This is a genomic window from Rhodoferax ferrireducens (assembly GCF_031458075.1).
GTDB classification, from domain to species: Bacteria; Pseudomonadota; Gammaproteobacteria; order Burkholderiales; family Burkholderiaceae_C; genus Rhodoferax_B; species Rhodoferax_B ferrireducens_A.
The window spans coordinates 1482444-1596458 of sequence record NZ_JAVDXT010000001.1 but is presented as its reverse complement, the minus strand read 5'-3'; the positions used below and the strand labels follow the sequence as shown (position 1 = coordinate 1596458).

Genomic DNA, 114015 nt, shown 5'->3' with positions numbered 1-114015 from the left:
GGGCACACGGGTAGCCACCAGGTGCATCGCACCCGCAGCGAGCTTGCGGCGCACCAGCACTACCGCGCACAAGGCCACGGCCATGCCCAGCCAGACGCCGACCGAGGCCTTGCCCAAGGCGCGCCCCAGCTCGCCCAGCAGCCCGCCCAGGCGACCGGCATCGGCGGCGACGTTGTCGCGCAACTCTGACCAGAACGGCGGCGCCAGGATCGATGCAGTGCGCGCGCCCAGCTCGGCCTGGAACTGCGAGCGCCGCAGGGTGGATATCTGCGCCGCCACCTGTTCACCCTCTACCGCCAGCAGGCGCGCCAGCTTGACCTGGGCGTCCAGTGCGTTGCGGCTCTTGTCCAGCTGGGTGCGCAGGCTGGCGATGTCCGGGGCTTCCTTTTTGTCCGTGGGCGGTGTGCCCAGTTCGGCCAGCCGGGCCTGCACGCTGTCGAGCTGCGGCGCCAGCTGGTCGGCCACTTCCTGGGCCTGGATCTGGGCAGCCAGCGCGGTGCCGCGCCAGGCCAGCAGGTCCAGACCGGGCGTGGGATTGGCCAGGCCCTTCTGCAGGGTCTCGATCTGCTGGCGCAGCTGGTCGAGCGTGTCGTCGGGATTCGGGGTTTGGGCCTGCGCCGGCAGCCAGCCCACGGCCAGGCACAGCAGCAGCCCGGCCAGAATTCGAGCCCACAAGCCTCTGGTGCTGATGCGTAAACCGTGTGTAGCTATCAATTGCATAGTATGTGTACCTGCGAACGCCCATGAAAAAAGCCGCCAAGAGCGAACTCTTGGCGGCTTTAACTTCATTTAATGGTCGGGGCGAAAGGATTCGAACCTTCGACCCTCTGGTCCCAAACCAGATGCGCTACCAGGCTGCGCTACGCCCCGACAAGCCTCAGATTCTACAACGACTTTTGGCGTTATTCGCCCGCACCTGAATTTAATTCGCCCCGGGCCTCAATTAACATGGTGGCTTCCTGCCGCTGCCACCTGTTTGAAAGCTCCCCTGCATGACCTTCATGACCTTGTCCACCTATCTGCTCTACCTGGCCGCCGTGTCCGTACTGGTGCTGTCGCCCGGCCCCACCATGCTGATGTGCATCACCCGCGCGCTGCAGCACGGCTGGGCGCGTGGCGTGGTGTCGGGTGCCGGCAGCATCACCGCAGCGCTGGGCATCATGCTGCTGTCGGCCCTCGGCCTGGGCGCGGTGCTGGCCGCATCGGAAACCGCGTTCACCGTGCTCAAGGTCTGTGGCGCCGCCTATCTGATCTACCTGGGCATCAAGACCTGGCGCAGCCCGGCCGTGGCCTTCACACCCGGCAGCGTTGCCGCCAGCACGTTGCCCAGCCTGCGCGCCTGCTATGCACAAGGCCTGATGGTCGGGGCCAGCAATCCCAAGGCGCTGCTGTTCTTTGCGGCGTTCTTCCCGCAGTTCCTGGACCCGGCCGCGGCCTGGGGCCCGCAAATGGGCGTGCTGGCCGCCACCTTCATGGCGATGGAAATGTCGGTGCTGGCGCTGTGCTCGGTAGGTACCGCGCGGATTGCACCGTTCCTGGCGTCCAGCGCCCATGTGCGCTGGATCAACCGCATCTGCGGCGGCCTGTTTGCCGCCATGGGCGGCATCTTGTTGACGGTGCGTCGGCACGCCTGATTGCTACATATTCAATAGCTGGCAGCGCAATCAATACCTGCGCTACAGCCCTTAAATCTTTAAATTCCCGCGGGCTTTTGCATGGTGTTCATGCGGTCCACCGGCTTGAGCACAATGGTCTTCAGGTCGGCGCCCTGCAGCACGGTCAGCGAAACATCGGCATCGGGCTGGGCCCGGTCCCAGAGCTTTTTGTAGAAGCCCTCCAGCGTGCTGACCTTGGCGCCGTCCACCGCCAGCACCACGTCGCCAGGCTGCAGGCCCGCCTGCTCGGCCGGGCTCTCCTTGCTGACGCGCACGATCTGCACCCGGCCCGCCTGGTCGCTGGAGGTCAGCCCGACCCAGGGCCGGTGGCTTTGCTGGCTGCTGCCGGTCTTCTGCATCTCGGCCAGTATCGGCTTGAGCAGATCTACCGGCACGAACATATTGCCGGGCAGGCGCGGATTGCGGCCCAGCGCGTCGCCGACCAGCAGGCTGCCAATCCCCATCAGCTCGCCCTTCTGGTTGAACACGCCGGCACCCGAATGGTTGCTCACCGGCGGGCTGGTGAAGATGGCGCTGTCGATGTGGTATTCCCAGTAACCCGAAAACGGCCGCTTGCTGACCAGCTGGGTCATGTTCACATCGCCATCGTCGCCATCGGCCTGGGGGCCGGTCGAAGCCATCAATGGCTCGCCGGTATCCACGTCCTTCAGGCTGCCCAGGGCCACCGGCTGGATGCCGCGCAGCGGCAGAATCGGCCGGATCAGGCCAAAGCCGGTCGCCAGGTCATAGGCCACGGCCTGTGCCGGCAGGGTCTTGTTGTCCTGGGTCACGACCTGGATGCTCTGCGCCTCCAGCACCAGGTAGCCAATCGTCACGATCAAGCCGTCGGGGCCGATCACCACGCCCGAGCCGCTGCGCTGCACCCCCAGGGTTTCGGCAGATCGCGCGCCCTCGGCCACGCTGACCCGCACGCCGACCACTGCGGCATTCGCCCGGGTCAAGGCATCCATGGTGGACTGCACAGGTGCGTCCAGCGCCTTGGAGGGCGCGGCCCAGGCCACGCATGCCGCGCTGCAAAAACCGATCACCAACAGCAGTGCCGAGCGCCAGAAGGACCCGCGCAAAAACGAACGTGTAGCGGCGTGCATGGCGTACTCCTTGGCGGGCAACAGCCCTGCCAAGAAGAATGCGCCTAAATGAAACCGGACACAAGAGCGGGGGTATTCACTGCACACCCCCAGGCTTCAGTGCTTCGCATCTTTCGCCACCCCCCTTGCAGGGGGCAACACCAGCAGCCTGGCAAAGCCAGTTCTGCGGTGTTTCTGGAACGGAGACGGGTTGTTATCTATTTGATAGCTACCTACGCTTAACCATAAAGCGCTGCCAGCCTATTTGAGCGGTATTTTCCCCAGAGCTTCGGCCCAGCGCCAGGCCATGGCCGGGGAATTCATGCAGGTGGTGCGGTCGCTGGCACTGCAGACGGCGCGCTCCATCAGCTGGATGTCGGCCTCGTGCTGGCGCGCCACATGCGGGTCTTCGAAAAATATCACCTTCTGGCAGCTGCCATCCAGCACCCGTTCGGCGATCTGCGCATCGCCGCCCAGCGGGCCGCTGCGGTAGGGCGTGACCCAGGGCTGGTCGCTGGGCCAGCCGCGGCTCCAGGCCATCTGGTTCAGCAGGCCGCCGGTAGTGCCGGTGGCGACCCGCTCCTGGTAGCGCGACAGCAGCTCAAAATGGGTGCCGGCAAACTCGACCATCTGGGTCTTCAGCGCATCGTGGGCGATCAGCGCCGCCACCTGCTGCGGCATGGCCTGCAGCAAGGCGGCGCCCGGCGCCTGGGCGCTGGCCAGCCCAGCCTGCAGGCCTTCGATCTGCAGCCATTCCAGCGCCGCGGCCTCGGTGGCCAGGAAAGGCTTGCCATGGATTACGCACTGGCGCTTCAGCGCCTGGGCTTCGGGGAACAGCGAGGACGGATCGACCGGATCGATCAGAAAAATCACCCCGTCCAGCGCCTGGCCGGGCTGCACGCCGCCGACGATGTGCGACACCAGGCGCGTCAAGCCGCCGGAATGGCCGTTCGGGTAGCGCACCAGGCCCGGAAACTTGTCCAGCAGGCCGTAGCGCTGCACCGCGTCATAGGTGCCGCCCACGGCGTGCAAGCCCAGGCCCAAGGCCCGCACCGCCGGCTCGGCCGCCTGCAGCCAGCGCAGCAAACCACTGTCGGAACCCTGGCGGTGCAGACGGTGGGCGATGAGTCCATAACGAATGGCTGGCATGGCGGTCTCCTCGGAAATTTTTGTAATTTATGCGAGCACACGTCCCTGCGGGTCCTTGCGCAGCCGGGCGAACGGCGGCAGCCCCTGCAGCAGGCGCTGGCCGTAGCTGGTATCGCTCAGTCTGCGGTCATAGCAGTAGACAAAGGACTTGTCGGTCTCTGTGCGGATCGCCCGGCCGGCCCACTGGGCGAGCTTGATCGCGGTGGCCGGCACCACCAGCTCGGAGAACGGGTCGCGGCCCACGCCGCGCAGCCATTCGGCGCGCGACTCGCCCACCGGGTCGTCGGGCGAGGCAAACGGCAGCTTGGCGATGAACACGGTTTCGCACAGCTGACCCGGCAGGTCCAGGCCCTCGCCAAAGCTCTGCATGCCGAAAACGATGGACACCTCGCCGGCCTGCACGCGGTCACGGTGCTGCTGGATCAGACGGATACGCGGCAGATCGCCCTGCACCAGCACCTTGGCGCGCAGCGCGTCCGGCAGGGCCAGCACCGCCTGGCGCATCTGGTCGCGGGAGGTGAACAGGCATAGCGCGCCATGCTGCACATCGGCCAGGTCGCGCACCAGGGCCAGCACCATCTCGGAGGTGAAGGCGCTGGCATTGCGCGGGTCCGCCAGGGTCTGCACGGTGACGAACTGGCCCTGGGTCGCGTAGTCGAAAGGGCTGGCCACCTCCAGCGTGGTGGTGGCCTCGTCGTCCTTCAGGCCGGTCTCGCGCAAAAAGAAATCAAACTCGCCGCAGCTGGTCAAGGTGGCGGATGTAACCACCGCCGCCCGCACGCCGGACCACAGCTGGTGCCGCAGGGTAGAGCCGGGCAGGATGGGGCTGGCGTAGGCCTTGATCTGCACCCTGCCATCGACCTCGGCCAGGGTGAACCATTTGGCGGCCGGCGGCCGCGCGGGCGCGGGCGGTGGCGGGCTTTCCTGCAACAGCAGCTGGGCGGTGGCGTGCACCGCCTCCAGCCGCGGCGACAGCATGCCCAGCTGGGCATACAGCACCGACAGACGCCGTGCCTCGTTGGGCGCGTCCTTCATCTCGGCGCGCAGCGCCTTGGCGATGTCGTTCAGCACGCCCAGAAAGCTCTCGGCCATCACGCTGACCATGCCCAGCGGCTCGACCAGCATCAGCGGCAGCTCGCCCTTGGGCAGGCGCACGCGCGGTGGGCCGTAGGCGCTGCTGGGCTCGCGCAGCACCGGCGCGTACAGCTCGGCCAGGCTCTTGGCGATGTCTTCCAGGGTCTGCTTGAGCAGCGAGGCATAGCGCCCCACATCGGCCACCTCGGACACGCCGACCAGGCTGCCGATGCGCTTGGCCCGGCTGGCCAGGGTGTCGATCCAGCCCAGGCGGCTCAGGTCCATGGAGGTGGAAAACTTGTCCAGCGCCACGGCCGGCAGGTGGTGCCCTTCGTCCAGGATCAGCAGGCAGTTGTCCAGCTCGGGCAAGGTGCGCGTGCCCAGGGTGGACAGCAGCAGGTCGTGGTTGGCCACGATCACCTGGGCGCCGACCAGCTCCTTGCGCTTTTCAAAATAGGTGCAGCCATTGAAGGCCGGGCAGTGCTTGCCGGTGCAGCTGCTGGCCTCGGCGGCGATGGGTTGCCAGATGTCGGCATCGGGCTGCTGGGCCAGGTTGTCGCGGTCGCCGTCCCAGGCGGCGCTGGCCAGCTCGCGCGCCAGGCCCGCGTACTGCAGCATGCGGGCTTCTTCGTCGTGGCGCACAAAGGGCGCGCCGGCTGCGGCCAGCTCGTCGGCAAACATATCGTCGTCGTCAGCCCCGCCCTCGCCTGCCAGCCGCGCCAGCTTCAGCTTGCAGACATAGCGGCCACGGCCCTTGGCCAGGCCAAAGCGAAACGGCTCGTCCATCAGCGCCGCCAGCGCCGGCAAATCCTTGGTCACTAGCTGCTCCTGCAGCGCCACGGTGGCGGTGGAGATCAGCACCCGGGTCTTGCGCGCCAGGGCCACGGCAATTGCCGGTGCGCAGTAGGCCAGCGACTTGCCAACGCCTGTGCCGGCCTGGATCACGGCGATGGAGCGCAGTGGCGTGTCGTCTTCGTTCTCCATCTTGCCCAGGGTGGCTTCGCTGAAGGTCTGCGCGACGCGCTCGGCCATCAGCCGCTGGCCCGGGCGGCTGCGGAAACCGCCCGCGGCACTGACCACCTTGTCAAAGGCATCAAGGGCGGACCGGGCGGTGTGTTCGGGAGACATGGATAAAGAAATGCTGGATGGGCTTACAGTTTAACGGAGCGGCACAATACATAAGAAATCAGCCTCTAGCGCTTATTTCATCTGCACGAGAAGCTATCAAAATTGCAGCAACGCCTGGGTCGCCCGGGCCAGCAGCGGGCAGAAAAAAACCCGCCGGGGCGGGTTTCTTCCAAAGTCCATCCAAGAATTACTTGGCAACCGACTTCTTGGCTGGCTTTTTGCTGTGTTTCTTTTTGGTCATGGTGTTCTTTCGTGGATGAAAAAATGAAAACGTCTGGCATTCCATTCGCACGGTCTGCCGACCCCTTTAGAACGCTGCACTGAACGCCGGGTTGACAGTTTTTAAACTCCCCACCCTGCGGCCAACAAGTTCTACTGGGTAAAGATTCTAAGTGCGCCAGTCGGTACACCGGGCCGCAAAGCCAGCTTTACCAAACAGTAACACGGCGTTTGCCTGGGTGGGTTGGCCTGGCAGCGGGCATGTACCATCGCCCACCTCTATGCATGCTCTGCCCTCTTCCCGTTCTTCGCGCCCGGCCTTGCCGCCCTACCGGAATCGCGACTTTCTGCGCTTCATGCTGTGCCCGCCGCTGTTCTGGATGCTGCTGTTCCTGGTGGCCGAGGCGGCGCTGGCAGCCACCACCACCTGGCTGATCATCGACGCCAGCCGCGACGTGGTGGACAAGGTGTTTCTGGTGTCCGACTTCGCCTGGATCGTCGGCGTGCAATCGGCCTCCTATGTGCTGGGCGCCAGCAGCTGGATTTTTGCCGAGCGCGCCGGCTTTGGCGCCTTTGGCCGCTACATGCTGCGCTTTGCCCGCGACAACCGGCACCAGGCCGCGCTGCTGGGCGACACCGCGCAGCGCGAGCAGGTCGAGCCATTCTTGACCAACGAAGCCTTCCACATCTTCTTCGAGCTGGTGTACGAGCTGGAGGCCGACCTGAAGCTGCTGTTCGGCCTGCTGTTCAACGCGGCCGTGCTGGGCGTGGCCATCGACGCCGGCCTGCCGCTGGTCTACGCCGCGGTGTTTGTGGCGCTGCTGGCGCTGCAGATGCTGGTGCGCAAGCCGGTGGCCGCCGTCTACCTGGCGCACCAGCGCAGCACCAACCGCATGACGGCGCAAACCTATAGCGCCTGGGACAACATCTTCAGCGGCAACCGCTACAACTTCCGGCTCTGGCACCACGGCTTCAAGATCCGGTTGCGCGACGCGCTGGCGGCGCAAATCCGCGCCATCCTGGCCCGCGAAGGCCTGGCCACGCTGCACGGCATCGTCTCGCTGGCGGCGCTGTTCAGCTACCTGGCCTGGGTGGCGGGCGACAACGCCGGCAATACCGCCCTGCTGGTGGCACTGGCCGCCACCTTGCCGCGGCAGATCGCCTTGTCCAGCGACATGCACGACCTGGCCTCGGGCTGGAACGACCTAGCCGCCGTATGGACGCGCATCGGCGGCGCCTGCAATGCCATGCGCCCGGCCCCCGACGCCGGCTTTCTGCAGCGCATAGGTTATGGCGAACTTCGGCTGCAATGGGCGACCGACCGGGATGCCCAACCCTGCGCCAACCTGGACGAAGCGCTGGCCATCGTAGACGCCCAGCCCCACGGCCGGCTGCAGGTGCGCGGCGGCAACGGCTCGGGCAAATCCAGCCTGCTGGCAGCGCTGAAAACCCGCCTCGGCCACCAGGCTTTTTACTGGCCGACGCAGGACAAGCTGGCCTTTGCGTTTGCCAGCGCCCAGCCGGTGGATGACGATGCAGACGGCGAAGCAGACGACGAAAACGCCCCCGCCAGCAGCGGCTTCTCGTCCGGCGAGCGCCAGCTGCGGGCACTGCAGGAAATCAGCCTGAAAACCCAGGCCCGCGTCTACCTGCTGGACGAGTGGGACGCCAACCTGGACGCCCGGAACCGCGCGGCCGCCGAAGCCCTGGTGCAGCAGCTGGCGGCGCGCGCCGTGGTGGTGGAGATATCGCACCGGGCCTGAAACCTCGGCGCTATTTCTTTCATAGCTGCTGGCGCAGGCAGTCGCTGCGCTGCAGGCCAATTTTTCTTACGACTTGGCGTCGAGACGGATAGACACACCCGTCCGGCCGTAGATCGGCGTGACCTTGAAACCGTCGACGCTGACGCTGGCAAAGGTGCCCGTGCGGCCCGCGCAGCTGATGAGGGTCAGCATATCGCCCACAGCCGGGGTATAGCCGGACTGGATCTGCACTTTCAACGCGCCGCCCAGAGCCGCCACGCCGGCCACCGCGATGCGGCCCTGCTCACCAGTGCCCAGCGCCAGTTGCAAAGTACCACCGGCCAGCTGGGTGTAGCTGCCGTTGAGTGCCAGCTTGCCGCCGCTCCAGCCGACGAAAGTGCCGGCGCTGTTGTAGACATCGCCCTTGCCCAAGGCCGTGGCCGAAGCTGCTTCCAGCGTACCGGCATCGATCTGGGTGCCACCGGTCCAGCTGTTTCTGCCGGCCAGGCGCAGGCTGCCGCTACCCTGCTTGGTCAGCTTGCCCGCGCCGCCGATGTCGTTGCGCCAGGTGTCGAGCGCGTGGTAGCCCTTCTTGCTGGCGTCCATGGCCACCAGCACATTGCCGTTGAACACGCCATAGCCTTCGGAGGCGGCAAACAGGTTCAGCCGGCCCCAGCCCTCGGCGTCGTCCAGCAGCGGGTAGCCGGAGGCGATGGCGGTGGTCTTCAGCACCACCCGGCGCTGCTCGGCGCTCAGATACGGCAAGCGGGTTTCCAGCAGCACCTCGGCGCCCTTGGGCACGCTGGGCGCGGTGGTGGTGGCGTTGATCGGGCTGAAGCCGTAGGTCAGGCGCTGGGTGTAGCTGGCCTGGTTGGCGGCGCGGTCGGCATAGGCGTCGGTGGCGGTAGTGGCGCTGTGGGCAGCGCTGTAGAACGTGTCGTCACTGCTGCCGGTTTGCGCCTGCAGGTAGCTGTGTGCCTGGGCAACAGCGGCGGCCTTGGCCGTGGCGTTGGCGCTGTCGTTCAGGATGGCGGCCGCCAGAGCCGTGGCCAGGGTGCGGCCGCCCATCACGTCCATCGGCGAATGCATACCGGCGACGATGCGGTAGTCGCCGATGTCGGAGGCGCGGGTCAGGATTTCCTGGAAGCGCTCGGGCACGGCATAGGCCATGGCCCAGGCCGCCAGGTAGGCGGCATTGGTGTGGCCGCTGGTGAAACCGCCGTCGGTGGCCGGCGTCGTGCTGCGCACCGGCAGCAAGGTCGGCACCAGGGCGACGCTGGAGCTGTAGACCGGGAAGCCCAGGCTGTCGACTGCGCCGGTGTCCTGCACCACGCTGGCATTCGTCATGCGCCAGGGCCGTGGGTACTGGAAGAAGTTCTTGCTCGGCGTGGTCGACGAGAAGTTGCCGCGCAGCAGGTTCACCAGGCTCACCACGCTGCCCAGGCTGGACGAGGTGCTGCCACCGCCGGTGCCGGCTTCGGTATAGGCCACAGTGGTGGCATTGGCCGGGATGCTGGTGATGCTGGTGGTGGCGCCCGCCCCCGTGTAATACGGCGCGGCCAGCGGGCCCAGGCCGTCGATCACGCTGTAGTTCTGGTTGCGGCGGTCAATGTAGTAGGCGGTGTCGGCCTGCGCAGATGTGCGGCTGGCACTGAGGTTGGCCACGTACTGGATGTTGCGGCTGAGTACCGGCAGGCCCTTGGCAGTCGGCGCGCCGTTGTTCCAAGCGCTGCCGGTGGTCCAGAGTTCGCTGAACGGCGCCAGCAAGGCCAGGCCGGCGTTGCTGGCGGTGGTGGTGTTGGCGCTGAGATTGGTCTTGTAGCTATCTACAAACGCGGCCACGGTGGGCGCGGGTGCGGCATCGACAAAGCCGGGGTCGGCAGGCGCGGACGGCACCGCCAGATCGCTGTCGCCGCCACCGCAGGCGCTGAGTGCGCTGCAGACTGCCAGGACCAGGGGAAGCACCGGAAAACGGATCGCAGAAGACATGGAAAAGAGGGGGCGCACAGCCCAAGGCAAAAGAAGCTGCGGACTGTAGGCAGCATCCATGGCGGTTTGATGACATGTCAGACATCGTGCGACAGCTTGCTATCTATTTCGCAGCTGCTCGCAAAGGTGGAATATGCGCTAGCGGCCTGTTTCCTCTAAATCGCGTTACAGCAAAGGCTGCAGTTCCCTGGCGGCGTCCAGCAGCAGCGGCAGCAGATCGCGCTGCATGGCCTGCTGCTCGAGACGCTGCGGCGTCGTCACCACGTTCAGCGCGGCCACCGTCTTGCCCTGCAGATTGCGCAGCGGGATCGCCAGGGCGTGTACGCCAAGTTCGTGCTCCTCGCTGGCGACGCAGAAGTCGTCGGCCCGCACCTGCTCGATCACTGCGCGGAAGGCCTTGGGCTCGGTGATGGTGTGGGCCGTCAAGCGCGGCAGGCTGCGGTTCTTCATCCAGGCATTGAAGCTGGCCTTGGTTTCGGCCGCCAGCAGCACCCGGCCGGTGGAGGTGGCATGGGCCGGCAACCGCGCGCCCAGGTGCAGACCGTAGGCCAGCACACGCAAGGGGCCGCCGCTGCGGTCGTTGCCACTGCGGGCCACGATCACCACCTCGTCGCCGTCGCGCACCACCGCCGAGAACGACTCCAGCGTCTGCGCGGCCAAGCGGTTCAGCGTGGGCTGCAGCACCCGCGGCAGCTGGGCCGAGGCCAGGTAGCTGCCGGAAAAACGCAACACCTTGGCTGCCAGCCAGAAGTAGCTGCCGTCGGTGTCCAGATAGCCCAGATGCGCGAGGGTCAGCAGATGCCGCCGGGCCGCGGCCCGCGTCAGCCCGGCGCGCTGGGCCGCCAGGGTGGCGTTCAGGCGCTGGCGCTCGGTATCGAAACTTTCCAGCACCGCCATGCCCTTGGCCATGCCTTCGATGAGATCTGCTTTTTGAATGTCCATTTTTCCTTCTTTGCGCATAACTATTTGCCTTCTAAAGGCAGGCAAAACGCATACCTTCCAGAAACACCGCAGAACTGGCTTTGCCAGGCTGCAGGTGTTGCCCCCTGCAAGGGGGTTGGCGAAAAGTGCGCAGCACTGGAGCCTGGGGGTGAGCAACAGTATTTGCGCGGTGATCGCACAAGCAGGCCGATCATCGCACACTGGCGTAGTTTTGCCCTGGTAAGACATACCACTCCGACCTAAGCTCCAGGGCAGATTTAAGGAGACACCCCATGCGTACCCAGGTTGCCATCATCGGTGCCGGCCCGTCCGGCCTGCTGCTCGGCCAGTTGCTGCACAAGGCCGGCATCGACAACATCATCATCGAGCGCCAAAGCCCCGACTACGTGCTGGGCCGCATCCGTGCCGGCATCCTGGAGCAGACCACGGTCGACATGCTGCACGAAGCCGGCATGGGCCACCGGGTGCAGACCGAAGGCGTGGTGCACCACAGCATCGAGCTGGTGTTCTCGGGCGTGCGCCATGCGATCGACGTGCATGGCCTGACCCACGGCAAGGTGGTCACCGCCTACGGCCAGACCGAAGTCACGCGCGACCTGATGGATGCGCGCAGCGAAGCCGGCCTGAGCACGGTGTACCAGGCGGCCAATGTCAGCGTGCACGACTTCGACAGCCAGCGCCCCAAAGTGCGCTACCAGAAAGACGGCCAGGACTTTGAGCTGGAATGCGACTTCATCGCCGGCTGCGACGGCTTCCACGGCGTCTGCCGCGCCAGCGTGCCCGAAGGCGCGATCACCGAATACGAAAAGGTCTACCCGTTTGGTTGGCTGGGCGTGCTGGCCGATGTGCCGCCGGTGTCGCCGCATTCCATCGTCTACGGCAACAGCGAACGCGGCTTTTCGCTGTGCTCGATGCGCAGCCTGACGCGCAGCCGCTACTACGTGCAATGCCCGCTGGACGACAAGGTCGAAGCCTGGAGCGACCAACGCTTCTGGGACGAGCTTCGCAGCCGCCTCGACCCGGAGCTGGCCGAGCGCATCGTCACCGGCCCGACCCTGGAAAAAAGCATCGCCCCGCTGCGCAGCTTTGTCGCCGAACCGATGCGCTTTGGCCGCATGTTCCTGGCCGGCGACGCGGCCCACATCGTGCCGCCCACCGGCGCCAAAGGCCTGAACCTGGCGGCCAGCGACGTCAAGTATTTGTCCAGCGCCTTCATCGAGTTCTATGCCGAGAAAAGTGCCGCCGGCATCGACACCTATTCGCAGCGCGCCCTGGCCCGCATCTGGAAGGCCGAGCGCTTCTCCTGGTGGCTGACCTCGCTGATGCACAAGTTCCCCGACACCGGCGCCTTCGGCCAGCGCATGCAGGAAGCCGAGCTCGAGTACCTGGTCAACTCCACGGCGGCATCCACCGTGCTGGCCGAGAACTATGTGGGGCTGCCGCTGGATCTGGGGCGTTGACGCGGTTGATTAAAGATTGAGCAGCGCAATCTTTAGCCTTTCAAAACAAGCACTTAGCCAGCCCATACAGACAGCGTACAGAGTTACCCCCAAAGTTATCCAGTGCAAACGGGGAGAACTTTGGGGCCCTGCCGCCGATGCCAAAATAAGCCCTGTCACACCACCGCAGCACAGGGCGCATCGATGCAGAAGCAGGGAACCATCCAACGCTGGGACGCCGCACGCGGCTTCGGCTTCATCCGCAGCCCGCAGACCCCGGCCGACATCTTTTTCCACATCAAGGACTACCGCGGCGCAGCCGCTCCGCGCGAAGGCGAAGCCGTGTGGTTTGAAGAAATCACCGTGGGCGGCAAGGGGCCGCGCGCCATGGCGGTCCGCACGGCCACCACGCCAGCCCAAGCCGCTCCGCAGCGCCAGCGGCGGCCGGCGCCACGCCCTGGCGTTCACCGCACAGATTCCAACCCGGCATTTTTTGCGCTGCTGACTATCGGCTGGATCTGCCTGCTGGCCTGGGGCGTTTGGGCGCACCGCCTGCCGCTCTGGGTGCTGGGCGCAGCGGTAGCGGTGAACCTGGCCACCTTCTTCGCCTACTGGACCGACAAACACGCGGCCCGCACCCGGCAATGGCGCACCAAGGAAGACTCTTTGCATGTGTTCAGCCTGCTCGGCGGCTGGCCCGGTGCCGGCGTGGCCCAGGCCATCCTGCGGCATAAGTCGTCCAAGGCCGCGTTCCAGGCCACCTACTGGGTGACGGTGGTGGTGCACTGCGCGGCGCTGCTCGGCTGGCTGTTCTGGCTGCAACCGCGCATGCTATTCAATCAATAGCAGCCTGCGCAGCCTCTACCTGCGCCAGCGGCCTGTTTTCTTTCAACGGCCTAGTGCAGTCCAGCTAGACAGCACCATCCCCCTCTGCCACCATATGCAGCACCTTTCAAAGGACGGTGCATATGGTGGCAGCGCAGATCTTCTCCGGTGTGGGCATTGGCTTGCTGCTGGGCCTGCTGCTCGGCTTGTCGTCATCGCCCGTCGTTGGCCTGGTGGTCGGGGCGCTGGCAGCATTGATCGCGTCCTTCGTCGGCCTGCGTATGCAGAGCAAGGAAGGCGCCGACACAGCCACCGATGCCGGCAGCCCGGCGCAACGCAAGCTGGCCGCCCTGCGCGCCGGCTGCTTTGGTTTGACCTGCGTGGTCGGCCTGCTCTGCGGCATCTACCTGCGCACCCACGACAGCCTGTCGCCAGCCCCCGTGCCGCCCAAGCAGCAAATGGAAGAACTGCTGGCCCTGGGCTTCAGCCCCGCAGAAGCCCGCGCCCTGGTTGTGCAGCGCCTGTGGGGGCCGCTGCCCGGCACTGCCAAGCCGGCGGACAGTCCGGCCGCACTGCACAGCTCCAGCCTGTTCGCCGGCAACAGCGATCTGTGCGAGCGCGCCAGCATGCAGCGCTTCCAAGGCATGGACAGCGCCATCGCCGCCTACCAGGCGATGGGCGCGCCCGATCTGGAACGCGTCGCCAAAGCCATCCACCAGCAGCCCGGCGACGAGAAAGCCCACGTGGCCGTGTGGAGCAGCGTGCTGGGAGCCCTATGCGCCGGGCGCTAGCCAGCATCGCGCTGTCCATCCTTCTCGGCCTGCCCGGCAGCGCCGGCGCACAGATGGCCGAGGTGTTCAAGCGCAGCAGCGAATCGCTGCTGAAAATCGAGGCCGGCAACAACGCCGCCTCCGGCTTCATCTGGAGCGACTCGGCGCATGCGGTCACGGCCTTGCACGTGGTCGACGGCCAGCCGCGCATCGTGGCGCACTATGTGGGGGCCGACGGCAAGATCGTGGCATCCACCGCCGCGGTGGTCGAGAAGGTGCTGAAGGAATCCGACCTGGTGCTGCTGCGGCTGCAAACACCGCAAAACCGCAAGCCACTGGCGCTGAACCTGGCGCCTCCGGCCGTCAAGCAGTCTTTCGACGCGCTGGGCTTTCCGCTGAATATCGCCGGCTACAGCAGCACCGAGGTAAAGCTGCGCTTCGGCGGCAACCAGCTGCGGACGATTCTGCCGCCCAAGGTGTTGCGCGAAATCACCGACTACCCCAGCACCAGCATCGAAATCCTGAACCTCGAAGGCAACCTGGTGCCGGGTCTGTCGGGGGCGCCGATTCTGGATGCCGAAGGCCGCGTGATCGGCATTGTCGATGGAGGCCTGGAGAACGGCGCGGTCGGCATCAGCTGGGGCATACCGGCCAGCCATCTGCAACTGCTGGCCCAGTCCAATGTCAGCAAACTGCCGGGAGCCACCCGCAGCGCCGCCCTGTTTGCGGCCGACCTGCAGGCCGATGTGGCACCCACGCAGTCCCTGGGCACGTTCGGCCTGACCAAGCTGCGCAGCCGCACCTACCAGCAGCTGGCGGCTACCGCCGACGACCAGCTGGGCCTGGCCCAGCTGACCCAGATGTTCCAGATGTTCAACCCCAACGCCTTCCGTTACGACATCTACCAGGACCTGGTGTCCGGCGCCACCGTGGTGGTGCCCGAGGGCGCGCAGATAACGCAGCAGGGTAACTTCATCGTCGTGCGCACCGGCGACGCCAGAATGTCGATGAAGATCCAGCTCAAAAGCGTCTCCAGCCCGCAAGAAGCTATCGCCCAGGCGCAGGTGTTTGAACAGCAACTATTGGAGCCCGGCAATGGCGTGGCGGTGCTGCCCGACCCCGCCTGGACCTATCTGCAGGCCATGCAGCGCTTTGGCGTGACCACCATCCGCAAGGCCTGGAACCGGGCCGTCTACCGCAACGGCATGCTGCAGCCGGAAAAGTACTACTTTGAGACCCTGGCCACCAACGGCAAAAGCCAGCTGGGCGTCGCGGCGGTGAACAACGACAGCAGCTATGCGACGAACCAGATGGAAGTCGCCTGCATGCAAGGCCTGGCCGATCCACGCTGCGCAGCGCTGGTGCGTTCGCGCGAGACCTGGGCGCGGATGGTGCTGGGGGTGCAGTTCTCCAGCTTCCCGGTGCAACAGTTCTAGGGCGTCTCATTAATCAATCGCCCTGCAGTTGCTGGCGTGAACGATAGAAACACCATCTCCTCTCGGCTTTGATGGGTGAAACGCCCTAGTCCAGCTCGGCTTGGATTGCGGCGGTGATGTCGTCTACAAACAAGCGCGTTTTGGCGGGTACCAATCGCCCTGGCGGCATCACTGCGTAAATCCCTCCTCCGCCCGATCCTTGCCACTCGGTCAGTATCTGAACCAGCGAGCCTTCTCGCACGGCAACATTGGCCAGCCAGTCCGGCGTGAGGACGATGCCTGCACCTGCAATCGCGGCCTGCAACAGTGACTCTGAGTTGTCGGCCGACAGTGAACTGGCAGGCCTGACGGTTCGCTGCTGCCCGTCACGCTTCAGTACCCAATCCGGCCAACTGGCATAGTGGATGAAACCCAGGCAAGCATGCTGCTCCAGATCGCCCGGATCCTGGGGGTCACCGTGCGCGGCAAGGTAGGACGGTGCGGCGTACAGCAAGGTGCGAAACGAAGCAATGTGGCGTGCGATAAGTGAGCTGTCGCGCAGCACACCGACACGGATCGCCACGTCGAATCCTTCTGCGACGACATCGACATAGCGATCTGAAAAGCGAGCGTCAATCCGAATCTTGGGGTGCTCTTGAAGAAAGGCGGGGAAACGCGGCGCAATCAGTCGCCGTCCGAAGGTGACCGGCAGCGAGATGCGCAGCAACCCCTGTGGGCTCGACGCGAAGTTGCTCGCCTCCTGGCTCGCGCTTTCCAGCTCGTCAAGCAGCGCGCGAACCCGCCGGTAGTACAGCGTCCCGACCTCTGTCAGTGCGATTTTGCGGGTGGTGCGCGACAAGAGGCGAACCCCCAGTCGTTCCTCCAGTTGCCCCATCCGGCGCGAAACAATCGTGGCGTCACGGCTAATGACTTTTGCCGCTCCTGTGAAGCTGTGCGCTTCTACCACTGCGACGAAAGTGGAGAGCTCATCGAGGCTCATCCCTGGCAGCGATTCCTGCATTTTTTGCATGACATTAATTCTCCGATGGCCGATTGTCATTTGTGAGTGCAGTGATAGTCTAAGACGGTCATGCCCATGCCGAGAAAGGGGCAACTTCCAAGCACGCAAACCACCCACTTCACCACATGTCACTCGAACGAATCGCTCCCGGCCTATTTGCCTTCCTCTGGTCTACAGGCTGGATCGCCGCGAAATTCGGCGCGGGAGTCGCTGGCCCCATGGTGTTCTTGAGCCTGCGGTTCGGCACTGCTGCCGTGCTGATGCTCTTGCTTTGCCGGCTTCAGCGCGTCCCCTTCCCACGCGATCTTCGGCTGATGGCTGTGTCAATGCTCTCTGGCGTGTTGCTGCATGGACTCTATTTGGGAGCGGTATGGTGGGCTATTGCCCAAGGCGTTCCTGCCGGGCTTTCAGGCGTGATTGCAGCCCTGCAGCCTTTGCTCACGGCCATTCTTGCCGTGCATCTGATCGGAGAGCGGCTCAGTCGCCGCCAGAAGACTGGATTGCTTATAGGATTCGCAGGGGTAGCGGTAGCCATTGCCCCCCGCGTTCTTGCGGCAAGCGCTACAAGCATCGCTGCATGGGCCATCCTCATCAATGTCCTGGGAATGATCTCCGTCAGCTACGGGACCATCTACCAAAAGAAAAAGCTCGGTGGCCACGACCTGCGTGTCGTCGTGACTTACCAATACCTGGGTGCATTGTTCGTCACCTTGCCACTCTCATTTCTGTTGGACACCTGGACGATCGACTTTGGCTGGGTGTTCTGGTCCGTCCTGGCGTGGTCGGTCTTGGCCAGTTCCATCGTCGGCATTCTTCTGCTCCTCTATCTGTTGCGCCAAGGGCAGGCATCCCGCGCGGCTGCGCTGGTGTACCTGGTCCCCGCGTTGACCGCACTGCAGGCGTTGATCGCCTTTGGCGAAGTTCCCAGCGTGCCCATGGTGATCGGGGCTGGAATCACGATTTTTGGTGTTTACCTGACCAATCGAGCTGTCTGAACGGCCTTGTCCTGCCTGACCAGGCTGCAGACCTTGGTGCACTCCCACTGCCTATCACTGAGGGCGTATCTCTTGCTCACGGCCTTCACGTGGCGCCAGGGCCGTCACTTTCAACTGCAGGGGGATTGATGGATGACACGCCCTAGGCGCTAGCCTCAGTGCTATTGAAACCATAGCTACTGGCGCAGGATCTACCTGTGCCAGAGCCCTGTTTTGCTTAAATGCCCTAGCGCACCTTGCGCGAAGGCTTGTTGACTGGCGACTTGGCCGAACCGTTGTCGCGCGGCGGCAGGCCGGTGTGCTGGGTCAGCAAACGGCCCTTGGTCACAGGTGACGACTTGGTGGTTACGGTGGTCGAGTTCTTCTTGCGCGCGCTCTCGTAGCCGCCATCGGTCATCGGCTGGTAGGTCGGGATCAGATGGTGCTTGCCGTTGCCGATCAGGTCGGCCCGGCCCATGGTCTTCAGCGCGTCGCGCAGCAGCGGCCAGTTGTTGGCATCGTGGTAGCGCAAGAAGGCCTTGTGCAGCCGGCGGCGCCGGTCGCCGCGCACGATGTCGACGGTTTCGCTGTCGCGGGTGATCTTGCGCAGCGGGTTCTTGCCGCTGTGGTACATCGTGGTGGCGGTAGCCATGGGCGACGGGTAGAAGGTCTGCACCTGGTCGGCGCGGAAGCCGTTTTTCTTCAGCCACAGCGCCAGGTTCATCATGTCTTCGTCGCTGGTGCCGGGGTGGGCGGCGATGAAGTACGGAATCAGATACTGCTTCTTGCCGGCCTCGGCGCTGAACTTCTCGAACAGGGTCTTGAACTTGTCGTAGCTGCCAATGCCGGGCTTCATCATCTTGGTCAGCGGGCCCTGCTCGGTGTGCTCGGGCGCGATCTTCAGGTAGCCGCCGACGTGGTGGGTCACCAGCTCTTTCACGTACTCGGGGCTCTGCACCGCTAGGTCGTAGCGCAGGCCGGAGCCGATCAAAATCTTCTTGATGCCTTTGAGCGCGCGGGCGCGGCGGTAGATCTTGATCAGCGGATCGTGATTCGTGCCCAGGTTCGAGCAGATGCCCGGGTACACGCAGCTGGGCTTGCGGCAGGCAGCCTCGATCTCGGGGCTCTTGCAGCCGAGGCGGTACATGTTGGCGGTGGGGCCACCCAGGTCGGAGATGGTGCCGGTAAAGCCCTTCACCTTGTCGCGGATGTCTTCGACTTCCTTGATGATTGATTCTTCAGATCGGCTCTGGATGATGCGGCCTTCGTGCTCGGTGATCGAGCAAAAGGTGCAGCCGCCGAAGCAGCCGCGCATGATGTTCACGCTGAAGCGGATCATTTCCCAGGCAGGGATCTTGGTGGCGCCGTCATGGCTGCCGTTCTCGTCGGCATAGGCCGGGTGCGGGCTGCGGGCGTACGGCAGGTCGAAAACCGTATCCATCTCGGCGGTGGTCAGCGGGATGGGGGGCGGGTTGATCCACACGTCGCGAGCTGTCACGCCTTCGCCATGGGCCTGCACCAGCGCACGGGCGTTGCCGGGGTTGGTTTCCAGATGCAGCACGCGGTTCGCGTGGGCGTAGAGCACCGGGTCGGATTTCACCTGCTCGAAGGACGGCAGGCGGATGACAGAACGATCCCGTGGTGGCACCTTTATCTTGGCGAGTTCACGGGCTTGGGAGCGGGCCAGGGCATCGCCCAGCGATGGGCTCATTTTGACGACGGCTTCGGCTGGCACGCCCTGCGGATTGGCATCGTCCTTGGAGCAGGTTGCGCCCTGCTCTGCCGCCTGCTCGGAGGTGGTCTGGTAGGGGTTGATGTGCGACTCGACGCGGCCCGGCGCATCGACCGAGGTGGAATTGATCTCGACCCAGTCGCGCCCCGTCGGATCGTCGCTGCGGCGGATAAAGGCCGTGCCGCGCACATCGGTGATGCTCTGCACGGGTTCCTTGGCGGCCAGGCGATGCGCCACTTCGACAATCGCGCGCTCGGCATTGCCGTACAACAACAGGTCGCACTTGGCATCGACCACCACGCTGCGGCGCACCTTGTCGGACCAGTAGTCGTAATGCGCGATGCGGCGCAGCGATCCTTCGATGCCACCCAAGACGATGGGCACGTCCTTGTAGGCCTCGCGGCAGCGCTGGCTGTAGACGATGGCCGCGCGGTCGGGACGCTTGCCGCCGACGTCGCCGGGGGTGTAGGCGTCGTCACTGCGGATCTTGCGGTCGGCGGTGTAGCGGTTGATCATCGAATCCATATTGCCCGACGTGACGCCGAAGAACAGGTTCGGTTTGCCCAGGGCCTTGAACGGGTCGGCGCTCTGCCAGTCGGGCTGGGCGATGATGCCGACGCGAAAGCCCTGCATCTCCAGCATGCGGCCGATCACCGACATGCCGAAGCTGGGGTGGTCCACATAGGCGTCGCCGGTAACGATGATCACGTCGCAGCTGTCCCAGCCCAGTTTGTCCATCTCGGCGCGGCTCATGGGCAGGAATTTGGACGTGCCAAAACGGGCCGCCCAGTACTTGCGGTAGCTGGTCAGCGGCTTGGCGGCGCGCGCGAAAAAGGAAACGTCAACCGGGGCGTTCATTCAGGAGCTTTGTGGGGATTAACCCGCGATTTTAATGGCTGGCGCAGATTTGCGCAGTTTTTGGTGGCAACGCCCTGTGCTCAGAGCCGGCTATCTAGCCGCCCAGCCCCATGGAGCGCGTGATCACTTCCTTCATGATTTCATTCGTGCCGCCGTAGATGCGCTGCACCCGGGCATCGGCATAGGCGCGGGTGATCGGGTATTCCCACATAAAGCCATAGCCGCCAAACAGCTGCACGCATTCGTCCATCACCTTGCATTGCAGGTCGGTGGTCCAGTACTTGGCCATGCTGGCGGTGGCGGTGTCCAGCCGGTCTTGCAGCAGCAGCTCGGTGCAGCGGTCGATGAACACCTGGGCGATCTGCACCTGGGTCTGCAGCTCGGCCAGGGTGAAGCGGGTGTTCTGGAAGCTGGCCACGGGCTGGCCGAACACCTTGCGCTCCTTCACATAGGCCACGGTCCAGTCGATGGCCGCCTGGGCCGCGGCCACGGCGGTGATGGCGATCTGCAGCCGCTCCCAGGGCAGTTGCTCCATCAGGCAGACAAAGCCCTTGTTCTCGTGCGAACGGCCGCCCAGCAGTTGATCGGCCGGCAAATGCACATTGTCGAAAAACAGCTCGGCCGTGTCCTGTGCCTTCATACCCAGCTTCTTGAGCCGCTTGCCCACCGTAAAGCCGGGCATGCCGCGCTCGACCAGGAACAGGCTGGTGCCCTTGGCGCCGGCGGTGGGGTTGGTCTTGGCCACGACCACCACCAGGTCGGCATGCCAGCCGTTGGTGATGAAGGTCTTGCTGCCGTTCAGCCGGTAGCTGCCGTCGGCCTGCTGGATCGCAGTGGTCTGTATGCCCTGCAGGTCGGAGCCGGCGGCCGGCTCGCTCATGGCAATCGCGCCCACCATGGCGCCACTGGCCATCTGCGGCAGGTATTTCTGTTTTTGCGGTTCGGTGGCGTAGTGCAGCAGATACGGAGCAACGATCTCGCTGTGCAGGCTGTAGCCTATGCCGGTCACGCCGACCCGCGCCAGCTCTTCGATCTGCACCACCGAGTACAGCTTGTCGGCCCCGGCGCCACCAAATTCTTCGGGCATGGACGGACACAAGAAACCGTTGGCGCCCGCCGCATTCCACACCGCCCGGTCCACATAGCCCTGATCTTCCCAGGCCGCATGGAAGGGGACGATTTCCTTGGCTACAAATCGGCGAAAGCTGTCGCGGAAGGCTTCGTGTTCGGGGTTGAAAAGAGTGCGTTCAATCATGGCGAATAGCGAATGGCTCCCAGAATGGTTTCCGATAGGTGGTCGGCACACAGCCGCTAGGCTGGCGCTGCAATGTACTGCAGCACCCGGCGCGCCAGGCACACCATTTCCCTCAAATAGGGGATGAATCCGCGGGCCGGCAGGGCCCCCAAAGCGCTGGCGATAATGCACCCATGCCGTCCAATACCGCCACCTCCGCCCCCCCGGCACCGCCCGCCCCGCTGCGCGCCCAGCCCAAGTCACCTACCGATCTGTTCGTGTCCTTTACCCTGCTGGCCCTGCAGGGTTTTGGCGGCGTGCTGGCCGTGGTGCAGCGCGAACTGGTGGACAAAAAGCGCTGGATGACGAGCGAAGAATTCGTCGAAGACTGGGCCGTCGCCCAGATCATGCCGGGCCCGAACGTGGTCAATCTGTCGGTGATGATCGGCGACCGCTACTTCGGCCTGCGCGGCGCGCTGGCGGCGCTGGCCGGCATGCTGACCTTTCCGCTGCTGGGCGTGCTGGCGCTGGCGCTGGTCTACGCCCAGTTTGCCGATAACCCGGCCGTCGCCGGCGCGCTGCGCGGCATGGGTGCGGTGGCCGCCGGCCTGATCGCCGCCACCGGCCTGCGCCTGATGCGCGCGGTGCGCCACCATGTGCTGGGGATTGCGCTATGCGTGCTGCTGGGCGCGCTGTGCTTTGCGGCCATCGCCCTGCTGCACTGGCCGCTGTTCTACATCCTGCTCGTCCTGGGCGGCGCGGCCTGCGTGCTGACCTACCGGAAGCTGCCCGTATGAGTGGCCTGCACAGCATCGTGATGGGCGCGTCCGAATGGTTCCAGCTGTTCTGGCATTTCATCTCGCTGTCACTGCTGGCCGTGGGCGGCGCCATCACGGCCGTACCCGACATGCACCGCTACCTGGTCGACCAGCAGCACTGGCTGAGCGAGGAGCAGTTCAATGCCTCCATCGCCATCGCCCAGGCCGCGCCCGGGCCGAATGTGCTGTTCATCGCCCTGATGGGCTGGAACGTGGGGCTGAACGCCGGCGGCTACAGCCTGGCCTTGCTGGGCATGGCCTGCACCATGTTCGGCATCCTGCTGCCCAGTACCGTGCTGACCTGGCTGTCGGTGCGCTGGGGCCACCGCAACCGCGAAATGCGCGCGGTGCGGGCCTTCAAACAAGGCATGGCGCCCATCGTGATCGCGCTGATGCTGGCCACCGGCTGGTTGCTGTCCAGCGCCCAGCACGGGCCGCACGGCGACTGGCCGCTGTGGCTGCTGACCGGGGTCAGCGCGCTGGTGGTCTGGCGCACCAAGCTGCACCTGCTGTGGCTGCTGGGCTTTGGTGCATTACTGGGTGCGCTGGGCTGGGTGTGATAGGGCTAACCCGAGGCTGACAGGCGAGTTGTCAACTGCTGAAATAACAGGCAATGCAAGGTTTACCCTTATAAATCAAGGGTTTACCCTCGGAATACAGCGCTAATTCAGAGTTATCCCCAAAGTTATCCAGTGCGGACGGGGAGAACTTTACAGCCGCTGGCGCAGGGCTTCGTACAGGCAGACGCCGCTGGCCACCGACACGTTCAGGCTTTCCACCGCACCGGCCATCGGGATGCCAACCAGTTCGTCGCAGGTCTTGCGCGTCAGCTGGCGCATGCCGTCGCCTTCGTTGCCCAGCACCAGGGCCACCGGGCCCTTCAGATCCACCTGGTACAGGGTTTTGGGCGCGTTGTCGCTAGTACCAATGCACCAGATGCTGCGCTCCTTGAGCTCGCCCAGGGTGCGCGCCAGATTGGTGACCATGAAGTACGGCACGGTCTCGGCGGCGCCGCTAGCCACCTTGGCCACGGTGGCATTGATACCGGCAGCATGGTCCTTGGGGGCGATCACCGCATGTGCGCCAGCGCCGTCGGCCACGCGCAGGCAGGCGCCCAGGTTGTGCGGATCGGTCACGCCGTCCAGCACCAGCAGCAGCGCAGGCGTGGTCAGGCTGTCGAGCAGGTCGTCGAGCGAATGCACTTGCGGAATATGCTCCACCCGCGCCGCCACGCCCTGGTGGCCGTGGCTGCCGCAGAGCTTGGCCAGGCGCATGCTGTCGCCTTCGATCAGGCGGGCACCGGCTTCATTGGCCTTTTCCAGGAACTGGCGCATGCGCGCGTCGCGCCGGGTCGGCTCGTAATAGATTTCGATGATGGATTGCGGCGCGGTTTTCAGGCGCACGCCCACGGCATGGAAGCCGAAGAGAACTTTAGGGGAAGACATGGGGAGATTATCGACGCTGGCGGACCGGCCCCACGCCACTACAGTATTGATAGCTGCTGGTGCAGGTAGTGTCAGCGCTAGAGCCCTATTTTCTATAAATTCAAGCGTGGGCGATCTGGCCGGCCTCGATGGTGATACGGCGCTCGCACTGGGCGGCGATACCGCGGTCGTGGGTCACCAGCACCAGGGTCGTGCCCTGCTCGCGGTTCAGTTCGAACATCAGCTCCATCACCTTCTCGCCGGTGGCGAAGTCCAGGCTGCCGGTAGGTTCGTCGGCCAGCAACACCGCCGGCTGAACCACAAAGGCCCGCGCCAGGGCCACGCGCTGCTGTTCGCCGCCGCTGAGCAGCTTGGGGTAATGGCCGAGCCGCTGGCCCAGGCCGACGCGGGCCAGCATCTCGGTGGCGGCCTTGCGTGCGTCCTTGCGGTCGGCCAGCTCCAGCGGCAGCATGACGTTTTCCAAGGCCGTCAGATTGCCCATCAGCTGGAAGCTCTGGAACACAAAACCCAGCTTTTGCGCGCGTACGGCGGCGCGCTGGTCTTCGCTGATGGCAAAAATATCCTGCCCGACCAAGCGAACTGTTCCGTGCGTAGGCGTATCCAAACCCGCAATGATGGACAGCAGCGTACTTTTGCCGGAACCCGAGGCACCGACGATGGCCACAGTCTCCCTGGCCGCCAATGAGAAATCGATATCACGCAAAATGGTGAGAGTTCCGGTGGAGTCGGTGACCGATTTGGAGACGTGCTCCACAGAAATGACCGCACCGTTGGACAGAGTTGGCATGAAAGGCTTTGAGTTTTGAAACGTAGACACTTTATCGCGGCTGCGGCCCTGGCCCTGACCGTGGGGTCATCCGGGACGCAAGCCGCCGCCCCGGCCAGCATTCTGGTGGTCGGCGACAGCCTGAGCGCCGAGTATGGACTGGCCCGCGGCACCGGCTGGGTCGCCCTGCTGGAAAAACGCCTGGCGGCAGAGAAGATCAGCGCCACGGTGCACAACGCCAGCATCAGCGGCGACACCACCTCGGGCGGCCGGGCCCGGCTGGCGCCGCTGCTGAGCAGCGTCAAGCCCAGCCTGGTGGTGATCGAACTCGGCGGCAACGACGCCTTGCGCGGCCTGCCCTTGCAGTCCACCGAGGACAACCTGCGCCAGATGACCGAAGCCGCGCAAAAAGCCGGCGCCAAGGTGCTGCTGGTCGGCATGCAGGTGCCGCCGAATTACGGACGCGAGTACGCCGAGCGATTCAGCGGCCTGTTTGCCAAGGTTGCCAAGGGGGAGAAAGCGGCGTTGGTGCCGTTCTTGCTGAAAGGCGTGGCGGATGCGCCGGACCCGGTGCAGCTGTTCCAGCCGGACCGCATCCACCCCAAGGCGGAAGCGCATCCCACGCTGCTGAACAACGTGTGGCCGGAGCTGAAAAAGCTATTGAAGTAAGCCAAGGCCGGGCATGGTCGCCCGGCCGTAAACATCAGGATTCGGTAGGGGCCGCTGGAGGTTGGCCGTCTGCCGGATTACCGCCATCGTCTTGCGCCGGATCATCATGCTTGCGCTCGCTTTTGGCTTTGAGCTTGTCTTCCTTCTTCTTTTTCTTGGCCAGCTCTTTTTGGCGTTTTTCGTATCCGTAATTTGGTGTTGCCAAGGTCGTCTTCTTTCAAATGGTGAGCTGAGGACTTACCCAGCGCCCGGGTAAGTCATGGAGCTGTCACTTTAACAGCTTGGCGCGAGTTGCAGCAGTGCCTGCGCCAAGTCGGCCTGCAGGTCGGCCACGGCTTCCAGGCCGACCGCAAACCGCACCAGCGTGCCCTGCGCCAGATGCGCGGGCCAGGGCTTGCGCATGCGGGCCAGGTCATAGGGCACGACCAGGCTCATCGGGCCGCCCCAGCTATAGCCCAGCTTGAACAGCTGCAAGGCATCGCAGAACGCATCTACCTGCGCCGTGGTGTAGCGCGCATCCAGCACCACGCTGAACAGGCCGGCTGCCGCATCCGCAGGGCCACACAGCGCCTGCCAGTGCGCATGGCCGGGCGCATCGGACAGCGACGGGTGCAAGACCTGGGCGAACTCGGGGCGCTGGATGCACCAGCGGGCCAAGCTGCGGGTGGCCGCATCGTGGGCGCGGTAGCGCAGCGCCATGCTGGGCAACGAGCGCAGCACCAGCTCTGCCTCGTTGCCTGCCACGCCCAGGCCCAGGTGCATATGGGTGCGCTGAATCTTGCGGTGCAGCGCCGGGTCGCGGGTGATGGCACTGCCCATCAGCACGTCGCCGCCGCCGCTCGGGTATTTGGTCAGCGCATGGACCGAGATGTCCACGCCCAGGGCCGGGCTGGTACCGGGCAGCAGGTCAAACGGGTTGAAGGCCAGGCCTGCACCCCAGGTGTTGTCCAGCGCGCAGGCCACGCCACGCGCCTGGCAGATGCGTACCAGGGCCGGCAGATCGGGAAACTCCAGCGTCACCGAACCGGCAGCCTCGACCCAGACCAGGCGGGTGCGCTCGGTGATCTTGGCGGCCAGGTCGGCCGGGTCCATAGGGTTGTAGACCTGGGTGTGGATGCCCCAGCGCGCCAGCTCGCCGTCGGCCAGTGCCTGGTTCGGCCCATAGACGTTGTCGGGCAGCAGCATGCTGTCGCCTGTGCCCAGCAAGGCCAGGGCCACGTTGGCAATCGCTGCCAGCCCGCTGGGCAGCAGCACGCAGTAGCGGCCGCCTTCCAGCGTGCACAGGCGCTCTTCCAGGGTGTAGGTGGTGGGCGTGCCGTGCAGCCCGTAGGTATAGGCCGACTTGTCTTTCCATTCGCGCGTGCGCATAGCAGCGACGTTCGGAAACACCACCGTGGAGGCTTTGAACACCCCCGGCTGCGGCGCCGCAAACTCGTTAGGCGGCTGGTACGGGTGGTGGATCAGCTGGGTCGTGGTGCTGGACATTGCGGAAACGGTTCAGCCGCGGCTTACAGTTTCCACTTTTCCATCAGCTGCGCCGGGCGCATGGCGTCGTAGCCTTCGAAAGGCTGGTGGATCCAGGGGTTGGTGGGTAAAAATTCGACCGAGTAGTCGGGGGTGAAGATCGACACGGCCTTGGTCCAGATCACGGCACTGCGCAGCTCGGTGATGGGCGCGTAGTTGCTCTTCAGCTGCTCGATCACGGCGCGCAAGGTGTGGCCGGTGTCGGCCAGGTCATCGACCAGCAAGACCTTGCCAGCGATTTCACCCTTGGGCGTGGTGATGAAACGGGCGATGTCCAGCACGCCTTGCTTGGTCCCGGCTTCGGCGCGGTACGAGCTGGTCGACATGATGGCCAGGGGTTTGTCGAAAATGCGCGACAGCACGTCACCAGGGCGCAGGCCGCCACGGGCCAGGCACAGAATCGTGTCGAACTCCCAGCCCGACTGGTGCACCTTCAAAGCCAGTTTTTCGATCAGGCTGTGGTACTCGTCATAACTGACGTACAGGTGTTTGCCGTCTTCCGTCAACATGGGGTTTACTCCTGAAATAATAGCTACTCGCATAGGCACTGGTTGCGGTAAGTGCCTATTCTTTATATAAAACTTGGCTTACGCGGCCTGGTAGGGATGGCGCATCATGATGGTGTGGTCGCGGTCCGGGCTGGTGGACACCATGGCGATCGGCACACCGGTGACTTGCTCAATACGGTTCAGGTAGCGGCGCGCATTCTCAGGCAGCTTGTTGATGTCGGTCACCCCCACGGTCGAATCGGACCAGCCATCGATGGCTTCATACACCGGCACGCAGCGGGCGATATCGTCGGCACCCATGGGCAGGATGTCGACCAGCTCGCCATCCAGCATGTAGCCGGTGCACAGTTGCAGCACGTCGATGCCGTCCAGCACGTCGAGCTTGGTGATGCACAGGCCGCTCAGACCGTTGACCTGGGCGCTGCGCTTCAGCAAAGCCGCATCGAACCAGCCGCAACGGCGGCTGCGGCCAGTGGTCACGCCTTTTTCGGCACCCACGGTGCTCATGTGGTAGCCGGGGGTACCGGGCTTTTCCCAGTCGAGTTCGGTGGGGAACGGGCCGCCGCCGACGCGGGTGCAATAGGCCTTGGTGATGCCCAGGATGTAGTGCAGCATGCCCGGGCCAACGCCGGCACCGGCTGCGGCGTTGCCGGCCACGCAGTTGCTGGAGGTGACATACGGGTAGGTGCCGTGGTCCACGTCGAGCAAGGTACCTTGGGCGCCTTCGAACAGCAGATTGGCGCCAGCGGCATGGGCGTCGTTGAGTTCGCGCGAGACGTCGGCCATCATGGGCTTGAGCAGCTCGGCGTGGCGCATGGATTCGGCGTAGACCGTATCGAAATCGATAGCCGGCGCATGCAGGAACTGGGTCAGCACGAAGTTATGCAGCTCCAGCAGCTCGCGCAGCTTGGTGGCGAAACGCTCGGGATACTTCAAGTCCTGCACGCGCAGCGCGCGACGGGCGATCTTGTCTTCGTAGGCCGGGCCGATGCCGCGGCCGGTGGTACCGATCTTCTCGGTGCCACCCTTTTCGCGCAGGGCTTCACGGGCGATGTCGATGGCCGCATGGAACGGCAGGATCAAGGGGCAGGCTTCGCTGATGCGCAGGCGCGAACGCACTTCCACGCCGGCTTTTTCCAGGCCTTCGATTTCTTCAAACAGCTTGGCCGCCGACAGCACCACACCATTACCGATGTAGCACTTGACGCCGGCGCGCATGATACCGCTGGGGATCAGGTGCAGGGCCGTCTTGACGCCGTTGATGACCAGCGTGTGGCCGGCATTGTGGCCGCCTTGGAAGCGCACCACGCCCTGGGCGCTCTCGGTGAGCCAGTCGACCAGCTTGCCTTTGCCTTCATCGCCCCACTGCGTGCCAACGACGACGACATTGCGACCAGGAACCAAATTTGTTTGGGTGTTCATCTCAGGAATTTTCTTAAATAACTTGCACGACCCACTGCCCGCCAACGGGCTGGAGCACGCGGTCGCAATGGAACTCATCAACTTCACTCTCGTGGCCTGGCAATACGCAGACCACGGTTTCACCTTGCGCCCGCAGGGTCGCAATAGCCGCACGCAGATCGGCCGCATGGCCCCAGGGTGCACGGATGGCCGCACGCAGCGGGCGTGGTCCCACTGCGGCAACGACTTGTTTCAGGTCCAGGCTGAAGCCTACGGCCGGGCGGTTGCGGCCGAATACCGCCCCTACCTCGTCGTAGCGCCCGCCGCGCAGCAAGGCATCGCCGGCGCCTTGCGCATAGATCGCAAAGCGCGCACCGCTGTAGTAAGCGTAGCCGCGCAGATCTGCCAGGTCGAAACTGACCGGAGTGTCACCCAGTTGGGCCGCCAGCCATTGCAAGTCGCGCAATGCGGCCTGGATGGCGGGCAAGGCCGGCAGCACGCGCTCGGCTTCTTGCAATATCTTGGCGTCGCCATACAACCGCACCAGCGCCAGCAGGCCATCGCGTGAAACCGCGGGCAGGTCTGCGCAGAGCGCGGCCAGTTCGGTCGCATCCTTGTTCGCCAGCGCGGCATGGATACGGCCCAGATCGCCGGGCTTCAAAGCCACATCCGCCAGCAGCGCATGGGCAATGCGGGCATCGCTCATGTCGACCGCCAGGCCTTGCACCTGGGCAGCGCGCAGGCAGTCCAGCGACAGCTGCAGGATTTCCAGATCGGCTTCCAGCCCCGCATGGCCGTAGATTTCAGCGCCCAGCTGCAGCGGCTCGCGGGTAGCGTGCGGCCGGTCTGGCCGGGTATGCACCACCGGGCCGCAATAGCACAGGCGTGTCACACCCTGGCGGTTCAGCAAATGGGCATCGATGCGGGCGACCTGGGGCGTGGTGTCGGCCCGCAAGCCCATCATGCGGCCAGAGAGCTGATCGACCAGCTTGAAGGTTTGCAAATCCAGGGCTTCACCGGTGCCGGTGAGCAGGGATTCCAGATGCTCCAGCAACGGCGGCATGACCAGTTCATAGCCATAGCCACGGGCAGCGTCAAGCAATTCGCGACGCAGTTCTTCGATGTGCCGAGCCTCGGAAGGCAGAACATCGGCAATGTGATCCGGCAGGACCCAAGCAGACATGGAGTTTTGGGAGGCTGTTAAAAAAGAGATTTTACCGGGCTCGCAAGCCGAGTTCTAAACGCTACCCGGTTCTTCCCGGAAATACCGCGGACCCGGCTCGCCCGGGCCGCTGGTATTGCCCCCTGCAAGGAGGTAAGCGCTGCTACGCTGTGGGCAAGTCTGGGTGCTGGTGTTAATCCACCATCCAGAGCAGCAACAGCCCTGCAATGATGCTGCACAGGCCGAAGAAGCGCAGCTGTCCATCCTGCAGCGCCAGCATCTGCTGGAACATGCGCCGCCAACGGGTTGGTGATAGAAAAGGCAATAGCCCCTCTACCACCAGCACCAGAGCCAGCGCGGCCCAGAGGCTATAGCCGTCCAAGATTACTTCTTGGCAGAAGGCGCAGCGGTGCTGCCACCAGCGCCACTACCGCGCATGGCTTTGAAGAAGTCCGAGGATGGATCCAGCACCATCACATCGCTCTTCTTGTTGAAGCTGAGCTTATAAGCGTCCAGACTGCGGTAGAACTGGGCGAACTGCGGGTCCTTGCCAAACGAGTCGGCATACAGGCGCGAAGCCTCGGCATCACCCTCACCCTTAATCTTCTGTGCATCGCGGTAGGCGTTGGCAATCGTCACTTCGCGTTGCTTGTCGGCATCGGCGCGGATCTTTTCACCCTCGGCCGCACCGGTAGAGCGCAGCTCGTTGGCCACGCGCTTGCGCTCAGCTTCCATGCGGCGGTATACCGACTCGGTGATCGCTTCCACGTAGTCGACGCGGGTGATCCGCACATCGACCACGTCCACGCCCCAGGGCTTGGCGCCGCGCACGGCTTCCAGCACTTCGCGCTTCACGTCGGCCATCAAGGCTTCTCGCTTGAGCGACAGCAACTCTTTCACCGTGCGTTTGTTGACCTCTTCCTGGAACGCGTTGCGCACCACCCGGTTCAGCTGGTTGGCACCGGCGTTTTCATCCAAACCGACGTTGCGGATGTATTCCGACGGGGCCGTGATGCGCCAGCGTACATACCAGTCGATCACCACACGCTGTTTCTCGGCAGTAAGCATGGGCTCGGCATCGGTGCTGTCCAGCGTCAACAAGCGCTTGTCGAGGTAGCTGACATTCTGGAACGGTGGCGGCAGCTTGAAGCTCAGACCCGGCTCGGTGATCACTTCCTTGATCTGACCCAGCGCATAGACCACGCCGAACTGGCGCTGGTCCACCACAAACAACATGGAGCTCAGCAGCGCAAGCACTACCAGCAAGGACGACGCAATAAAACCAACTCTGTTCAAAGTATTCTCCTAGCGTACATCGCGGTCGCGTGAGCGCGAGTTATCACGCGTGCGGGCATCATTGGACAAGGCCGCGGGTGCCACCGGCACCGCGGGATTGGCGGCAGGCGCTTCGGCCGCCACACCATTGCTGGCGGCCTGGCCCGACATCTGCATGATTTTGTCCAGCGGCAGGTAGAGCAAATTGGAGCCCTGGCGCGAATCCACCAAGACCTTGGTGACATTGCCATAGACCTGCTGCATGGTGTCCAGATACATGCGGTCGCGTGTCACCTGAGGTGCTTTCTGGTACTCGGTCAGGACCGAGCGGAAACGCTGCGCATCACCGTCGGCCTGGGCCACGATGCGAGCTTTGTAGGCTTCAGATTCTTCTTTGAGGCGTGATGCCGAACCTACGGCACGCGGCACTACATCATTGGCGTAAGCCTGGGCATCGTTCTTGGCACGCTCGCGCTCCTGGCCGGCTTTCAGCACATCGTCAAACGCGGCCTGGACTTGCTCGGGCGGGCGCACACCGCTTTGCTGCATATTGATGCCCACTACTTCGATACCCACGTTGTAGCGGTCCAGAATGGTTTGCATCAGGGTGCGCACACGCGGACCGATCTGGTCGCGCTCGTCGGCCAGGGCCGAATCCATCTTCATCTTGCCAACCACTTCGCGCACCGCGGTTTCCGCAGCCTGCACCACGGCGCCGGTCGGGTCCTTGCTTTCAAACAGGAAGGCACGCGCATCGCTCAGACGGTATTGCACGGCAAACTTGATTTCCACAATGTTTTCGTCTTCGGTCAGCATGGCCGACTCACGCAAGCCGGTGGCCTTGATGACGGCATCGCGCCCCACATCCACAGAGCGGATTTGCGTCACAAACACCAGTTCATGGCGTTGGATTGGGTACGGCAGGCGCCAGTTGAAACCTGCACCTACAGTAGATTTGTATTTGCCAAACTGGGTGATCACGGCCTGCTGGCCTTCTTGCACGATGAAGAAGCCGGTACCCAGCCAGATCAGCGCCACCACGGCGGCAATCAAGCCCATACCAATGCCGGCGCTCTTCATGTCGGGCTGAAACCCGCCACCCGAACCACCGCCGTTGGAGCCGCCATTGCCACGCTGTCCGGGCTTGTTGTTGCCGAACAGGCCGCTCAGTTTGCGGTTGAAGTCACGCCACAACTCGTCCAGATCCGGCGGACCTTGGTTCGGCCCTTGGCCGCGGTTGGGCGTGTTCTTGGAGGGTTCATTGGAGCGATCGCCCTCTGGCTTCTGCGCACCGTCGGATTCCGACTTGTTGTCGTCACCACGGCCCCAGCGGGGATCGTTCAAATTGAACATACCCCGGATACGACCCGGCAATGCGGCCAGATTAAAGGCCCGTAAATTGAGATTCATTCGCTCAAGTCTCTTGGTTGTCATGCATGTATTGTGCCCAATCAGGCACCAGCTTCATTCCATTCCGGTAATTGCATAAGGGCATTCTCGTTCGGCATTTTGGCCAATGCCAGCTCGGCCAGCTTCTGCCGCAATGCAGGCAATCCCTCTCCGGTTTGGGCACTCAGGAAAATACGCGGTACGGGCTGGCCATCCACCTCGAACATGTCCTGCAGTTGCAGCGGCCAACGCGCTTTATCAAGAGCATCCAGCTTATTAAATACCAGCAGCTGGGGCACCTCGGCTGCGCCAATCTCGCGCAACACCGTCGCCACCTCGGCCATTTGTTCGGGGAAATTCGGGTTCGAGGCATCCACCACATGCAGCAACAAATCGGCATCTGCCGCTTCTTGCAAGGTGGCGCGGAACGCATCGACCAGGCCATGCGGCAGGTCGCGGATGAAACCCACGGTATCCGACAAGGACACCGAGCGCCCAGCATCGCCCAGGTACAGCTGGCGGGTGGTGGTGTCCAGGGTGGCGAACAGCTGGTCGGCGGTGTAGGCACGCGCCTTCACCATGGCATTGAACAGCGTGGACTTGCCGGCGTTGGTATAGCCGACCAGCGAGATGGTGAAGGCATCGCGGCGTGAACGCTGGCGCCGCTGGGTGCTGCGCTGCTTCACCACCTTTTGCAGCCGCTCCTTGGTGCGCTTGATGGACTCGCCCAGCATGCGGCGATCGAGCTCGATCTGCTTCTCACCGGGGCCGCCACGCATACCGATACCGCCGCTTTGCCGCTCCAAATGCGACCAGCGCCGGACCAGCCGGGTACTCAGATACTGCAAGCGCGCAAGTTCGACCTGCAACTTACCTTCGTGGCTGCGCGCGCGCTGGGCAAAGATGGTCAAAATCAGCATGGTCCGGTCATTGACCGGCAGCTCGCAATGGCGTTCCAGATTGCGCTGCTGCGCTGGGCTCAGGCTTTGGTCAAACAGGATTTCCGTAGCGCCATGCATTTGGGCCAGCAGCTTGATTTCATCGGCCTTGCCGCTGCCGACAAACAGTGCGGCATCAGGCGCCTGGCGCTTGCAGGTGATGCGTGCCACCACCCGCATGCCTGCGGTATCGGCCAGCAAGCCTAGCTCTTCGAGCTCTTTGTCAAAATGGGGAGTGCCGAGATCTACGCCAACCAAAACGGCCAGCGGCATGTCAGGAGTATCGGAAGAACTCAAATCAAAAACAGGTAAGGGGAAAATGCACTAATGGGCCGAACACCGTTGCGAGTGTTCGGCCCACCAGAGGAGAAGCGTACCGGTTCAAGCTGCCGCGTCTACCGCCGCCGCATCGTCGGCAGCCGAGAAATTGACTGCGCGGCCGGGAACGATGGTGGAGATCGCGTGCTTGTAGACCATTTGGGTCACCGTATTGCGCAACAGCACAACATATTGGTCAAAAGACTCAATCTGGCCCTGGAGCTTGATGCCGTTGACGAGGTAAATCGACACAGGCACATGCTCACGGCGCAAGGTATTGAGAAACGGGTCTTGAAGAAGCTGCCCTTTATTGCTCACGATATTCTCCGTGTTGTGAAGATGTTAAAGAAGGTTGGACCTTACCACAGCGTTTCACACAATCAGGGTTTAGCCGGGGGATGTCCCCACCAAATATGTTGAGACTCAATCGTCTTTGTCGGCGTAAGGGTTGGCCGCCGACTTCATCTGGATGCGCAAAGGCGTGCCCGTCAGGTTGAAAGCCTTGCGGAAACGCCCTTCCAAAAAGCGCTTGTAGGCCTCGGTCACATGCTCCAGCGAGTTGCCGTGGATGATGATGACCGGCGGGTTCATGCCGCCTTGGTGGGCATAACGCAGCTTGGGGCGGAACATGCCGGCGCGTTGCGGGCTCTGGAAAGCCGTGGCTTCCAGCAGCAAACGCGTGAGCACCGGGGTGGACATCTTGCACATCGCCGCCTGGTGGGCTTGTAGGATCGACGCCCACAGCGGCCCCAGACCTTGGCGCTTGATGGCCGAGATGTAGTGCATGGAGGCAAACTTGAGGAAGGCTAGGCGCGTTTCGATCGAGCGCATCACCAGCTGGCGCTGGTAGGCGTCCACCGCATCCCATTTGTTGATCGCCAGCACCACCGAGCGGCCGCTTTCCAGGATGTAACCCGCAATATGCGCATCCTGGTCGGTCACGCCCTGGGTTGCGTCGATCAGCAGCAGCACCACGTGGCAGGTTTCAATCGCCTGCAGCGTCTTGACCACCGAGAACTTCTCGATGGCTTCAAAAACCTTGCCCTTGCGGCGCAGGCCGGCGGTGTCGATCAGCTCGAACTTGTGGCCATTGCGCTCGAACGGCACGCTGATAGCGTCGCGGGTAGTGCCCGGCATATCGAACGCGACCAGGCGCTCTTCGCCCAGCCAGGTGTTGATCAGGGTAGATTTACCCACATTCGGGCGCCCGGCCACGGCCAGCTTGGTCACGCCAATGTCGACGCCCTCTTCTTCGTCTTCGGGCGCGGCCAGATTCAGTGGCGCCAGCGCCAGATCCACCAGGTCACGGATGCCCTGGCCGTGTGCCGCCGAAATCGGGTACACCTCACCCAGGCCCAGTTCGTAGAAATCCACCAGCTGGTGGCCTTCTTTCATGCCCTCGGCCTTGTTGGCTGTCAGGATGCAAGGCTTGCCCAGACGGCGCAGGTATTTGGCGATGTCGTGGTCCTGGGCCGACAGGCCGCCCCGGGCATCGACCACAAAAATCACCACATCGGCCTCGGCCACGGCCTGGCGGGTCTGCTTGGCCATTTCCTTGTAGATGCCGCTTTCGGCATCGGGCTCGAAACCGCCGGTATCGATGACGATGTATTCGTGCTTGCCCTGGCGGCCATTGCCGTAGTGGCGGTCACGGGTGAGCCCGGCAAAATCCGCCACGATCGCATCGCGCGACTTGGTGAGACGGTTGAACAGGGTGGATTTGCCCACATTGGGGCGACCGACTAAGGCCAAAACTGGTTTCATAGGATGGCGCAGATCGGCTGACGCATAGAGTTATTCAGGCTGGAAGCCATAGATGCCACCGTTCTGGGTCACGACGACCACGGTGTCACCCGCCAGCACGGGAGCGGTCACGATGGCGGAGCCATCGGTGGCCATACGGGTCAGCGGGCTCCCGTCTTCGCGGGACAGGAAATGTACCAGACCCGTGCCATCGCCCACCGCAACCGAGCGGCCCACAGCCAAGGGCGCCGACAGGCTGCGGTAGCGCAGGCGCTCGGAAACCCAGGCCTGCTCGCCATTTTCACGGCGCCAGGCGATGACCTTGCCATCGCTTTCGGTGCCGAACACCATTTGTTCATTGCCATGCACGCCTTCGGACGCCTGCGCAGGCTTGGTCCACAACAGGCGGCCACGCGCCGCATCCACACAGCCCACGGCCGACAGGAAGGCCCGCGCGCACACGACATCGCCAACCCGGCTGACGCGGCCGACCAGATCCACCAGGCGCTCGACGTCATTGGTGCCGCGCGGCGCGGCAATCGGGGCTTCCCAGCGGGTGCTGCCATTCGTCGGATTCATGCCGACCAGGCGGCCCGACACGCCGGACACCAAGGTATCGCCCACCGCCAACAAGACGCTGGACTGGCCCAGCACCAGGGCTTCGCCGGAACGCTGCTGGTTCCACAGCTTGCGTCCGGTCTGCCCGTCAAAGGCGCTGACCGAACGGTCTGCCGCCAGTACAAATACCCGGCCGCCGGCCACCAGCGGTGCGGTATAGGCTTGCGCACCCAGGCGCTGGCGCCACAGCACTTTGCCGGATTCCAGCGCGATGACTTCGTTGTCGCGGGTCACTACGGCCGTGACCTTGCCATCGCTGCCCACGCCGGCCGACAAAGACGCGCCGACGGCGGTGCGCCACAGCTCGCGGCCGGTGCGGGCATCCAGCGCCAGCACGGTGCCGTTGCCGGTGGCCAGTGCCACCGTACCGCCATTGACGTTCACCTCCAGCGGAAAGCCGACCTCGCCCAGTTTGGCCACCCAGGCCTGGCGCACCCCCAGCAGGGCCACGTTGGCCGGCAGATCCGCAGGCTTGGGCTTGTCCGGAGTGCTGGAGCAGGCGGCCAAAGCCGCTACCAAAAGAATAGCTGCTGTCGCACGCAAGGTATGCGCTAGAGGCGTTTTTTGCATTATTTTTTGACTTCTACAGTAACGGGGCTGGCGACAGTAACCACGGGGGCCGCAGGACGCGGATCGACACCCAGGCTGTTGAGCTTGACTTCCACGATGCGCTGGTAGTCGTCTTGCGCGTCCAGGCCTTTGTAGGCAATCTGGTACTGGGCGATGGCATCGGCCTTCTTGTCTTGCAGCGCGTAGACGTCACCCTTGCGGTCGGCCACCAACGGCTCAAACTCCTTGCCGAAGCTGCCGGACAGCAGCTTCAGGGCTTCGTCATACGACTTGGCTTCCAGCAGCACGCCGGCCAGACGCAGACGCGCCACGGCCTGGTAGCCTTCGTCGGAAGACTGGTCGGCCACCCAGGTCAGCGCGGCCTTGGCGGCATCGGCATTGCCTTTTTCAAACAGGGTTTTGGCCGCCAGCAGACCGGCTTGCTGGGCAAAGGTGGTGCGGCCGTACTTGTCCTTCATGTCGGAGAAAGCGCGTTCCACCTTGGCCACATCGCCGGCCTTGCTGGCGCGGTCCACCTCGTCATACAGGGCGGCGGCTTGCGCGGCCTGGCTGCGCTGCCAGTACTGGTAGCCGTTCCAGCCGGCAAAACCGGCCAGTACCACGATCAGAATCCAGGTTATCAGGTTGCCGAAACGGTTCCAGAATGCTTTGAGCTCGTCAAGCTGTTCTTGTTCTTCAAGGTCGAGGTGGTTTGCCATAAGGTTCTAAGAGTCAAGCATTCGATTGTAGGGTCGGTGCCCAGGTGGCCACATCGGCCAGGGACTGGGTGGTTTGCACTCCGCTGCCGTCGCGCAGGGATTTGACCGTTACCAGGTTTTGCGCCAGCTCGTCGGCGCCAAAGATCAATGCAAACCGGGCGCCGCTGCCGTCGGCCTTCTTCAGCTGCGACTTCATGCTGCCCATGCCCTCGCCGGCTCCGGCGTGCATTTGCACCTGCACACCGGCACGGCGCAGGGTCTGCAAGGTTTGCATGGCCACCGGCAAGGCCGCGGCATCGGGCACGACCGCGTAGGCGTCGGCCACCAGCGCGGGCAGCTCGGCGCCCTGCTCCTTGATCAGCTCCAGCACGCGCTCGATGCCCATGCCCCAGCCGACTGCCGGGGTTGGCTTGCCGCCCAGCAGCTCGAACAAACCGTCGTAGCGGCCACCGCCGCACAAGGTGCCCTGGGCGCCCAGCTCGTCCGTGATGAACTCGAACACCGTGTGGCTGTAGTAGTCCAGACCGCGCACCAGGCGCGGGTTCACGGTCCACTGCACACCGCAGCCGGTCAGCAGGGTCTGCACCGTGTCCAGATGCTTGAGCGAGGCCTCGCCCAGGTAGCTGAGCAGCTGTGGTGCGTCCTGCACCATGGCCTGCATCGCCGGGTTCTTGGTGTCCAGAATGCGCAGCGGATTGGTCAGCAGACGGCGCTGGGCATCGGTGTCCAGCAAGTCGCGGTGCTGCTCGAAATAGGCGATCAGCGCGGCGCGGTGGGCTTGGCGCTCGGCCGGCACGCCCAGGCTGTTCAGCTCGACGCGCACATTGCGCAGGCCCAGGTTGGCAAACAACTCGCTGGCCAGCAGCATGATCTCGGCGTCAACCTCCGGGCCGGAAAAGCCCAGGGCCTCCACGCCCAGCTGGTAGAACTGGCGGTAGCGGCCGCGCTGGGGCCGCTCGTGGCGGAACATCGGCCCCATGTAGTACAGGCGCTTGCCGCCGTCATAGGTCAGGTTGTGCTGGATCGCCGCGCGCACTACGCCGGGGGTGTTTTCGGGGCGCAGGGTCAGCTGCTCGCCGTTCAGCCGGTCTTCAAAGGAGTACATCTCCTTCTCGACGATGTCTGTAGTTTCACCCGTGCCGCGCACAAACAAGGCGGTGGGCTCGACGATGGGCGTGCGGATCATGCGGTAGGCCGAGCGCGCCATCAGCGTGCGGACCTTGTCTTCCAGCCATTCCCAGCGCGCAGAGTCGGGCGGCAGTATGTCGTTCATGCCTTTGACGGCAGTGAGTTTGTCAGCCATAAATCCAATTACTATTATTTTGATAGCTACTAGCGCATACAAAATATGCGCCAGAGGCCGATTTGATGCCTAAATCTGGCTACGCAATCGCAGCCGCACCGAAGCGCTTGGCGATGTAGTTTTCGACGATGACCTGGAATTCCTGGGCGATGTTGTCGCCGCGCAGGGTGACGCTTTTTTCACCGTCGATATACACCGGCGCGGCCGGCGCTTCGCCGGTGCCGGGCAGGCTGATGCCGATGTCGGCATGCTTGCTCTCGCCCGGGCCGTTGACGATGCACCCCATCACGGCCACTTTCATGGCCTCGACGCCTGGGTACTGCTTGCGCCAGACCGGCATCTGCGCGCGCAGGAAGTCATCGATCTGCTTGGTCAGTTCCTGGAATGTCGTGCTGGTGGTGCGACCGCAGCCGGGGCAGGCAGTGACGCTAGGCACAAAGCTGCGCAAGCCCAGGGCCTGCAAGATTTCCGAGGCGACCACGACTTCTTGGGTACGGGCTTCGCCAGGCTGCGGCGTCAGCGAGACGCGGATGGTGTCGCCAATGCCTTCTTGCAACAACACAGCCAGGGCGGCGCTGGAAGCCACTGTGCCCTTGGTGCCCATGCCGGCTTCGGTCAAGCCCAAGTGCAGCGCATAGCGGCAGCGCTGCGACAGGGCGCGGTAGACCGAGATCAGGTCCTGCACGCCACTGACCTTGCAGGACAGAATGATTTGCTCGGGCGCCAAGCCCATGGATTCGGCCAGCTTGGCGGATTCCACGGCCGAGGTGATCAGCGCCTGGTACATCACCGGTTTGGCGTCCCAGGGCACAGCGCGGCGGCTGTTTTCGTCCATCAAGCCGGCCAGCAGCTCCTGGTCCAGGCTGCCCCAGTTGACGCCGATACGCACGGCCTTGTTCCAGCGCACCGCGGCTTCGATCATCTGACCGAATTGGCGATCGCGCTTGTCGCCCTTGCCCACGTTGCCAGGGTTGATGCGGTATTTGGACAAAGCCTCGGCGCAGGCCGGGAACTCGGTCAGCAGACGGTGGCCGTTGTAATGGAAGTCGCCGACCAGCGGCACATCGATGCCCATGCGGTCCAGCTGTTCGCGGATATAGGGCACGGCCTGGGCGGCCTCAGGTGTATTGACGGTGATGCGCACCATCTCCGAGCCGGCCAGAGCCAGCTCTTTCACCTGGATGGCGGTACCGATGGCATCCACCGTGTCGGTATTGGTCATGGACTGCACGCGCACCGGGGCGTCGCCACCCACGGTCACGTCGCGCGCGCCCCAGCGCACATGGGCCTGGTAGCTATTGCGCACACGGGGGGCGGCGGCATCCACCGGGGTCAGAAAGTCCATTGCGTTGTCCATCATTTCACCTCGAAACGGGCCACATGGTCTTTGGCAAAAGGCAGCATGTCGAAAGGCTGGCCGCGCACCTGTAGCTGCACTGCATCGACCCGGCCGACCACCACCGCCAGCGGTAAGGTGCCAGCCACTTCGACCACCTCACCCGGGGCGAGGATGCGGCCCAGCGAGACGACACCCTTGGCATCGGTCACCTTGACCCAGGATTCGGCCTTGGCGGTCAGCACCACCGGAGCAGCCGACACGGCCACCGGCGCACTGGCCGCCACCACGGCAGGAGCCACCACCGCCGCAGAAGCCACAACAGCAGGTGCAGCAGGCACGGCCGAAACGGGCTCGGCTAGCGGCACCGAGGCATCTGGCGCAGGTGTGGTGGCCACAGGGCCATCCGCAACCTCGCCACCGGGCGCCAACACAGCGGCTTGTTCAGGCGCCTGGGGCCACAGGGCCACGGCTACCGCGCCCAGCAACAGAGCCGCAACCGCCAGGACGGCCGGGTTCCGCATTTGCGAGCGGAACGACAGGCGCGGGCCGGAGCCGGGTGGGCGAAACGGCGTGTTCATGGCCGGGGCTTCGGCACCCAGGCGCGATGCGCCCGTGGGCGGCAAATGTTCGAGCACCGGCGCGGGATCGACCTTCAGGTTACGGCAGACGCTGGCGGCCAAGGCGCGGGCAAAGGTCAGGTCGGGCAACAGGTCCATGCGGCCGGCTTCCAGCGCCTCCAGCTTGGACACCGGCACCTTGAGCGATACCGCCAAGGCCGCGACGTGCAAGCCCGTCGCCTCCCGCGCCTGGCGCAAATACTGTCCAGCCTGCACAGCGGAATTCACTGCATCCGACACCGGTTGCGGCGCCCCACCCTCCAGCCCCACTGGCTCACTCATCAAATGCACCTCTTTCATAGGCCGCCAATTCACGCGATTGGCCATAGCGTTTTCTCAATTGTTCTACCAGCTGCTGCATGGCCTCGCGGTTTTCCATGCGGCGCTCGACCTTGATGCCCAGCCACAGGGACTCGGCATTGGCCAGCTCGGAATTGTTCAAGCGGCGGATGTAGAACTGGGCGCGCAGCCATTCGCCGCGCTGGTACAGCAGTGTCGCCAGGTTGTAGCCGGTAATCGGGTTGCCCGCATCCAGCTCATAGGAGCGGGACAGATTGCGCTCCGCCTCGGGCAGCAGGCCCGCGCGTTGCTGGCACAGTCCTTGGGCCATCAGGGTTTTGGCCCGACCGCCATAGGTGGGGTTGGCCAGCGCCTGCTCGAACATCTGGATCGATTCAGGATAACGACCCTGCTGGCACATCAGCCAACCGTAGTTGTGCAAGGTATTGGGTTCGCGGGGATTCAGGGCCATGGCACGGCGGAAGCTGTCTTCGGCCAGACGCATGTCGTTGAGGCGCAGATAGATCAGGCCACGCAGATTGAAAGCATCCGCAAAGGACGGGTCCACGGCCAGCGCCTGTTTCAGCTCGTCCAAAGCCACCGTGGTCTGGCCTTGTTCGAAATAAGCCACCGCCAGCTGCATGCGGGTGCGGGCACGCTTGCGGGCTTCGGGTTCGTCCGACTCGGTGAGCAACTCGCCTTGCGCAATCGGTGCAGCCACCTGCCGCGGCGTTGGCGTGCTATTTGTCGTGGCGCTGGAAGACGAAGTCGTGGTTGTGGTGGTCGTGGTGCAGCCCTGCAGCCAAGCCAGCACCGACACACAGGCGAACAACCGAACCAGCACACCGATGTGCAGAAAATTTTGCATGCCTCAAGCCCCTTTGGATACTTCGACCACTGGCGGAACCTGCGCCATCATCACAATGCGTTGCTGGGCCATGCGCTTGACCACCTGGGTGCGGTCTTTAACATCACCGGCCAGCTGACCACACGCAGCATCGATATCGTCCCCGCGGGTCTTGCGCACCGTGGTCACGATGCCCGCATCGCTCAGCATCTTGGCGAATGCCGTCACCCGGGGCATGGGCGAACGCAGCAGACCCGATGCCGGGAAGGGATTGAACGGAATCAGGTTGAATTTGCACCACACGCCCGGGCGGCGGTGCTGCTGCACCAGGGCAATCAGTTGCTGGGCATGCTCGGGCTGGTCATTCACACCATCGAGCATGCAGTATTCAAAGGTAATGAAATCACGTGGCGCATGGGCCAGGTAGCGGTTGCACGACTCCAGCAGCTCGGCCAGCGGGTACTTCTTGTTCAACGGCACCAGGTTATCGCGCAGCGTGTCGTTGGGTGCATGCAGAGAGACGGCCAAGGCCACCGGGCAATCCTGGCCCAGGCGGTCGATCATGGGCACCACACCCGAGGTAGATACGGTCACACGGCGGCGCGACAGGCCGTAGCCATGGTCGTCCAGCATGACCTTGAGGGCCGGAACCAGCGCGCTGTAATTCTGCAAGGGCTCGCCCATGCCCATCATCACCACATTGGAAATGACGCGGTCCGGGGTATTGAGGTGCTTGCGTAAAAAGTGTTCGGCAAACCAGAGTTGCGCAATGATTTCACCGGTGGTGAGGTTGCGGCTGAAACCTTGGTGGCCGGTAGAACAAAAGCGGCAGCCTACTGCGCAACCCGCCTGGGACGAGATACACAGCGTGCCACGGTCGTCTTCGGGAATGAACACCGCTTCCACGGCATTGCCATCGCCCACATCGAACAACCATTTGATGGTGCCATCGGCAGACTCATGCTGGCTGATGATGGGCAGTCCCTGCACATGGGCACTGGTGGCGAGCTTGCCACGCAAGGATTTGGCCAGATCACTCATCTGGTCAAACTCGGTGGCGCCGCGTTGGTGGATCCAGCGGAACAGCTGGGTGGCGCGGAAGCGCTTCTCACCTAGCCGTTCGCAAAACGCGGCCAAGCCGTCGAGGTCAAATTCGAGCAGGTTGGCCGTCATTGCATACCAGCGCTGGATTTAGCGGGAGTAAACGTTCAGACCGGCGAAGAAGAAAGCGATTTCTTCCTTGGCGGTTTCAGCAGCGTCAGAGCCGTGCACGGCGTTGGCGTCGATGCTGTCAGCGAAGTCAGCACGGATGGTGCCGGCGTCAGCCTTCTTGGGATCGGTTGCGCCCATCAGGTCGCGGTTCTTCAGAATCGCGTTTTCGCCTTCCAGCGCCTGGATCATGACGGGACCGGACACCATGAAATCGACCAGATCCTTAAAGAAAGGACGGGCTTTGTGCACAGCGTAGAAAGCTTCGGCTTCGCCGCGCGACAGATGGGCCATGCGTGCAGCGATGACCTTCAGGCCAGCAGCTTCAAAACGGGCGTAGATTTGGCCGATAACATTCTTGGCAACGGCGTCGGGCTTGATGATGGAGAGAGTGCGTTCGATAGCCATAATTTTTTCCTGAAAATTCTGAAATTGGGATTTTTTGAAATTTTGCCAACTAAGCAAAGCCTGCGAGTTTAACCCGGCAGCATGTCCACTTTGCGAACAGGCCCGTCGTCACGGGCGATTGGCGCTATTCTTTTAACGGCTGCGTCCACCACTGCGGCGCTGCCCGCCGTTACCGCCACCGCCAGAACCACCGCCACGCCGTGGTCCGCCCTGGTTCGATTCTTTGCGCTGGCGGGTAAAGCTGTCGGCACCAATGTAGCCAAACGCGGTTTTCATGGGATCGGGCTGGGCGCCGCCAGGCGCGCGGTCCGCCGGGTCTTTGCGACCTTGGCCACGGCCTTTGCCGCCAATCTGGTTAGTCACTAGGGGGTTGGGGCCAGCAGGCGCGTTGACACCCGATGGACGGGGGCCGCGGCCACCCGTATTGCGGCCGCCACGGGTGCGGTTAGGCGCTGGCCGGATATCGGCTGGGTTGGGGGGGCGGCGGCTCGGGGCACGGGCCTGGCGCGGAACCTCATCGAACTCACCCGCGGGGGCCTTGTTGGCCGCCTGCACCAGAGCCTGGATATCGCGCTCATCCAGCTCCATCCATCCGCCACGCTTGAGACCGCGCGGCAGCAGCATGGCGCCGTAGCGGATGCGGATCAGGCGGCTGACCGCATGGCCTACCGCCTCCAGCATGCGCCGGACCTCCCGGTTACGCCCTTCGGAGATGGTCACGCGGTACCAGCAGTTGGAGCCCTCGCCACCACCGTCTTCGATGCTGCCAAAAGCCGCCATGCCGTCGTCCAGCTGAACACCGTCCAGCAAACGCTGTTTTTCTTCCTTGCTCAGCGCACCCAAGACCCGCACCGCGTATTCCCGCTCCAGCCCGAAACGAGGGTGCATCAGCTGGTTGGCCAACTCGCCCGAGCTGGTGAACAGCAGCAGGCCTTCGGTATTCAGATCCAGCCGCCCAACCGACTGCCATTTGCCTTGGTACAGCTTGGGCAGACGACGGAACACGGTAGGTCGGTTCTGCGGGTCGTCATTGGTGACCACCTCGCCCACAGGCTTGTGGTAAGCAATCACGCGTGCCGGCGGCGGGTCGATGCGAAAACGCACGGGTTTCCCGTTGACCTTGACCGAATCGCCAAACTGGACGCGTTGGCCAATGTGGGCCGGTTCGTTGTTGACCGAGATCCGGCCTTCCAGAATAAGCTGCTCCATCTCCAGCCGAGAACCCATGCCTGCCTGCGCCAGCACCTTGTGCAGCTTGGGGCTTTCCGCCTGGGGTGCCAGCACCCGCTTCGCGGGCGCCAGGTCAGATATTTCCTCGTCAGCATCGAACTGGCCAGACACCACATCCAGGAAACGGTTCGCCAAATCACCTTCGGCAACCAGGCCTGGCGAAGGAGGAATCAACAGCCCGGCATCGGCTTGGTCATCGGGGGCGGCAAGCGGAGCAGGATCAATAGGGGTGTTATGCATGGGGTGGCCTAGTTAGCTAGCGGGGAATCACCGGTCTCGGTAGATGCCTCTGGGGAAATGGGTGGAACATCTGGCGGATCAGACGCCGGAGTCTCAACAAGTGGGGCGGGATCTTCCAGCTGGGTCAATGACGCCAGCAGCTCAGCACGTTGGACTGGGTCGTCCGCTAGCGGCAGCTGGTCCAATGAAGAGAGGCCTAAGTCGTCCAAAAACTGGCGGGTCGTCGCAAACAAGGCTGGGCGACCTACGGTTTCGCGGTGGCCGATCACCTCAATCCAGCCCCGGTCTTCCAGTTGCTTGATGATCATGGCACTAATAGTGACACCACGGATCTCTTCCATGTCGCCCCGCGTCGCTGGCTGGCGGTACGCGATGATGGCCAAGGTTTCCAAGGTGGCACGGCTGTAGCGCGGCGGCTTTTCAGGGTGGAGCCGGTCCAGGTACTCACGCATTTCGGGTCGACTTTGAAAACGCCAGCCCGTGGCCACGTTAACCAGCTCGACACTGCGCTGCGCCCAGTCGTTTTGCAAGTCCAACAACAAGGACTTCACCGTGTCGGCACCCAGCTCATCCTGGAACAGCATGCGCATATCGCGCACAGGCAAGGGCTGCGGTGAACATATCAGCGCAGCTTCGAGGACGCGTTTGGCCTCTGCCGTATTCATGGTGTGGACTATCCCGGAAAAAGCGCCTTCAGCGGCGCGAAATCGACAGCGTGGGGTTTAAAGTGCAGCCAGCCCCAAGGGGTGTCGCAAAACCAGCGAGCGTCAGAACTACTGCCTGAGCCTCAAAACGCTTTCATCCATTGTAACTGAGGCCCCACAGCGCCAGCGCCTGGCGCATATCATCGGGCAAAGGCGCATGAAAGCGCAAGGCGACACCCGTCATGGGATGCACAAATGCCAACTGCGTCGCATGCAACGCCTGCCGGGTCAAACCAACGGCAGGAGAGCCACCATACAACACATCGCCGACCAAGGAATGCCCCATCGACGCCATATGGACCCGTATCTGGTGGGTGCGGCCGGTATACAAGGTACACCGTACAAAGCAGCCCTGGTCGAAATTCTGCAGCAGTGCAATATCGGTCCGTGCAGCTTTTCCCGCATGCAGGTTTAAATCGACGGCTGCCATACGCAGGCGATTGCGCGGATCACGGCCAATCGGCAGCTCAATGCTGCGGGTCGCCGGCCCCTGCCAAGACTTGTGCGCCAGCGCCAGGTATTGGCGACTGACTTCCCGCGCAGCGATCAGGGCGACCAAAGCATCCATGGTGGCCCGGGTCCGCGCCACCACCATCAGTCCACTGGTGTCCTTGTCGAGCCGATGCACGATACCGGCACGGGGCAGCAACTGGGCCTGTACATCACGCGCCAGCAGGCCATTGAGCAATGTGCCACTCCAGTTGCCAGGCGCAGGATGCACAACCAAACCCGCAGGCTTATGGATAACCCGTAAAAACTCATCTTCGAAAACCACATCCAGTGCCATCGCTTCGGGTTTAAACGCCTGGCTTTGCAGCGTAGGACGCAGCTCGATGGTGCCTGCATCGCCTGCGCGTACCTTGGCGGAAGGCTTGCACACCGGCTTGCCCTGCAGCGTGACCGCGCCGGATTCAATCAGCTGCTGCAAGTAGTTGCGCGAAAACTCCGGCACCAGCTCGACCAGAGCCCGGTCCAGCCGGACGCCATGCTGTGCCTCGGGAATCAACAGCGGGCGAAGCTCCGACTCCACCATGTCGACGGCGCTTTCCACCACCTCTTCTGCTACAAGGTCGGTCGATATAATCAAATTGCTTAGTTTCAAGAAAGTGGCCAGTGATGTTGCGCTCTAGATTATCGGTGTTCCCCAGCTTGTGGATGGCCAGTTTGGCCGTCGTTTTATCGGCTTGCTCGACTGTGGCCGAGGACAAAACAGTCAATTGGAGCCCCAACAAAATTTACTCGGAGGCAAAGGATGAGCTCAATGCCGGCGCCTACGACAAGGCCGCAGGCTTGTTCGAAAAACTGGAAGGACGCGCAGCAGGTACGCCGTTGGCACAGCAAGCACAGCTTGAAAAGGCTTACGCGCACTACAAGTCAGGCGACAAAGCCCAGGCTCTGGCCACACTGGACCGCTTCCTCAAGCTGCATCCCGCCAGCCCCGCACTGGACTACGCGCTCTACCTGAAAGGTGTGGTGAATTTTAACGAGGACCTCGGGCTGTTCTCGTTCATAACCCGCCAGGATCTCTCGGAACGCGACCAGAAAGCGGCCAAGGAGTCATTTGAAGCGTTCAAGGAATTGAGCACACGCTTCCCTGACTCACGCTACACCCCCGACGCGGTGTTGCGCATGACCTATATCGTCAATTCTTTGGCGCAGTACGAAGTGCATGTTGCGCGCTACTACTACACCCGCGGTGCCTATGTGGCAGCCATCAACCGGGCACAGTCCGCATTGACCGACTACAGCAATGTGCCGGCGCTGGAAGAAGCCTTGTACATCATGGTCAAGTCTTACGAGGCTTTGGGCATGACTCAGCTGCGCGACGATACCCAACGGGTACTGGCGCAAAACTACCCCCAAAGCGAATATGTCAGCCGGGGCTTTAAAGCTAAAGACTCGCCGTGGTGGAAGCTGTGGTGAGCGTGCGCAAGTACGCCAAGGCCTGCTGAAATTCGTCGCCCGTCTTCAGCACCCGCATAGGCGGCAAGGCGGAACGCAAGCGTTTGCCGTAGCCCATGGTGACCAGGCGGGTGTCACAAACCACCAGCATGCCCTGGTCTGATTCATGCCGGATCAGGCGCCCAGCTCCCTGCTTTAGAGCGACTGCGGCTTCAGGGACAAAATAATCCATAAACGGGCTGCCGCCCTGGGACTCAATACGCCGGGTGCGCGCCTCCACCACAGGATCATTGGGTGGCGGAAACGGCAGCTTGTCGATGATCACCAGCTGCAAGCTGTCGCCCGGTACATCCACTCCCTCCCAAAAAGAGGCGGATGCCACCAGCACACAACCCGGCAAGCCATTGGACGCGCCTTGGCGCAAGCGCTCCATCAGTTGGCGCTTCGGCCACTGCCCCTGCACCAAGACTTCGATATGTGGGTCGTCTGCAAAAGCGGCCTGCAAACTATCTCCAATTGCCCGCAAAGCCCGCAAGGTAGTGGTGAGCACCATGGTGCGCCCACCTAGATTGCGGACCGCATCGGCCGCGAACACCGCAACCTGCGCGCTATGCGCGGGATCATTCGGCTTGGGTAACTGGCGCGGCACGTACAAAGTGGCTTGCGCAGCGTAATCAAACGGACTGTCAACGCGCAAACAGATGGCATCGGGCAGACCGCAGCGCTCGGTAAACCAAGTCAAGCGCTCATCGTCGCCCAAGGTCGCCGACGTGAACACCCAGGACTTAGAGGATGCAGATCCATTGCCATCCAGCAAACGGGCTTGCACTGCACTGGCAATATCCAGCGGTGATTCCGTAAGACGTAGCTGCGCCCCCACATCCACCCAGCGCACCGACTCCGATGCACACGGATGGGCAAACTGCTGTGTACGCTCAGCCAGTGCAACGGCCCGTTCATGCAATCGCACAAAGTCAGGTGCCAGCTCGGTCACCGTATCCAAGGCCGATATAGCCTGTCGCAAGGAAGCTGCCACATCGGCTATGGCCTCACCCCACAAATCATCAGACACGCCATCGGGCGATTCGCCAGCCCAGCGCAACTTGGTACCTGCTGGCATGGAGCCCAATACCAGGCGCAGTTCACGTGTAGCTCGCTCCAAAGCAAAGACCACATCATGCCAAGCTACCAAGCCGCGGGCTTGCTGAAGCCCTGCCGCCAGCACATCCCGCGCAAAATCCAATAATTGCCCTGTGCCGAGATGGTTGCCCAAGAACTGCACGCCGGTTTCGTTGAACTGGTGCGCCTCGTCAAATATCGCGATCCGCGCACTGGGAAGCAGCTCGGCCATGCCGGACTCGCGCACCGCCAGGTCGGCAAAGAACACATGGTGGTTGATCACCACCACATCCGCAGCCAATGCCTCTCGGCGCGCCAGATTCACATGGCAGGCACGGAACTGAGGGCACTGCGCGCCCAGGCAGTTTTCACGGGTGGATGTGACCAACGGCAACAGGGGGGATCGCTCGTCCAGTTCGGAAAGCTCGGCCAGATCCCCTGTCCGGGTGGATTGCGACCACCGCTCGATTTGGGCCAATACCGGCAAGACTGCCGCAGCCAAAGGCGTACCCATACGGGCCTGCCTCATCCTGTGCAGGCACAAATAGCTGCCCCGCCCCTTTAACAGGGCCGTGCGCAACACCAAACCCAGGGCTTGCAGCAGTCCAGGCAAGTCCCGTCCAAACAACTGGTCCTGCAATGTTTTGGTTGCAGTGGATAGCAATACGCGCTCGCCACTTAGCAGTGCAGGCACCAGATAGGCAAACGTCTTACCGACGCCTGTACCCGCCTCCACCACCAGCACACCACCCTCTTCCACGGTACGCGCCACCGCCAAAGCCATGTCCAGCTGACCTTGTCGTGGCGCGAACTGTGGCGTGGTCCGGGCCAAAGCCCCTAGCGGAGAAAACGCTTCAGCAACCCGGTGCTGCAAATCCATCAGGCGGGCTCTTTGGGATCAAGCGCAATTTCCAGGCGAGAAATCCTGTCGCGCAATGCCAGACGCCGCTTCTTCAGACGCTGCAGCATAAGCTCGTCCAAGGGCATATGCTCTACCAACCGGTCTATGGTGGCATCCAGATCTGCATGCTCCATGCGTAGCTCAATCAAATGGCGTTCTGGGGAGTGGAGGTTGACGTTCAAGGCAGCAATCTGTGGCGAAGGGGGCCGTCTTGCCCCGTAGATGACGGGATAATGCGGATATTCAAATGGGTGTTCGCATTATCTGCGGACACGTTCCCTGCGCCAACTACCCAACGAAGCATCTCACCATGACTCCAGGTTTCAGGATTACGGCTTCGACCGGACTACACAAGGGTGATCGTGAATACCAACAGGACCAATTGATCCTGTTAAGCCATGCCCGCGTAACCGGCTGTGTGCTCGGAGTCATTGCCGACGGAATGGGCGGACGCAGCGGCGGACGCAAAGCCTCTGACCAGGTCATGATGACAGCCAAGCAACTGTTTGAGCGCTTTGATCCTTATGCCGACGATGCAACGGCCATGCTCAAACATATCGTTGCGGAGGCGCATCTGGTCATCAAGCTGACCGCGATCTCCGCCGAGGAAGAACCCCATAGCACTGCGGCTCTATTCCTCATCATGCCCACAGGGCAATGCTATTGGGCCCACACGGGCGACTCACGCATTTACCACTACCACAAAGACAAACTGCTGAAGCGCACGCTGGACCACTCTTACGTGCAAACCTTGGTGGAGCGCGGGGAAATCACCGCAGAAGAAGCCAATAGCCACCCCGATTCCAACATCCTTCTAGGCTGCCTGGGCACCGAAGCCGACCCGCCCATCGATGTACACATGCAGCCGCAACTGCAAGCCGGCGACGCAATCATGGCCTGTAGCGACGGGGTATGGCATTATTTCACCGAGACAGAATTGGGCGCGGTGCTCTCAGGTATGTCGGCCCGGGACGCTACCGGCTTTTTGATCGAGAAAGCCCGGGCCAGGGCACGCGGCACCGGCGACAACCTGTCGCTGATCGTGATCAATATCTCGGAGCTCTAAACAGCCACGACACACGCGGCAGATACTTCAATGCAATAGCTTGAACCCGGGCAATTGGTCTTGAGCCGCCTGCTTAGCCCAAGCCCAGCTGTCGGTCTTCACCGACACTGCAAACCCATGATTCCATTGGGATTTTTTCTTCACCTAACAACATCTGTCGGTGAAAGCAGACAAGTTACACCTGAGAAAATACGTTACACCTTTGATTTCATTGCATATTTTCATTGGCACGCATCTTGAGAAGTAAGCCTATCTGGCAAAGGCTTAAAGCTTCCCAAAAGCAGTTTCACAAATGAAACCAACCATGCCAGACCTGGAGCGATAGCTTCTTTCGTTAGAGCATGCAGGTCTTAGGCCCGCGCATTTTCAAGAACAGGTGTGTGCGATGTTGATTGTTTTGAACCTCGTGGTTGTGGCATTGGTTTTTGTCTTGGTATTGGCGATTGCCGCTGCCGCATCTCCACCCCCCGCGTCTTCTACCTCGTCAAGCCTATTGCGAAGTTCGCAGCAGTCTGGCGGCCATTCCGGCGAAGCACCGCCGCCAGCGCATGAGTCCCCGCTGGTCATCGCAGCAGGCTTGCAGTAAGCCATGCTGGCCGAGCCAAGATGGCCCACAGGCACGCATACTTGGGCGGATAGCATGAAGAACTGGCGCTATGCGGACAATAGCGTGCCGCATGCCTCCAGCGCCAACAAGCATGGCATTTGCGGCCACCAGGAAAAAAGCACGCAAAGCCCCATGCCATTGCATGCACAGCTGGAGCAGCTCGTAGCCCAACGCACCGCTGAGTTGGAAGAGATCATTGCGCAGTTACGCTGCCGCCAGCAACAGCTGGAAGCGCAACTCCACCATGACGAACTGACCGGGCTGGCCAACCGTAAGTTGCTGCAAGACCGCTTCCAGTGCGCAATGGAGCGGGCCAAACGCAGCGGCGATTGTTTTGCGGTACTGATGGTGGATCTGGACGGATTCAAGGCCATCAACGACCACTATGGCCATGCGGCTGGCGACACGGTTCTGGTCGCAGTGGCCCGTCGCCTGCAGGCCTCCGTCCGGACCTGCGATACCGTAGCGAGGCTTGGCGGCGACGAGTTTGTGCTGCTTGTGGAAGCCGTCCGAGATGCCCAGGAGGTCGCCTTGGTCAGCCGCAAACTGACACGCATCTTGGCCCAAGCCATTCGACTGGATTGCGGCACCACGGTATCGGTGGGCGCCAGCATAGGCCTGGCGCTGTATCCGGGAGACGGCATGGACTTCGCACATGTTTTGTGCGTTGCCGACCAGGCCATGTACACCTGCAAGAACACCCACAGGATGCGACTGTAAAACCATGCCCATCGCCAAACAGCCAATCCTGCGCCGCATAATGCTTTCCAGTGGAAATCGCCGCCTTGCCGTGGGCAAGCCGCTTGCTCCAACAGTGATCACCCCCGTCACTCGCCCTCCTACCGAGCACCCAACCAGCACCATGCTTTCTGACGCTGACCTGCACACCCAGCTCAAACTGCTGCAACAGCAGCACCAGGCCTTGCAAGCAGACTATCGGGACTTGCAGGCCGAAAAGCAAAAGCAGGAAACTTCTGCCGACCTCTGGCTCAAGCAGCGCACCCGGGAGTTACAGGCCGAAGCACTGGAGCAAAAAAAGGCCGAAACGCTGCAACGCGTGTTCTACCGTATCGCCGAACGCGCGGCAGCAGATTTGTCGTTCTACGACTTCCTGCATTCCGTCCACAGCCTGCTGGGTGAGTTACTGTATGCCAAGAATTGCTACGTCTGCCTGTACGACGCGCAAAAAAACCTGAAGGACTTTCCCTACTACGTGGACGAACGCGATGGCGACACCCTGCAACGTAGCAACGTCCCGTATCGCCGTGGCCTGACCGAATTCGTTTTGAGCACGGACCGCCCGCAAATCATCAACGCCAAGCGGCTCCAGGCCTTGCAAGCATCCGGCGAAGTGACCGAAGGCAGCGGTGATATGAGCTTTTCCAGCTGGCTAGGCGTCCCCATGCACATCCGCGGCGTCGTAGGGGGCATCCTGGCCGTGCAAGGCTATGAACCCGGCATTGAGTACAGCGCCTCCGACGCCGACATACTCTCTTTCGTGGCCAACCACGTAAGCAGCGCCATTGAGCGCTACCAGGCACTGGACGAGCTGCGCAAATCCGAAGAACGCTACCGCACCGTGATCGAAAACGTGGGCGTCGGCGTTGTCGTCATACAGGACAGTCGCATGGTGTTTGCCAACCCCAGCCTGGTGCGTATCGTTGGCCACCCGCTCGACTATCTGCTGTCCAACCCATTCACAGCCGCAGTACACCCTGACGATGTGCCCGCCATGCTGGACCGGCACCAGCGCCGGCTGCGCGGTGAAAATGTGGAGTCGTTCTACGGCTTTCGGGTCATCACCCAACAGGGCGAAGTGCGCTCCCTGGAGTTGTCGGCCGTCAAAATCGAATGGAGCAAGCGCGACGCCACCCTGCTCTTCGTTGTAGACGCCACGGCACGCCTGCAGGCCGAGCAGACACAGCGCCTGACCTTGCAGAAACAGTCGGAGCTCAACGATATGAAGTCACGCTTCATTTCGGTGGCTTCGCACGAATTCCGTACGCCGCTGGCGATCATTCTTTCCTCGGCAGAACTGCTCAAATACTACGGCGACCGCTTGCCGGAAGCCGAAAAATACGAGGTCATCGGCACCATCGAAAACGGCGTCCAGCGCATGACGCGCATGCTCGACCGGGTACTGCTGTTGGGCAAGGCGGAGGCGCAAATGCTGGAGTTCCAACCCCGGGAGCTCGATCTGACAGCACTGTGTCGCAGCATGGTGGAAGACGCCCGCACGCAGCAACCCAAGGCCACCTGCACCATGGAAACCCAATTCACCGACATGCCGACAGCTGGGCTATTTGACGAAAAGCTGCTGCGCCATATCTTTGGCAATCTACTGTCGAATGCCATCAAATACTCACCCCAGGGCGGGACTGTCAGCTTCCGGGTCTTCCCACAGGACCAACATATGGTGTTTGAAGTGGCGGACCAGGGCATCGGCATTCCGGCCGACGAAATCCCCCATCTGTTCGAGCCCTTTCACCGCGCCAGCAATGTGGGCGACATCCAGGGCACCGGCCTGGGCTTGGCGATCGTCAAAAATGCGGTGGACCTGCACAAAGGCAGCATCCAGGTCAGCAGCTCCGCACAACATGGCACCTGCTTCTCCATCCGGATCTAAAGCCCAGGCGCTGTAGTCCGCCTGAAAGCCGCGCTATAAAATGGAACGGAGAAAGAAAACACAGCGTGAGCAAAGACGTTGAGCGACGACGGAAATGCCCGCAGAGCCCTTTCTCGTGGTCCATCTATACGCCCGGGGGAAGCATGGCGCGCATTCTGGTGATTGAGGACGAGGCTCCGATCCGCGGAAACCTGCTGCGCTTCATCCGGCTTGAAGGCTACGAAGCTGTAGAAGCCGCTGATGGCCGGTCCGGCCTGCAGGCCGTGCATGACCAGTTGCCGGATTTGATCTTTTGCGACGTGATGATGCCCCAATTGAATGGTCTGGACCTGCTTGCTGCGATCCAGCAAGCACCGGCGCTACGGCATATTCCGCTGATTTTTCTGTCGGCCAGCGCAGAACCCGAGTTGCTCGACGAAGCCCTGCGCCGTGGTGCCAGGGGCTACCTGACCAAACCCTTCAACTTTACGCAGCTGCGAGCAGTCTTGCAGCAGCATCTACCGCAGAACATGACAACCGGTAGCCCGCAGCCAAGCAAGCTGACGCTCGACTGAGCTTATCTGAGCATATGGCGCGCATCCTGATTGTGGACGACGACCCCGCCCTGCTGCGGCTGTTGTCGTTGCGCCTGCACTACGAAGGACATACCGCCATAGAAGCCAGCAGCGGCATGCTGGCTCTGGCCAAGCTGGACCATGAGCTGCCAGACATGATGATCACCGACCTGCGCATGCCCGGGATGGACGGGCTCGAACTCTTTGAAGCCGTGCACCGGCGCTACCCCCTGCTACCGGTATTGATGCTGACCGCCAACGGCACCATTCCCGACGTGGTGAAAGCCATGCAAAGAGGTGTGTTTGGCTACGTCACCAAGCCGTTCGAGGGTGTAGACCTGATGCGCGAAGTAGACCGGGCGCTGGCCGTGTCATGTGCACTCGGTGCCGACATGCCCGCCGACTGCAAGGGTGAATCCTGGCGCGAAGCCATCGTCACGCGCAGCCCACGCATGGAAAAACTGCTGGCCGAAGCCCGCCTGATGGCACAAAGCGATGCGTCGGTGCTGATCCACGGTGAAAGCGGCACCGGCAAGGAGCTACTGGCGCGCGCACTGCATGCGTCCAGCGCGCGCCGCCAAGAGCCGCTGGTGGCGGTGAACTGCGGCGCCATTCCCGAGAACCTGGTCGAATCCGAGCTGTTTGGCCACACCAAGGGCGCCTTCACCGGCGCGGTGCGCGACAGCGTGGGGCTGTTTACCAGCGCCCACCGGGGCACGATCTTTCTGGACGAAATTGCCGACCTGCCGCTGGCCATGCAGGTCAAACTACTGCGCGTGCTGCAGGAGCGCGAGGTCCGTCCGGTAGGCGCCGCCAAGTCGCACAAAGTGGATGTTCGGGTCATTTCTGCCTCCAACCGCCGGCTCGAAGACGAAGTGGCCGCCGGCCGCTTCCGCGAAGACCTGTTCTACCGGCTGAATGTAGTCAGCCTGACCCTGCCGCCGCTGGCCGAGCGCCGCGAAGACATTGCCCTGCTGGCCAACCATTTCATGCGCACCCTGTCGCAGCGCTATGCCAAAACCATCAGCGCTTTCGCACCTGGCGGGCTGGAGCAATTGAGCACTGCGCCCTGGCCGGGCAATGTGCGCCAGCTGCAGAACGTAGTCGAAAAATGTGTGGTGCTGTGCACCGGCTCGTTGATTGCCGCCTCTCTGGTGCAGAACGCGCTGAGCAGCCAAGGCGCCGAACTGCTGCCGCTGGACGAGGCGCGCAAAGAATTCGAGCGCAGTTACCTGACGCAATTACTGAAGATCACCAACGGCAACGTGGCCCAGGCGGCCAAGCTGGCCAAGCGCAATCGCACGGATTTTTACGCGCTGCTGGCGCGGCACGAGATCGAGTCGGCACGCTTCAAGACCTGACGCCCCGGTCCTGCGGGCAACAAAAAAGCCGATAAGTCGTGGACTTATCGGCTTTGATTTGGTGGGCGATGCAAGTTTCGAACTTGCGACCCCTGCAGTGTGAATGCAGTGCTCTACCCCTGAGCTAATCGCCCTGAATTCGTTATCAGGTAAGCCTCAAATTATACAACATTATTTTCGTGATTTCGCCAAACCGTCTTACCGCCACTGGATTTATCGAGTTGCTTCAACAGATCCAGATGCGCGGTGGTCTCGTCCTCTCCGGCTAACAGCACGGGCAGCACAAAACCGGACAAATCCATTTGCGGCACGGCGGCCACCGAGGTGTCCTCGTCGCCCACATCGATCAGCAGCGCGTCCTGGCCGCGCGTCAGGTTGATGTAGACCTTGGCCAGCAACTCTGCATCCAGCAAAGCGCCATGCTTGTCGCGCACCGTGCGGTCCACCTCCAGCCGGTCGCACAAGGCGTCCAGCGAATTGCGCTTGCCCGGGTACAGCTCCTTGGCCATGGCCAGGGTGTCGACCACCCCGCTGACAAAACTCTTCAGCGGTGGCTTGCCCAGGCGCTCCAGTTCTTTGTTCAGAAATCCAACGTCGAACGCCGCGTTGTGGATGATGATCTCGGCATCGGCGCAGAAGGCCAGAAATTCGTCGGCGATCTCCGCAAACTTCGGCTTGTCACGCAGGAACTCGGTGGTGATGCCGTGCACCCGCAGCGCGTCTTCGTGGCTGTCGCGCTCGGGATTGATGTACTGGTGGAAGTGGTTACCGGTGAGCTTGCGGTGCAGCAGCTCGACACAACCGATTTCCAGGATGCGGTCGCCCCCCGTCGCCGACAGGCCAGTGGTTTCGGTATCAAGAATGATCTGGCGCATAAACTATCTTTTTAATAGCTGCTCGTGCAGGTAGTACCTGCGCTAACGGCCCTTTTTATCAGTGATTTTCTTTGGCGTGGTTGATGGTGTACTTGGGGATTTCCACCGTCACATTGGTCTGCGCCAGTAAGGCCTGGCAGCCCAGACGCGACTGCGGCTCCAGGCCCCAGGCGCGGTCCAGCAGGTCTTCTTCGTTCTCGTCCAGCTCGCCCAGCGACTGGAAGCCCTCGCGCACGATGACGTGGCAGGTGGTGCAGGCACAGCTCATGTCGCAGGCATGCTCGATGTTGATGTGGTTGTCCAGCATGGCTTCGCAAATCGAGGTGCCGGCCGGCGCGCTGATTTCTGCACCTTGCGGACAGTATTCGGGATGGGGGAGTATTTTGATGACGGGCATATCAGATCGTGGCTATGTTCTTACCGGACAGGGCATGCTGGATGCCCCGGTTCATGCGGGCAGCGGCAAAGGCTTCGGTGCCGTCGGCCAGCCGTTTGGTGGCGGCTTCGACCAGCTTGGCATCGCTGAGGGATTTGGCTTGCAGCAATTCAGCCCGCAGGACATCGACCTCGGCACGCTCGGCGGCGGACAACAAATCGCCGTCGGCATCCAGCGCGCTCTGGGTGGCCAGCAGCATGCGGTCGGCATCGACGCGGGCCTCGACCAGCGCGCGCGCCTGCATGTCCTGGGCGGCGGTGCTGAAGCTGTCTTGCAGCATCTGGGCGATCTGCTCGTCGCTCAGGCCGTAGCTGGGTTTGACGGTAATCTGCGCTTCCACGCCACTGCCCTGCTCTTTCGCGGCCACGCTCAGCAGGCCATCGGCGTCGACGGTGAAGGTGACGCGGATGCGCGCCGCACCGGCGGCCATCGGCGGAATGCCACGCAGCTCGAAGCGCGCCAGGCTGCGGCAGTCGGCCACCAGGTCGCGCTCGCCCTGCACTACGTGCAGCGCCAGCGCGGTCTGGCCGTCTTGGTAGGTGGTGAAATCCTGCGCCATCGCGGTGGGGATGGTCTGGTTGCGCGGCACGATGCGCTCGACCAGGCCGCCCATGGTTTCTATGCCCAGCGACAGCGGGATCACGTCCAGCAGCAGCAGGTCTTCGGCACCGCTGTTGCCGGCCAGTTGGTTCGCCTGGATGGCGGCGCCCAGCGCAACCACTTCGTCGGGGTTCAAGTTGGTCAAGGGCGGCCGGCCAAAGAATGCAGCCACCGCCTGCTGCACCTGCGGCATGCGGGTGGAGCCGCCGACCATCACCGTGCCCTGCACTTCGTCAACGCCGAGCTTGGCATCGCGCAGCGCCTTGCGCACGGCGGCCATGGTGCGGGCCGTCAGCGGGGCCGTGGCGGCTTCGAAGTCGGATTTCTTAACGTCAAATCGCAGGTTTCCGCTGGATAGATCTGCGCTTATAGCTACGATATCTGTAGCAGACAAGGCTTCCTTGCAGGCCCGGGCCGCGGTTTGCAGCGCCACTTTGTCGGACGCGGTAGCCGCCTCGCGGCCGGTTTGCGCCAGCACCCAGTCGGCCAAGGCACGGTCATAGTCGTCGCCACCCAGGGCCGCATCGCCACCGGTGGCGATGACTTCGAACACGCCCTGGCTCAGGCGCAGGATGGAAATATCGAAAGTGCCGCCGCCCAGGTCGTAGACCGCGTAAATGCCTTCGCTGGCGTTGTCCAGGCCATAGGCGATGGCGGCCGCCGTGGGCTCGTTGATCAGGCGCAGCACGTTCAGGCCGGCCAGCTGCGCCGCGTCCTTGGTGGCCTGGCGCTGGGCTTCGTCGAAGTAGGCAGGCACGGTAATCACTGCGCCATATACATCGTCGTTGAAGCTGTCCTCGGCCCGGAAACGCAGGGTCGCCAGGATCTCGGCGCTGACCTCGACCGGCGATTTCTCGCCGTGCACGGTCTGCAGGCCGACCATGCCAGGCTTGTCGATGAACGCATAGGGCAGCTTTTCACGCTGGGCGATATCGGCCAGGCCGCGGCCCATGAAGCGCTTGACCGAGGCGATGGTGTTCTCGGGGTCACCGGCCTGGGCCGCCAGGGCGTCATGGCCGATCTGGCGCTTGTCGCCGGCCAGGTAGCGCACCACGCTGGGCAGGATCACCCGGCCCTGGGCATCGGGCAGGCACACGGCCTCGCCGCTGCGCACGGTAGCGACCAGCGAATGGGTGGTGCCCAGGTCGATGCCCACGGCATGGCGCCGCTGGTGCGGATCGGGCGACTGGCCGGGTTCGGAAATTTGAAGAAGCGCCATCGGGGGTTTTCAGTAGTTCTAGGGGCTAATTGTCACAGCTGGGCGGTACCCATTGCGTCGAGGCGGTCGTCCACATCGCGGGCAAAGCGTTCGATGAACATCAGGGCGCGTACTTGCTGCGCCGCCTGCGCGTAGTCGTGGGCCACGTCCAGCAGCCGCGTGCATTCGGTCAGGCTGTCGCGCCGGGCCTGCAGCACTTCGGTGTTCAACGCTTCCAGCGCCGCCGCGCTGTCGGCATCGTCCAGGGCCTCGCGCCACTCCATTTGCTGCATCAAAAAAGCCTTGGGCATGGCCGTGTTGTCCTCGGCCTGGATGCCGGCGCCGTGCAGCTCGCACAGATAGGCGGCGCGCTTCAGCGGGTCTTTCAGCCGGGCCCAGGCTTCGTTGATGCGCACCGACCACTGCATGGCCACACGCTGCGCGGCACCGGCCTGAGCCGCAAAGCGATCGGGGTGCGCCTCGCGCTGCAGCGCCTGCCAGCGTGCCTGCATGGCCGCATGGTCCTGCGCAAACTGCACGGGGATTTCAAACAGCTCGAAGTCGTTGGATTGGAGGTTCATAGATGCCAAGAAAAAACCGCCAGCACACAGGGCGCGGGCGGTTGGTGTTCGGAGCACTGCCGTTAGATCCGGAAGCTTTCTCCGCAGCCACATTTGTCCCGCTCGTTCGGGTTCTCGAACTTGAAGCCTTCGTTCAGGCCTTCACGCACAAAGTCCAGCTGGGTGCCGTCGATATAGGCCAGGCTCTTGGGATCGACCAGCACCTTGACGCCATGGCCTTCGAAGACGATGTCTTCCGGGGCCAGCTCGTCCACATATTCAAGCCTGTAGGCCAGACCCGAACAGCCGGTGGTCTTGACACCCAGGCGCACGCCCACGCCCTTGCCGCGTTTGGCCAGGTAGCGGGTCACATGCCGGGCGGCGGCCTCTGTCAACGTCACAGCCATGTCAGTGGACCTGGGCGGCTCCGTGTTTTTGCTTGTAGTCGTGCACTGCGGCCTTGATGGCGTCTTCGGCCAGGATGGAGCAATGGATCTTGACCGGCGGCAAAGCCAGTTCTTCGGCGATCTGGCTGTTTTTCAGCGCTGCCGCTTCGTCCAGGGTCTTGCCCTTGACCCATTCGGTCACCAGCGAGCTGGAGGCAATCGCCGAGCCGCAGCCATAGGTCTTGAAGCGCGCGTCTTCGATCACGCCGGTCAAGGGGTTGACCTTGATCTGCAGCTTCATCACGTCGCCGCAAGCCGGTGCGCCGACCATGCCGGTGCCCACGCTGTCGTCGCCCTTTTCAAACGAACCCACGTTACGGGGGTTCTCGTAGTGGTCTACCACTTTTTCAGAATAAGCCATGGTGTTTACCTCTTCAATTCAAATCAGTGTGCCGACCATTGGATGGTGCTGATGTCGATGCCATCTTGGTACATCTCCCATAAAGGGCTCAGGTCGCGCAGCTTGGCCACGTTGACCTTGATGGTATCGACCGCGTAGTCGATGTCGGCTTCGGTGGTCCAGCGGCCAATCGTCATGCGCAGGCTGCTGTGGGCCAGCTCGTCGCTGCGGCCCAGGGCGCGCAGCACATAGCTGGGTTCTAAACTGGCCGAGGTGCATGCCGAGCCACTGGACACGGCCAGGCCCTTGATGCCCATGATCAGCGACTCGCCTTCGACGTAGTTGAAGCTCATGTTCAGGTTGTGCGGCACGCGCTGGGTTTCGTGGCCGTTGATGAACACCTGCTCGATGCCTTTCAGGCCAGCCAGCATGCGGTCGTGCAAGGCCTGGATGCGTTGGTTTTCCACCGCCATTTCTTCCTTGGCGATGCGGTAGGCCTCGCCCATGCCGACGATCTGGTGGGTCGGCAAGGTGCCGGAGCGCATGCCGCGCTCATGGCCACCACCGTGCATTTGCGCTTCCAGGCGGATGCGTGGCTTGCGGCGTACGAACAGCGCGCCTATGCCTTTGGGGCCATAGGTTTTGTGCGAGGTCAGGCTCATCAGATCCACCGGCATGGTGGAAATATCAAACGCGACGCGGCCGGTGGCTTGCGCTGCATCGGAATGGAAGATCACGCCCTTTTCGCGGCAGACCGCACCGATGGCAGCGATATCCTGGATCACGCCGATTTCGTTGTTCACGTACATGACGCTGGCCAGAATCGTGTCGGGGCGGATCGCCGCCTTGAAGACTTCCAGATCGACCAGGCCGTCGGCCTGCACATCCAGATAGGTCACTTCAAAGCCTTGGCGCTCCAGCTCACGGCAGGTATCGAGCACGGCTTTGTGCTCGGTCTTCACTGTGATGATGTGCTTGCCCTTGGTCTTGTAGAAATGCGCGGCGCCTTTGAGCGCCAGGTTGTTGGACTCGGTCGCGCCCGAGGTCCAGACGATTTCACGCGGGTCGGCGCCAATCAGTGCTGCCACCTGCTCGCGGGCTTTTTCGACCGCGGCTTCCGCCTCCCAGCCCCATGCATGGCTGCGGGATGCGGGGTTGCCGAAATGCTCGCGCAACCAGGGAATCATCGCATCCACTACCCGCTCGTCGCAGGGGTTGGTGGCGCTGTAGTCCATGTAAATGGGGAAATGGGGGGTGGTGTCCATTGGCTAGCTCTCAAAAATCTCGGTGAAGGCTGGCTTTAAAAAAGCGCTGTTAAGAAATTACGATTTGGCAAACACGTTGCAGACATTACGACTTGGCAAACACGTTGCCAAGGGCAAAAACCGAATTCGGCCCGGTGATGCGCATGGGCTTCACGACCGGCATGCTGGAGATCGCACGCTTGACCATGGGCTTGCTTTCGATCTGCACGCCCTTAGCGAGCTGTTCGTCGACCAGCTTCTGCAGGCTGACGGAATCCAGGAACTCGACCATGCGGGTATTCAGAGAGGCCCAGAGATCGTGGGTCATGCAACGACCGGCTTCGCCCAGGCAGTTTTCCTTGCCGCCGCACTGGGTGGCATCGATGGGTTCGTCCACCGACACGATGATGTCGGCAACGGTGATCTCGGCTGCCTTGCGGCCCAGGGTGTAACCGCCGCCAGGGCCGCGGGTGGACTCCACCAGATCGTGGCGGCGCAATTTGCCGAACAACTGCTCGAGGTAAGACAGGGAAATCTGCTGGCGCTGGCTGATAGCGGCCAGCGTGACGGGGCCGTTGTTTTGGCGCAAGGCCAGATCAATCATGGCGGTGACCGCAAAACGGCCTTTGGTGGTGAGTCGCATCGCAAGCTCCTTCTGGTTGGCTGTACTGGTTGTGAACATCGGGCCGAAACTGCGTTTCAACAGACCCCGGCACCCTTTTCCTCCAGCTTGCAACCGCTTTAATCACGGTTGCGCGCCCTCAACTGCTGGTTTTTCTTTATTGACAGAGCGATTATAGCAGAGAAGCCCATCAAATCCGTCGGGTAACGATACTAATCAGTCACATTTAGAACGATAGGTCTTTTTGCGGCAGCTTACAGCACCACGTTGTCGTGGCCCGAGGCGCCGAAGGCCTGGGTCTTCAGCAGCGCCAGCTGGTCGCGGACCCGGGCAGCCTTCTCGAACTCCAGGTTCTTTGCATGCTCCAGCATCAGCTTTTCCAGGCGTTTGATTTCGCGGGCAATGTCTTTCTCGCCCATGTCCTCCACCTTGGCGCGCTGGATCGCGTCCTGTTCCAGTTTCTCGGCCTCACGGCCTGATTTCTCGCTGTACACACCGTCGATCAGGTCTTTCACCTGCTTGATGATGCTGCGCGGCGTGATGCCCTGGGCCAGGTTGTGCGCAATCTGCTTGGTCCGACGCCGCTCGGTTTCGTCGATCGCCTTGCGCATCGAATCGGTGACCTTGTCGGCATAGAGAATGGCCCGGCCATTTAAGTTCCGCGCGGCCCGACCAATGGTCTGGATCAATGAACGCTCGGAGCGCAAAAAACCTTCCTTGTCGGCGTCCAGAATCGCCACCAGCGATACCTCGGGCACGTCCAGCCCTTCGCGCAGCAGGTTGATGCCCACCAGCACATCGAAGGCACCCAGGCGTAAATCGCGCAGGATCTCGACCCGCTCCACCGTGTCCACGTCGCTGTGCAGGTAGCGCACCTTGACGCCGTTTTCGGTCAAATAGTCGGTCAGCTGCTCGGCCATGCGCTTGGTCAGCGTGGTGATGAAAACCCGCTCGTTCTTCTCGACCCGAATGCGGATCTCCTGCAGCACATCGTCGACCTGGTGGGTGGCGGGCCGCACCTCGACCTGCGGATCGACCAGGCCGGTGGGCCGCACCAGCTGCTCGACCACTTGGCCGGTGTGCTCCTTTTCCCAGTTGCCGGGGGTGGCCGTGACGAACACCGCCTGGCGCATCTTGGTTTCGAATTCTTCGAACTTCAGCGGCCGGTTGTCCAGCGCGCTGGGCAGGCGAAAGCCATATTCCACCAGCGTGGTCTTGCGTGCCCTGTCGCCGTTGTACATGCCGCCGAACTGGCCGATCAGGATGTGGCTTTCGTCCAGGAACATCAGCGCGTCCTTGGGCAGGTAGTCGGTCAGCGTGGACGGCGGCTCGCCCGGCAAGGCGGCGCTCAGATGCCGGGTGTAGTTCTCGATACCCTTGCAATGGCCGATCTCGGTCAGCATTTCCAGGTCAAACCGGGTGCGCTGCTCGAGCCGCTGGGCCTCCACCAGCTTGCCGGCACTGACCAGCTCTTTCAGCCGGTCCGACAACTCCATCTTGATGGTCTCTACCGCCGCCAGCACCTTGTCGCGCGGCGTCACGTAATGGCTGCTGGGGTAGACGGTGAAGCGCGGGATCTTCTGCCGGATACGGCCGGTCAGCGGGTCGAACAGCTGCAGGGTTTCGACCTCGTCGTCGAACAGCTCGATGCGGATCGCCAGCTCGGAATGCTCGGCGGGGAACACGTCGATGGTGTCGCCACGGACGCGGAACTTGCCGCGGCTGAACTCCATGTCGTTGCGCTGGTACTGCATGCGGATCAGCTGGGCGATCACGTCGCGCTGACCCATCTTGTCGCCGGTGCGCAAGGTCATCACCATGCGGTGGTAGCTCTCGGGCTCACCGATACCGTAAATGGCCGAGACCGTGGCCACGATCACCACGTCGCGCCGCTCCATCACGCTCTTGGTGCAGCTCAGCCGCATCTGCTCGATGTGCTCGTTGATGGCGCTGTCCTTCTCGATGAACAGGTCACGCTGCGGCACATAGGCCTCGGGTTGGTAGTAGTCGTAGTAGCTGACGAAGTACTCGACCGCATTGTTCGGAAAAAACTCGCGGAACTCGCTGTACAGCTGGGCCGCCAGGGTCTTGTTCGGCGCGAACACGATGGCCGGCCGACCCAGGCGGGCGATCACATTGGCCATGGTGTAGGTCTTGCCCGAGCCGGTCACGCCCAGCAGGGTCTGGAACACCTCGCCGTCGTTCACGCCCTCCACCAGTTGCCGGATCGCCTCGGGCTGGTCGCCGGCCGGCGGGTACGGCATGAACAGCTCGAACGGGGAATCGGGGAAGTGGATGAATTCGCCGGCCGGCTGCTCGGGAGAGGTGGACGGATACAGGGACACGGTTTCAGTCATGGGGCGCAGACTCCAAATCGACGGGATAGCGGCAGAAAACCCAATACTGTATAGGAATACAGGTTTACTTGTGCGACACCAGGGTCAAACCAATCAGACGCGACACCACCGCCGCCAGGTAGATCACCCCGGTGAACATCTCCAGGCTGGCCAGCGCGCGCGCATGCGGGGTGATGGGGATCACGTCGCCGATGCCGGTGCTGGACAGCAGCGCAAAGCTCAGAAACATCAGCTCGGTCCAGCTGCGCGGATCGCCCGAGTTCACCGCCGCCGCAAAGCAGCCGGGTTGCAGCGCCTGGGTCAGCACAAACAGATAGGTAAACGCCCAGGCCAGCAGGGTGAAGGTGGCGCCGGCGGCAAACAGCTCGTCGGTGGTCGCACGGTGGTCTTCCAGCATGTAGGCGATCAGGCTGAAGGCCGCATAAAAGTAGAACACCGCCTCCAGCCCCGCCGACCAGGGCAGCAGCTCTGGCATGCCGAACAAGGCCTGCAGCGCCAGCAGCACGATGGCCGGCAAGGCGATGCAGACGCTGACCCAGGTCAGGCCCGGCGTGCGCCGCACCATGCGGGTGGTGATGAACAGCACCACGATGCCGAAGGCGCCAAAGCCTATGCGCCCGGCCTCGGTGTTCTCAATAAATGGATACAGCACCATGCCCAGCAGCTGCACCATGAGCAGGATCGCGGACGGATGGCGGCGGGTGGTGATGTAGAGACGCAGATAACGCATGGCGCGATTGTCCGGCAAGCCAGCTGCCGCCCCGGCGGCACAGCTTCAAAATACAAGCCAAATCGGCAGTTCACGCATATTTTGATTGCGCAAGCAGCTATCAAAATAATAGTACCACTCCGGCAACCAACATGGTTCCATGCAATTCCGGCAGCCGGGTTGGCTACGGCGGCGGCTAAAATTCCAGGTTGCCCGTGCATGCTTTGCCGCGCCGGGCGCCCTCTTCCAGACCAACTCCATAGGACTTTTCCATGTCATTGTTCACCGCCGTCGAAATGGCACCGCGCGACCCGATCCTGGGCCTGAACGAGCAATTCAACGCCGACACCAACCCCAACAAAGTGAACCTGGGCGTGGGCGTGTACTTCGACGACAACGGCAAGCTGCCGCTGCTGGCCTGCGTGCAAGCCGTGGAAAAGCAAATGACCGACGCCCCCAAGCCCCGCGGCTATCTGCCGATCGACGGCGTGGCGGCCTATGACTCGGCCGTCAAAGGCCTGGTCTTCGGTGCCGATTCCGAACCCGTCACCTCGGGCCGCGCGGTCACCGTGCAAGGCATTGGCGGCACCGGCGGCCTGAAAATCGGCGCCGACTTCCTGAAGAAGCTGAACCCCACAGCCAAGGTGCTGATCAGCGACCCGAGCTGGGAAAACCACCGCGCGCTGTTCCAGAACGCCGGTTTCGAAGTCGACAGCTACGCCTACTACGACGCGGCCAAGCGCGGCGTCAACTTCGAAGGCATGCTGGCCTCGCTGAACGCTGCCGCTGCCGGCACCATCGTGGTGCTACACGCCTGCTGCCATAACCCCACCGGCTACGACATCACCGCCGCCGAATGGGACCAAGTGGTTGCCGTGGTCAAGGCCCGCAACCTGACCCCCTTCCTCGACATGGCCTACCAGGGCTTCGGCTACGGCATCAAGGAAGATGGCGCTGTCATCGGCAAGTTCGTCGCCGCCGGCCTGAGCTTCTTGGTCTCCACCTCGTTCAGCAAGAGCTTCAGCCTGTACGGCGAACGTGTGGGCGCCCTGAGCGTGCTGTGCGAATCCAAGGAAGAAGCCGGCCGCGTGCTGAGCCAGCTGAAGATCTGCATCCGCACCAACTACAGCAACCCGCAAATCCACGGCGCCACCGTCGTGGCCACGGTGCTGAACACCCCCGAGCTGCGCGCCCAGTGGGAAAGCGAACTGGGCGAAATGCGCGTGCGCATCAAGGCCATGCGCCAAAAGCTGGTCGACGGCCTGAAGGCCGCCGGCGTGCAGCAAGACATGAGCTTCATCACCAGCCAGATCGGCATGTTCAGCTACTCCGGCCTGAGCAAGGACCAGATGGTGCGCCTGCGCAACGAGTTCGGCGTCTACGGCACCGACACCGGCCGCATGTGCGTGGCCGCGCTGAACAGCAAGAACATCGACTACGTCTGCGCCTCCATCGCCAAGGTGGTTTAAACACCCTGCCCCGGCGTGAGGCCGGGGCTTGCTATCCAATCAATAGCTGCTACCGCATACTCTATATGCGCTAGCAGCTTTTTTTATACCCTATCTTCCTGCTGGGCCTTGCGCCGTGCCGTCCAGCCCAGCATGCCCAGACCGACCAGGGTCAGGGCCAGGGTGCCGGGTTCGGGCACGGCTTTGACTTCGAAGTCGGCGCCGGCCACATACAGGCCGGTGATGGTGAAGGACTTGATGATGGCGCCCGACTCCTGGAAGCCTAAAAACTGCCCAGAGTTCAAGCTGCCGTCGGTCAGAAAACTGAACTGCAGCGCATCCAGCAGCACATTGTTGGCGTCATAGGCGGCGATGGCCGCCGTGCTGTCGCTAGGCGCCCAGTTGAAGAAGCCACCAAAGCCCGACACCGCGGTGTCGAAGGTGAAGGTCATGGTGGTGGTCGTGGCGTCGTTGGTGGCCACCATGGTCATGTCGGAATTCCAGTCGCCATTCGCGTCAAAGCCGTAGCCATCGGTATTGCCGAACATCGAATTGGCGCCGGTACTGGTCCAGGTGATGCCGGGCGCCAGCTGCAGCGGACCGCTGCCGCGGTAAATATTGTTGATCGGCATAGTCAGCTGCGTAGCCCCAACCAGAGAGGTCACCGGCACGGCCACTGCCGTCACCGGCAAACCCAAGGCACCGGCCACCAGGCAGGCTGCGCCCACGCAACGGGAAATTGTGTTTTTCATAGTCTCAACCCATGGAATAAAAAAGTCCGGTGCCCGCCCGCAGACGGGCACCGGTGGGAGAAAAGCCTGCGCCTACTGGGTTTCCAGCGTGAAGGACGCGTCTATCTTCTGCTGGCTGCTGCCGGTGCTGGGCAGGCCCAGCAGCTGGTAGGCCATGTGGCGCAGGTACAGCGTGGTGTTGCCGTACCACTGCAGCGACACCATGTTCGCATCGCCGTTCAGGGCCGGCACCTTGCGGAAGGTGGCATCGCTCTTGAAGGTGCTGCTGTCCACATACGGGTCAACCCAGGTCAGGTTTTTCTTGTCGGCCGTGGCGATCCAGCCCAGGCCGTAGCCGCGGTTCGCCTGGGTCAGGCTGCCGCCGGTGGGCCAGCGGGTCGGGTTGGCGCTGTCTATGCGCAAGTACCGGCCGGCAAAGCCGGTGGCCTCGAACGACACCAAGTTGGGATCGATCGGGTCGGCCAGGCCGGGCACAGCCTTCCATTTGAAGTCGGCCGGCAACTGGCCGTTGGCGGTGTCGTTCAGCTGGGTGATCATGCCGTGGAACCAGGCGTGGGCCACATAGAACGGCGTGCCGCCTTCGGAATAAGTGGTCTTGATGCGGGTGCTGACGGGGGTGACGGTCACGCCGTAGTGCGCCTTCAGCGCGTCCAGCTGGGCCTGGGTGACGCGCACGGTATTCGCATGGCGCACGCCTTCGGGCAGCTTGAAGTCCACGCCATTGGTCAGCTTGGTCCAGGTCGCCGGGTCGGAGTCCAGGTTGGTGGTGGTCCAGCAGCCGAACACGCCGCCATTGCCGTAGTAGTCGGCATACATGTACCAGCGCTCCTGGCCCGGCACCTTGATGACCAGCGGGCCCTCGGTGCCCTGCATCACGCTCTGGTTGGCGCCGCGCGTCAGGTAGTTGGGCGAGATACGGGTGAACGAACCGGCCAGCAAGCCCGCGCCCGAGGACTTGGCGACCTGGATGTCCTTGCCGCTGCCGGTTTCGTCCTTGTAGAACAGGTAGTTGCGGCCGTTGAACGGCACGACGGTGGCGTCGATCTCGTCGTAGCCGGGGTCGAACAGCACCTCGGGCACCGGGTTCACCAGGCTGTTGAAGTCCTTGGTGTAGCTCACATAGGTGCGGCCACGGTCGGCATTGCCCGACCAGACGATGGCGTACTTGCGCCGGTCCGGGTCGTAGTAGGCCTCGGGCGCCCAGGCGTGCGGTTGGGTGTTGCTGCCCAGCGCCGTGGCCATGGTCAGGAAGCGCGGGTTGGTGAAGGTGATCAGGTCGGTCGAATCGGCGACGAAGATGCGCTTGCTCGGCCGGTTCCAGTAATTCGAGTCGTTCACCGCCAGGGTCCAGTCGGTGGCGATGTAGACGAACTTGCCGTCGTTCTTGCGCAGGATGTAGGGGTCGCGGATATGGCCGGAGCCGGCGATGCCCTGGATGGTGGTGGGCGCCTGGTACACCGGCTTGCCATCATTCAGGCCGGTCCAGTTCAGGCCGTCGGTGCTGAAAGCCAGGTGCAGGGAATCGTTCGGCAGGTCCTGGTTGGGCCCGAAGTAGCTCATCACCCAGGCTACCGAGGTGTCGGGGCTGGTGTCGGGCGGAATGTCGCCAGCGCCGGCGGTTGCCGTCATCTCGGTCGACGACGCGCTCACCGCGTCGGAGCCGCCGCCGCAGCCGCTGAGCAGCAGGGCCGAGGCTAAAAATGCCGTGCTGGCCTGCGCCAGCTTTTTGAAGAATGCCATGGTGGTAGGTGCTTTCGTTAGTGGCTATTGGTACACGTCCTTTCTTGAAAATGGGTTTAGGGCTGGGTGAATTCCCGCCCGCTCAAAACGACCGCCAGAGTGGCTCCAGGGTTTGCCATGTTGTCTGTCTCCTTTTGTTTTTGCGCGTGCCGGTGTGGTTGCAAATAGCCGGCCGCTGCGGCATCCTAGGGACACTTACGATATATATCCAATATAGATTGGCGGATATCCAATACCCAAACCGGCATTGGTGAATACCCTTTGCAGGCCATTAACCTGGATGTACAGCAGCACGGAGATATAGGAAAAACAAGGCTCTGGCGCTTATTCCACCAGCGCTGACAGCTACCGAATAGATAGCAACTGCGTTTTACAGCGGCTCGCCCCAGGCGCGCGCCAGAATCGCGGCGTGGTTCAGTCCCGGCGGCAGGCAGCCGTAGACCCGGCCCCAGGCCGGGCCGAAGCGCGAGGCAATGAAGGCGTCGGCCACATCGCCGGGCGCATGCTGCAGCAGCAAGCTGGCCTGTACCAGCAGCACCAGGTTTTGCGCGAACAGCCGGGCGCCGGCCTCCTCCAGTGCGGCATCGGTTTGCAGCGCCAGCAGCGCCGGCTGCAGCCGCGCATCGCCGCCGCAGTGCAACGCCAGCTCGTCCAGCAGCAGCTGCCAGGCGGCGGGCTCGTGGCGGATGGCGCGCAGTACGTCCAGGCACATCACATTGCCCGAACCCTCCCAGATCGAATTCACCGGCATGCCGCGGAACAGCCGCGCCAGCGGGCCGTCTTCCACATAGCCGTTACCGCCCAGCACCTCCATGGCCTCGCCGGCCAGCTCGACGCCGCGCTTGCAGACCCAGAACTTGGCGGCCGGCGTGACGATGCGTTGGTAGGCGCGCTGTAGCGGCTCGTCGGCCCGGCCGAAAGCCTGGGCCAGCTGCATCATCAGCTGGGTGGCGGCCTCGCTTTCCAGCGCCATGTCGGCCAGCACGCTTTGCATCAGCGGCTGCTCCAGCAAGGGCTTGCCGAACACCTGCCGGTGCCGCGCATGGTGCAAGGCCTGCAGCAGCGCCTGGCGCAGCATGCCGGCGCTGCCGATCACGCAGTGCAGCCGGGTGTAGCCGGCCATGGCCAGGATGGTGGGGATGCCGCGGCCCTCCTCGCCGACCATCAGGCCCCAGGCGTCTTGCAGCTCGACCTCGCTGCTGGCGTTCGAGCAGTTGCCGAGCTTGTCTTTCAGGCGCTGGATGCGCACCGCGTTCTTCTCGCCATCGGGCGTGAAGCGCGGCACGTAGAAGCACGACAGGCCGCCCTCGGCACGCGCCAGCACCAGGTGCGCGTCGCACATCGGCGCCGAGAAAAACCATTTGTGCCCGACCAGGCGGTAGGCCGCGCCGCGACCGCTGGCCGCCGCAATGGGCGTGGCCACGGTGGTGTTGCTGCGCACGTCGGAGCCGCCCTGCTTCTCGGTCATGCCCATGCCAATCAAGATCGCATCCTTTTGCGGAATCGGCAGATCCCTGGCATCGTGCTGGATGGCGTACAGCTTGGGCGCGAGCTGGGCAAACAGCACCGGCTCCTGCTGCAGCACCGGGATGCTGGCAAAGGTCATCGAGCCCGGGCACAGCGAGCCGTCCTCCACCTGGGCATGCAGGTAGAAGCCGGCGGCATAGGCGCTCCAGGCGCCGGGCCGCGGGTCGGAAAACGGCAGGGACACCAGGTTCTGCGCGCGGAACATGGCCATCACCGCATGCCAGGCCGGGTGGAACGTCACCACGTCGATGCGGTGGCCGCTGCGGTCAAAGCTGTGCAGCTCGGGCTTGTAGCGGTTCGCCTCTTCGGCCCAGCGCAGGGTTTGCTCGCGGCCCAGGGCGGTGCCGTAGGCCGCTACGGCCGCTTCATAGGCCTGCGCGCCGCCGCGCTGCAGCGCCTCCTGCAGGGCCAGGTCGCAGCCGTAGAGTGCGATGTCCTTGAGTTCGGGCACCACATTGGTGACATCGTGGGTAGTCCATGGCATGGGGGGCCTCCGTCTGCGCCAGTATAGACAGCAGCGGGCCAAGCACCAAACAGGGCTGCAGCGCAGTATCTACCTGCACCCGCAGCTATACAAACAGGAGCATCCCTATCCCAGCCGTCAGAGCGCCTGGCCGAGCCGGGCAATGCCTTCTTCGATCTTTTCCACGCCGACAGTGGCAAAGCTCAGGCGCAGGGTGGACTTGTCGGCATCGTGCGCGAAGAACGGAGCGCCGGGCACAAAGGCCACCAGCTTCTCGATCGCGCGCTTGGCAAACGCGCTGGCGTCGCGGCCTTCGGTCAGCTTGGCCCAGAAGAACATGCCGCCCTGCGGCGCGTTAAAGGTGATGGCGCCACCCAGTTCGCGCTGCAGCGACTCGGCCATCACCCGCGCACGCTCGGCGTAGACCTTGCGCACCACGGCCAGCGTACCGTCCAGGCGGCCCAAAGTCAGATAGTGCGCGGCCGTGGCCTGGGTCAGGTTGCTGGTGTGGGCGTCGCTGAACTGCTTGCACATCGTGGCATTGGCCAGCAGCGCCGGCGGGGCAATCATCCAGCCCACGCGCAGGCCGGGACTGAGGATCTTGCTCATCGAGCCGCAGTGCGCCAGCCAGTCGCGGCTGCCGGGCACATCGGCGCTCAGGGCCAGGATGCTGGGCGGCGGCGGCTGGTCGAAGTACAGCTCGCCATACGGGTCGTCTTCGACCACCAGGGTGCGGGTGCGCACGGCGATGTCCAGGATACGCTTGCGCCGCTCCAGGCTCAGGGTGGCGCCGCTGGGGTTGCCGAAGGTGGGGATCAAGTACACCAGCTTCGGTCTATGCTCGTCGATCAGTTTTTCCAGCGCGTCCACGTCCACGCCATTGGCGTCGATCGGGGCGCTGATGACCTGCGCGCCGTACAGGCGGAAGCACTGGATGGTGGCCAGAAAGGTCGGGCCTTCGACGATCACCTTGTCGCCGGGGTTGATCATGGTCTTGCCGATCAGGTCCAACGCCTGCTGGCTGCCGGTGGTGACGATCAGGCCGTCGGGCGCCACAGTCACGCCCTTGTTGCCCATGAACTTGCTGAGCTGCTCGCGCAGCGGGTTGTAGCCCTCGGTGGCGCCGTATTGCAGCACCGGGCCGGGGGTATTGGCCAGCACGGCGGCGGTGGACTCGGCAATGCCCTCCACGTCGAACAGCGCCGGGTCGGGAAAGCCGCCGGCAAAGCTGATGATGCCGGGCGTGCCCAGCAGCTTGAAAAGTTCACGGATGGCCGAGGTTTCGACAAACTGGAGGCGGTCGGCAAACGGTAAAGACACGGGCAGGGACATGGTGGGTTCTCGCTTTCTGGCCGCTATTGTCGCCAATGTAGGACGCAGGATTCCTGCGCGATCGGCCATTGCCGGCTGCGGTGTAATAGCGGCATGAACCGCGAAAACATAGTTGGATTTTTTGCCACCCTCCAAGCCGCCAACCCGATGCCGGTGACCGAGCTCGAATACACCAGTGTGTTCGAGCTGCTGACCGCCGTGCTGCTGTCGGCCCAGGCCACCGATGTGGGCGTCAACAAGGCCACGCGCCGCCTGTTTCCGGTGGCGAATACGCCGCAGGCGATGCTGGACCTGGGACTGGACGGGCTGGAGAGCTACATCAAGACCATAGGCCTGTACCACAGCAAGGCCAAGCACCTGCTGCAGACCTGCGAGATGCTGGTCCGCCTGCACGACGGCCAGGTGCCGCGCACCCGCGAAGCCCTGGAGGCCTTGCCCGGCGTGGGCCGCAAGACCGCCAATGTGGTGCTGAACGTGGCCTTTGGCGAGCCCACCATGGCGGTGGACACGCACATCTTCCGACTAGGCAACCGCACCGGCCTGGCACCGGGCAAGACCCCGCGGGATGTGGAACGGGGCCTGCTCAAGCGCATCCCGCCGGCCTATATGGTGGACGCCCACCACTGGCTGATCCTGCATGGCCGCTACATATGCCAGGCACGCAAGCCGCTGTGCTGGCAGTGCGCGGTGGCCCGCTACTGCGACTTCACACCCAAGACCACCATGCCCTGAGCCGCTGGGCCCAGCAGCGCCCGGCTGTCAGCCCGGTAGATTTAAACAAAAATGCCCGCTGGCGCAATCAGCACCTGCGCGAGAAGCTATTGATTCAATAGCAGACCGGTTTACAACGGAGCGCGGGTCGACGGGCTTTTGTCGGTCACATCCAGCAGCAGCAACAGAATCCAGCCGTCGCTGTACGAGGTTTCGCTGGCGCGGTACCAGCGGCCATCGCAGGTATCCACCAAGAAGTTGCGCTGCGGCTGGCTGCGACGCTTCGCATCGGCGGCACGCAGCCAGGCTTCGATGTCGTCGGACACCACGTTCGGGCCCACCCGCTGTGCATGGCAGTGGCGAATGATGTCGCCAAAACTCACCGCATCGCGTGGCACGGCGAACAGCGTCAAAAAAGCCGGGTTCGCCACGGCCAGCCGGTCCGACGGGTCGAACAGCGCCAGCGGCACATCGCCCATATCCAGGCCCGACAACAGCCGCGCCACCTTCATCGGATCGCCCAAGGTGCGCAACGTGCTATAGGACGGCTGGGCCGACGGCGCCTCCAGCGGCCCGGGCACGGTGACGGCCGACTGCTCTCCCAGCACCACCACGCAGTCGCGCCCCAGGTGCTTGGCGCGGTACAGCATCTGGTCGGCCAGGCGCAGCCAGGCTTCGACGCTGGGCACATCGGCGGTGAGCTCGGCCACGCCAAAGCTGGCGGTGACCATGGCCTCTTCCAGCAAGGGCTGCTCATGCAGGTCGCGGCGCAACCGGTCCAGCACCTCGCGCGCAGCGGCGGCCGAGGTCAGCGGCAGCAGCACGCCAAACTCCTCGCCGCCGTAGCGGCCGCAGATATCGGTTTCGCGCAGCACCCGGCTCAGTGCGGCGGAGAACCGGCGTATCGCCTCGTCGCCCGCCGCATGGCCGTGCAGATCGTTGATGCGCTTGAAGTAATCCAGGTCGGCCAGCACCAGCACTGCGGCTTCGCCATGGCGGCGAAAGCGCACAAACTCGGCCCGCACCAGCCGCTCCCAGTGGGTGCGGTTGAACAGGCCCGACAGGCCGTCGTGCTGGCTCTGGTGGCGCAACTCCAGGCTTTGCTTCTTCAGGCGGTGGATGGCTTTGCGGGCGATGTAGCTGATCAGGATCGGCTGGCAGATCATCAGCGGCAGACAGGCCAGCACCGTCGCCAGGCTGGATGCAGGCTGCCAGTGCCAGCCGAACACCGCAATCCCCAGCAGCACACCGGCCAACTGCCAGAGCAGGCCGCGCCATAGCAGCCGGGCCCCGCCACCGGCCATGCTGTCCATGCTCAGCAGGCTGACCGTGAGCACGCAGGGCAGCAGATTGAACTGCATGGACACCATCCATATGCCGCCCAGAAAGTGGTCGGCCAGCAGATTGCGGCGCTCCGCCTCGCGCGGATTGGCGGCGCGGCGCGCCAGCCACCAACCGATCTGCGGGCCCACAAAACAATGCACGGCCGGCCCGATCCAGTACCAGAACGGCGATTGGTTCTGCAGCAGTACCGCGGCCGTCATCACAAAGCCCAGGGCCAGCCCGGCCATGCGCGACAAATAGCTGCGCCGGGCAAAATTCCGGTGGTTCTGCAGTACCTCTTGCGACTGTTCGGAGCTTAGATCGGCCATGGTGGAAGACCGGCGTAGCGCATCACGGTGCGGCGGCCAGGCGCGCTGCCAACCACGGCTCCAGCTCGGCTGCCGGCAGCGGCCGGGCAAACAGGTAGCCCTGCAGCACCGGACAGCCACGCGCGATCAAAAAGTCGGCCTGCAGCTGGGTTTCCACGCCCTCGGCCACCACCACCAGACGCAGGCCATCGCCGATACGCAGCACGGTATTGGTCAAGGCCTGGGCGGCTGCGCTGTTGGCCAGGTCCTGCACAAAGCTTTTGTCCAGTTTGAGTTCGTGGATAGGCAGACGGTGCAGATAGCCGAGCGAGGAATAGCCGGTGCCGAAGTCGTCCAGCGACAGCTTGACGCCCAAGGCATGCACCGCCTCGATGGTGGCCAGCACACTGCGGCCGCTGTCCATCACCACGCTCTCGGTCATCTCCAGGGCCAGGTCGCTGGGCTGCAGGCCATGGCTGCGCAGCAAGTCGGCCACCAGCGTCGGCAAGGCCGGGTTCTGGAAATTGCGCGCCGACAAATTCACCGCCACCTGGGGTACGGCCACACCGCGCCGGCGCCAGTCGGCCATCTGGCGGCAGGCTTCGGCCAAGGCCCAGTGGCCCAGCTCGTCGATCAGGCCGCATTCCTCGGCCAGCGGAATGAACTGGGCCGGCGACACCGGCCCCAGCCGCGGGTGGGTCCAGCGGGCCAAGGCTTCCACGCCATACAGCGAGCGGCAGCCCGCACCGCTGACCTGGGGCTGGTAATGCAGGTGCAAGCCGCCATCGCGCAAGGCATGGCGCAGCGCGTCTTCCAGTGCCACCCGTTCCTGGGTGATGCGGTTCATGTCGTCGTTGAAGAAACGCAGGCAGCCCCGGCCATCGCGCTTGGCCTGGTACATGGCCAGGTCGGCATGGTTGAGCAGGGCGTCAAAGTCCAGCCCGTCGTCGGGGAACAGGGCCACGCCGATGCTGGCATTCGGGTGCACGGTGCCGCCGGCCAGTGGCACCGGTTCAGCAATCGCCAGCAACAGGCGTTCGGCGGCCATGGCGGCCTGCTCGTTGGAGCACTGCTGCAGCACGACCACAAACTCGTCGCCGGCCTGTCGCCCTACCAAGTCCCGGCTGCCTACGCCCAGGCCCAGGCGGCGGGCGATCTCGCGCAGTAGTTCGTCACCCGCGCTATGGCCTTGCGCATCGTTGACCTGCTTGAATCGGTCGATGTTCAGGAACAGCACGGCCAGCGGCGTCTGGGTGCGCCGGGCGTCGGCCAGCGCGCGCTCGGCCTGGGAGCGCAGCATCTTGCGGTTCGGCAGGCTGGTCAGGGTGTCGTAGTAGGCCAGGTGGTGGATGTGGGCGCGCGACTCTTCGCGCTCCATCGCCAGCGCACACAGGTGCAGGCTGACATCGATCAGGCGCTGGTGCAGCGCGTCGGGGCCGCGCTGGCTGCGGTAGTAAAAGGCGAAGGTGCCCAGCACCCGGCCATCGCTGGCCGTGATCGGGCTGGACCAGCAGGCCACAAAGCCCAGCGGCAGGATCAGGTGCTTGTACGGAGCCCACAACGGGTCGGTGGCGATATCGGTCACCAGCACCGCCTCGCCACGCCAGGCCGCGGTGCCGCAGGAGCCTGTCATAGGGCCAATGGCCAGGCCCTCCAGCGCGTCCGAATACAGCTTGGGCAGGCTGGGCGCGGCCAGCGGATGCAGGCGGCCCTCGGCGTCCACCTGCAAGATGGAAGCCGCCACCTCGGGCGCGATGCGCTCGACCTCACGGCATACCAGTTCCATCAGCTCGGGCAGGGGCAGCTCTTGCACCATGGCATGCAGCAATTTGTACTGCAGCACCTCGTGCATCTTGGTCTGGGTGATGTCGGCCAGCACACCGACCACACCGGTGAAGCGGCCTTGGTCGTCGAACAAGGGGTTGGCCACGATGGACACCCACAGCGGCCGGCCGGACTTGGTATAGAGCAGGACATCGGCCCGCCCGCCGCCGGGCTGCTGCAGCTCGCGCTTGATGCGTTCCACCACCTGCAGATCGGTGTGCGGGCCGGACAAGGTGGCGCTGACGGTGCGGCCCAGCACCTCGTCCAGGGTGTAGCCAAACATGCTGGTGAAGCCGGCGTTGGCGTAGACGATGCGGGTATCGGGCCCGCCTACGATGAAGGCGTTGTCGCTCTGGTTCACCACCTGCAGCAGCTGCTGCATCGGGTCTTGCTCCGCGTGGGCCACCGGAGCGCCCGCCTGGTTGGCATCCGGATCAGCAACAGCCAACGGACAAGGCTTATTCATGGGCTCGGCAGGCAAAGAATGTAAAACTAGTCTACCAGTCCGTTTACCAAAAAGCGTGCTGCCGGCGAATGCCCTACCGCAGGGAAACCCTTGTGGCGTGCCGATTAAATTTCACACACGAAATTAACCTCTAGCGCATATAAAACCTGCGCAGGCAGCTATTTATTCAATAGCAATCGCCGCCAGCCAGGTTCAGCTGGACGCTGCATCGCTCTGCGATACGCCGGCCGACGCAAAGCTGGCCATATCGCGCAGCACCAGGCAGGCCGATTGCAGCAACGGCCAGGCCAGTGCAGCGCCCGAACCCTCGCCCAACCGCAGGCCCAGATCGAGCAGCGGCTGCGCCCCTAAGTGGTGCAGCATCAGGGCATGCCCACGCTCGCCCGAGCTGTGGGCAAATACGCAGCGCTGCAGCACCAGCGGCTGCAGCGCATGCGCCACCAGCACCACCGCGCTGGCGATGAAGCCGTCGACCACCACCACACGGTTCTCCTGGGCGGCCTGCAGCACCGCGCCCAGCATGGTGGCCATCTCGAAGCCGCCAAACGCCTCCATTGCCTCCAGCGGATCGGTCACGCCCGCATGGCGCTCCAGCACCTGGGCCAGCACGGCGATCTTGCGCTGCAGCCCGGCTTCGTCCAAGCCGGTGCCCACGCCGGTGCAATCCGCAATCTCCAACCCGGTCAGGCGTGCCATCAGCAGCGACGCTGCCGAGGTATTGCCAATGCCCATTTCGCCCAGCAGCAAGACATTGCCCGGCAGGCTTTTGACCACCGCCCGGCCCTGGGCGACCGCGCGCTCGCATTCGAAGGCGCTCATCGCGGGCTGCTCCAGCGCATCGGCCGTGCCGTAGGCCACCTTGTAGTCCAGCAAGCCGGGGCGCGGCGCAAAGTCGTGCCGCACGCCGCAGTCCACCACCGTCAGGTCAATGCCATGCTGGCGGGCCAGCACGCTGACGCAGGCACCACCGGCCAGAAAGTTCTCCACCATCTGCCAGGTCACATCACTGGGATAGGCCGACACGCCGCGCGCTGCCAGGCCATGGTCGCCGGCAAACACCACCAGCTGGGGCTGCTGCAGCTCTGGCGATTCGCTGCCCAGGATTTCGCCCAGCTGCAATGCCAGGGCTTCGAGGCGGCCGAGCGCGCCCAGGGGTTTGGTCTTCTGGTCCAGCTTGTGTTGCAGGGCTTGGCTTAACGTGGAATCGGACAGGTCGGACAAAAGCATGGATCGGGCTCGCAATAAGAACAAGGGGAACAATGGGAAAAGTCCCGGACATTACAGCAAACAAACACCGTGTATGCCGCTGGTATGGGACTTGCGTTACGCTGTCAGTGGCCGTTAAGGGCAAACACCAGCAAAAGTGCACCACTTTGGAGCCTAGAATTTGAAGGCTCAAAGGTGTTCAGCGACTCTTCTTTTTGACCACCGTATTAACAGGAAATATTGATGAAAAAAATCGTTTTGACTCTCGCACTCAGCGCGTTGTCGGTTGCGGCCCTGGCCCAAGGCAAAGACCTCAAGGTCGCCATCGACCCGACCTACGAGCCCTTCACCTTCAAGACCGCCGACGGCAAGCCCACCGGCTTTGACGTGGACATCGCCAGCGCCCTGTGCGAACAAATCAAACGCAAATGCGTGTTCGTCGAACAGGTCTGGGACAGCATGATCCCCGGCCTGCAAGCCAAGAAATACGACGCCATCATCAGCTCGATGTCGATCACCGAAGACCGCCTCAAGGTGGTGGACTTCACCGACAAGTACTACAACACCCCCTCCAAGATCATCATCAAGAACGACATCAAGTTCAGCGATGTGGCTTCCCTCAAGGGCAAGAAGATCGGCGTGCTGAAGGGCAGCACCCAAGAGAAATACGCGAATGGCGAACTGAAGAAGGTTGGCGTCGTCGTCACCCCTTACGAAGCCCAGGACCAGGTCTATCTGGACATCAAGTCGGGTCGCCTGGACGGCACCGTGGCCGACATCGTCGAAGTCACTGGCGGCTTCCTGAGCAAGCCCGAAGGCAAAGACTACGTGGCGGTCGGCCCAGAGCTGTACATCCCCAAGTACTTTGGCGGCGGTGCCGGTGTAGCCATCCGCAAGGGCGACAAGGCCTTGAAGGATGAGCTGAATGCCGCCATCAAGACCATCCGTGCCAATGGCACCTACAAGACCATCAACGACAAATACTTCAAAATGGACGTCTACGGCACCAAGTAAGCCGTAGACCCAAGGCCGTGGTTGGAGCGCACCGGTATATTGCCGGTAGCGGCCACCACGGCTTGTTCTTTTGCTTGTCCTTTTCCTTCCGGAAGCTTTTGCCTTGTCTGATTACTACTGGTCGATTCTTCACGGCGCAGGCCTGACAGTCGGCGTCTCCCTGGCCGCGCTGGTGGTCTCGGTGCTGCTGGGTCTGCTGGGCGCCGCCGCCAAGCTCTCGGGCCGGCCGGTGCTGGTGGTCCCCGCCACCCTGTACACCACCGTGATCCGCGGCATCCCCGACCTGGTGCTGATGCTGCTGGTGTTCTACGGCGGCACGATTGGCGTGAATGCCCTGCTGGAGATGGCCGGCAGCGAGGCGACGCTGGACCTGAACCCGTTCTTTGCCGGGGTCCTGACCCTGGGTTTCATCTACGGTGCCTACATGACCGAGACTTTCCGCGGCGCCATCATGGCGATCCCGCGCGGCCAGTTCGAAGCGGCTGCGGCCTTCGGCATGGGGCCCCAGCAGGCGTTTTTGCGCATCACGGCACCGCAGATGGTGCGCTATGCCCTGCCCGGCTTTACCAATAACTGGCTGGTGCTGATCAAGGCCACGGCCCTGGTGAGCCTGATCGGCCTGCAGGAGATGACCTACCTGGCCAAGCAGGCCAGTGCGGCCACCCGTTCGCCGTTTGCCTTCCTGCTGTTTGCGGGTGGGCTGTTCCTGGTCTACACCTGGGTGTCGCTGCAGGTGCTGCGCAAGCTCAACGAGCGCTATAGCCTCGGAACCAAGAGGATTAGCTTGTAATGAACTGGGAAGTCATATTCCGGGCCGAGAGCCTGGCAATGTTCGGCGAAGGCATCCTGACCACCTTGTGGCTGCTGTGCGCCTCGGTGGCCATCGGTGCGGTGCTGGCCCTGCTGTTTGCGCTGGCGCTGACCAGTAATAGCGCCTTCTTGCGCCGGCTGGTGGGTGCCTATACCTTTGTGATCCGCGGCACGCCGCTGCTGATCCAGGTGTATCTGATTTACTACGGCCTGGCCCAGCTGGACTGGATCCAGGCGCGTTGGGACACGCTGTGGCCTTGGGTCTATTTCAAGGATGCATTCTTCTGCGCCCTGCTGGCGTTTGCATTGAATACCGCCGGCTATACCGCCGAGATGCTGGCCGGGGCCATCCGCGAGACCAACGCGGGCGAGATCGAGGCTGCGCAGTCGTTTGGCATGGGCCGCTTCAAGATCCTGGCCCGGGTGGTGCTGCCCAGCGCCATGCGGCGCACCCTGCCGGCCTATAGCAACGAGGTGGTGATGATGCTGCAAAGCACCAGCCTGGCCAGTGCGGTGCCGGGGTTGCTGGATGTGACGGCGGCGGCCAGCCGCATCTATTCCGACTTCTATCTGCCGTTCGAGGCCTATTTATTTGCCGCCGCAATCTACCTGGTCGGCACCTTTGCCTTGATTGCCATGTTCCGGCTGGCCGAGCGGCATTTCTTGGCTTATTTGGCTCCGCGTAAACATTGACACAGATTGAACCTATGCAGCGTACCGACCATGTATTGCGCAGCCAAAGCTTGGGCAGCCAGAAAACCCTTACCAGCCTCCATTTCGGCACCAATGGTGCCCGGCCCAAGGTGTATATCCAGGCCAGCCTGCATGCAGAAGAACTGCCGGGCATGCTGGCCGCCCACCACCTGCGCCGCATGCTGGAGCAGGCCGAGGCCCGGGGCCAGATCCAGGGCGAAATCATCCTGGTGCCCATGGCCAACCCCATCGGCCTGGCCCAGCGCCTAGACAACAAACCCATGGGCCGGTTCGACCTGAACAGCTCGGAAAACTTCAACCGCCACTACCCGGACTTCTGCGCCGCCGTACTGCCGCAGGTGCAGGACAAAATGGGCGCCGATGCAGAAGCCAATGTGCGCACGGTACGTCAGGCCGTGGCCGCCTACCTGCGCGATTGGGAGCCCGCCACCGAACTCGCCAGCCAGCGCAAGCAACTGGTCAGCCTGGCCTATGACGCTGACGTGGTGCTGGATCTGCACTGCGACTGCGAAGCCGTGATGCACCTCTACACCGAGGCGCCGTGCTGGCCCACATTCGAGCCGCTGGCACGCCTGCTGGGTGCCCAGGCCGTGCTGCTGGCCAAGAACTCGGGCGGCCTGTCGTTCGACGAATCCCTTTCCGGCCTGTGGTGGCAGCTGGCCGACAAGCTGGGCATCGCCCTGCCCCAGGCCTGCTGCAGCACCACGGTGGAACTGCGCGGCGAAGCCGACGTCAGCCATGCCTACGCCAAGGCCGATGCCAGCGCCATTCTGACCTACCTGCAGCACTTGGGCGTGGTCGGCGGCACCGCCCCACCCCTGCCCGAACTGGCCTGCGCGGCCACGCCCTTGGCGGGTGCACAGTGTGTCAAGTCCCCGGTGCCCGGCGTGCTGGTGTTTGCGGCCAAGCCCGGCGACCGCCTGGCCCTGGGTGAACTGGTAGCCGAGGTGATCGACCCGGTGAACGGCACGGTACACGCGCTGCGCGCCGAGGTGCCCGGCGTGCTGTACGCCCGCACCACCGAACGCTATGCCACCCCTGGCGACGACCTGGCCAATATCGCGGGCAGCGTGCCGTTCCGTACCGGCAACCTGCTGGGCGCCTGAATTTTTTGAAATGACTTTGCTATGACCACCAAGCCCCTGAAACTCCAGGCCATCGACATCCACAAGAAGTTCGGCTCCAACGAGGTGCTCAAAGGCGTGTCGCTCGAAGCCCGCGCCGGCGACGTGATCAGCATCATCGGCAGCTCGGGCTCGGGCAAGAGCACCTTTCTGCGCTGCATGAACCTGCTGGAGAAGCCGAATGCCGGGCGCATCGTCGTCGCCGGTGAAGAGCTGAAACTGGTGGCCGACAAGAATGGCGAGCTGGTAGCTGCCGAGGCCAAGCAGCTGCAGCGCATGCGCACCCGGCTGGCCATGGTGTTCCAGCATTTCAACCTGTGGGCCCATATGACGGTGCTGCAGAACATCATCGAAGCGCCCATCCACGTACTCGGTGTGTCCAAGGACGAAGCGATCGAGCGCGCCCGCAAGTATTTGAAGCTGGTGGACCTGCAGGGCAAGGAAGACAGCTACCCGGCCCACATGAGCGGCGGCCAGCAGCAGCGGGTGGCGATTGCCCGGGCCCTGGCCATCGAGCCCGAGGTGATGCTGTTCGACGAACCGACCAGCGCGCTCGACCCCGAGCTGGTGTCCGAGGTGCTGAAGGTGATGCAGACCCTGGCCCAGGAAGGCCGGACCATGGTGGTGGTGACCCACGAGATGGGCTTTGCCCGCGAGGTGGCCAACCACCTGGTGTTTCTGCACAAGGGCTGCATCGAGGAGCAAGGCGTGCCGCGCGAGGTGCTGGCCCAGCCCAAGAGCGTGCGGCTGCAGCAGTTTTTGTCGGGTAGCTTGAAGTAGACACCTGCGCCGCCGTCACGGCGCTGACATTTTCACGGCGCAGACTCATGGGTTTGCCACCCAGGAATTCGCCCGTGAAAGCCCTCTTCTCCGCCCTTGCGGCAAGCACCGCCCTGCTGGCCGGCACTGTCTACGCCCAGCCCGTCTTCGTCAACGGCCTGGCCATCCCCGGCAACACCCTGGATGCCACCGGCGTGCCGGGCGCCAACCAGGGCCGGGTGGGCTTCTTCTCCGATATTTATTTCGATCCGCAGCGCAACACCTGGTGGGGACTGTCCGACCGGGGGCCGGGTGGTGGCCTGATCGACTATGCAACCCGGGTCCAGCGCTTCACACTGGACATCGACCCGGCAAGCGGCGCGATTGCCAACTTCAAGGTCGTGCAAACCGTGCTGTTCGCCGATGCGCAAGGCAAGCCCTTCAATGGCCTGGCGCCCAAGCCGGCCAACCAGCGCGGCCTGGCGCTGGACCCCGAAGGCTTTGTGGTGCACCCACGCAGCGGTAACTTCCTGGTGTCGGATGAATACGGGCCATCGCTGTACGAGTTCAATCCCAGCGGCCAGTTCGTGCGCGCCTTCGCCACCCCCGCCAACCTGCTGCCACGCAACACCGCCAGCGGCCAGATCAACCACGGAGACGATGCCGACAGCAACGCGGGCAAGCGGCATAACCGCGGCTTTGAGGGACTGGCGATCAGTCCCGATGGCGCGTTTGCCTATGCCATGCTGCAAAGCCCGATGCTGGACGAAGGCGGCAGCAAGGACGGCCGCTTTGCACGTATCGTCAAGTTCGACACCGCCAGCGGGCAAGCCGTCGCGCAATACGCCTACCTGATGGACCGCGCCGGCCAGGGCCAGGGCGTGTCGGCTCTGGTAGCCATCAACGGCACGGACTTCTGGGTACTGGAACGCAACAACCGCGGTGTAGGCGCGGGTGCCACCCTGGCCAGCCCGGACAAAAGCGTCTACCGCATCAGCCTGGCCGGCGCCAGCGATGTGTCCAACACCGTGCTGCCCGCCAGCGGCAATGCGCTGCCAGCCGGCGTGGTGCCTGCCAGCAAGGGCCCCAAAATCATCGACCTGGCAGCCAACACCCTGCCTGCGCTGGGCAACAAGTCGCCCGAAAAATGGGAAGGCCTGGCCATCGGCCCTCAGCTGGCGAACGGCCGCTATCTGGTGCTGGCCGGCACCGACAACGACTACAGCGTGACGCAAACCGGCTCGGGCGAACAGTTCGACGTGTACTTCAAGATGGACGCAGCCGACCCCTTGGCCGCCTCCATCCAGTGCCCGCTGGACAAGACCACCGGCTGCAGCTTCACCACCGGGGGCGCAGCCGCTACCCTGGTCGACGGCTACGTCTTGCTGCCCGGCGTGCTGCATGCGTACACCGCATCGGCGGCCGACCTGGCCGGCTACCAGCGGCCCGCGCGCTAAAGCTTCAGGCCACCAATCCTGAGGGTGGCGCCACCAGCCAGCCCGCAATGAAGCTGCGGGTCTGCAGCGCATCCATGGGCTTGGCGATCAGGTAGCCCTGGGCCTGCAGGCAACCTATGCGGCGCAAGGTGTCGCGCTGGGCCAGGGTCTCCACGCCCTCGGCCGTGGTCTCCAAATGCAATGCCTGGGCCAGCTGGATGATGGCTTGCACGATGGCCACCGCACTGCTGTCGCCCGCAGGGTTGTCCATCAGACTGATGAAGGAGCGGTCGATCTTCAGCTTGTCGAGCGGAAAGCTGCGCAGGTACGAAAGCGACGAATAGCCGGTGCCGAAGTCGTCCAGCGCCACCCGCACGCCCTGGCTGCGCAACGCATGCAGCACCTGCAGCGCGGCCTGGCTGTCGCGCATCAGCGTGGACTCGGTGATCTCCAACTCCAGCCGCTCGCAGGCCAGGCCGCTGTGCTGCAGTGCATCCTGCAGGGTGTGCAGCACATCGGCATTGCCAAACTGCACGGCCGACAAATTCACCGCCACCCGCAGATGGGCCGGCCAGTGCATCGCATCCAGACAGGCCTGGCGCATCACCCAGGCGCCCAGGGGTACGATCAAACCGCTCTCTTCGGCCAGGCTGATGAACTCCAGCGGCGACACCAGGCCACGCACCGGGTGCTGCCAGCGCACCAGCGCCTCAAAGCCCAGCAATGCGCCACTGGCCAGCTCCATCTGCGGCTGGTAATGCAGCACGAACTCACCGCGTTGCAAGGCCAGGCCCAGGTCGCTCAGCAGGCCCAGCTTGTGCCGGGCCCGCACATCCATCGCCGGGTCAAAAAACCGCAGCGTGTGGCGGCCTGCAGCCTTGGCCGCGTACAAGGCCATGTCGCTGACCTTGAGCAATTGCTCGGCCGTGCCCGCATCGGCCGGTGCAAAGCCCACGCCGATGCTGGCATGCACCTCGATGCTGTGGTTGTCGACCCGCCAGGGCTGGGCCAGTGCGGCCTGCAGCTGGGCACCGTAGCGTTCGGCCTGTTCGCGCGACAAGCGGCCGCGAACGATCAGCGCAAACTCATCACCGCCCAGGCGGGCCAGCAGCGCATCGGCCCCCACCTGTGCAGACAAACGCCGGGCCACTTCCTGCAACAGCTGGTCGCCCACCGCATGGCCCAGCGAATCGTTGACGGTTTTGAAATTGTCCAGGTCCAGCAGCAGCAAGCTGCAAGGCACCACCGCCTGCCCCGAGGCAAAGTAGCCGGCCAGGCGCTGGCCGAACTGGTGGCGGTTCGCCAGCCCGGTCAGGGTGTCCACATGGGCCAGGCGCTGCATCTCCAGCTCGCGCTGGCGTACCGCGGTGATGTTCGAACCCACGCCGCGCCAGCCCTGGTGCCGGCCCGACGCATCCAGCAGCGGTTTGGCGGTCAACGACCACCACTGGGGCTGGCCCGCCACCTGCGCGGACACCACCAGATCCCGAAACGGCGAGCCCTGCGCCAGGCAGGCCCCCAGGCCCGCCAACATCGCCGCCTGGTCGTTGGTCGGCAGCGGGTGCATGGAGGCCAGCAACTCCAGCAGCGGACGCCCCTGCAGCGCAGCCGGTGCCACGCCCATGGCCTCGGCCAGACGCACGGACACATGGCTCAGGCAGCCCTGGCGGTCAGTCTCCCATAGCCAGTCGCTGGCGTTGGCCTCAAAGTCATTCAGCAGCAAGCCCACCAGCTGCTTCTGCCGCTCGATTTCCGTCTCGGCCTTGAGCCCGGCCAAAAACACCCGCGAACTCACCAGCACCGTGGCCACCACCACCACGGTATAGACGCCCAGCAGCCCCAGAAGATAGGTATAGACCATCTCCTGGCGGGTCGCAAAGATGAGTGCCGTCCCCGCGCACATGGTCAGCCCCCAGGCGATGCCCGTAAGAGGCAGGCAGGCACACATCCAGCTGCCCATGGCGATAAAGGCGGCCAGCACCGCCGTCAGCAACAACCGCCCGCCGCCATCGGCCACCCCAAACAGATAACCCAACATCGCCACAAAGCAGGCTGCCGCAGCCGCAATCAGCAGCGCGAACGCACGCAGCGTGCGGATGGAAACGGGGGTGGACGCCGCCATGGGTTTGCGCTGCTGCCATAGCCAGAAGTTGATGGCGCCCAGTATCCAGATCACCAGAGTCAAACCCAGCAAAATGCCACGGTCGGCCTTGTTCCAGAAGATCGCACACAGCGCCAGTGCGGTCACCGCATTGCCCGAACTGCTCATCGGCAGCTGGCGCAGCACCGCGTGGTATTGGCGGCCTCGGTAGCTGGCGGCCTGCTCGGCTGTGGCCGCAGGGTCGCGCCAGCAGGCCACCAGGGCTTGCTGCAGCTGGCGCCAGGCACGGCTTGCAGCGCCGCCGGGCGTCAGCATATGCACTCCATCGCGGCCACAGTTTGCAACACCATGGCGCAGTGTAATCAGCTGCGATGCACCAGCGAAGCCAAAAATCCGGCCGAAAAATGCGCCTCGGCGAAGTCCGCCAGGCCGTCGAATACCGTGTCCAGCGTCGGCACCGTGGCGCCAAACAGCGCGCGCAGTACCGCCGGGCCTTCCAGCAAGCCGTGCAGGTACAGGCCCAGCACATTGCCGGCCGCGTTTTGCCAGCCCAGGCCGTCGGGCAACACGGCGCGCGCCACATCGCCGGCCCGGGCCATGGCCGCATGCTGCTGGGTCTGGCCATGGTGGATCTCGTAGCCGGCCACCGCCACCCCAGCCAGCGCTGCCCAGGACCCGGCCGTGTCGGAGGCAAACACCGCCTGCTTATGCTGCACCGTCTTCGCCAGTTCGAACTGGGTGACCAGCGGCAGCAGGCCCAGGCCGGGCGCGTTGCCGTCGATGCCGTGGGTGTCGATCAGCGCCTCGCCCAGCATTTGCAGGCCACCGCAGATGCCCAGCACTGCCCCGCCCTGTGCCTCATGCTGGCAGATCGCCGCATCCAGGCCCTGCTGGCGCAGCCAGGCCAGGTCGCTGCTGGTGTGCTTGGAGCCGGGCAGGATGATGGTGTCGACCCCGGCCAAGGCCGCCGGGCTGCGCGCCCACACCAGGCGCACACCGGGCATGTTCTTCAGGTGCTGGAATTCGTCCAGATTGCTGATGCGCGGATAGGCCACGATGGCCACGGTGCGGGTGACCACGCCAGTGGCTTGGGAGCGGTCGTCAAACACCCCATCCTCCTCGGGCAGGCCATGCCGCCACCACATCGGCAAGGTGGCCACGGTAGGCACGCCGGTCAGCGCCTGCAACTGCTCGGGGCCGGGGGACAGCAAGGCCGCATTGCCGCGGAACTTGTTCAGCACAAAGCCGCGCAGCAAGGCCCGGTCGGCCTCGGGCAGCAAGGCCCAGGTGCCGTACAAATGGGCGAACGCGCCGCCGCGGTCGATGTCGGTGACCAGCAGGCAGCGGGCGTCGGCATGCCGGGCCACACGCATGTTGACGATGTCGCTGCTGCTGAGGTTGATCTCGGCCGGCGAGCCCGCGCCTTCGATCACCACCACGTCGTTCTCGGCGCGCAGCGCATCCAGCGACTCGGCTACCACCGGCCAGACCTTGGCACTGCGGCTGCGCCAGTCCATGCCCGTCAACTCGGCGCTGACCTGGCCCAGCAGCACCACCTGGCTGTGCGTGTCGCGCTCGGGCTTGAGCAGCAGTGGGTTCATCCGCACCTCGGGCACGGCGCGCGCGGCCAGCGCCTGGAAGTACTGGGCGCTGCCAATCTCACCACCGGCAACCACTCGCGCGTTATTGCTCATGTTCTGCGCCTTGAACGGCGCCACCTTCAAGCCTTGGCGGGCGTAGTGGCGGCACAGCGCGGTGGTCAGCCAGCTCTTGCCGGCGCCACTGGTGGTGCCCAGCACCATGGTGCAAACGGCAAGAGTCATGCGGTAAGTCGCTTCATAGATCAGCCGAAATTTATAAGAAACAGGCCTGCAGCACAGGTAATACCAGCGCCACAAGCTCTCAATTAGATAGCACCCATGGGCCGGATGCGTTCTGGATGATAGCCACAGAAGCACCGGCTTTACACAAGCAAATGCGCACCGGGGGTGGGCTGACACAGATGTGTAACAACTGCGGCAGAAGATGGCCGTCTGCCTGGATGCTGCACGCCAGAACCACAAGAAGGATCCCCCCATGACTTCCATCGACCGCCGTTCCCTGCTCCGCGGCGCCGCCGCTGCCGGGCTGACCACCGTGCTGCCTGACGCCATCAAGAATGCGCTGGCCATCCCCGCGAATTCCGTCACCGGCACCATCCAGGACGTGCAGCACATCGTGGTGCTGATGCAGGAGAACCGCTCGTTCGACCACTACTTCGGCACGCTGCGTGGCGTGCGCGGCTTCAGCGACCCGCGGGCCGTGCGCTTGTATGGCTCGGGCAACTCGGTGTTCCAGCAGCCGAACCTGAATGCAGCCGGCGTGGCGCAAAGCCCGGCCACGCTGCTGCCGTTCCGCCCCGCGGGCGCCGACCTGGGCCTGGCCTTTTTGGCCGACCTCGCGCATTCCTGGAAAGACGCGCACGGCGCCTGGAACAACGGCCTCTACGACAAGTGGATTCCGAACAAGACCAGCAAGACCATGGGCTACCTGCAGCGCTCGGACATCCCCTACTACTTTGCACTGGCAGATGCCTTCACCGTCTGCGATGCCTACCACTGCTCGATCATGGCGTCCACCGACCCCAACCGCTACTACCTGTGGACTGGCTGGTCCGGCCAGAACGGCACGCTGACGGCCGACGGCAACGCCACCGGCAGCACGCCCGGCAACGTGGTGCTGGGCAGCAACGGCAATGGCGCCGCGCCCTACGGCCCGGTGGTGACGAACGCCGAAGCCGGCTACAACTGGCGCACCTATCCCGAGCGCCTGCAAAGCGCTGGCGTCAGCTGGAGGATCTACCAGGACATCGGCGTGGGCCTGACCGCCGAAGGCTACTGGGGCTGGACCGGCCAGCCCTACATCGGCAACTACGGCGACAACTCGCTGCTGTACTTCAAGCAGTACCAGAACGCCGCGCCCGGCGATCCGCTGTACGACCGCGCCCGCGTCGGCACCAATATCTACAACAACGGCGCCTTCAACAACGGCGCGCTGTTCGACCAGCTGCGCAGCGACGTGCTGAACAACACCCTGCCCCAGGTATCGTGGATCGCCGCCCCCGAGGCCTATACCGAGCACCCGAACTGGCCGACCAACTACGGCGCCTGGTACGTGAACAATGTGCTGGCCGCGCTGACCGCCAACCCGGCCGTCTGGGCCAGCACCGTGCTGATCATCTGCTACGACGAGAACGATGGCTTCTTCGACCACGTAGTGCCGCCGACCCCGCCGATGACCGCCGCCCAGGGAAAGTCCACTGTCAGCACCGCGAATGAAATCTACCCGGGTAACGGCACGGCCAGCTACCCCGCCGGCCCCTACGGCCTGGGCGCGCGCGTGCCGATGCTGGTGGTCTCGCCCTGGAGCAAGGGCGGCTGGGTCAACTCGCAGGTGTTCGACCACACCTCCATCGTGCAGTTCATCGAAAAACGCTTTGGCGTGATGGAGCCGAACATCACCCCATGGCGCCGTACCGTCTGCGGCGATCTGAGCTCGACCCTGGACTTCTCGATCGCCAGTGGCGGAACCTCGCGCCTGCCCAGCACCAGCACCTATGTGCCACCCGCGTCCGACGTCAGCAGCGGCAAGACCTACCCGGACCTGGCCGTTACGCCACCGGCCAACCAGAGCATGCCGGTGCAGGAAGCCGGCGCCCGCCTGGCCCGCGCCCTGCCCTACCAGCTGCAGGCCCAAGGTGTCGCCAATGCGGCCAGCCAGACCTTTGGCATCAGCTTCAGCAATACCGGCAGCGCCGGCGCCTGGTTCCATGTACGCACCGCCAACAGCTCGGTGGCCGGCGGCAGCACCGGCCCCTGGGGCTATACGGTGGAGGCCGGCAAGAGCCTGTCCGATACTTGGATGCCAAAGAGCGGCTCCAGCGCCTACGACCTGTCGGTCTATGGGCCGAACGGCTTCTTCCGCAAGTTCGCCGGCAGCTTAGGCGGCGCGGCGGCGAATCTGGCGGTGCAGACCGTGTACGACACGGTGGGCGGCGGCATTTCGCTGATCGTCACCAACCTCGGCACGGCTGCCACCACCGTCACCGTGACCGACCAGTACATGCGCAACGCCTCGCACCAAACCTTGGCGCCGGGCGCCAGCTACCGATCCGACTGGACGCTGCAGACCAGCGCGCGCTGGTACGACCTAATGGTAACGGCCAGCACCGACGCCAGCTTTGTCTGCCAATGTGCGGGCCATGTGGAAACCGGCAAGCACGGCGTCAGCGATCCGCTGCTCTGAGCCGCCAACCTATTCGACTTTCAGGAAATACCATGTTCTCCAAGCTCCCCTCGTTCCTCCGCACGGCCCTGCTGTCGGCCAGCGCCTGCGTGCTGCTCGCCGCGATGCCGGCACAAGCCTCGCTGGTCTACAACAACCTGGAAGCCGCGCAAACCGGCTCGGATGCGGTGTATGGCACGGGCCCGCTGGCCAACTCCTTCACCACCGATGCGAATGGCGGCACGCTGAACGCCGTCCAGGCGCTGCTGATGAACCTGGGGCCGGACATCGTCTCGGACATCCAGGTGAACCTGCTGTCCAGCAGCGGCGGCGCGCCGGGTAGCACCCTGGCCGCGTTCAACAGCCTGTCCAGCGCGGGCATCTCGTCAGCCGGCTTTGCGGCCTACAGCTTCTCGCTGGCCTCGGGCTACACCCTGGCCGCCAACACCACCTACTGGATCGAGCTCATCGCCGCCGATGTGAACGCGATCCAGTGGTCGTACGCGTCCGACCTGTCCGGCGTGGGCGTGGCCGGCGAATCCTCTTACAGCGCTGCGTTTGGCGTCAGTCCGAATGCGCAGGCCGCGGCCGATGGCTTCGGCCCCTACCAGATGGCGGTGGAATTGCCCGAGCCCGGTTCGTTGGCCCTGGTCGGTCTGGGCCTGGCCGGCGTGCTGGTGGTGCGCCGGCGCAAGCAAGGTTAACTCGGTAGCGGGACGGACTGCACCAGTCCGTCGGCCCGCTCCCGGCTGTGCAGCACGGTATCGGCGTTGAGCTGGTCGTTCTGCGCCACCCGGTGCTGCGCCTGGGCCAGGCTGAAGCCCCAGGCCGCCTGGTGCCGCGCCACCAGGCGCTGCAGCGCAACCTCCATGGGCACATCCAGATACCAGCAGGTATCGAACAAGCCGTCCAGGTTCCAGCCGTGCTCGCGGTGCAGCAGGTACAGGCCTTCGACCAGCACCAGCCGGGTACTGGGCGGCACCCAGACCGCGTTCTCCACCGGATCGCCCACGCTGTGCTCGAACTCGGGCCAGGGCACGGGTGCGGCGCCGGCAGTCAGAGGTGCAGCGCGCAAGGCCCGCAGGCGGTCGGCCAGCCCGGCAGCATCAAAGGTCCAGGGTGAGCCGCGCCGGGCCAGCGCTGCAGCCGGGTCGGGCATCTGCGCCAGCGCCGCCCGCGGCAGATGGAAACCGTCCATGCCCAGCGCCAGCATGCTGCCCGGCCCGGCCTGGGCGTTGACGGCGTCGGCCAGCTGGGTGGCGATGGTGCTTTTGCCGGAACCTGGCAGGCCGACCAGGCCAACCACGGTGCGGCGCTGCGGATGGCTGTGCAGCAGGTCCAGCAGCTGCTGCACCGGCTGGGTAATCAGAAGGGGATGCAAGGGGGAATGCAAGGGAGGGTGGGTCATCCCCAGAATTTACCCGCGCCGCTGCTCGATATCGCGCAGTGCGGCCTCGAAATGTTCAAACCGGAAGCGGTAGCCCTCGCCCAGCAGGCGCTGCGGCACCACGCGCTGGCCTTCGGTCAGCAGGCTGGCCTGCTCGCCCAGCAGCATGTCGAGCAAGGCCGCGGGCACCGGCAGCGCCACCAGGCAGCGCAGCTGCGTGCCGGCGATCTGGGTGAATTCGCTCTGGGTGATGGGCAGCGGCGCGGTCAGGTTGTAGGCGCCGCTGGGCAGCGCGTCGGGCGTGGTGTGCAGTCGGGCCAGCAGCAGGCTGACCACGCCGACCACATCGTCCAGATGCACCCAGCTGAACACCTGGTCGCCACGCCCCATCTGCACACCCACGCCAAAGCGGAACGGCTGCAGCATCTTGGGCAAGGCCCCTTGTTCGCCCAGCACCACGCCCAGGCGCAGGGTGGCCACCGCCACGCCGTGCGAAGCCATGCGCTGCGCGGCCTGCTCCCAGCGCTGGCACAGCTCAGACATGAAGATGGGCTGGTCGGACGCGTCTTCGCCCAACGCCGCCGGGTCGCCGGGCGGCTGGGTACCGTAGTAGCCGATGGCCGAGGCCGACAGCAGCAGGCGCGGCTTGTACTGTGCCCGCGCCACCCAGTTCACCAGGGCCTGGGTCACACCGCTGCGGCTGGCGTGCAGCACCTGCTTGCGCGCCGGCGTCCAGCGCGGCCCGAGTACCGGTTCGCCCGAGAAATTGAAGATGGCGTCGAACACCTCGTCCGGCGCCAGTGCGTCCAGGCTGGTCACGGCCCGCACCGTCTGGCCGTACAAGCGTTCGGCCTTGGCCGCATCGCGCACCCACAGCGTGGGGCGGTGGCCCTGGGACAGCAGCATCTGGCACAAGGCCTGGCCCAGAAAACCGGTGCCACCGGTAACGAGCACCTTGTAACTGGGCGGAACACTGGATGTAGGCATAAGTGGGAATGCTTTCACGGACCGTGGCACCATGGCAGGATGGATAACCTATTCTCTGCCAACTATCGTTTCCTCGCCCTTTATAACCGCTGGCTTAACCAGCGTGTGTACACAGCGTGCGAACAACTCCCTGAAGCCGTGCGCCAGCAGGACCTGGGCGCCTTCTTCGGCTCCATCCAGCACACGCTGAACCACCTCATGGTGGGCGACCAGATCTGGCTGCAACGCTTCATCGCCACCGGTGCCGCGCACGGCGTGGACTTTAGCGCGCTGACCCAGGTGGTCCAGCTGCCTCCGGGCTGCACACTGGATACACAACTTTACCCAGACTGGGCCAGCCTCAAGGCCCGGCGCGAACAGCTGGACGCGGCCATCGAAACCTGGCTGGCCGAGGCCCCGGACGACATGGCCAGCTGGACCATGGCCTACACCAGCATGCAGGGCGCGCCACGCCAGCACCCGATGTGGCAGGCGCTCACGCATTTCTTCAACCACCAGACCCACCACCGCGGCCAGGTCACCACGCTGCTGGCCCAGCAAGGTGTGGACGTGGGCGTGACGGACTTGATCGCCCTGGTGTAGATTTATAAAAAATATGGCTTTGGCGCAGGTATCACCTGCGCCAGAAGCTACGAATTAGATAGCACCATGTCCGCCCTGCCCCAGCCCCAAACCCAAACCCAGCATTACCCCGACCCGCAAGCCATAGGCGCAGCCTGCCAGATCCACGCGCGGGTGGCACACCGCGTCGCCACCCTGACCCTGCACGCCGACCTGCTGGTCTGGGTGCAATCCGGCAGCAAGACCGTACACCACGCGCGCGGCAGCTACCGCTGCAATGCCGGCCAGTTGCTGATGCTGGCCAAGGACAGCGTCTGGGACGTGGTGAACGACCCCGCCCCCCAGTCCCGCTACCTGGCCTGCGTGCTGCAGATCGACCCCGAGATGGCGGCCGACTTCCACCAGCGCTACCCGGCCCTGGCCGGCAACGCCCGCCCAGTGCTAGCCCAGGTGCTGGCGGTGGACGGCCCGCTCGGCCCGTCGCTGCAGGCCGCAGCCGATGCGTTGACCGGCAGCAGCCCGCTGTCGCCCACGCTGCAGCGCCACCGCGTCACCGAAGTGCTGCTGATGCTGGCCGAACGCGGCTGGGTGTTCCCGCCGAACCACCAGCTGAGCAGCGCCGACCGGGTGCGCCGCGTGGTCGCCGGGCGCCTGCATGCCGACTGGACCGCCGAGGCCGTGGCCCAGGCGCTGCACACCAGCCCCAGCACCCTGGCGCGCCAGCTGGCCAAGGAAGGCAGCAGCATTGCCGCCACGGTACGCGAAGCCCGGCTGGAGGCCGCACTCGGCATGCTGCAGACCAGCGAACTGCCGGTGGGCGAAATCGCCCAGCACTGCGGCTACGCGTCGCACAGCCGCTTCGGCGCGGCCTTCAAATCGCGCTTCGGTTTTGTGCCCTCGCTGTTGCGCGAAACGGCATAAAAGCTGCCCGGTTCGGGCTAAACACTTCTGCGGCTTCGGGCGACAGTAGAGCCTTGTTTTCACAAGGAGTTGTATGTTCCCCCGCATGTTCACCCGCGCCGCCATGGCCGCTGCATTGCTCACCAGCCTGGCCGCCCAGGCCGACACCTTCACCCTCACCAGCCCCGACATCGCCGAGGGCCGCAGCCTGAGCGAAGCCCAGGTATTCCAGGGCTTTGGCTGCAGCGGCGGCAACCAGTCGCCGGCCCTGCAATGGCAGGGCGTGCCCGCCGGCACGCAAAGCCTGGCGCTGACCGTGTACGACCCCGACGCGCCCACCGGCTCCGGCTGGTGGCACTGGGTGGTCTACAACCTGCCGGCCAACACCTCCGGCCTGCCGGCCCAGGCCGGCAGCGGCAAGGGCGGGATGCCCGCTGGCGCGGTGCAAGGCCGCACCGACTACGGCACGACCGGCTTCGGCGGCGCCTGCCCGCCGCCCGGCGACAAGCCGCACCGCTACATCTTCACCTTGCACGCGCTGAAAGTGCCGCGCATCGACCTGCCCGCCGACGCCAGCGCAGCCCTGGTCGGCTACATGCTGAACGCCAACAGCCTGGCGCAGGCGCGGTTGACGGCGCTGTACGGGCGCTGAAAATTCAAGAAAAATCGGGCTCTGGCGCAGGTACCACCTGCGCCAGCAGCTACGAATTCAGTAGCAAAACCGTCATAGCAGTGCAATCCCCTTCAGGCTCAAAAAACAGCTCTCGCGGGTGATCTGCACGAAGTCTCCCAGGTACGGCTTGGCGTTCTTGCCGCTGGCCGCGTACAACCGTCCGGTCAAGCCCTGCGGCCCCACTGGGCGGGCGGCGACGTAGCCGCGGTCCAGATAGCCTTGCACCGCCCACAGCGGCAGGGCCGCCAGGCCACGGCCACTGGCCACCAGCTGCAGCATGGCGATGGTCAGCTCGGTGGTGCGCCGGGCCACGCGCACGCCGGCGGGCTCCAGCACCTGGCGCACGATGTCCAGCATCTCGTCGGGCACCGGGTAGGTGATGAGGGTCTGGTCGGCAAAGTCCTCGGCCACCAGGTAGGGCTTGGCCGCCAGCGGGTGGGTGTGGGCCAGCAGCGCACGGATCTCGAAGCTGAACAGCGGGTGGTAGTCCACCGCCTCGGCTTCGTCCAGCTCGGAGACGATGGCCACGTCGGCGCGGTTCTGGTGGACCAGGCCAATCGGGTCGGCATGGAAGCCGGAGACGATGTCCAACTCGACCTCGGGCCAGCGGTGCCGGAACGCGTCCATCGCCGGCATCAGCCAGTCGAAGCAGGTATGGCATTCCACCGCGATGCGCAGCTGGCCGGTCTGGCCGTCGAGCAGGCGGGCCACATCGCGCTCTGCCTCGGCTATTTGCGGCAGCAGCGTGTCGGCCAGCGCCAGCAGCCGCAGGCCGGCGGCGCTGAACTGCGGCGGCACGGATTTGCGCTCGAACAGCGGTGCGGCATAACGGTCTTCCAGCAGCTTGATCTGGTGCGACAACGCCGACTGCGTGAGGTTCAACAGCTGCGCCGCGCGCACCAGGCTGCCCGCGTCGCGCAAAGCCACCAAGGTACGCAGATGGCGAAATTCAAGCGGCGACTGCACCATGAGCATCTTTCACGTTAATCAACAAAAACTTTCGTTTGAATAATAAACCAGATTCCCGGACCATCGCTGTCTTACACATTGCACTCACAAGGACAGCAGACATGGCGCGCTCCCACACCCCTATCCACACCCTGGGTTTCCCCCGCATGGGCGCGAACCGCGAACTGAAGTTCGCGCTGGAAAGCCATTGGCGCGGCGACAGCACGGCGGCCGAACTCGAAGCCGTGGGCGCGGATCTGCGGGCTCGCCACTGGGCGCTGCAGCGCGATGCCGGGCTGGACTTCGTCACCGTGGGCGACTTCGCTTACTACGACCACGTGGCCAACCACATCCAGCTGCTGGGCTGCGAGCCCGCGCGCTTCGGCTTCAGCGGACAAGAGCCCGAACTGGCGCGCTATTTCGCCATGGCCCGCGGCGTAAATGCCGGCCACGAGCACAATGCCCACAACGCAGATTGCAGCTGCGGCAGCGCATCGACCCAGGGCCAGCCGGCACTGGAGATGACCAAGTGGTTCGACACCAACTACCACTACCTGGTGCCCGAGTTCTCGGCGGCCACGCAGTTCCAGATCGCCTCCGAGCGCCTGTTCGATGAAGTCAGGCAGGCCAAACAGGCCGGCCACGCAGTCAAAGCCGTGCTGCTGGGGCCGCTGAGCTTTCTATGGCTGGGCAAGGAAAAGCAAGCCGGTTTTGATCGTCTGTCGCTGCTCGACAGCCTGCTGCCGGTGTACGAATCCATCCTCGCCCGCCTGAAAACCGCCGGCGCCGACTGGGTGCAGATCGACGAGCCCATTCTCGGCCTGGACCTGCCTGACGCCTGGCGCCACGCCTTCGAACCCGCCTACTGGCAGCTGGCGCGCAGCGGTGCCCAGCTGCTGCTAGCCACCTACTTCTCGCCCCTGCAGGAGAACCTGCGCCTGGCCTGCCAGTTGCCGGTGGCCGGCCTGCATGTGGATGCAGTGCGCGCGCCCGAAGAACTGGTCGGCGTGACCGACTGGCTGCCGGCGCACAAAGTGCTGTCGGTCGGCATTGTGGATGGCCGCAATATCTGGCGCAGCGATCTGGATGCCGCGCTGGCCCGCCTGCGCCCTGTCGCCGACAAGCACCAGGGCCCGCTGTGGCTGGCACCGTCGTGCTCGCTGCTGCATGTGCCCTACAGCCTGGCCCAGGAAGACCGGCTAGCCCCCGAAATCAAATCCTGGCTGGCCGGCGCTGTGGAAAAACTGGCCGAGCTGCGCACGCTGCAGGCCGCGCTGGACGGCCAGAACGCCAGCGTCGCCCTGGCCGCCAGCCGCGCCGCCTGCGCCTCGCGCCGCACCAGCCCGCGCGTGCACCGCGCCGATGTGGCACTGCGCCTGGCCCGGGCCACGGCCGACGACGACCGGCGCAGTTCCGCCTTCACCCAGCGCCAGGCGGTGCAAAAAGACCGGCTGAAGCTGCCGCTGCTACCGACCACCACCATAGGCTCGTTCCCGCAGACCAGCGAGATCCGCGCTGCCCGCGCCGCCTTCAAGCGCGGCACGCTGGACGCCGCCCACTACCGCGCCCAGATGGAAGCAGAGATCACGCTGGCCGTACGCCAGCAGGAAGCCCTGGGCCTGGATGTGCTGGTGCACGGCGAGGCCGAGCGCAACGACATGGTCGAATACTTTGGCGAGCAGCTGGACGGCTTTGCGTTTACTGCGAACGGCTGGGTTCAGTCCTACGGCTCGCGCTGCGTCAAGCCGCCCATCATCTTTGGCGATGTGGCCCGTCCGGCGGCGATGACGGTGGATTGGACCGTCTACGCCCAGAGCCTGACCGCACGCCCCATGAAAGGCATGCTCACCGGCCCGGTCACCATCCTGCAATGGTCCTTCGTGCGCGACGACCAGCCGCGCAGCACCACCGCCCACCAGATTGCCTGGGCCATCCGCGACGAGGTGGTCGACCTGGAGCGCGCCGGCATCGCCATCATCCAGATTGACGAACCCGCCATCCGCGAAGGCCTGCCGCTGCGCCGCGCCGGCTGGAAGCCCTATCTGGATTGGGCCACGCGCGCTTTCCGCACCACGGCCAGCGGCGTGCGCGACGACACGCAAATCCACACCCATATGTGCTATGCCGAGTTCAACGACATCCTGCCCGAGATCGCCGCCATGGACGCCGATGTGATCACCGTCGAGACCAGCCGCTCGGGCATGGAGCTGCTGAAGGGCTTTGGCGGCCAGGGCGGGGCTGACAGTTTCAACTACCCGAACGACATCGGCCCCGGCGTCTACGACATCCATTCGCCGCGCGTGCCGAGCGTGGAAGCGATGGTGCAGCTGGTGCGCAAAGCCGCCGATGTGGTGCCGCTGGAGCGGCTCTGGGTCAACCCGGATTGCGGCCTGAAAACCCGCGGCTGGGCTGAGACCCAGACCGCGCTGGGGAATATGGTGCAGGCGGCGCAGCAGCTGCGGCGGGAGCTGGTGACGGCTTGAGGTTTGGGGATTGAAGTGGCTTCTGGCGCATGCCATCAGATGATGCAGGGCTTCACCATTTCACGCGCAAACCCAGCGAGCCCTGCACCGCGCTCTTCACCTTCGCATCGCCGCCCGAGGCCCACTGCTTGCCGATTTCGCTGTAGATGCTGGTGCTCTGGCTCAGCGCCAGGGTGAAGCCCCCGGCCAGTTCGCTGACGGTAGAGCCGGTGCGGCTGGTGATGTCGGTCGTGGCTGCAGGTCCGATGAAGCGGGTGACGTTGGCGCCGCCGCTCGCCTTGTAGATGTTGAAGCGGCCGTATGGTTGTAGTGTGCCGAGGTTTGTGGAAATCTCACCCTTCACACGCACGCCGACACGCGCGATCCAGCCGTCGTCGCTGTCCTGCTGCACCTTCGCACCAGAGATCGCGATATCGTCCAGGCTGAGGTGCTGGTGAATCAGCTGCAATTGCGGCTCGATCTTCCAACCACTCTCGCCCATTGCGAATGCCTGGCCCACTTCGATCGACGCCGTCAGGCTGTTGCCCTTGCCCGAGCTGCGCTGAGTCGACAGGGGTTCGACGCTGTAACGGTGCCGCCCGGCTTGCAGCACGGCGTCGGCATAGAAGCCCGAATCGGCGGTCCAGGTGCCATAGGCGCCCAGGTACTGGCTGTGCAGGTCGTTGGAGCCGACGGCCAGATTGGCGATGCCGCTCGCGAAGCCGCTGACTCGGACGCTGGCGTCGAGCTGGCCGACGTACACGCCGGCACGCCAGTTCGATGTGGCGAACAGATCAGTGCCGGACTGGAAGCCCTTGACGTTGCCCTTGCTGTGCGGGTCGACGGTGCCTTGCTGGCGGATATCGACGTCGGCGGCGATCACGCGGCCCCAGGCGCGGCGCTCGGTGCCGGTCAATGCCGCGGCGCCTGCCTTGACATCGTCGTCGCCGATGCGTTGGTGCAGATTGCCGAGCATGGCCAAGTCTGCCTGGCGCACTTGGCTGGGCAGTGCGGAGAGCAACGGGACTTCGGCGCGGTAGGTCGGCACTTGCACGGCGCTCGTGCTTGTACCGCCCGTTGTGCCGCCTGCCGCCCCGCCTGTGCCTGTCGTTGCCGCGGTGGTCGATCGCAGGTACCAGTTCTCGCCAGCGCCGCTAGTGTCGGTGGCGTACAGGCGGTACTCGTAGGCGCCCGCATCGATGTGGCCACCCGCGAGCGTGAACGCATCTTTGGTGGTCTGCGCGGTTGTGGTGGCGCCGTTAAGCGCCGAAACCACTTCGATGCCATTGCCGGTGGTCAGCGCGCCCAGGCCCCCGGCGTTGTTGATCTGCAGATTGGTGCTGCCGCTGACGGTGCCGCCGTTGATGACGATCCGATCGGTTGGCGAGCTGGAACCACCCTGTGACGTATTTAGCAGCACCGTGCCGCCCTGGCCAACCCAATTGCCGTTGACGGTCAGGGTCTTGGGAACAAAGGTCGTGCCGGGTACCTGGAAGTCGATGCGCCCGGCGAGGGTCAAGCCGCTCAAAGCGGAATCACCGGTCATCATCCACCGACTGGTGCCGTCGATGGCCAGGGTCACCGGATCGATGGCACCGGTCAGGCTCGAACCGTTCAGCAAACCCATGCTGACGGCGCTGCCGGCGTCCGTCATGATGTCTCCGCTCAGTGTGCTGCGATTGGCAGTCAACACAAACGTGCTGCCGTTCGTGACATTCAACAGCTTGCTGCCCGAGACGGCCGAGGCCGTGCTGTTGGTCAGCGCAAGCGAAGAACTGCCGGCAGCCGCGTTGACCTGGATCAGATCGCCCGAGGTGTTGCTGATGGCAAAGCCATCGAAGCTGGCTTTCTGATCAGCGCCGGCCAGAAAACCAATGGCAACGCCCGCTGCCTTGACTGTGCCGCCGCCCGTGGCCGCGATGGTGGAGTTGCTTCCAGTAAGCAGCGCGCCATAGCTCGTCGCGTCAGTGGTATTGATGCGAAGCGCGCCTGTTGACGTGATGGTGCCATTCACGTCGACCAGCAGACCGGCGGCGTAAGACTCCAGATTGCCGCTAGGAAAGTTGGCCTGCGTGGCGCCGCTCACGTCGATGCGCATCGTGCCCGCCAGGTTCACCTGGGAGCCGGCGTCTCTCGAAGAAATGCCTTGGCCATTGACGCCCGTGACGTTGATCGACGTGTTCGAAGACGCACCTGCGGTCACGATACCGCCGGTGACAGCCCGGATCCCGGATCCGTTGGCGCTGCTGATGTTGAAAATGGCTGGCCCGTTGTAGGTGATGCCGCCCGCCGTGGTGACTTTGAGCGCGGCAGCCTGTACGCCACTGGTGCTGAGATTCAAGGCGCCATTCAATGTGACCGTGGCCGAACTGGCCGCCGCAATGGCATCCGATCTGTTGCCACCCGCGGTGTTGATGGTCACGACGCCATTGGCGACCACGGCCGAACCGGTGAGGGCGCGGATCCCTGGGGCAAATGCGGAGCCACTGCCCATCGTAATGTCGACGGGGCCGTTCAATGTGACGAGGGTGCCGCTGTCTTCGGTCAACACGCCATGGTTGCCCGACCCATTGGGTAAGTCGATCGACAACAGTCCGTCGACGGTGATGGCGCCACCGAGGCGAGCATGGAGACCCAAGTTGCCTGAGCTGCCCGTGCCAACCCTGGTGATGGTTGCGCCGTCCTGCAGGTTGACCTGTGAACCTGCTTCGGAGGCATATGCTCCTGCCGCGTTGTTTCGGGACAGGGGCAGGGTCACGGTGGCAGCGGCGTTGATCACACCGCCCGTCTGTGCAGCCAGTGCACCCGTGTTCGTGGTCGCGCCGGTGCCGTTGAAGCTGCCCACAGCAGCGCAAGTCGAGGAGAGTGTGGCCTGGACTCGCGCGCCTGCAACAGTGGTACAAGCCGCCAGGGCCGCATCCGACGCAAGGCCGGCTGCGATGGCCAGAATGGCGATGGGAACACCGTGCCCATAGAGGCCCTGGGCTGCAACTGTGCCGATATTCCGAGTGGCACAGGTAATCAGATCACCATGTGGCTTTGCTGTTCGCTGCGTGGGGTAACGGTATTTCATCGGGTGTTTTTTCGGGGTCCCTCTTCGCCGGCCGACGCGAGGGGGTGGCTATTTTTTGCCCAGCCACGAACGTACAACCCAGTGATCTCCGGCCCCCTGATGTCTGCAGAGATTTCGTTCGCGTGCGGCGCGCGTCCAAAGCCGAAGTGTCAGTTACTTGCATAAATAACCTACGGCAATAAGTCTCGAACTCAGAGTGAATTTCTGAAAATGCCTCAACCACTCGGGGAAACGGAGGAGCGCCCAGGCTTGCAGTATGAAGAAGGCGCTATCCAGGTTGATGTACATCACCTCGCGGTACTGGGCCACCGTGCTGTTTGCGCAAGGCGTGGTAGAAGTATTCGAGGCGTATGGTCTTGCGGTCTATGGCGTAGGCGACGAACGCGCGCACAGTGGCGTAGAAGTGCCGGTCGTCGCGTACGTCCTATAGGCCGGTTTCACGACCACTTCTGCTTCCGAATCAACCCAGTCAAGTCCACTCCAGACAGGAGTTATTGCTTGGCCGTTATCGCCCACCGCTCATGGTCACGCCACCGACCTGCAATTTTGAGGTAGCGAGGCGAATAGCCTTCTTTCAAAAACCCACACGATGCAACCAAGGCAATTGATGCGGTATTGGCGGGCTGGATATTGGCTTCGAGGCGATGCAGCTTCAACACCTTGAAAGCGTGGCGAACTGTGGCCAGCAGCCCGGCGCGCATAAAGCCCTGGCGCTCATACCCGGCAAAAACATAGTAGCCAAGGTATCCGCTACGGAACGATCCCATGACGATATTGGTCACGTTGATAACGCCAGCAATCGACTCTGTATCGCCGTAGCAAACCATGTGAGCGCAATTTTCTGGCTGCTGCATGCGTTCCATATAGGCGCGAAATTCGACAGGCGTTGCCGGCGCATGCGTCCAGGGACGGTGCAAAGCCTGGCTTCTGCGTGCTGCCGCAAGAAACAGCGCTTCGTCAGAGGCGCTCGGTGGACGAATCGATATGTGGGAACTCATACATAGGCTTTATCAAAATTAAAGTTTTGCCTGTTGACGCGTCACTTTACGCCCAGGGTCCGCAGCATCTGCTCGTACATCGCGTCGACGGCAGCTGAACGCTGCGAGGCTTTGCTGCGCAGCACCGCCACATCCATGGCGCCAAGGGCGGGCAACTCGTACTCGGCCGGCAGGTTCTGCAAGATCTGCAGGCCAGCGGGGACGCTGCAGCGGGTTAGCACGGCGATAGCGACGCCGCTGTCCACGGCGGCCAGCTGGCCTGCCAGGCTGGAGCTGTGGTAGACGATACGGTAGGCGCGGCGCTTGGCGGCCAGCGCGTTCAGGGTGGCGGTGCGGGCCATGCTGCCGGCCTCGTACACCGCAATCGGCAAGGGGTCGCGCCGCCAGGCCTCGTACTGCGCGGCACCCACCCACACCAGCGGCTCCTGAAATAAAAACTGGCCACGCTGCGGCTTGTCGCGGGAGACCAACGCCAGGTCCAGCTCGCCACGCTGCACCCGGGGGATGAGCGAGGTCGATTGCTCGCAGGTCAGCTCGATCTCCACCCCCGCATAGCGGCTGGCGAAGCTGCGCAACACGGGCGTCAGGTAGGTGGCCGCGTAGTCGTCGGGCACGCCCAGCCGGACGCGACCGGCCAGCTGCGGACCGAACAGCGCGGTCTGTGTCTCGGCCTGCAAGGCCAGCATGCGGCGCGCGTAGCTCAGCAGCTCGGCGCCGGCCGGGGTGAGCTCCATGTGCCGCGGGCCGCGCAGCAACACGGCGCGCCCCATGGCGGCTTCCAGCTTCTTCAACTGCATGCTCACGGCAGACTGCGAGCGGTGCACCAGCGGCGCGGCGCCAGACAAAGACCCGGCGTCCACCACCGCCACAAACGAACGCAGCCAGTCAATCTGAAAGTCGGGATAGTTCATCTGCGCATACGCCTCATTCATTCGTTAATCGAATAATAACTGTTAAAACTATGCGCTTTACACATTGCGTGCGGTCCAGCAGCATGGCGGCATGCACAACCCTACCGCCCTCGCACTGGATCTCCACCCCGCCAGCCCCTCCCTGCGCGAACGCCAGGGGCAGTGGCTGCTGATTGCCGGCGGCGTGCTGCTAGGCACGATTGGCGTGTTTGTGGAAGAAGCCGGGCAGCACCCGCTGACCACGGTGTGGTTTCGCTGTGCATTTGGCGCCCTGGCCTTGCTGCTGTGGGGCGCGGGCAGCGGCCGCTTGCACGAGCTGCGCCTGCACGGCCGGAGCTGGTGGGTGGCGGGCCTGACCGGCAGCCTGATGGTGCTGAACTGGGCGCTATTCTTTGGCGCCATTGCGCGCACCTCCATCGGCGTGGCCACGGTGGTGTTCCACATCCAGCTGATCTGGGTGATGATTTTGGGCGCCTGGCTGCTGCGTGAAACGGTGTCTGCACGCCAATGGGCGGCCACGCTGCTGGCCTTGTGCGGCTTGGCGCTGACCACCGGCCTGTTGAACGACATCGCGTGGCTGCATGGCATCGATTTCGGCGCTGGCGACAGCTACCTGCTGGGCCTGCTGATGTGCGTGGGCGGCTCGCTGAGCTACGCCGCCGTGACCCTGATGGCCAAGACCGAGCGCAAAGTAACGCCTTTCGCACTCGCCTGGTGGCAATGCGCGGTCGGTGTACTGATTCTGGCCTGGGTGCCCGCAGTCTATGGCTGGCCCGCCAGCGGGTCGAGCTGGGCCTGGCTTGCGGGCCTGGGCTTCATCCATACCGGCCTAGCCTATGCGATTCTGTTCACCGGCATGGCCCGGCTGGCGATAGGAAAGATCGCAGTACTGCAATTTGTCTACCCGCTGGCGGCGGTGGTGGTGGACTGGCTGGTCTACGGGCGGACTCTGCAGCCGGTCCAGCTCGGCGGCATGGCGCTGATGGCGCTGGCGCTGTGGGCCATCCGCCAGCCCCCAATGGCCGCAACAAAGTAACCGCGGGAGTACCGCGTAAACGCTATTCACGCTTACCCGTAAAGCACCCAGAACCCGGAGTTTTTGCGAAATAGTGCCTCACGGCCATAACACAATCGCCCTACATTTGTGTAACGCAAAGTAAGCAGCTGCCGCAGTTGCCCCGCGCCAATGAAGGAGACGGTCATGGTCACACCCCGCAGCGTATTTCCGATGGGCCTCAGCGCAACCTCACTGCTGGGCCTGGTGCTGGTCATCCTGAAGCTGAGCCACGTCATAGACTGGTCGTGGTGGTGGGTTTCGGCGCCGTTCTGGGGGTTGCAGGCGCTGTTCGCCGCCTCCCTGGCACTGGCAGCGCTGGTCGGCCTGCTGGCCGGCATCTTCAGTACCGAACCCGACAGCGGCCACCCGACCTGAGCCCTGGCCCGGTCGCCGCACCGGCAACGCATAGAACGCCAACGCGCCAGAGTACGCAGCCGGTACGGCGCGTTAATCCTGATTGCCTTGTCCCCGCCCAACGCAGAAACTGAAGGCCGGCTTCATTTTCGAACCCGCGCTGGGCCTAAGGAGACACAGGCATGTCCATCGAACTCGACCACACCATTGTTCCATCGCGCCACAAAGTCGCGTCGGCCCGCATCCTGGGTGAACTGCTGGACGTGCCCTGGGCCGAGAGCGGACTGGGGCCGTTCTCGCCGGTGTACGTGAACGACGGCCTGACGCTGGACTTCATCGACACCGACGAAGCGTTTCCGATCTACCACTTCTGCTTCCGCGTCAGCCCGGCCAAGTTTGACGCCATCCTGGCGCGCATCCAGGCGGCCGGCATCCCCTTCCGCAGCAACGTGCGCGGGCCAATGGACATGCAGATCAACACCGACTACGGCGGCCGCATGGTCTACTGGAACGAGCCCGACGGCCACCAGTGGGAAATACTTACCGTCAGTTACGCCCGCCAACCGATTCAAACCAAATAGAGCTTTGGCGCTTATGCCACCTGCGGCAGAAGCTCTCAAAATGAGAGCGCGCAGACTTCCTCCATATCGTGGACAGAAGCCGCAGGCGAAAGCGGGAGCCGGCGCACCAGCGGCTACAGTGGTCCATCCCATCATCGCCGGAGCACCTATGGTTTTCAGTGATTTTTTGCCGAGGTTGGCCCGCCGGGCAGACGCGCAGGAGGCCCCATGAGCGCCAGCGCCGAATTCGTCAGCCACGTGCGCGAGCTGCTGGCGCCGATTGGCCCGCTGGGCGGCGGGCGCTTCTTTGGCGGACACGCGATCAAACACCACGGCAACCAGTTCGCCATGGTCATGGGCAACACGCTGTACCTGCGGGTCAGCCAAGGAACGCTGCCCGACTTTGAAAAGCGCGGCTGCCAGCCGTTTACCTACAGCACCAAGAACGGCATCGTCCAGGTGCGCAAATACTATGCGGCGCCCGAAGAGCTGCTGGACGACCCGCGCGAGCTGGTCTCCTGGGCACGGCACGCCATCCACGCCGCGCAAGAAAGCTAACCCCCATGAAGTTCGGCTACACCATCGTCTACGTGCCCGAGGTCGACGCCTCGCTGAGCTTCTTCGAAAAAGCCTTTGGCTTGGGCCGCCGGTTCCTGCATGAATCCGGCGACTACGGCGAACTCGACACCGGCGCCACCACCCTCGCCTTCGCCTCCCTCGCCCTGGGCTACATGCACTTCCCCCAAGGCTTTGTGGCGGCCCACGCATCGGTGCAGCCGCTGGGCATGGAGGTGGCCTTCGTGACCGCCGACGTGGCACAAGCCCACTCCACCGCGCTGGCCGCCGGCGCTACCGAAGTCTGCGTGCCCGAGAGCAAACCCTGGGGCCAGACCGTGTCCTATGTGCGCTGCCCGGACGGCACGCTGGTGGAACTGTGCAGCCCTATGGGGGTGTGACTTGAAATGCTATTGAAATAATAGTCTCTTGCGCTGGTCCTGCCTGCGTCAGCGGCACTTTTAATCCGAATCCTACTCACTGCATATCGATAAACGGCCCGGCCCCTGCGGTGTCAACTCCCCGGGGTGCGGAATGCCTGCTGCAGAAACTCCACGCACACCCGAACCTTTGCAGAATTGCCTAAGCGCGTGGGGTACACGGCCCACACGTTGGCCTCTTGCCGGTAGCCAGGCAGCACCTGAACCAAGTGGCCGTCGCGAATCAGCGGGCCTACCTGCCAGATCGATCGCAACACGATACCCAATCCTTCCACCGCCCACTGCACGGCTATCTCGCCATTGTTGGTGGACATAGGGCCGGTGACTTTGGCGGTTTCCACACCGCCACCTGCGTTCAACCTCCAGACGCCAAACGGGTGGTCGCGCTCGCGGATCACCACGCAGTCGTGCGTGCCCAAATCCGCCAAACTAGATGGCGTGCCACGCCGTTGCAGATAAGCTGGTGAAGCGCACAAGACACGGTGGTTGGCAGCGAGCCGGGTGGCGATGAACTGCGGCGCAATGTCATCGCCGACCCGCACGTCGAGGTCAAAACCGTCACCCGCGATGTCAATCAAATGGTCGAAGAGTTCCAGCCGAACGGCCACTGTGGGATGGCTGAACGCCATGCGCGCCAGCACAGGTGCCACGATCTGGCGACCAAAGCCAAAACTACTGCTCACGCGCAGCAGACCCCGCGGAGCCCGGCGCGCCGCGGACACCTCTTCCACCAGGCTGTCCATGTCGTCCAGTACCCGCTGCGCCCACACGAACACACGTTCACCCTCTTCAGTGACCGTCACTTTGCGGGTGGTGCGGTGCAGTAGCTTGGTGGCCAGCAGTTGCTCTAGCAGGCGAATGCGCTTGGTCACGTAGGCAGGCGATACGCCCAGCTCCAGCGCAGCGGCACGAAAGCTGGCTTTGCGTGCCACGACGGCATAGACCCGCAGGTCTTCAACAGGGGGTATTTTGTTCATGAAGCGTGCACTATGGATTCACCAATTCGCCAATAGTAATCCAAATCATGAACACCTAACATGGGCAAACCCGTTCAAGAAAACCAACCCGGAGACGCCCATGAAAACATCGCACCGCTGGCTTCCAGCCACACTCGCCGCATTCGCAGTGGCGACCATTCCAGCTCTGGCAATCGCGCAAGCCGCTTGGCCCGACAAACCCATCACGCTGGTAGTGCCCTACGCCGCGGGGGGGCCCACCGACGTGGGTGCCCGCCTCATCGCGCTGCCCATGGGCAAGTCACTGGGTAAGCCCATCATTGTTGAAAACACGGTGGGTGCAGGGGGTACGCTGGGCACGGCACGGGTGGCCCGGGCCGCGCCCAACGGCTACACCATCCTGATGCACCACCTGGGCATGTCCACAGCCCCTGCGCTCTACAAAAAGCTGCCGTTCGATCCGCTGAAGGATTTTGAGTACGTGGGCCAGGTAATGGACGTGCCTATGACATTGCTATCCCGCAAGGATTTTCCGGCGAACAATTTCGCTGAACTGCTCGCCTACGTGAGGTTGAACAAGGAAAAAGTCACCATTGCGAACGCAGGCCCTGGCGCGGTTTCGCAACTTTGCGGACTGCTGCTCGAACACCAGATGGGAGTCACGCTGACCCAGGTGCCCTACAAAGGATCGGCGCCGGCGCTGAATGACCTGATGGGTGGGCAAGTCGATCTGTTGTGCGACCAGACCACCCTGACGGTTCCCGTGGTCAAGGATGGCAGCCGCGTCAAGGTCTTTGGCGTCACCACGGCCAAACGGCTTCCGGCGCTACCGAATGTACCAACGCTGGACGAGCAAGGGCTCAGGGGCTTTGAGGTGCTCGTATGGAACGGCATTTATGCGCCGAAGGGAACACCGAAGCCCATTCTGGACAAACTGAATGACGCGCTCAGGGCGGCTGTACAAGACGACGACGTGAAGAAGCGCCTGGGCGAACTCAGCGTCGACCTGGTGCCGCTGAACAAGGCCACACCCGCATCCTTGCGCGCACAACTGGAAGCCGAATCAGCCCGCTGGTCCAAGACACTCCGGGCCGCCGGCGTGGAGGCCGAATAGCACCCCATCCATGACAAGGAGATATCCATGACCCGCACACTCAACATCGCACTCATCCCCGGTGACGGCATCGGCCAGGAGGTCATACCCGAGGGCGTGCGCGTGCTGCAAGCCGCCGCCCACCGATTCGGCCTGGCGCTGAACTTCACGCCCATAGCCTGGGCCAGCTGCGCCTACTACCAACAGCACGGCCAGATGATGCCGGACGACTGGAAAGCCCAGCTCCAGGGCATGGATGCCATCTACTTCGGTGCCGTGGGCTGGCCGGACACCGTGCCCGACCACATCTCGCTATGGGGTTCGCTGCTGAAGTTCCGCCGCGAATTCGACCAGTACATCAACCTGCGGCCCGTGCGCCTGTTCGAAGGCGTGCCCTGCCCGCTGGCCGGCCGCAAGCCCGGCGACATCGACTTCTATGTGGTGCGCGAGAACACCGAGGGCGAATACACCAACCTCGGCGGCATCATGTACGAGGGCACCGAGCGCGAGATCGTGGTGCAAGAAACGGTGATGAGCCGCCATGGTGCCGACCGGGTGCTGAAGTACGCCTTTGAACTGGCGCAATCGCGCGCGCGCAAGCACCTGACGGTAGCCACCAAGAGCAACGGCATCGCCATCAGCATGCCCTGGTGGGACAGCCGCGCCGACGCAGTGGGCCAAGCCTACCCCAGCGTACACACCGACAAGCAGCACATTGACATTCTCACGGCTCGCTTTGTGTTGCAACCACAGCGGTTTGACGTGGTGGTGGCAAGCAACCTTTTTGGCGACATCTTGTCGGACCTGGGCCCGGCCTGCACCGGCACGATTGGTTTGGCGCCCTCGGCCAACCTCAATCCCGAGCGCAATTTTCCATCGCTGTTCGAGCCGGTGCATGGCTCCGCGCCGGATATCTTCGGCAAGGGCATTGCAAACCCAATTGCGATGATCTGGTCGGGCGCGCTCATGCTTGATTTCCTGGGCTGCAAACCCGCGCACGATGCGATTGTCAAAGCCATCGAAGAAGTGCTGGTAGCCGGCCCGCTGACCCGCGACCTGGGTGGCGAGGCATCCACCGCAGAGCTTGGAAAAGCCATCGCCGAAGCCGTAGCGAGACCTGGCAGTGACGCTATCTAAAAAATAGCTACTTGCGCAGGTGGAATAAGCGCCAGCGGCACTTTTCTCTTATTCCCCCGATCACCGCACATCCATAAACAACTCCGCGCACACCCCGCGCAGCCAGCGGTTCGCCGGATCATGGTGATACCGCGCGTACCAGTACTGCTTGACGGTGAACGGTGGTATCGGCAGCGGGCACACCAGCACCCGCAGGCCAGCCGCCTGGGCCAGGGTTTCGCCGATGTGGCGGGGCAAGGTGGCGACCAAGTCGTTGTCGGCCAGGATGGCGGCCAGGCCCAGAAAGCCTGGTAGCTCCAGCAACACGCGGCGCTCCACGCCCAGGGCTTTGAGGGTGCTGTCCAGCAGCTGGTAGCCGGTGCCCGAGACGATGCCGATGTGTGCCTCGGCCAGGTAGTCCTGCAGGGTAAATGTGTTGCCGATGCGCGGATGGCGGGCGTTGCACAGGCAGATCCAGTCCTGGCCGAACAGGCTTTGCTGGTAAAAGCCCGCCTCCTGCCCGGCCTCGAGGTCGCGCACCAGGCCCAGGGCCAGGTCGGCCTCGCCCGACTGCAGCGCGGGCACCAGGCTGGCGTCTATGGTGGCGGCCTCCAGCCGTACCTGCGGCGCCAGCGCGCGCACATGCGAAAACAGGCGCGGCAGCAGGGTGACATGGCTGGCGTCGGTCATGAAGATGCGGAACTCGCGCCGCGACTGGGCCGGGTCGAACACCACCTCGGACTCGGACAGGCGGCGCAGGCCTTCGAGCACCTCGCGCACCGTGGCGATCAGGCCGTCGGTGCGCGGCGTGGGCTGCATGCCCTCGGGCGTGCGCACAAACAGCGGGTCGTTGAACTGGGTGCGCAGCCGGCCCAGCCAGATGCTGACGGTGGGCTGGCTCTGGCCCAGCTGCTCGGCCGACTTGGTGACGCTGCGCGTGGTGTAGAGCAGGTCCAGCAGGCGCAGTAGCTTGGGTTCCAGCAGGGTGGGATCGGTATCAACCATAAAAAATCTAAATGCTGGTTATTGCAGGCATTGTCTTAACAGTATAGGCAGGTCCGCCTACGATGCAGCTCTTACCAAATAAGGCGACTCCATGAAAACACCATGCACCGGGGCGTGCCCGGCGCTGGGCACGGGGTCCGGCAGACGCTGCCAAAATAAGCCTTCCCCAACCGTACCCGCCATGACCACTCTCTTTAACCGCGCCACCGAAGACGTGGGCAATATTGTCGAATTCGGCCACGTGAATCTGCGCGTGGCCAACCAGCAACAGGCCCTGGTGTTCTACGCCATGGGCCTGGGCCTGACCCGCGACCCCTACCAGCGCATCGGCATCGAAAACGCCTGGATGAACATCGGCACCTGCCAGTTCCACCTACCGGTGGGCAAGGCCGAGGTGCTGCGTGGCGTGGTTGGCCTGGTGATGCCCGATCTGGACGCCCTGGCCGAGCGCCTGGCGCAAATTGCCCCGCTGCTCAAAGACACGCGGTTCAGCTTTGCGCAGCACGCCAGCCATGTGGACGCGACCTGCCCCTGGGGCAACCGCATCCGCGTGCATGGCCCCGACCGCGCGCGCTTCGGCCCGCTGCTGCTGGGCATGCCGTATGTGGAGATCGACTGCGCGCCCGGCACGGCGGCCGGCATCGCCCGCTTCTATACCGAGCTGCTGGGTGCGCCCGGCAACCTGGGCGAGGACGCGGCCGGCGTGTTTGCCCGCATCCCCATGGGGCTGTACGAGGGCCTGGTGTTCCGCGAAACCGCGCGCCCCCTGCCCGCCTACGACGGCCACCATGTGCAGATCAGCGTGGCCGATTTCTCCGGCCCCTACCAGCGTCTGCTGGCGCGCGGCCTGGTCACCGAAGAAAGCAGCCAGAGCCAGTACCGTTTCCAGGACATCGTGGACCTGGACAGCGGCCGCGTGCTGGCCACGCTGGAGCACGAGGTGCGCAGCATGCGGCATCCGTCCTATGCCCGCCCGCTGGTGAACCGCAACCTGGCCAACGATGCCGATAACTTTGTGCCAGGCCACGAAGAGGCTGCTTGGCGCATGCCACCTGGCCAAGCTATGTAACGCCCCTGTCTCCTGCGCGATGGACAGCGGCGCCGTCCGGTGCGCCAATACCGCTTCCTGCAGCGCAACGAGACACGCCATGACCACCACCGTCCACCACCGTATCTGCCCCTTGTGCGAAGCCTGCTGCGGGCTGGAGCTGCAGGTTGAAGATGGGAAGGTGCAGAGCATCCGCGGCAACGCGCAAGACTTCTTCAGCGCCGGCTACATCTGCCCCAAGGGCGTGGCGCTGAAAGACCTGCACGAAGACCCGGACCGCCTGCGCACCCCGCTGATCAAGCGCCAGGGCGTGTTCGTCGAAGCCAGCTGGGACGAGGCCTGGGCCGAAATCGCCCAGCGGCTGCCGCCTCTGCTGCAAACCCGCGGCCGCGATAGCCTGGGTCTGGCTGTGGGCAACCCGGCGGCGCACAAGATCGGCCTGCTGTTGTACTTTGCGCGGCTGGCGCGGGCGGCGGGCACGCGCAATGTGTTCACCGCCGCCACGCTAGACCAGATGCCGCGCCAGCTCGTCAGCGGCCTGCTGTTTGGCCACTGGATGAGCGTGCCGGTGCCCGACATCAGCCGCTGCGACTTCCTGCTGGTGCTGGGCGCCAACCCGCTGGCCAGCAACGGCAGCATGTGGACCGTGCCCGACTTCAAAGCCAAGGCCAAGGCCCTGCAAGCGCGCGGCGGCCAGCTGGTGGTGGTAGACCCGCGGCGCAGCGAAACCGCCGCCATGGCCGACGCCCACCATTTCATCCGCCCCGGTGCCGATGCATTCCTGTTGGCCGGCATGGTGCACACCCTGTTTGACGAGCAGCTGGTACGGCCCGGCCGCCTGACGGAACTCACCCAGGGCGTGGCAGAGATCGAGGCCGCCATCCAGCCGTTCAGCGCAGAGGCCGTAGCCGCGCGCTGCGGCATCGCGGCCCCCACCATCCGCCAGCTGGCGCGCAGCCTGGCGCAGACCGAGCGCGCCTGCGTCTATGGCCGCATCGGCACCTGTACCCAGCGCTATGGCACGCTGGCCAGCTGGCTGATCGACGTGCTCAACCTGCTCACCGGCCACCTGGACCAACCCGGTGGCGCCATGTTTCCCAAGGCGCCGGCCTTCGCCGCCAATACGGTCGGCCCGGCCGGCCGGGGCAAAGGCGTGCGCACCGGGCGCCACCACAGCCGTGTCAGCCAGGCGCCGGAAGTCATGGGCGAGCTGCCCATGGGCTGCCTGGCCGAAGAGATCGACACTCCGGGCGTCGGGCAGATCCGGGCGCTCATCACCGTGGCCACCAACCCGGTGCTGTCGACGCCCAATGGCGCGCGGCTGGCGCAGGCGCTGGAGCAGCTCGACTTCATGGTCAGCCTGGATGCCTACCTGAACGAAACCACGCGCCATGCCGACGTGATACTGCCCGCCCCCTCGCCGCTGGAAGACAGCCACTACGACTTGGCATTCAGCCAGCTCTCGTGGCGCAACCAGGCCCGCTACAGCGCGCCGGTGTTCCCCCGCGCGCCGCAGCAGCCCGAGGAATGGGAAACCCTGCTGCGGCTGGCGGCCATCCTGCAAGGCCAGGGCATATGCACCAGCGCCGCCGAACTCGCCGCCGTGGACGATGCGCTGCTGGCCGGTGAGCTGCAGCGCCAGTTCGGCGCGCAGGCCGCCGCCGTACAGCAAAGCCTGCAACCCCACCAAGGCCCAGACCGCTTGCTGGACCTGGCCCTGCGCGCCGGCCCGTATGGCGATGGCCGGGGCTCCGAAGGCCTGACCCTGGCCAAACTGCAGGCCAGCCCCGGTGGCATCGACCTGGGTCCGCTGGCACCGCGCCTGCCCGAGCTGCTGCGCACGGCCAGCGGCTGCATCGAACTCGCCCACCCCGATCTGCTGGCCGACCTGGCGCACGCCGCCGCCGACCTGGCGCAGCCCGCACCGGAGATGGTGCTGATCGGGCGGCGCGACCTGCGCTCCAACAACAGCTGGATGCACAACCTGCCGCTGCTGGCCAAGGGGCCGGAGCGCTGCACCGCCCTGGTCCACCCCAGCGATGCCCAGCGCCTGGGCCTGAGCGACGGCGGCCTGGCCCGCATCAGCAACCCGGCCGGCACCCGCAGCATCAGCGCCCCGGTGCGCATCAGCGCCGAGATGATGCCCGGCGTGCTGAGCCTGCCGCACGGCTGGGGCCACGACCTGCCCGGCGCCCAGCTGCAAGTAGCAGCCCAGCGCCCCGGCGTCAACTTCAATACCCTGCTCGACGAGAACCTGCGCGACCCGCTCTCCGGCAATGCGGTGCTGAGTGGGGTGCCGGTGGTGGTGACGGCGGGGTAACACCAGCCCCCGCCACGACTTATGCCCCGAAGCCGAACAGGCGCCGCGGCGTATCCCACAGAATCGCCTGGCGCGCGGCGGCGTCGGGCACCAGCTGCTCGAACAGCGCTAGCAACGGGCCGTAGTCGATGCGCTCGGGCGCGCGCAGAAACGGCCAGTCGGAGGCCCAGACCAGCGCCTGCGGCGTGTAGGCCTGCAGCAAGGCCTGCACAAACGGCCAGGCATCGGTATGCGGAAACGGCAGCCTGGAGCTCTTCACCAGGCTGGACAGCTTGACCACTGCGCGGCCGGTCTCGGCCAGGCCCAGCAAGGCCTGGAAGCCGGCCTGCCCTAGGCCGGCCTGCGGATTGGGCCGGCCCAGGTGGTCGAACAGCAGGCGCACGCCGCTGTCCACCAGCAAAGGCTGCAAAGCCACCAGTTCGTCGAACTGCACCTGTACCTGGGCCCACATGTCCAGTTGACGCAGGTGTTCCAGCAGCGGCGCGGCATCGCGG

102 protein-coding genes, 2 tRNA genes and 1 pseudogene (2 of these 105 running past the window's edge) are annotated in these 114015 nt (G+C 63.9%); 39 read left to right on the top strand and 66 right to left on the bottom strand.

The window, feature by feature from the left end:
• Together J2X19_RS07445 and J2X19_RS07440 are read right to left on the bottom strand one after the other, a co-directional pair.
• On the bottom strand, positions 1 to 675 hold the 5' portion of the coding sequence (locus tag J2X19_RS07445; protein WP_310372032.1) for a DUF3772 domain-containing protein. 1713 nt of this gene lie to the left of the window's left edge; 675 of the gene's 2388 nt are visible here — the first part of the coding sequence; the start codon lies at positions 673 to 675; its stop codon lies beyond the left edge, outside the window.
• A 118-nt stretch (positions 676 to 793) separates the two neighbouring features.
• Positions 794 to 870: transfer RNA gene (locus J2X19_RS07440), tRNA-Pro, on the bottom strand.
• Positions 871 to 992: 122 nt separating this feature from the next.
• Here J2X19_RS07440 and J2X19_RS07435 point away from each other — a divergent pair.
• The gene (locus J2X19_RS07435; protein ID WP_310372030.1) at positions 993 to 1634 is read left to right on the top strand and encodes a LysE family translocator; all 642 of its coding nucleotides are present in this window, start codon (positions 993 to 995) and stop codon (positions 1632 to 1634) included.
• 59 nt (positions 1635 to 1693) lie between these two features.
• Here J2X19_RS07435 and J2X19_RS07430 read toward each other — a convergent pair whose 3' ends face one another.
• The 3 genes from J2X19_RS07430 to dinG form a co-directional block, all read right to left on the bottom strand.
• Positions 1694 to 2764 (bottom strand): S1C family serine protease, encoded by a 1071-nt coding sequence (locus J2X19_RS07430; RefSeq protein WP_310372028.1) that lies wholly within the window; start codon positions 2762 to 2764, stop codon positions 1694 to 1696.
• Positions 2765 to 3004: 240 nt separating this feature from the next.
• Positions 3005 to 3892 (bottom strand): methylglyoxal synthase, encoded by an 888-nt coding sequence (locus J2X19_RS07425; protein ID WP_310372026.1) that lies wholly within the window; start codon positions 3890 to 3892, stop codon positions 3005 to 3007.
• A 27-nt stretch (positions 3893 to 3919) separates the two neighbouring features.
• Complete coding sequence (dinG, locus tag J2X19_RS07420; RefSeq protein ID WP_310372023.1) at positions 3920 to 6094, bottom strand: ATP-dependent DNA helicase DinG; 2175 nt, start codon at positions 6092 to 6094, stop codon at positions 3920 to 3922.
• Between the two features lie 500 nt (positions 6095 to 6594).
• On the opposite strand from dinG, the gene J2X19_RS07415 reads away from it, so the two are divergent.
• Entirely contained in the window at positions 6595 to 8076 is a 1482-nt protein-coding gene (locus J2X19_RS07415; protein WP_310372021.1) for an ATP-binding cassette domain-containing protein, read from the top strand.
• 66 nt (positions 8077 to 8142) lie between these two features.
• On the opposite strand, the gene J2X19_RS07410 is transcribed toward J2X19_RS07415, so the two are convergent.
• Complete coding sequence (locus J2X19_RS07410; protein WP_310372019.1) at positions 8143 to 10044, bottom strand: phosphatase PAP2 family protein; 1902 nt, start codon at positions 10042 to 10044, stop codon at positions 8143 to 8145.
• Positions 10045 to 10209: 165 nt separating this feature from the next.
• Complete coding sequence (locus J2X19_RS07405) at positions 10210 to 10986, bottom strand: IclR family transcriptional regulator domain-containing protein (RefSeq protein ID WP_310372016.1); 777 nt, start codon at positions 10984 to 10986, stop codon at positions 10210 to 10212.
• Between the two features lie 272 nt (positions 10987 to 11258).
• Between J2X19_RS07405 and pobA the strand changes: the two genes are divergently transcribed.
• From pobA to J2X19_RS07385, 4 genes are all read left to right on the top strand, one after another.
• Positions 11259 to 12446 carry a 4-hydroxybenzoate 3-monooxygenase gene (pobA, locus tag J2X19_RS07400; RefSeq protein ID WP_310372014.1) on the top strand — a complete coding sequence of 396 codons (1188 nt, stop codon included), beginning with the start codon at positions 11259 to 11261 and terminating at the stop codon, positions 12444 to 12446.
• A gap of 183 nt (positions 12447 to 12629) precedes the next feature.
• Positions 12630 to 13271, top strand: a complete 642-nt coding sequence (locus tag J2X19_RS07395; protein WP_310372012.1) for a DUF1294 domain-containing protein — start codon at positions 12630 to 12632, stop codon at positions 13269 to 13271.
• Between the two features lie 122 nt (positions 13272 to 13393).
• Complete coding sequence (locus J2X19_RS07390) at positions 13394 to 14041, top strand: hypothetical protein (protein WP_310372010.1); 648 nt, start codon at positions 13394 to 13396, stop codon at positions 14039 to 14041.
• Positions 14026 to 15456, top strand: a complete 1431-nt coding sequence (locus J2X19_RS07385) for a S1 family peptidase (protein WP_310372008.1) — start codon at positions 14026 to 14028, stop codon at positions 15454 to 15456. The genes J2X19_RS07390 and J2X19_RS07385 overlap by 16 nt, the downstream gene beginning before the upstream one ends.
• Positions 15457 to 15541: 85 nt before the next feature.
• Here J2X19_RS07385 and J2X19_RS07380 read toward each other — a convergent pair whose 3' ends face one another.
• Entirely contained in the window at positions 15542 to 16495 is a 954-nt protein-coding gene (locus J2X19_RS07380) for a LysR family transcriptional regulator (RefSeq protein ID WP_310372006.1), read from the bottom strand.
• Between the two features lie 86 nt (positions 16496 to 16581).
• Between J2X19_RS07380 and J2X19_RS07375 the strand changes: the two genes are divergently transcribed.
• Positions 16582 to 17451 carry a DMT family transporter gene (locus J2X19_RS07375; RefSeq protein WP_310372004.1) on the top strand — a complete coding sequence of 290 codons (870 nt, stop codon included), beginning with the start codon at positions 16582 to 16584 and terminating at the stop codon, positions 17449 to 17451.
• A 226-nt stretch (positions 17452 to 17677) separates the two neighbouring features.
• Here the strand turns inward: J2X19_RS07375 and J2X19_RS07370 are convergent, their stop codons facing one another.
• Both J2X19_RS07370 and J2X19_RS07365 read right to left on the bottom strand, forming a co-directional pair.
• A complete protein-coding gene (locus J2X19_RS07370) occupies positions 17678 to 20020 on the bottom strand; it encodes a YgiQ family radical SAM protein (protein WP_310372002.1) in 2343 nt (780 codons plus the stop codon).
• Between the two features lie 94 nt (positions 20021 to 20114).
• Positions 20115 to 21275 (bottom strand): acyl-CoA dehydrogenase family protein, encoded by a 1161-nt coding sequence (locus J2X19_RS07365; protein ID WP_310372000.1) that lies wholly within the window; start codon positions 21273 to 21275, stop codon positions 20115 to 20117.
• Positions 21276 to 21448: 173 nt separating this feature from the next.
• Between J2X19_RS07365 and J2X19_RS07360 the strand changes: the two genes are divergently transcribed.
• Positions 21449 to 22051 carry a chromate transporter gene (locus tag J2X19_RS07360; protein WP_310371998.1) on the top strand — a complete coding sequence of 201 codons (603 nt, stop codon included), beginning with the start codon at positions 21449 to 21451 and terminating at the stop codon, positions 22049 to 22051.
• A complete protein-coding gene (locus tag J2X19_RS07355) occupies positions 22048 to 22632 on the top strand; it encodes a chromate transporter (protein ID WP_310371996.1) in 585 nt (194 codons plus the stop codon). The genes J2X19_RS07360 and J2X19_RS07355 overlap by 4 nt, the downstream gene beginning before the upstream one ends.
• Positions 22633 to 22782: 150 nt before the next feature.
• Here J2X19_RS07355 and rlmB read toward each other — a convergent pair whose 3' ends face one another.
• On the bottom strand, positions 22783 to 23517 hold the full coding sequence (gene rlmB / locus J2X19_RS07350) for a 23S rRNA (guanosine(2251)-2'-O)-methyltransferase RlmB (protein ID WP_092761342.1): 735 nt from the start codon (positions 23515 to 23517) through the stop codon (positions 22783 to 22785).
• Positions 23518 to 23617: 100 nt separating this feature from the next.
• Complete coding sequence (locus J2X19_RS07345; RefSeq protein ID WP_310371993.1) at positions 23618 to 24304, bottom strand: ABC transporter ATP-binding protein; 687 nt, start codon at positions 24302 to 24304, stop codon at positions 23618 to 23620.
• 15 nt (positions 24305 to 24319) lie between these two features.
• Here J2X19_RS07345 and J2X19_RS07340 point away from each other — a divergent pair, with 15 nt between their 5' ends.
• On the top strand, positions 24320 to 24952 hold the full coding sequence (locus tag J2X19_RS07340; protein ID WP_310371991.1) for an arylesterase: 633 nt from the start codon (positions 24320 to 24322) through the stop codon (positions 24950 to 24952).
• A gap of 34 nt (positions 24953 to 24986) precedes the next feature.
• Here the strand turns inward: J2X19_RS07340 and J2X19_RS07335 are convergent, their stop codons facing one another.
• The 22 genes from J2X19_RS07335 to J2X19_RS07230 all read right to left on the bottom strand — a co-directional run bounded on the left by J2X19_RS07335 (position 24987) and on the right by J2X19_RS07230 (position 46306).
• Positions 24987 to 25157: a hypothetical protein gene (locus J2X19_RS07335; protein WP_165830886.1), complete on the bottom strand. Its 171-nt coding sequence runs from the start codon at positions 25155 to 25157 to the stop codon at positions 24987 to 24989.
• Between the two features lie 68 nt (positions 25158 to 25225).
• Positions 25226 to 26437, bottom strand: a complete 1212-nt coding sequence (locus tag J2X19_RS07330) for a PLP-dependent transferase (RefSeq protein ID WP_310371989.1) — start codon at positions 26435 to 26437, stop codon at positions 25226 to 25228.
• 23 nt (positions 26438 to 26460) lie between these two features.
• On the bottom strand, positions 26461 to 26985 hold the full coding sequence (locus J2X19_RS07325; RefSeq protein WP_116608136.1) for a phosphoribosyltransferase: 525 nt from the start codon (positions 26983 to 26985) through the stop codon (positions 26461 to 26463).
• Between the two features lie 78 nt (positions 26986 to 27063).
• Positions 27064 to 28407, bottom strand: coding sequence for an adenylosuccinate synthase (locus J2X19_RS07320; protein WP_116608137.1), 1344 nt, complete (start codon positions 28405 to 28407; stop codon positions 27064 to 27066).
• A 13-nt stretch (positions 28408 to 28420) separates the two neighbouring features.
• Positions 28421 to 29569, bottom strand: coding sequence for an ATP phosphoribosyltransferase regulatory subunit (locus J2X19_RS07315; RefSeq protein WP_310371985.1), 1149 nt, complete (start codon positions 29567 to 29569; stop codon positions 28421 to 28423).
• A gap of 172 nt (positions 29570 to 29741) precedes the next feature.
• Entirely contained in the window at positions 29742 to 29930 is a 189-nt protein-coding gene (locus J2X19_RS07310) for a DUF2065 domain-containing protein (protein ID WP_310371983.1), read from the bottom strand.
• Between the two features lie 2 nt (positions 29931 to 29932).
• Positions 29933 to 30844: a protease modulator HflC gene (gene hflC / locus J2X19_RS07305; protein WP_310371981.1), complete on the bottom strand. Its 912-nt coding sequence runs from the start codon at positions 30842 to 30844 to the stop codon at positions 29933 to 29935.
• A gap of 9 nt (positions 30845 to 30853) precedes the next feature.
• Positions 30854 to 32233 (bottom strand): FtsH protease activity modulator HflK, encoded by a 1380-nt coding sequence (gene hflK / locus J2X19_RS07300; protein ID WP_310371979.1) that lies wholly within the window; start codon positions 32231 to 32233, stop codon positions 30854 to 30856.
• Positions 32234 to 32274: 41 nt separating this feature from the next.
• A complete protein-coding gene (gene hflX / locus J2X19_RS07295; RefSeq protein ID WP_310371977.1) occupies positions 32275 to 33423 on the bottom strand; it encodes a GTPase HflX in 1149 nt (382 codons plus the stop codon).
• A gap of 108 nt (positions 33424 to 33531) precedes the next feature.
• Entirely contained in the window at positions 33532 to 33786 is a 255-nt protein-coding gene (hfq, locus tag J2X19_RS07290) for an RNA chaperone Hfq (protein ID WP_092761067.1), read from the bottom strand.
• A gap of 105 nt (positions 33787 to 33891) precedes the next feature.
• The gene (gene der / locus J2X19_RS07285; protein ID WP_116608143.1) at positions 33892 to 35232 is read right to left on the bottom strand and encodes a ribosome biogenesis GTPase Der; all 1341 of its coding nucleotides are present in this window, start codon (positions 35230 to 35232) and stop codon (positions 33892 to 33894) included.
• Between the two features lie 30 nt (positions 35233 to 35262).
• Positions 35263 to 36399, bottom strand: coding sequence for an outer membrane protein assembly factor BamB (bamB, locus tag J2X19_RS07280; RefSeq protein WP_310371972.1), 1137 nt, complete (start codon positions 36397 to 36399; stop codon positions 35263 to 35265).
• Positions 36399 to 37097, bottom strand: a complete 699-nt coding sequence (locus J2X19_RS07275; protein WP_116608145.1) for a YfgM family protein — start codon at positions 37095 to 37097, stop codon at positions 36399 to 36401. The genes bamB and J2X19_RS07275 overlap by 1 nt, the downstream gene beginning before the upstream one ends.
• A 13-nt stretch (positions 37098 to 37110) precedes the next feature.
• The gene (hisS, locus tag J2X19_RS07270) at positions 37111 to 38400 is read right to left on the bottom strand and encodes a histidine--tRNA ligase (protein WP_310371967.1); all 1290 of its coding nucleotides are present in this window, start codon (positions 38398 to 38400) and stop codon (positions 37111 to 37113) included.
• A gap of 79 nt (positions 38401 to 38479) precedes the next feature.
• Entirely contained in the window at positions 38480 to 39745 is a 1266-nt protein-coding gene (gene ispG, locus J2X19_RS07265; RefSeq protein WP_310371965.1) for a flavodoxin-dependent (E)-4-hydroxy-3-methylbut-2-enyl-diphosphate synthase, read from the bottom strand.
• A gap of 11 nt (positions 39746 to 39756) precedes the next feature.
• Complete coding sequence (locus J2X19_RS07260) at positions 39757 to 40638, bottom strand: helix-turn-helix domain-containing protein (RefSeq protein ID WP_310371962.1); 882 nt, start codon at positions 40636 to 40638, stop codon at positions 39757 to 39759.
• Positions 40631 to 41503: a type IV pilus biogenesis/stability protein PilW gene (gene pilW, locus J2X19_RS07255; RefSeq protein ID WP_310371961.1), complete on the bottom strand. Its 873-nt coding sequence runs from the start codon at positions 41501 to 41503 to the stop codon at positions 40631 to 40633. The genes J2X19_RS07260 and pilW overlap by 8 nt, the downstream gene beginning before the upstream one ends.
• A gap of 3 nt (positions 41504 to 41506) precedes the next feature.
• Complete coding sequence (rlmN, locus tag J2X19_RS07250; protein ID WP_310371959.1) at positions 41507 to 42655, bottom strand: dual-specificity RNA methyltransferase RlmN; 1149 nt, start codon at positions 42653 to 42655, stop codon at positions 41507 to 41509.
• 18 nt (positions 42656 to 42673) lie between these two features.
• Positions 42674 to 43099 carry a nucleoside-diphosphate kinase gene (ndk, locus tag J2X19_RS07245; protein WP_092761084.1) on the bottom strand — a complete coding sequence of 142 codons (426 nt, stop codon included), beginning with the start codon at positions 43097 to 43099 and terminating at the stop codon, positions 42674 to 42676.
• A gap of 132 nt (positions 43100 to 43231) precedes the next feature.
• Positions 43232 to 44569, bottom strand: a complete 1338-nt coding sequence (locus J2X19_RS07240) for a pseudouridine synthase (protein ID WP_310371956.1) — start codon at positions 44567 to 44569, stop codon at positions 43232 to 43234.
• Positions 44570 to 44577: 8 nt separating this feature from the next.
• Positions 44578 to 45234 carry an SMC-Scp complex subunit ScpB gene (scpB, locus tag J2X19_RS07235; protein ID WP_405048602.1) on the bottom strand — a complete coding sequence of 219 codons (657 nt, stop codon included), beginning with the start codon at positions 45232 to 45234 and terminating at the stop codon, positions 44578 to 44580.
• A 133-nt stretch (positions 45235 to 45367) separates the two neighbouring features.
• Complete coding sequence (locus J2X19_RS07230; RefSeq protein WP_310372654.1) at positions 45368 to 46306, bottom strand: RluA family pseudouridine synthase; 939 nt, start codon at positions 46304 to 46306, stop codon at positions 45368 to 45370.
• A gap of 83 nt (positions 46307 to 46389) precedes the next feature.
• On the opposite strand from J2X19_RS07230, the gene J2X19_RS07225 reads away from it, so the two are divergent.
• The gene (locus tag J2X19_RS07225; RefSeq protein ID WP_116608152.1) at positions 46390 to 47196 is read left to right on the top strand and encodes an outer membrane protein assembly factor BamD; all 807 of its coding nucleotides are present in this window, start codon (positions 46390 to 46392) and stop codon (positions 47194 to 47196) included.
• Here J2X19_RS07225 and J2X19_RS07220 read toward each other — a convergent pair.
• Positions 47165 to 49174 (bottom strand): DNA repair helicase YoaA, encoded by a 2010-nt coding sequence (locus tag J2X19_RS07220; RefSeq protein ID WP_310371952.1) that lies wholly within the window; start codon positions 49172 to 49174, stop codon positions 47165 to 47167. The genes J2X19_RS07225 and J2X19_RS07220 overlap by 32 nt on opposite strands.
• Entirely contained in the window at positions 49174 to 49377 is a 204-nt protein-coding gene (locus J2X19_RS07215) for a YdcH family protein (protein WP_092761094.1), read from the bottom strand. Before J2X19_RS07215 ends, J2X19_RS07220 begins: the two co-directional genes overlap by 1 nt.
• A gap of 128 nt (positions 49378 to 49505) precedes the next feature.
• Here J2X19_RS07215 and J2X19_RS07210 point away from each other — a divergent pair, with 128 nt between their 5' ends.
• The 5 genes from J2X19_RS07210 (at position 49506) to J2X19_RS07190 (ending at position 55409) form a co-directional block, all read left to right on the top strand.
• Entirely contained in the window at positions 49506 to 50261 is a 756-nt protein-coding gene (locus tag J2X19_RS07210) for a PP2C family protein-serine/threonine phosphatase (protein WP_116608193.1), read from the top strand.
• A gap of 640 nt (positions 50262 to 50901) precedes the next feature.
• Complete coding sequence (locus J2X19_RS07205; RefSeq protein ID WP_310371945.1) at positions 50902 to 51588, top strand: diguanylate cyclase; 687 nt, start codon at positions 50902 to 50904, stop codon at positions 51586 to 51588.
• A 142-nt stretch (positions 51589 to 51730) separates the two neighbouring features.
• A complete protein-coding gene (locus J2X19_RS07200) occupies positions 51731 to 53494 on the top strand; it encodes a sensor histidine kinase (RefSeq protein ID WP_310371943.1) in 1764 nt (587 codons plus the stop codon).
• A gap of 143 nt (positions 53495 to 53637) precedes the next feature.
• Positions 53638 to 54048 (top strand): response regulator, encoded by a 411-nt coding sequence (locus tag J2X19_RS07195; RefSeq protein ID WP_310371940.1) that lies wholly within the window; start codon positions 53638 to 53640, stop codon positions 54046 to 54048.
• Between the two features lie 14 nt (positions 54049 to 54062).
• Positions 54063 to 55409, top strand: coding sequence for a sigma-54-dependent transcriptional regulator (locus J2X19_RS07190; protein ID WP_310371938.1), 1347 nt, complete (start codon positions 54063 to 54065; stop codon positions 55407 to 55409).
• 59 nt (positions 55410 to 55468) lie between these two features.
• On the opposite strand, the gene J2X19_RS07185 is transcribed toward J2X19_RS07190, so the two are convergent.
• From J2X19_RS07185 to J2X19_RS07135, 11 genes are all read right to left on the bottom strand, one after another.
• Positions 55469 to 55543: transfer RNA gene (locus tag J2X19_RS07185), tRNA-Val, on the bottom strand.
• 27 nt (positions 55544 to 55570) lie between these two features.
• A complete protein-coding gene (gene dnaQ / locus J2X19_RS07180) occupies positions 55571 to 56284 on the bottom strand; it encodes a DNA polymerase III subunit epsilon (RefSeq protein ID WP_116608158.1) in 714 nt (237 codons plus the stop codon).
• A 58-nt stretch (positions 56285 to 56342) separates the two neighbouring features.
• The gene (gene fdx / locus J2X19_RS07175) at positions 56343 to 56681 is read right to left on the bottom strand and encodes an ISC system 2Fe-2S type ferredoxin (protein ID WP_116608159.1); all 339 of its coding nucleotides are present in this window, start codon (positions 56679 to 56681) and stop codon (positions 56343 to 56345) included.
• Between the two features lies 1 nt (position 56682).
• A complete protein-coding gene (hscA, locus tag J2X19_RS07170; protein WP_310371935.1) occupies positions 56683 to 58539 on the bottom strand; it encodes a Fe-S protein assembly chaperone HscA in 1857 nt (618 codons plus the stop codon).
• Positions 58540 to 58571: 32 nt separating this feature from the next.
• Positions 58572 to 59099 carry a Fe-S protein assembly co-chaperone HscB gene (gene hscB / locus J2X19_RS07165; RefSeq protein WP_310371933.1) on the bottom strand — a complete coding sequence of 176 codons (528 nt, stop codon included), beginning with the start codon at positions 59097 to 59099 and terminating at the stop codon, positions 58572 to 58574.
• Between the two features lie 62 nt (positions 59100 to 59161).
• The gene (iscA, locus tag J2X19_RS07160) at positions 59162 to 59485 is read right to left on the bottom strand and encodes an iron-sulfur cluster assembly protein IscA (protein ID WP_310371930.1); all 324 of its coding nucleotides are present in this window, start codon (positions 59483 to 59485) and stop codon (positions 59162 to 59164) included.
• A gap of 1 nt (position 59486) precedes the next feature.
• Positions 59487 to 59885: a Fe-S cluster assembly scaffold IscU gene (gene iscU, locus J2X19_RS07155; protein ID WP_116608162.1), complete on the bottom strand. Its 399-nt coding sequence runs from the start codon at positions 59883 to 59885 to the stop codon at positions 59487 to 59489.
• 23 nt (positions 59886 to 59908) lie between these two features.
• Positions 59909 to 61129, bottom strand: a complete 1221-nt coding sequence (locus tag J2X19_RS07150; RefSeq protein WP_116608163.1) for an IscS subfamily cysteine desulfurase — start codon at positions 61127 to 61129, stop codon at positions 59909 to 59911.
• Between the two features lie 85 nt (positions 61130 to 61214).
• Positions 61215 to 61751 (bottom strand): Fe-S cluster assembly transcriptional regulator IscR, encoded by a 537-nt coding sequence (gene iscR / locus J2X19_RS07145; protein WP_092761350.1) that lies wholly within the window; start codon positions 61749 to 61751, stop codon positions 61215 to 61217.
• Positions 61752 to 61984: 233 nt separating this feature from the next.
• Entirely contained in the window at positions 61985 to 64087 is a 2103-nt protein-coding gene (uvrB, locus tag J2X19_RS07140; protein ID WP_310371924.1) for an excinuclease ABC subunit UvrB, read from the bottom strand.
• A 64-nt stretch (positions 64088 to 64151) separates the two neighbouring features.
• The gene (locus J2X19_RS07135) at positions 64152 to 64817 is read right to left on the bottom strand and encodes an ion channel (RefSeq protein ID WP_310371921.1); all 666 of its coding nucleotides are present in this window, start codon (positions 64815 to 64817) and stop codon (positions 64152 to 64154) included.
• Positions 64818 to 65068: 251 nt separating this feature from the next.
• On the opposite strand from J2X19_RS07135, the gene J2X19_RS07130 reads away from it, so the two are divergent.
• Positions 65069 to 66265 (top strand): amino acid aminotransferase, encoded by a 1197-nt coding sequence (locus tag J2X19_RS07130; protein ID WP_310371919.1) that lies wholly within the window; start codon positions 65069 to 65071, stop codon positions 66263 to 66265.
• A gap of 83 nt (positions 66266 to 66348) precedes the next feature.
• On the opposite strand, the gene J2X19_RS07125 is transcribed toward J2X19_RS07130, so the two are convergent.
• From J2X19_RS07125 to J2X19_RS07110, 4 genes are all read right to left on the bottom strand, one after another.
• A complete protein-coding gene (locus J2X19_RS07125; protein WP_310371917.1) occupies positions 66349 to 66996 on the bottom strand; it encodes a PEP-CTERM sorting domain-containing protein in 648 nt (215 codons plus the stop codon).
• 72 nt (positions 66997 to 67068) lie between these two features.
• Positions 67069 to 68736: an AbfB domain-containing protein gene (locus tag J2X19_RS07120; protein ID WP_310371915.1), complete on the bottom strand. Its 1668-nt coding sequence runs from the start codon at positions 68734 to 68736 to the stop codon at positions 67069 to 67071.
• A 370-nt stretch (positions 68737 to 69106) separates the two neighbouring features.
• Positions 69107 to 70747 (bottom strand): isovaleryl-CoA dehydrogenase, encoded by a 1641-nt coding sequence (locus J2X19_RS07115; protein WP_310371913.1) that lies wholly within the window; start codon positions 70745 to 70747, stop codon positions 69107 to 69109.
• Between the two features lie 117 nt (positions 70748 to 70864).
• On the bottom strand, positions 70865 to 72058 hold the full coding sequence (locus J2X19_RS07110; RefSeq protein ID WP_310371911.1) for an aminotransferase-like domain-containing protein: 1194 nt from the start codon (positions 72056 to 72058) through the stop codon (positions 70865 to 70867).
• Positions 72059 to 72151: 93 nt separating this feature from the next.
• Between J2X19_RS07110 and nth the strand changes: the two genes are divergently transcribed.
• Positions 72152 to 72790, top strand: a complete 639-nt coding sequence (nth, locus tag J2X19_RS07105) for an endonuclease III (protein ID WP_310371909.1) — start codon at positions 72152 to 72154, stop codon at positions 72788 to 72790.
• A gap of 110 nt (positions 72791 to 72900) precedes the next feature.
• Here the strand turns inward: nth and J2X19_RS07100 are convergent, their stop codons facing one another.
• From J2X19_RS07100 to cobT, 3 genes are all read right to left on the bottom strand, one after another.
• On the bottom strand, positions 72901 to 74421 hold the full coding sequence (locus J2X19_RS07100; RefSeq protein ID WP_310371907.1) for a diguanylate cyclase: 1521 nt from the start codon (positions 74419 to 74421) through the stop codon (positions 72901 to 72903).
• 22 nt (positions 74422 to 74443) lie between these two features.
• Complete coding sequence (locus J2X19_RS07095; RefSeq protein WP_310371906.1) at positions 74444 to 76690, bottom strand: sensor domain-containing protein; 2247 nt, start codon at positions 76688 to 76690, stop codon at positions 74444 to 74446.
• A 192-nt stretch (positions 76691 to 76882) separates the two neighbouring features.
• Positions 76883 to 77917, bottom strand: coding sequence for a nicotinate-nucleotide--dimethylbenzimidazole phosphoribosyltransferase (gene cobT, locus J2X19_RS07090; protein WP_310371904.1), 1035 nt, complete (start codon positions 77915 to 77917; stop codon positions 76883 to 76885).
• A gap of 222 nt (positions 77918 to 78139) precedes the next feature.
• On the opposite strand from cobT, the gene J2X19_RS07085 reads away from it, so the two are divergent.
• From J2X19_RS07085 to J2X19_RS07060, 6 genes are all read left to right on the top strand, one after another.
• Positions 78140 to 78910, top strand: coding sequence for a lysine/arginine/ornithine ABC transporter substrate-binding protein (locus tag J2X19_RS07085; protein ID WP_116608172.1), 771 nt, complete (start codon positions 78140 to 78142; stop codon positions 78908 to 78910).
• Between the two features lie 103 nt (positions 78911 to 79013).
• Complete coding sequence (locus J2X19_RS07080) at positions 79014 to 79700, top strand: ABC transporter permease (RefSeq protein ID WP_310371901.1); 687 nt, start codon at positions 79014 to 79016, stop codon at positions 79698 to 79700.
• Entirely contained in the window at positions 79700 to 80413 is a 714-nt protein-coding gene (locus tag J2X19_RS07075) for an ABC transporter permease (protein WP_310371899.1), read from the top strand. The genes J2X19_RS07080 and J2X19_RS07075 overlap by 1 nt, the downstream gene beginning before the upstream one ends.
• A 14-nt stretch (positions 80414 to 80427) precedes the next feature.
• Positions 80428 to 81540, top strand: a complete 1113-nt coding sequence (locus tag J2X19_RS07070) for a succinylglutamate desuccinylase/aspartoacylase family protein (RefSeq protein WP_310371897.1) — start codon at positions 80428 to 80430, stop codon at positions 81538 to 81540.
• Positions 81541 to 81561: 21 nt separating this feature from the next.
• The gene (locus tag J2X19_RS07065) at positions 81562 to 82338 is read left to right on the top strand and encodes an ABC transporter ATP-binding protein (protein ID WP_310371895.1); all 777 of its coding nucleotides are present in this window, start codon (positions 81562 to 81564) and stop codon (positions 82336 to 82338) included.
• Positions 82339 to 82412: 74 nt separating this feature from the next.
• A complete protein-coding gene (locus tag J2X19_RS07060) occupies positions 82413 to 83774 on the top strand; it encodes an esterase-like activity of phytase family protein (RefSeq protein ID WP_310371893.1) in 1362 nt (453 codons plus the stop codon).
• A gap of 4 nt (positions 83775 to 83778) precedes the next feature.
• On the opposite strand, the gene J2X19_RS07055 is transcribed toward J2X19_RS07060, so the two are convergent.
• Entirely contained in the window at positions 83779 to 86169 is a 2391-nt protein-coding gene (locus J2X19_RS07055; RefSeq protein WP_310371891.1) for a putative bifunctional diguanylate cyclase/phosphodiesterase, read from the bottom strand.
• Positions 86170 to 86216: 47 nt separating this feature from the next.
• Complete coding sequence (locus tag J2X19_RS07050; RefSeq protein ID WP_405048599.1) at positions 86217 to 87677, bottom strand: cobyric acid synthase; 1461 nt, start codon at positions 87675 to 87677, stop codon at positions 86217 to 86219.
• Between the two features lie 253 nt (positions 87678 to 87930).
• On the opposite strand from J2X19_RS07050, the gene J2X19_RS07045 reads away from it, so the two are divergent.
• The gene (locus tag J2X19_RS07045; protein ID WP_310371888.1) at positions 87931 to 90138 is read left to right on the top strand and encodes a phosphocholine-specific phospholipase C; all 2208 of its coding nucleotides are present in this window, start codon (positions 87931 to 87933) and stop codon (positions 90136 to 90138) included.
• A gap of 32 nt (positions 90139 to 90170) precedes the next feature.
• Positions 90171 to 90821, top strand: coding sequence for a choice-of-anchor R domain-containing protein (locus tag J2X19_RS07040; protein WP_310371886.1), 651 nt, complete (start codon positions 90171 to 90173; stop codon positions 90819 to 90821).
• Here the strand turns inward: J2X19_RS07040 and J2X19_RS07035 are convergent.
• Together J2X19_RS07035 and J2X19_RS07030 are read right to left on the bottom strand one after the other, a co-directional pair.
• Positions 90818 to 91498 carry a nucleoside/nucleotide kinase family protein gene (locus tag J2X19_RS07035; RefSeq protein WP_310371884.1) on the bottom strand — a complete coding sequence of 227 codons (681 nt, stop codon included), beginning with the start codon at positions 91496 to 91498 and terminating at the stop codon, positions 90818 to 90820. The genes J2X19_RS07040 and J2X19_RS07035 overlap by 4 nt on opposite strands.
• 36 nt (positions 91499 to 91534) lie before the next feature.
• The gene (locus J2X19_RS07030) at positions 91535 to 92491 is read right to left on the bottom strand and encodes a TIGR01777 family oxidoreductase (protein ID WP_310371882.1); all 957 of its coding nucleotides are present in this window, start codon (positions 92489 to 92491) and stop codon (positions 91535 to 91537) included.
• Positions 92492 to 92530: 39 nt separating this feature from the next.
• Between J2X19_RS07030 and J2X19_RS07025 the strand changes: the two genes are divergently transcribed.
• The 3 genes from J2X19_RS07025 (at position 92531) to J2X19_RS07015 (ending at position 94604) form a co-directional block, all read left to right on the top strand.
• Positions 92531 to 93073, top strand: coding sequence for a DinB family protein (locus J2X19_RS07025; protein ID WP_310371880.1), 543 nt, complete (start codon positions 92531 to 92533; stop codon positions 93071 to 93073).
• 66 nt (positions 93074 to 93139) lie between these two features.
• A complete protein-coding gene (locus J2X19_RS07020) occupies positions 93140 to 93973 on the top strand; it encodes a helix-turn-helix transcriptional regulator (RefSeq protein ID WP_116608627.1) in 834 nt (277 codons plus the stop codon).
• A 73-nt stretch (positions 93974 to 94046) separates the two neighbouring features.
• A complete protein-coding gene (locus tag J2X19_RS07015) occupies positions 94047 to 94604 on the top strand; it encodes a YbhB/YbcL family Raf kinase inhibitor-like protein (RefSeq protein ID WP_116608628.1) in 558 nt (185 codons plus the stop codon).
• Between the two features lie 72 nt (positions 94605 to 94676).
• On the opposite strand, the gene J2X19_RS07010 is transcribed toward J2X19_RS07015, so the two are convergent.
• The gene (locus J2X19_RS07010) at positions 94677 to 95594 is read right to left on the bottom strand and encodes a LysR family transcriptional regulator (RefSeq protein ID WP_310371877.1); all 918 of its coding nucleotides are present in this window, start codon (positions 95592 to 95594) and stop codon (positions 94677 to 94679) included.
• A gap of 101 nt (positions 95595 to 95695) precedes the next feature.
• Here J2X19_RS07010 and metE point away from each other — a divergent pair, with 101 nt between their 5' ends.
• Entirely contained in the window at positions 95696 to 98056 is a 2361-nt protein-coding gene (gene metE / locus J2X19_RS07005; RefSeq protein WP_310371874.1) for a 5-methyltetrahydropteroyltriglutamate--homocysteine S-methyltransferase, read from the top strand.
• 52 nt (positions 98057 to 98108) lie between these two features.
• On the opposite strand, the gene J2X19_RS07000 is transcribed toward metE, so the two are convergent.
• The 4 genes and pseudogenes from J2X19_RS07000 to J2X19_RS06990 all read right to left on the bottom strand — a co-directional run bounded on the left by J2X19_RS07000 (position 98109) and on the right by J2X19_RS06990 (position 103017).
• Positions 98109 to 101108, bottom strand: coding sequence for an autotransporter family protein (locus J2X19_RS07000; protein WP_310371872.1), 3000 nt, complete (start codon positions 101106 to 101108; stop codon positions 98109 to 98111).
• A 268-nt stretch (positions 101109 to 101376) separates the two neighbouring features.
• Positions 101377 to 101517, bottom strand: a pseudogene (locus tag J2X19_RS25910) (cryptochrome/photolyase family protein); the annotation flags it as partial.
• Between the two features lie 82 nt (positions 101518 to 101599).
• On the bottom strand, positions 101600 to 102106 hold the full coding sequence (locus J2X19_RS06995; protein ID WP_310371870.1) for a GNAT family N-acetyltransferase: 507 nt from the start codon (positions 102104 to 102106) through the stop codon (positions 101600 to 101602).
• A 41-nt stretch (positions 102107 to 102147) separates the two neighbouring features.
• Complete coding sequence (locus J2X19_RS06990; RefSeq protein WP_310371868.1) at positions 102148 to 103017, bottom strand: LysR family transcriptional regulator; 870 nt, start codon at positions 103015 to 103017, stop codon at positions 102148 to 102150.
• Positions 103018 to 103108: 91 nt separating this feature from the next.
• Here J2X19_RS06990 and J2X19_RS06985 point away from each other — a divergent pair, with 91 nt between their 5' ends.
• From J2X19_RS06985 to J2X19_RS06965, 5 genes are all read left to right on the top strand, one after another.
• Complete coding sequence (locus J2X19_RS06985) at positions 103109 to 104053, top strand: DMT family transporter (RefSeq protein ID WP_310371867.1); 945 nt, start codon at positions 103109 to 103111, stop codon at positions 104051 to 104053.
• Between the two features lie 165 nt (positions 104054 to 104218).
• Positions 104219 to 104449: a hypothetical protein gene (locus J2X19_RS06980; protein ID WP_116608717.1), complete on the top strand. Its 231-nt coding sequence runs from the start codon at positions 104219 to 104221 to the stop codon at positions 104447 to 104449.
• 161 nt (positions 104450 to 104610) lie between these two features.
• The gene (locus J2X19_RS06975) at positions 104611 to 105009 is read left to right on the top strand and encodes a VOC family protein (RefSeq protein WP_116608633.1); all 399 of its coding nucleotides are present in this window, start codon (positions 104611 to 104613) and stop codon (positions 105007 to 105009) included.
• A 207-nt stretch (positions 105010 to 105216) separates the two neighbouring features.
• Positions 105217 to 105546, top strand: coding sequence for a TfoX/Sxy family protein (locus J2X19_RS06970; protein WP_116608634.1), 330 nt, complete (start codon positions 105217 to 105219; stop codon positions 105544 to 105546).
• A gap of 5 nt (positions 105547 to 105551) precedes the next feature.
• Complete coding sequence (locus tag J2X19_RS06965; RefSeq protein WP_310371860.1) at positions 105552 to 105944, top strand: VOC family protein; 393 nt, start codon at positions 105552 to 105554, stop codon at positions 105942 to 105944.
• A gap of 113 nt (positions 105945 to 106057) precedes the next feature.
• On the opposite strand, the gene J2X19_RS06960 is transcribed toward J2X19_RS06965, so the two are convergent.
• Complete coding sequence (locus J2X19_RS06960) at positions 106058 to 106960, bottom strand: LysR substrate-binding domain-containing protein (protein WP_310371858.1); 903 nt, start codon at positions 106958 to 106960, stop codon at positions 106058 to 106060.
• 100 nt (positions 106961 to 107060) lie between these two features.
• On the opposite strand from J2X19_RS06960, the gene J2X19_RS06955 reads away from it, so the two are divergent.
• Entirely contained in the window at positions 107061 to 108053 is a 993-nt protein-coding gene (locus J2X19_RS06955) for a Bug family tripartite tricarboxylate transporter substrate binding protein (protein WP_310371856.1), read from the top strand.
• 27 nt (positions 108054 to 108080) lie between these two features.
• On the top strand, positions 108081 to 109169 hold the full coding sequence (locus J2X19_RS06950; RefSeq protein ID WP_310371854.1) for a tartrate dehydrogenase: 1089 nt from the start codon (positions 108081 to 108083) through the stop codon (positions 109167 to 109169).
• Positions 109170 to 109229: 60 nt separating this feature from the next.
• On the opposite strand, the gene J2X19_RS06945 is transcribed toward J2X19_RS06950, so the two are convergent.
• Positions 109230 to 110153 carry a LysR family transcriptional regulator gene (locus J2X19_RS06945; RefSeq protein WP_310371852.1) on the bottom strand — a complete coding sequence of 308 codons (924 nt, stop codon included), beginning with the start codon at positions 110151 to 110153 and terminating at the stop codon, positions 109230 to 109232.
• Between the two features lie 181 nt (positions 110154 to 110334).
• Here J2X19_RS06945 and J2X19_RS06940 point away from each other — a divergent pair, with 181 nt between their 5' ends.
• Together J2X19_RS06940 and J2X19_RS06935 are read left to right on the top strand one after the other, a co-directional pair.
• Positions 110335 to 111222, top strand: coding sequence for a VOC family protein (locus J2X19_RS06940; protein ID WP_310371850.1), 888 nt, complete (start codon positions 110335 to 110337; stop codon positions 111220 to 111222).
• Positions 111223 to 111301: 79 nt separating this feature from the next.
• Positions 111302 to 113521 (top strand): molybdopterin-dependent oxidoreductase, encoded by a 2220-nt coding sequence (locus J2X19_RS06935; protein WP_310371848.1) that lies wholly within the window; start codon positions 111302 to 111304, stop codon positions 113519 to 113521.
• A 19-nt stretch (positions 113522 to 113540) separates the two neighbouring features.
• Here the strand turns inward: J2X19_RS06935 and J2X19_RS06930 are convergent, their stop codons facing one another.
• Positions 113541 to 114015 carry the 3' portion of an amidohydrolase family protein gene (locus J2X19_RS06930; RefSeq protein ID WP_310371846.1) on the bottom strand. The gene runs 344 nt beyond the window's last position, so the window shows 475 of its 819 coding nt (coding positions 345–819); its start codon lies off the right edge, out of view; the stop codon is at positions 113541 to 113543.

What these genes read in the sequence shown, in the direction of transcription:
- J2X19_RS07315 (WP_310371985.1), bottom strand. Translation starts at nt 29,569, where the DNA reads ATGTCTGCTTGGGTCCTGCCGGATCACATTGCCGATGTTCTGCCTTCC.
- J2X19_RS07320 (WP_116608137.1), bottom strand. Translation starts at nt 28,407, where the DNA reads ATGAACACCCAAACAAATTTGGTTCCTGGTCGCAATGTCGTCGTCGTT.
- J2X19_RS07045 (WP_310371888.1), top strand. Translation starts at nt 87,931, where the DNA reads ATGACTTCCATCGACCGCCGTTCCCTGCTCCGCGGCGCCGCCGCTGCC.
- J2X19_RS07110 (WP_310371911.1), bottom strand. Translation starts at nt 72,058, where the DNA reads ATGTCCCTGCCCGTGTCTTTACCGTTTGCCGACCGCCTCCAGTTTGTC.
- J2X19_RS06980 (WP_116608717.1), top strand. Translation starts at nt 104,219, where the DNA reads ATGGTCACACCCCGCAGCGTATTTCCGATGGGCCTCAGCGCAACCTCA.
- ndk (WP_092761084.1), bottom strand. Translation starts at nt 43,099, where the DNA reads ATGGCTATCGAACGCACTCTCTCCATCATCAAGCCCGACGCCGTTGCC.
- hisS (WP_310371967.1), bottom strand. Translation starts at nt 38,400, where the DNA reads ATGGCTGACAAACTCACTGCCGTCAAAGGCATGAACGACATACTGCCG.
- J2X19_RS07095 (WP_310371906.1), bottom strand. Translation starts at nt 76,690, where the DNA reads ATGAATAAGCCTTGTCCGTTGGCTGTTGCTGATCCGGATGCCAACCAG.
- uvrB (WP_310371924.1), bottom strand. Translation starts at nt 64,087, where the DNA reads ATGACTGAAACCGTGTCCCTGTATCCGTCCACCTCTCCCGAGCAGCCG.
- J2X19_RS07065 (WP_310371895.1), top strand. Translation starts at nt 81,562, where the DNA reads ATGACCACCAAGCCCCTGAAACTCCAGGCCATCGACATCCACAAGAAG.
- J2X19_RS07430 (WP_310372028.1), bottom strand. Translation starts at nt 2,764, where the DNA reads ATGCACGCCGCTACACGTTCGTTTTTGCGCGGGTCCTTCTGGCGCTCG.
- iscU (WP_116608162.1), bottom strand. Translation starts at nt 59,885, where the DNA reads ATGGCTTATTCTGAAAAAGTGGTAGACCACTACGAGAACCCCCGTAAC.
- pilW (WP_310371961.1), bottom strand. Translation starts at nt 41,503, where the DNA reads ATGCAAAATTTTCTGCACATCGGTGTGCTGGTTCGGTTGTTCGCCTGT.
- scpB (WP_405048602.1), bottom strand. Translation starts at nt 45,234, where the DNA reads ATGAATACGGCAGAGGCCAAACGCGTCCTCGAAGCTGCGCTGATATGT.
- J2X19_RS06965 (WP_310371860.1), top strand. Translation starts at nt 105,552, where the DNA reads ATGAAGTTCGGCTACACCATCGTCTACGTGCCCGAGGTCGACGCCTCG.
- hscA (WP_310371935.1), bottom strand. Translation starts at nt 58,539, where the DNA reads ATGGCGCTTCTTCAAATTTCCGAACCCGGCCAGTCGCCCGATCCGCAC.
- J2X19_RS07025 (WP_310371880.1), top strand. Translation starts at nt 92,531, where the DNA reads ATGGATAACCTATTCTCTGCCAACTATCGTTTCCTCGCCCTTTATAAC.
- iscR (WP_092761350.1), bottom strand. Translation starts at nt 61,751, where the DNA reads ATGCGACTCACCACCAAAGGCCGTTTTGCGGTCACCGCCATGATTGAT.
- J2X19_RS07015 (WP_116608628.1), top strand. Translation starts at nt 94,047, where the DNA reads ATGTTCCCCCGCATGTTCACCCGCGCCGCCATGGCCGCTGCATTGCTC.
- J2X19_RS07020 (WP_116608627.1), top strand. Translation starts at nt 93,140, where the DNA reads ATGTCCGCCCTGCCCCAGCCCCAAACCCAAACCCAGCATTACCCCGAC.
- J2X19_RS07040 (WP_310371886.1), top strand. Translation starts at nt 90,171, where the DNA reads ATGTTCTCCAAGCTCCCCTCGTTCCTCCGCACGGCCCTGCTGTCGGCC.
- cobT (WP_310371904.1), bottom strand. Translation starts at nt 77,917, where the DNA reads ATGCTTTTGTCCGACCTGTCCGATTCCACGTTAAGCCAAGCCCTGCAA.
- J2X19_RS07260 (WP_310371962.1), bottom strand. Translation starts at nt 40,638, where the DNA reads ATGAGTGAGCCAGTGGGGCTGGAGGGTGGGGCGCCGCAACCGGTGTCG.
- J2X19_RS07365 (WP_310372000.1), bottom strand. Translation starts at nt 21,275, where the DNA reads ATGATTGAACGCACTCTTTTCAACCCCGAACACGAAGCCTTCCGCGAC.
- J2X19_RS07085 (WP_116608172.1), top strand. Translation starts at nt 78,140, where the DNA reads ATGAAAAAAATCGTTTTGACTCTCGCACTCAGCGCGTTGTCGGTTGCG.
- J2X19_RS07190 (WP_310371938.1), top strand. Translation starts at nt 54,063, where the DNA reads ATGGCGCGCATCCTGATTGTGGACGACGACCCCGCCCTGCTGCGGCTG.
- J2X19_RS07325 (WP_116608136.1), bottom strand. Translation starts at nt 26,985, where the DNA reads ATGTTGACGGAAGACGGCAAACACCTGTACGTCAGTTATGACGAGTAC.
- J2X19_RS07000 (WP_310371872.1), bottom strand. Translation starts at nt 101,108, where the DNA reads ATGAAATACCGTTACCCCACGCAGCGAACAGCAAAGCCACATGGTGAT.
- J2X19_RS07375 (WP_310372004.1), top strand. Translation starts at nt 16,582, where the DNA reads ATGTCACTCGAACGAATCGCTCCCGGCCTATTTGCCTTCCTCTGGTCT.
- J2X19_RS07070 (WP_310371897.1), top strand. Translation starts at nt 80,428, where the DNA reads ATGCAGCGTACCGACCATGTATTGCGCAGCCAAAGCTTGGGCAGCCAG.
- J2X19_RS06935 (WP_310371848.1), top strand. Translation starts at nt 111,302, where the DNA reads ATGACCACCACCGTCCACCACCGTATCTGCCCCTTGTGCGAAGCCTGC.
- pobA (WP_310372014.1), top strand. Translation starts at nt 11,259, where the DNA reads ATGCGTACCCAGGTTGCCATCATCGGTGCCGGCCCGTCCGGCCTGCTG.
- J2X19_RS07135 (WP_310371921.1), bottom strand. Translation starts at nt 64,817, where the DNA reads ATGCGTTATCTGCGTCTCTACATCACCACCCGCCGCCATCCGTCCGCG.
- J2X19_RS07395 (WP_310372012.1), top strand. Translation starts at nt 12,630, where the DNA reads ATGCAGAAGCAGGGAACCATCCAACGCTGGGACGCCGCACGCGGCTTC.
- metE (WP_310371874.1), top strand. Translation starts at nt 95,696, where the DNA reads ATGGCGCGCTCCCACACCCCTATCCACACCCTGGGTTTCCCCCGCATG.
- J2X19_RS07130 (WP_310371919.1), top strand. Translation starts at nt 65,069, where the DNA reads ATGTCATTGTTCACCGCCGTCGAAATGGCACCGCGCGACCCGATCCTG.
- J2X19_RS07050 (WP_405048599.1), bottom strand. Translation starts at nt 87,677, where the DNA reads ATGACTCTTGCCGTTTGCACCATGGTGCTGGGCACCACCAGTGGCGCC.
- J2X19_RS07150 (WP_116608163.1), bottom strand. Translation starts at nt 61,129, where the DNA reads ATGGACACCACCCCCCATTTCCCCATTTACATGGACTACAGCGCCACC.
- J2X19_RS07010 (WP_310371877.1), bottom strand. Translation starts at nt 95,594, where the DNA reads ATGGTGCAGTCGCCGCTTGAATTTCGCCATCTGCGTACCTTGGTGGCT.
- J2X19_RS07405 (WP_310372016.1), bottom strand. Translation starts at nt 10,986, where the DNA reads ATGGACATTCAAAAAGCAGATCTCATCGAAGGCATGGCCAAGGGCATG.
- J2X19_RS07240 (WP_310371956.1), bottom strand. Translation starts at nt 44,569, where the DNA reads ATGCATAACACCCCTATTGATCCTGCTCCGCTTGCCGCCCCCGATGAC.
- J2X19_RS07435 (WP_310372030.1), top strand. Translation starts at nt 993, where the DNA reads ATGACCTTCATGACCTTGTCCACCTATCTGCTCTACCTGGCCGCCGTG.
- J2X19_RS07200 (WP_310371943.1), top strand. Translation starts at nt 51,731, where the DNA reads ATGCTTTCTGACGCTGACCTGCACACCCAGCTCAAACTGCTGCAACAG.
- dinG (WP_310372023.1), bottom strand. Translation starts at nt 6,094, where the DNA reads ATGTCTCCCGAACACACCGCCCGGTCCGCCCTTGATGCCTTTGACAAG.
- rlmB (WP_092761342.1), bottom strand. Translation starts at nt 23,517, where the DNA reads ATGTCTTCCCCTAAAGTTCTCTTCGGCTTCCATGCCGTGGGCGTGCGC.
- hscB (WP_310371933.1), bottom strand. Translation starts at nt 59,099, where the DNA reads ATGAACCTCCAATCCAACGACTTCGAGCTGTTTGAAATCCCCGTGCAG.
- J2X19_RS07345 (WP_310371993.1), bottom strand. Translation starts at nt 24,304, where the DNA reads ATGCCAACTCTGTCCAACGGTGCGGTCATTTCTGTGGAGCACGTCTCC.
- J2X19_RS07205 (WP_310371945.1), top strand. Translation starts at nt 50,902, where the DNA reads ATGAAGAACTGGCGCTATGCGGACAATAGCGTGCCGCATGCCTCCAGC.
- J2X19_RS06995 (WP_310371870.1), bottom strand. Translation starts at nt 102,106, where the DNA reads ATGAGTTCCCACATATCGATTCGTCCACCGAGCGCCTCTGACGAAGCG.
- J2X19_RS07230 (WP_310372654.1), bottom strand. Translation starts at nt 46,306, where the DNA reads ATGGTGGAGTCGGAGCTTCGCCCGCTGTTGATTCCCGAGGCACAGCAT.
- J2X19_RS07355 (WP_310371996.1), top strand. Translation starts at nt 22,048, where the DNA reads ATGAGTGGCCTGCACAGCATCGTGATGGGCGCGTCCGAATGGTTCCAG.
- der (WP_116608143.1), bottom strand. Translation starts at nt 35,232, where the DNA reads ATGAAACCAGTTTTGGCCTTAGTCGGTCGCCCCAATGTGGGCAAATCC.
- J2X19_RS07330 (WP_310371989.1), bottom strand. Translation starts at nt 26,437, where the DNA reads ATGTCCAGCACCACGACCCAGCTGATCCACCACCCGTACCAGCCGCCT.
- ispG (WP_310371965.1), bottom strand. Translation starts at nt 39,745, where the DNA reads ATGGACTTTCTGACCCCGGTGGATGCCGCCGCCCCCCGTGTGCGCAAT.
- J2X19_RS07030 (WP_310371882.1), bottom strand. Translation starts at nt 92,491, where the DNA reads ATGCCTACATCCAGTGTTCCGCCCAGTTACAAGGTGCTCGTTACCGGT.
- iscA (WP_310371930.1), bottom strand. Translation starts at nt 59,485, where the DNA reads ATGGCTGTGACGTTGACAGAGGCCGCCGCCCGGCATGTGACCCGCTAC.
- J2X19_RS07275 (WP_116608145.1), bottom strand. Translation starts at nt 37,097, where the DNA reads ATGGCAAACCACCTCGACCTTGAAGAACAAGAACAGCTTGACGAGCTC.
- nth (WP_310371909.1), top strand. Translation starts at nt 72,152, where the DNA reads ATGAACCGCGAAAACATAGTTGGATTTTTTGCCACCCTCCAAGCCGCC.
- J2X19_RS07120 (WP_310371915.1), bottom strand. Translation starts at nt 68,736, where the DNA reads ATGGCATTCTTCAAAAAGCTGGCGCAGGCCAGCACGGCATTTTTAGCC.
- J2X19_RS07425 (WP_310372026.1), bottom strand. Translation starts at nt 3,892, where the DNA reads ATGCCAGCCATTCGTTATGGACTCATCGCCCACCGTCTGCACCGCCAG.
- J2X19_RS06985 (WP_310371867.1), top strand. Translation starts at nt 103,109, where the DNA reads ATGCACAACCCTACCGCCCTCGCACTGGATCTCCACCCCGCCAGCCCC.
- J2X19_RS07210 (WP_116608193.1), top strand. Translation starts at nt 49,506, where the DNA reads ATGACTCCAGGTTTCAGGATTACGGCTTCGACCGGACTACACAAGGGT.
- J2X19_RS07370 (WP_310372002.1), bottom strand. Translation starts at nt 20,020, where the DNA reads ATGAACGCCCCGGTTGACGTTTCCTTTTTCGCGCGCGCCGCCAAGCCG.
- J2X19_RS06970 (WP_116608634.1), top strand. Translation starts at nt 105,217, where the DNA reads ATGAGCGCCAGCGCCGAATTCGTCAGCCACGTGCGCGAGCTGCTGGCG.
- J2X19_RS06990 (WP_310371868.1), bottom strand. Translation starts at nt 103,017, where the DNA reads ATGAACTATCCCGACTTTCAGATTGACTGGCTGCGTTCGTTTGTGGCG.
- J2X19_RS06975 (WP_116608633.1), top strand. Translation starts at nt 104,611, where the DNA reads ATGTCCATCGAACTCGACCACACCATTGTTCCATCGCGCCACAAAGTC.
- J2X19_RS07225 (WP_116608152.1), top strand. Translation starts at nt 46,390, where the DNA reads ATGTTGCGCTCTAGATTATCGGTGTTCCCCAGCTTGTGGATGGCCAGT.
- J2X19_RS06950 (WP_310371854.1), top strand. Translation starts at nt 108,081, where the DNA reads ATGACCCGCACACTCAACATCGCACTCATCCCCGGTGACGGCATCGGC.
- J2X19_RS07410 (WP_310372019.1), bottom strand. Translation starts at nt 10,044, where the DNA reads ATGTCTTCTGCGATCCGTTTTCCGGTGCTTCCCCTGGTCCTGGCAGTC.
- bamB (WP_310371972.1), bottom strand. Translation starts at nt 36,399, where the DNA reads ATGCAAAAAACGCCTCTAGCGCATACCTTGCGTGCGACAGCAGCTATT.
- J2X19_RS06945 (WP_310371852.1), bottom strand. Translation starts at nt 110,153, where the DNA reads ATGGTTGATACCGATCCCACCCTGCTGGAACCCAAGCTACTGCGCCTG.
- J2X19_RS07055 (WP_310371891.1), bottom strand. Translation starts at nt 86,169, where the DNA reads ATGCTGACGCCCGGCGGCGCTGCAAGCCGTGCCTGGCGCCAGCTGCAG.
- J2X19_RS07390 (WP_310372010.1), top strand. Translation starts at nt 13,394, where the DNA reads ATGGTGGCAGCGCAGATCTTCTCCGGTGTGGGCATTGGCTTGCTGCTG.
- J2X19_RS07220 (WP_310371952.1), bottom strand. Translation starts at nt 49,174, where the DNA reads ATGGATTTGCAGCACCGGGTTGCTGAAGCGTTTTCTCCGCTAGGGGCT.
- dnaQ (WP_116608158.1), bottom strand. Translation starts at nt 56,284, where the DNA reads ATGCGCCAGATCATTCTTGATACCGAAACCACTGGCCTGTCGGCGACG.
- J2X19_RS07195 (WP_310371940.1), top strand. Translation starts at nt 53,638, where the DNA reads ATGGCGCGCATTCTGGTGATTGAGGACGAGGCTCCGATCCGCGGAAAC.
- J2X19_RS07125 (WP_310371917.1), bottom strand. Translation starts at nt 66,996, where the DNA reads ATGAAAAACACAATTTCCCGTTGCGTGGGCGCAGCCTGCCTGGTGGCC.
- J2X19_RS07115 (WP_310371913.1), bottom strand. Translation starts at nt 70,747, where the DNA reads ATGCCATGGACTACCCACGATGTCACCAATGTGGTGCCCGAACTCAAG.
- rlmN (WP_310371959.1), bottom strand. Translation starts at nt 42,655, where the DNA reads ATGACGGCCAACCTGCTCGAATTTGACCTCGACGGCTTGGCCGCGTTT.
- J2X19_RS06940 (WP_310371850.1), top strand. Translation starts at nt 110,335, where the DNA reads ATGACCACTCTCTTTAACCGCGCCACCGAAGACGTGGGCAATATTGTC.
- J2X19_RS07360 (WP_310371998.1), top strand. Translation starts at nt 21,449, where the DNA reads ATGCCGTCCAATACCGCCACCTCCGCCCCCCCGGCACCGCCCGCCCCG.
- hflX (WP_310371977.1), bottom strand. Translation starts at nt 33,423, where the DNA reads ATGCCGCTGGCCGTTTTGGTTGGCGTAGATCTCGGCACTCCCCATTTT.
- J2X19_RS07385 (WP_310372008.1), top strand. Translation starts at nt 14,026, where the DNA reads ATGCGCCGGGCGCTAGCCAGCATCGCGCTGTCCATCCTTCTCGGCCTG.
- hflK (WP_310371979.1), bottom strand. Translation starts at nt 32,233, where the DNA reads ATGAATCTCAATTTACGGGCCTTTAATCTGGCCGCATTGCCGGGTCGT.
- J2X19_RS07415 (WP_310372021.1), top strand. Translation starts at nt 6,595, where the DNA reads ATGCATGCTCTGCCCTCTTCCCGTTCTTCGCGCCCGGCCTTGCCGCCC.
- J2X19_RS06960 (WP_310371858.1), bottom strand. Translation starts at nt 106,960, where the DNA reads ATGAACAAAATACCCCCTGTTGAAGACCTGCGGGTCTATGCCGTCGTG.
- J2X19_RS07100 (WP_310371907.1), bottom strand. Translation starts at nt 74,421, where the DNA reads ATGGCCGATCTAAGCTCCGAACAGTCGCAAGAGGTACTGCAGAACCAC.
- J2X19_RS07075 (WP_310371899.1), top strand. Translation starts at nt 79,700, where the DNA reads ATGAACTGGGAAGTCATATTCCGGGCCGAGAGCCTGGCAATGTTCGGC.
- fdx (WP_116608159.1), bottom strand. Translation starts at nt 56,681, where the DNA reads ATGCCCGTCATCAAAATACTCCCCCATCCCGAATACTGTCCGCAAGGT.
- J2X19_RS06955 (WP_310371856.1), top strand. Translation starts at nt 107,061, where the DNA reads ATGAAAACATCGCACCGCTGGCTTCCAGCCACACTCGCCGCATTCGCA.
- J2X19_RS07380 (WP_310372006.1), bottom strand. Translation starts at nt 16,495, where the DNA reads ATGACAATCGGCCATCGGAGAATTAATGTCATGCAAAAAATGCAGGAA.